This is a genomic window from Aquimarina sediminis, from assembly GCF_002895435.1.
Taxonomy (GTDB): domain Bacteria; phylum Bacteroidota; class Bacteroidia; order Flavobacteriales; family Flavobacteriaceae; genus Aquimarina; species Aquimarina sediminis.
Window position 1 is genome coordinate 173,015 of sequence record NZ_POYJ01000002.1, and the last position, 115,343, is coordinate 288,357.

The 115,343-nt window shown below is 33.5% G+C and carries 104 protein-coding genes (1 of these 104 cut by a window edge); 41 read left to right on the top strand and 63 right to left on the bottom strand.

Annotated features, from left to right (window positions below):
- Positions 1–330: 330 nt before the first annotated feature.
- The 7 genes from C1X07_RS05220 to C1X07_RS05250 all read right to left on the bottom strand — a co-directional run bounded on the left by C1X07_RS05220 (position 331) and on the right by C1X07_RS05250 (position 7,352).
- A complete protein-coding gene (locus tag C1X07_RS05220; RefSeq protein ID WP_103068934.1) occupies positions 331–726 on the bottom strand; it encodes a hypothetical protein in 396 nt (131 codons plus the stop codon).
- Between the two features lie 9 nt (positions 727–735).
- On the bottom strand, positions 736–1,755 hold the full coding sequence (gene pheS / locus C1X07_RS05225; RefSeq protein WP_103068935.1) for a phenylalanine--tRNA ligase subunit alpha: 1,020 nt from the start codon (positions 1,753–1,755) through the stop codon (positions 736–738).
- A gap of 288 nt (positions 1,756–2,043) precedes the next feature.
- Positions 2,044–2,868 carry a GNAT family N-acetyltransferase gene (locus C1X07_RS05230; RefSeq protein ID WP_103068936.1) on the bottom strand — a complete coding sequence of 275 codons (825 nt, stop codon included), beginning with the start codon at positions 2,866–2,868 and terminating at the stop codon, positions 2,044–2,046.
- Positions 2,869–3,088: 220 nt separating this feature from the next.
- Positions 3,089–3,445, bottom strand: coding sequence for a hypothetical protein (locus tag C1X07_RS05235; protein ID WP_103068937.1), 357 nt, complete (start codon positions 3,443–3,445; stop codon positions 3,089–3,091).
- A gap of 200 nt (positions 3,446–3,645) precedes the next feature.
- The gene (locus C1X07_RS05240; protein WP_128755200.1) at positions 3,646–4,779 is read right to left on the bottom strand and encodes a hypothetical protein; all 1,134 of its coding nucleotides are present in this window, start codon (positions 4,777–4,779) and stop codon (positions 3,646–3,648) included.
- A 33-nt stretch (positions 4,780–4,812) separates the two neighbouring features.
- Positions 4,813–5,691 carry a sugar-transfer associated ATP-grasp domain-containing protein gene (locus C1X07_RS05245; protein WP_164914099.1) on the bottom strand — a complete coding sequence of 293 codons (879 nt, stop codon included), beginning with the start codon at positions 5,689–5,691 and terminating at the stop codon, positions 4,813–4,815.
- 83 nt (positions 5,692–5,774) lie between these two features.
- Positions 5,775–7,352, bottom strand: coding sequence for a 7TM domain-containing protein (locus C1X07_RS05250; protein ID WP_103068940.1), 1,578 nt, complete (start codon positions 7,350–7,352; stop codon positions 5,775–5,777).
- Between the two features lie 75 nt (positions 7,353–7,427).
- On the opposite strand from C1X07_RS05250, the gene C1X07_RS05255 reads away from it, so the two are divergent.
- From C1X07_RS05255 to C1X07_RS05270, 4 genes are all read left to right on the top strand, one after another.
- On the top strand, positions 7,428–7,940 hold the full coding sequence (locus tag C1X07_RS05255; RefSeq protein WP_164914100.1) for an RNA polymerase sigma factor: 513 nt from the start codon (positions 7,428–7,430) through the stop codon (positions 7,938–7,940).
- Between the two features lie 57 nt (positions 7,941–7,997).
- On the top strand, positions 7,998–8,903 hold the full coding sequence (locus C1X07_RS05260; protein WP_103068941.1) for a FecR family protein: 906 nt from the start codon (positions 7,998–8,000) through the stop codon (positions 8,901–8,903).
- Positions 8,904–8,988: 85 nt separating this feature from the next.
- Positions 8,989–11,547 (top strand): TonB-dependent receptor, encoded by a 2,559-nt coding sequence (locus C1X07_RS05265; RefSeq protein WP_103068942.1) that lies wholly within the window; start codon positions 8,989–8,991, stop codon positions 11,545–11,547.
- Between the two features lie 546 nt (positions 11,548–12,093).
- Complete coding sequence (locus tag C1X07_RS05270; RefSeq protein ID WP_103068943.1) at positions 12,094–12,612, top strand: CvpA family protein; 519 nt, start codon at positions 12,094–12,096, stop codon at positions 12,610–12,612.
- Positions 12,613–12,662: 50 nt separating this feature from the next.
- Here the strand turns inward: C1X07_RS05270 and C1X07_RS05275 are convergent, their stop codons facing one another.
- The 12 genes from C1X07_RS05275 to C1X07_RS05330 form a co-directional block, all read right to left on the bottom strand.
- Entirely contained in the window at positions 12,663–14,516 is a 1,854-nt protein-coding gene (locus C1X07_RS05275) for a SulP family inorganic anion transporter (RefSeq protein ID WP_103068944.1), read from the bottom strand.
- A 275-nt stretch (positions 14,517–14,791) separates the two neighbouring features.
- Positions 14,792–15,424, bottom strand: coding sequence for a carbonic anhydrase family protein (locus C1X07_RS05280; RefSeq protein ID WP_103068945.1), 633 nt, complete (start codon positions 15,422–15,424; stop codon positions 14,792–14,794).
- Between the two features lie 22 nt (positions 15,425–15,446).
- A complete protein-coding gene (locus C1X07_RS05285) occupies positions 15,447–17,033 on the bottom strand; it encodes a SulP family inorganic anion transporter (RefSeq protein WP_103068946.1) in 1,587 nt (528 codons plus the stop codon).
- 94 nt (positions 17,034–17,127) lie between these two features.
- Entirely contained in the window at positions 17,128–17,448 is a 321-nt protein-coding gene (locus C1X07_RS05290) for a hypothetical protein (protein ID WP_103068947.1), read from the bottom strand.
- Positions 17,449–17,529: 81 nt separating this feature from the next.
- Positions 17,530–18,279: a tetratricopeptide repeat protein gene (locus C1X07_RS05295; protein WP_103068948.1), complete on the bottom strand. Its 750-nt coding sequence runs from the start codon at positions 18,277–18,279 to the stop codon at positions 17,530–17,532.
- Positions 18,280–18,283: 4 nt separating this feature from the next.
- On the bottom strand, positions 18,284–20,050 hold the full coding sequence (locus C1X07_RS05300) for a BatD family protein (protein WP_103068949.1): 1,767 nt from the start codon (positions 20,048–20,050) through the stop codon (positions 18,284–18,286).
- Positions 20,051–20,103: 53 nt separating this feature from the next.
- Complete coding sequence (locus C1X07_RS05305; protein WP_103068950.1) at positions 20,104–20,997, bottom strand: tetratricopeptide repeat protein; 894 nt, start codon at positions 20,995–20,997, stop codon at positions 20,104–20,106.
- Between the two features lie 68 nt (positions 20,998–21,065).
- A complete protein-coding gene (locus C1X07_RS05310) occupies positions 21,066–22,100 on the bottom strand; it encodes a vWA domain-containing protein (RefSeq protein ID WP_103068951.1) in 1,035 nt (344 codons plus the stop codon).
- A 59-nt stretch (positions 22,101–22,159) separates the two neighbouring features.
- Positions 22,160–23,164, bottom strand: a complete 1,005-nt coding sequence (locus C1X07_RS05315) for a vWA domain-containing protein (protein ID WP_103068952.1) — start codon at positions 23,162–23,164, stop codon at positions 22,160–22,162.
- A 2-nt stretch (positions 23,165–23,166) separates the two neighbouring features.
- Positions 23,167–24,882 carry a BatD family protein gene (locus C1X07_RS05320; protein WP_103068953.1) on the bottom strand — a complete coding sequence of 572 codons (1,716 nt, stop codon included), beginning with the start codon at positions 24,880–24,882 and terminating at the stop codon, positions 23,167–23,169.
- Positions 24,833–25,699: a DUF58 domain-containing protein gene (locus C1X07_RS05325; protein WP_103068954.1), complete on the bottom strand. Its 867-nt coding sequence runs from the start codon at positions 25,697–25,699 to the stop codon at positions 24,833–24,835. The genes C1X07_RS05320 and C1X07_RS05325 overlap by 50 nt, the downstream gene beginning before the upstream one ends.
- Before the next feature lie 91 nt (positions 25,700–25,790).
- On the bottom strand, positions 25,791–26,792 hold the full coding sequence (locus tag C1X07_RS05330) for an AAA family ATPase (protein ID WP_103068955.1): 1,002 nt from the start codon (positions 26,790–26,792) through the stop codon (positions 25,791–25,793).
- 258 nt (positions 26,793–27,050) lie between these two features.
- Here C1X07_RS05330 and C1X07_RS05335 point away from each other — a divergent pair, with 258 nt between their 5' ends.
- The 3 genes from C1X07_RS05335 to C1X07_RS05345 all read left to right on the top strand — a co-directional run bounded on the left by C1X07_RS05335 (position 27,051) and on the right by C1X07_RS05345 (position 29,790).
- On the top strand, positions 27,051–27,803 hold the full coding sequence (locus C1X07_RS05335) for an SDR family NAD(P)-dependent oxidoreductase (protein WP_103069597.1): 753 nt from the start codon (positions 27,051–27,053) through the stop codon (positions 27,801–27,803).
- A gap of 85 nt (positions 27,804–27,888) precedes the next feature.
- Positions 27,889–29,025 carry an ATP-binding protein gene (locus C1X07_RS05340; RefSeq protein ID WP_103068956.1) on the top strand — a complete coding sequence of 379 codons (1,137 nt, stop codon included), beginning with the start codon at positions 27,889–27,891 and terminating at the stop codon, positions 29,023–29,025.
- 36 nt (positions 29,026–29,061) lie between these two features.
- Entirely contained in the window at positions 29,062–29,790 is a 729-nt protein-coding gene (locus C1X07_RS05345) for a metallophosphoesterase family protein (RefSeq protein WP_103068957.1), read from the top strand.
- A 746-nt stretch (positions 29,791–30,536) separates the two neighbouring features.
- Here C1X07_RS05345 and C1X07_RS05350 read toward each other — a convergent pair.
- A complete protein-coding gene (locus C1X07_RS05350; protein WP_103068958.1) occupies positions 30,537–31,934 on the bottom strand; it encodes an RtcB family protein in 1,398 nt (465 codons plus the stop codon).
- A gap of 26 nt (positions 31,935–31,960) precedes the next feature.
- Positions 31,961–33,373 (bottom strand): PcfJ domain-containing protein, encoded by a 1,413-nt coding sequence (locus C1X07_RS05355; RefSeq protein ID WP_103068959.1) that lies wholly within the window; start codon positions 33,371–33,373, stop codon positions 31,961–31,963.
- A 436-nt stretch (positions 33,374–33,809) separates the two neighbouring features.
- On the opposite strand from C1X07_RS05355, the gene C1X07_RS05360 reads away from it, so the two are divergent.
- The 17 genes from C1X07_RS05360 to C1X07_RS05445 all read left to right on the top strand — a co-directional run bounded on the left by C1X07_RS05360 (position 33,810) and on the right by C1X07_RS05445 (position 57,766).
- Positions 33,810–34,946 carry an SPFH domain-containing protein gene (locus C1X07_RS05360; RefSeq protein WP_103068960.1) on the top strand — a complete coding sequence of 379 codons (1,137 nt, stop codon included), beginning with the start codon at positions 33,810–33,812 and terminating at the stop codon, positions 34,944–34,946.
- A gap of 136 nt (positions 34,947–35,082) precedes the next feature.
- Complete coding sequence (locus C1X07_RS05365) at positions 35,083–36,189, top strand: DNA helicase PriA (RefSeq protein WP_103068961.1); 1,107 nt, start codon at positions 35,083–35,085, stop codon at positions 36,187–36,189.
- Positions 36,190–36,994: 805 nt separating this feature from the next.
- Complete coding sequence (locus C1X07_RS05375; RefSeq protein ID WP_128755201.1) at positions 36,995–42,583, top strand: cupredoxin domain-containing protein; 5,589 nt, start codon at positions 36,995–36,997, stop codon at positions 42,581–42,583.
- Between the two features lie 17 nt (positions 42,584–42,600).
- A complete protein-coding gene (locus C1X07_RS05380; RefSeq protein ID WP_103068964.1) occupies positions 42,601–44,520 on the top strand; it encodes a YncE family protein in 1,920 nt (639 codons plus the stop codon).
- A 36-nt stretch (positions 44,521–44,556) separates the two neighbouring features.
- Complete coding sequence (locus C1X07_RS05385) at positions 44,557–45,735, top strand: SCO family protein (RefSeq protein ID WP_103068965.1); 1,179 nt, start codon at positions 44,557–44,559, stop codon at positions 45,733–45,735.
- Positions 45,736–45,744: 9 nt separating this feature from the next.
- Positions 45,745–47,286 carry a cytochrome c/ABC transporter substrate-binding protein gene (locus C1X07_RS05390; RefSeq protein ID WP_103068966.1) on the top strand — a complete coding sequence of 514 codons (1,542 nt, stop codon included), beginning with the start codon at positions 45,745–45,747 and terminating at the stop codon, positions 47,284–47,286.
- A 1-nt stretch (position 47,287) separates the two neighbouring features.
- Positions 47,288–48,742 carry a type I 3-dehydroquinate dehydratase gene (locus C1X07_RS05395; protein ID WP_103068967.1) on the top strand — a complete coding sequence of 485 codons (1,455 nt, stop codon included), beginning with the start codon at positions 47,288–47,290 and terminating at the stop codon, positions 48,740–48,742.
- Positions 48,743–49,156 carry a hypothetical protein gene (locus C1X07_RS05400; protein WP_103068968.1) on the top strand — a complete coding sequence of 138 codons (414 nt, stop codon included), beginning with the start codon at positions 48,743–48,745 and terminating at the stop codon, positions 49,154–49,156.
- Positions 49,157–49,175: 19 nt separating this feature from the next.
- On the top strand, positions 49,176–49,553 hold the full coding sequence (locus C1X07_RS05405) for a hypothetical protein (protein WP_103068969.1): 378 nt from the start codon (positions 49,176–49,178) through the stop codon (positions 49,551–49,553).
- A 6-nt stretch (positions 49,554–49,559) separates the two neighbouring features.
- Positions 49,560–50,756: an acyl-CoA dehydrogenase family protein gene (locus C1X07_RS05410; RefSeq protein ID WP_103068970.1), complete on the top strand. Its 1,197-nt coding sequence runs from the start codon at positions 49,560–49,562 to the stop codon at positions 50,754–50,756.
- Between the two features lie 2 nt (positions 50,757–50,758).
- Entirely contained in the window at positions 50,759–52,258 is a 1,500-nt protein-coding gene (locus C1X07_RS05415) for an arsenate reductase/protein-tyrosine-phosphatase family protein (RefSeq protein WP_103068971.1), read from the top strand.
- Between the two features lie 80 nt (positions 52,259–52,338).
- Entirely contained in the window at positions 52,339–53,010 is a 672-nt protein-coding gene (locus tag C1X07_RS05420) for a motility associated factor glycosyltransferase family protein (protein ID WP_103068972.1), read from the top strand.
- Positions 53,007–54,104, top strand: coding sequence for an LLM class flavin-dependent oxidoreductase (locus tag C1X07_RS05425; RefSeq protein ID WP_103068973.1), 1,098 nt, complete (start codon positions 53,007–53,009; stop codon positions 54,102–54,104). Before C1X07_RS05420 ends, C1X07_RS05425 begins: the two co-directional genes overlap by 4 nt.
- A complete protein-coding gene (locus C1X07_RS05430) occupies positions 54,101–55,189 on the top strand; it encodes an LLM class flavin-dependent oxidoreductase (RefSeq protein ID WP_103068974.1) in 1,089 nt (362 codons plus the stop codon). Before C1X07_RS05425 ends, C1X07_RS05430 begins: the two co-directional genes overlap by 4 nt.
- A 75-nt stretch (positions 55,190–55,264) precedes the next feature.
- Positions 55,265–56,227: a glycosyltransferase gene (locus C1X07_RS05435; RefSeq protein WP_103068975.1), complete on the top strand. Its 963-nt coding sequence runs from the start codon at positions 55,265–55,267 to the stop codon at positions 56,225–56,227.
- 27 nt (positions 56,228–56,254) lie between these two features.
- A complete protein-coding gene (locus tag C1X07_RS05440; RefSeq protein ID WP_103068976.1) occupies positions 56,255–57,139 on the top strand; it encodes a glucosamine inositolphosphorylceramide transferase family protein in 885 nt (294 codons plus the stop codon).
- A 75-nt stretch (positions 57,140–57,214) separates the two neighbouring features.
- Positions 57,215–57,766: an NADPH-dependent FMN reductase gene (locus tag C1X07_RS05445; RefSeq protein ID WP_103068977.1), complete on the top strand. Its 552-nt coding sequence runs from the start codon at positions 57,215–57,217 to the stop codon at positions 57,764–57,766.
- A 6-nt stretch (positions 57,767–57,772) separates the two neighbouring features.
- Here C1X07_RS05445 and C1X07_RS05450 read toward each other — a convergent pair whose 3' ends face one another.
- The 5 genes from C1X07_RS05450 to C1X07_RS05470 form a co-directional block, all read right to left on the bottom strand.
- Complete coding sequence (locus C1X07_RS05450) at positions 57,773–58,234, bottom strand: hypothetical protein (RefSeq protein WP_103068978.1); 462 nt, start codon at positions 58,232–58,234, stop codon at positions 57,773–57,775.
- A gap of 55 nt (positions 58,235–58,289) precedes the next feature.
- Positions 58,290–61,964: a T9SS type A sorting domain-containing protein gene (locus C1X07_RS05455; protein WP_103068979.1), complete on the bottom strand. Its 3,675-nt coding sequence runs from the start codon at positions 61,962–61,964 to the stop codon at positions 58,290–58,292.
- Positions 61,965–62,051: 87 nt separating this feature from the next.
- The gene (locus C1X07_RS05460) at positions 62,052–62,420 is read right to left on the bottom strand and encodes a hypothetical protein (protein WP_103068980.1); all 369 of its coding nucleotides are present in this window, start codon (positions 62,418–62,420) and stop codon (positions 62,052–62,054) included.
- 334 nt (positions 62,421–62,754) lie between these two features.
- Positions 62,755–64,308, bottom strand: a complete 1,554-nt coding sequence (gene amaB, locus C1X07_RS05465) for an L-piperidine-6-carboxylate dehydrogenase (RefSeq protein WP_103068981.1) — start codon at positions 64,306–64,308, stop codon at positions 62,755–62,757.
- Positions 64,309–64,706: 398 nt separating this feature from the next.
- Positions 64,707–65,630: a nicotinic acid mononucleotide adenyltransferase gene (locus C1X07_RS05470; RefSeq protein WP_103068982.1), complete on the bottom strand. Its 924-nt coding sequence runs from the start codon at positions 65,628–65,630 to the stop codon at positions 64,707–64,709.
- A 124-nt stretch (positions 65,631–65,754) separates the two neighbouring features.
- On the opposite strand from C1X07_RS05470, the gene C1X07_RS05475 reads away from it, so the two are divergent.
- The 9 genes from C1X07_RS05475 (at position 65,755) to C1X07_RS05515 (ending at position 72,666) form a co-directional block, all read left to right on the top strand.
- Complete coding sequence (locus C1X07_RS05475) at positions 65,755–66,750, top strand: NAD(P)H-dependent glycerol-3-phosphate dehydrogenase (protein WP_103068983.1); 996 nt, start codon at positions 65,755–65,757, stop codon at positions 66,748–66,750.
- Between the two features lie 42 nt (positions 66,751–66,792).
- Entirely contained in the window at positions 66,793–67,248 is a 456-nt protein-coding gene (locus tag C1X07_RS05480; protein ID WP_103068984.1) for a nuclear transport factor 2 family protein, read from the top strand.
- Positions 67,249–67,264: 16 nt separating this feature from the next.
- The gene (locus C1X07_RS05485; RefSeq protein ID WP_241507197.1) at positions 67,265–68,116 is read left to right on the top strand and encodes a sulfurtransferase; all 852 of its coding nucleotides are present in this window, start codon (positions 67,265–67,267) and stop codon (positions 68,114–68,116) included.
- A 36-nt stretch (positions 68,117–68,152) separates the two neighbouring features.
- Positions 68,153–69,262 carry a glycoside hydrolase family 3 N-terminal domain-containing protein gene (locus C1X07_RS05490; protein ID WP_103068985.1) on the top strand — a complete coding sequence of 370 codons (1,110 nt, stop codon included), beginning with the start codon at positions 68,153–68,155 and terminating at the stop codon, positions 69,260–69,262.
- A 255-nt stretch (positions 69,263–69,517) separates the two neighbouring features.
- Positions 69,518–70,123, top strand: a complete 606-nt coding sequence (locus C1X07_RS05495; RefSeq protein ID WP_103069599.1) for a Crp/Fnr family transcriptional regulator — start codon at positions 69,518–69,520, stop codon at positions 70,121–70,123.
- Positions 70,124–70,196: 73 nt separating this feature from the next.
- Complete coding sequence (locus C1X07_RS05500; protein WP_103068986.1) at positions 70,197–70,826, top strand: NAD(P)H-dependent oxidoreductase; 630 nt, start codon at positions 70,197–70,199, stop codon at positions 70,824–70,826.
- Positions 70,823–71,272 carry a DMT family transporter gene (locus tag C1X07_RS05505; RefSeq protein ID WP_103068987.1) on the top strand — a complete coding sequence of 150 codons (450 nt, stop codon included), beginning with the start codon at positions 70,823–70,825 and terminating at the stop codon, positions 71,270–71,272. Before C1X07_RS05500 ends, C1X07_RS05505 begins: the two co-directional genes overlap by 4 nt.
- The gene (locus tag C1X07_RS05510; protein ID WP_103068988.1) at positions 71,269–72,012 is read left to right on the top strand and encodes a GNAT family N-acetyltransferase; all 744 of its coding nucleotides are present in this window, start codon (positions 71,269–71,271) and stop codon (positions 72,010–72,012) included. The genes C1X07_RS05505 and C1X07_RS05510 overlap by 4 nt, the downstream gene beginning before the upstream one ends.
- 108 nt (positions 72,013–72,120) lie before the next feature.
- A complete protein-coding gene (locus C1X07_RS05515) occupies positions 72,121–72,666 on the top strand; it encodes a hypothetical protein (RefSeq protein WP_103068989.1) in 546 nt (181 codons plus the stop codon).
- A 66-nt stretch (positions 72,667–72,732) separates the two neighbouring features.
- On the opposite strand, the gene C1X07_RS05520 is transcribed toward C1X07_RS05515, so the two are convergent.
- The 3 genes from C1X07_RS05520 to C1X07_RS05530 form a co-directional block, all read right to left on the bottom strand.
- A complete protein-coding gene (locus C1X07_RS05520) occupies positions 72,733–73,083 on the bottom strand; it encodes a hypothetical protein (RefSeq protein ID WP_103068990.1) in 351 nt (116 codons plus the stop codon).
- 240 nt (positions 73,084–73,323) lie between these two features.
- Positions 73,324–73,629, bottom strand: coding sequence for a helix-turn-helix domain-containing protein (locus C1X07_RS05525; protein WP_103068991.1), 306 nt, complete (start codon positions 73,627–73,629; stop codon positions 73,324–73,326).
- Positions 73,630–73,718: 89 nt separating this feature from the next.
- On the bottom strand, positions 73,719–73,913 hold the full coding sequence (locus C1X07_RS05530) for a hypothetical protein (protein WP_103068992.1): 195 nt from the start codon (positions 73,911–73,913) through the stop codon (positions 73,719–73,721).
- A 128-nt stretch (positions 73,914–74,041) separates the two neighbouring features.
- Between C1X07_RS05530 and C1X07_RS05535 the strand changes: the two genes are divergently transcribed.
- The 4 genes from C1X07_RS05535 (at position 74,042) to C1X07_RS05545 (ending at position 75,888) form a co-directional block, all read left to right on the top strand.
- Positions 74,042–74,266, top strand: coding sequence for a helix-turn-helix domain-containing protein (locus C1X07_RS05535; protein ID WP_103068993.1), 225 nt, complete (start codon positions 74,042–74,044; stop codon positions 74,264–74,266).
- Positions 74,267–74,430: 164 nt separating this feature from the next.
- Complete coding sequence (locus C1X07_RS05540) at positions 74,431–74,691, top strand: hypothetical protein (RefSeq protein ID WP_103068994.1); 261 nt, start codon at positions 74,431–74,433, stop codon at positions 74,689–74,691.
- A 145-nt stretch (positions 74,692–74,836) separates the two neighbouring features.
- Positions 74,837–75,010, top strand: coding sequence for a hypothetical protein (locus tag C1X07_RS24960; RefSeq protein ID WP_164914101.1), 174 nt, complete (start codon positions 74,837–74,839; stop codon positions 75,008–75,010).
- 2 nt (positions 75,011–75,012) lie between these two features.
- A complete protein-coding gene (locus C1X07_RS05545; protein ID WP_103068995.1) occupies positions 75,013–75,888 on the top strand; it encodes a sterol desaturase family protein in 876 nt (291 codons plus the stop codon).
- A 1-nt stretch (position 75,889) separates the two neighbouring features.
- On the opposite strand, the gene C1X07_RS05550 is transcribed toward C1X07_RS05545, so the two are convergent.
- Together C1X07_RS05550 and dprA are read right to left on the bottom strand one after the other, a co-directional pair.
- Entirely contained in the window at positions 75,890–76,804 is a 915-nt protein-coding gene (locus C1X07_RS05550; RefSeq protein ID WP_103068996.1) for a tetratricopeptide repeat protein, read from the bottom strand.
- 67 nt (positions 76,805–76,871) lie between these two features.
- Positions 76,872–77,975 (bottom strand): DNA-processing protein DprA, encoded by a 1,104-nt coding sequence (gene dprA, locus C1X07_RS05555; protein WP_103068997.1) that lies wholly within the window; start codon positions 77,973–77,975, stop codon positions 76,872–76,874.
- 161 nt (positions 77,976–78,136) lie between these two features.
- Here dprA and C1X07_RS05560 point away from each other — a divergent pair, with 161 nt between their 5' ends.
- Positions 78,137–79,138 carry an HU domain-containing protein gene (locus tag C1X07_RS05560; protein ID WP_103068998.1) on the top strand — a complete coding sequence of 334 codons (1,002 nt, stop codon included), beginning with the start codon at positions 78,137–78,139 and terminating at the stop codon, positions 79,136–79,138.
- Positions 79,139–79,345: 207 nt separating this feature from the next.
- Positions 79,346–79,855 (top strand): acyl-CoA thioesterase, encoded by a 510-nt coding sequence (locus C1X07_RS05565; protein WP_103068999.1) that lies wholly within the window; start codon positions 79,346–79,348, stop codon positions 79,853–79,855.
- 122 nt (positions 79,856–79,977) lie between these two features.
- Here the strand turns inward: C1X07_RS05565 and C1X07_RS05570 are convergent, their stop codons facing one another.
- The 20 genes from C1X07_RS05570 to C1X07_RS05665 form a co-directional block, all read right to left on the bottom strand.
- A complete protein-coding gene (locus tag C1X07_RS05570) occupies positions 79,978–81,996 on the bottom strand; it encodes a NosD domain-containing protein (RefSeq protein WP_103069000.1) in 2,019 nt (672 codons plus the stop codon).
- Positions 81,997–82,174: 178 nt separating this feature from the next.
- Entirely contained in the window at positions 82,175–83,404 is a 1,230-nt protein-coding gene (locus C1X07_RS05575; RefSeq protein WP_103069001.1) for a murein hydrolase activator EnvC family protein, read from the bottom strand.
- Positions 83,401–84,174 (bottom strand): DUF4292 domain-containing protein, encoded by a 774-nt coding sequence (locus C1X07_RS05580; RefSeq protein WP_103069002.1) that lies wholly within the window; start codon positions 84,172–84,174, stop codon positions 83,401–83,403. The genes C1X07_RS05575 and C1X07_RS05580 overlap by 4 nt, the downstream gene beginning before the upstream one ends.
- 7 nt (positions 84,175–84,181) lie before the next feature.
- A complete protein-coding gene (locus C1X07_RS05585) occupies positions 84,182–85,555 on the bottom strand; it encodes a tetratricopeptide repeat protein (RefSeq protein ID WP_103069003.1) in 1,374 nt (457 codons plus the stop codon).
- A 35-nt stretch (positions 85,556–85,590) separates the two neighbouring features.
- Complete coding sequence (locus C1X07_RS05590; RefSeq protein WP_103069004.1) at positions 85,591–86,607, bottom strand: sugar phosphate nucleotidyltransferase; 1,017 nt, start codon at positions 86,605–86,607, stop codon at positions 85,591–85,593.
- A 30-nt stretch (positions 86,608–86,637) separates the two neighbouring features.
- Positions 86,638–87,072 carry a dUTP diphosphatase gene (dut, locus tag C1X07_RS05595; protein WP_103069005.1) on the bottom strand — a complete coding sequence of 145 codons (435 nt, stop codon included), beginning with the start codon at positions 87,070–87,072 and terminating at the stop codon, positions 86,638–86,640.
- Positions 87,073–87,110: 38 nt separating this feature from the next.
- A complete protein-coding gene (locus tag C1X07_RS05600) occupies positions 87,111–88,562 on the bottom strand; it encodes an oligosaccharide flippase family protein (protein WP_103069006.1) in 1,452 nt (483 codons plus the stop codon).
- Positions 88,563–88,595: 33 nt separating this feature from the next.
- Positions 88,596–89,096, bottom strand: coding sequence for a hypothetical protein (locus C1X07_RS05605; RefSeq protein ID WP_128755202.1), 501 nt, complete (start codon positions 89,094–89,096; stop codon positions 88,596–88,598).
- A 195-nt stretch (positions 89,097–89,291) separates the two neighbouring features.
- Positions 89,292–90,152: an ATP synthase F1 subunit gamma gene (atpG, locus tag C1X07_RS05610; protein WP_103069008.1), complete on the bottom strand. Its 861-nt coding sequence runs from the start codon at positions 90,150–90,152 to the stop codon at positions 89,292–89,294.
- 45 nt (positions 90,153–90,197) lie between these two features.
- Positions 90,198–91,778, bottom strand: a complete 1,581-nt coding sequence (gene atpA / locus C1X07_RS05615) for a F0F1 ATP synthase subunit alpha (RefSeq protein WP_103069009.1) — start codon at positions 91,776–91,778, stop codon at positions 90,198–90,200.
- Positions 91,779–91,852: 74 nt separating this feature from the next.
- Positions 91,853–92,380 (bottom strand): ATP synthase F1 subunit delta, encoded by a 528-nt coding sequence (gene atpH / locus C1X07_RS05620; RefSeq protein ID WP_103069010.1) that lies wholly within the window; start codon positions 92,378–92,380, stop codon positions 91,853–91,855.
- Between the two features lie 6 nt (positions 92,381–92,386).
- On the bottom strand, positions 92,387–92,887 hold the full coding sequence (locus C1X07_RS05625; RefSeq protein ID WP_103069011.1) for a F0F1 ATP synthase subunit B: 501 nt from the start codon (positions 92,885–92,887) through the stop codon (positions 92,387–92,389).
- A gap of 90 nt (positions 92,888–92,977) precedes the next feature.
- The gene (gene atpE / locus C1X07_RS05630) at positions 92,978–93,169 is read right to left on the bottom strand and encodes an ATP synthase F0 subunit C (protein ID WP_101445998.1); all 192 of its coding nucleotides are present in this window, start codon (positions 93,167–93,169) and stop codon (positions 92,978–92,980) included.
- 32 nt (positions 93,170–93,201) lie between these two features.
- Entirely contained in the window at positions 93,202–94,269 is a 1,068-nt protein-coding gene (gene atpB, locus C1X07_RS05635; protein WP_103069012.1) for a F0F1 ATP synthase subunit A, read from the bottom strand.
- A 122-nt stretch (positions 94,270–94,391) separates the two neighbouring features.
- The gene (locus C1X07_RS05640) at positions 94,392–94,769 is read right to left on the bottom strand and encodes a DUF6168 family protein (protein WP_241507198.1); all 378 of its coding nucleotides are present in this window, start codon (positions 94,767–94,769) and stop codon (positions 94,392–94,394) included.
- A gap of 32 nt (positions 94,770–94,801) precedes the next feature.
- Positions 94,802–94,990: an AtpZ/AtpI family protein gene (locus C1X07_RS05645; protein WP_241507199.1), complete on the bottom strand. Its 189-nt coding sequence runs from the start codon at positions 94,988–94,990 to the stop codon at positions 94,802–94,804.
- A 13-nt stretch (positions 94,991–95,003) separates the two neighbouring features.
- A complete protein-coding gene (locus tag C1X07_RS05650) occupies positions 95,004–95,456 on the bottom strand; it encodes a bactofilin family protein (protein WP_103069015.1) in 453 nt (150 codons plus the stop codon).
- Between the two features lie 26 nt (positions 95,457–95,482).
- The gene (gene porW, locus C1X07_RS05655; protein WP_103069016.1) at positions 95,483–98,122 is read right to left on the bottom strand and encodes a type IX secretion system periplasmic lipoprotein PorW/SprE; all 2,640 of its coding nucleotides are present in this window, start codon (positions 98,120–98,122) and stop codon (positions 95,483–95,485) included.
- Positions 98,123–98,571: 449 nt separating this feature from the next.
- A complete protein-coding gene (locus C1X07_RS05660) occupies positions 98,572–99,264 on the bottom strand; it encodes an ABC transporter ATP-binding protein (protein WP_103069017.1) in 693 nt (230 codons plus the stop codon).
- A 5-nt stretch (positions 99,265–99,269) separates the two neighbouring features.
- Positions 99,270–100,742, bottom strand: coding sequence for a DUF5687 family protein (locus C1X07_RS05665; RefSeq protein ID WP_103069018.1), 1,473 nt, complete (start codon positions 100,740–100,742; stop codon positions 99,270–99,272).
- Positions 100,743–100,963: 221 nt separating this feature from the next.
- On the opposite strand from C1X07_RS05665, the gene C1X07_RS05675 reads away from it, so the two are divergent.
- Positions 100,964–102,016 (top strand): ferredoxin--NADP reductase, encoded by a 1,053-nt coding sequence (locus C1X07_RS05675; protein ID WP_103069020.1) that lies wholly within the window; start codon positions 100,964–100,966, stop codon positions 102,014–102,016.
- Between the two features lie 36 nt (positions 102,017–102,052).
- Here the strand turns inward: C1X07_RS05675 and C1X07_RS05680 are convergent, their stop codons facing one another.
- The 3 genes from C1X07_RS05680 to C1X07_RS05690 all read right to left on the bottom strand — a co-directional run bounded on the left by C1X07_RS05680 (position 102,053) and on the right by C1X07_RS05690 (position 104,764).
- The gene (locus C1X07_RS05680; RefSeq protein WP_241507200.1) at positions 102,053–103,111 is read right to left on the bottom strand and encodes a glycosyltransferase family 9 protein; all 1,059 of its coding nucleotides are present in this window, start codon (positions 103,109–103,111) and stop codon (positions 102,053–102,055) included.
- Positions 103,098–103,706, bottom strand: a complete 609-nt coding sequence (locus C1X07_RS05685; protein WP_103069022.1) for a DUF4254 domain-containing protein — start codon at positions 103,704–103,706, stop codon at positions 103,098–103,100. Before C1X07_RS05685 ends, C1X07_RS05680 begins: the two co-directional genes overlap by 14 nt.
- A gap of 197 nt (positions 103,707–103,903) precedes the next feature.
- Entirely contained in the window at positions 103,904–104,764 is an 861-nt protein-coding gene (locus tag C1X07_RS05690; protein WP_241507219.1) for a DUF6427 family protein, read from the bottom strand.
- A 187-nt stretch (positions 104,765–104,951) separates the two neighbouring features.
- On the opposite strand from C1X07_RS05690, the gene C1X07_RS05700 reads away from it, so the two are divergent.
- Positions 104,952–105,182: a DUF6341 family protein gene (locus C1X07_RS05700; protein ID WP_103069025.1), complete on the top strand. Its 231-nt coding sequence runs from the start codon at positions 104,952–104,954 to the stop codon at positions 105,180–105,182.
- 90 nt (positions 105,183–105,272) lie between these two features.
- On the opposite strand, the gene purD is transcribed toward C1X07_RS05700, so the two are convergent.
- From purD to C1X07_RS05745, 9 genes are all read right to left on the bottom strand, one after another.
- A complete protein-coding gene (gene purD, locus C1X07_RS05705) occupies positions 105,273–106,544 on the bottom strand; it encodes a phosphoribosylamine--glycine ligase (RefSeq protein ID WP_103069026.1) in 1,272 nt (423 codons plus the stop codon).
- Between the two features lie 177 nt (positions 106,545–106,721).
- Positions 106,722–107,978, bottom strand: coding sequence for an O-antigen ligase family protein (locus C1X07_RS05710; protein ID WP_103069027.1), 1,257 nt, complete (start codon positions 107,976–107,978; stop codon positions 106,722–106,724).
- 123 nt (positions 107,979–108,101) lie between these two features.
- Entirely contained in the window at positions 108,102–109,448 is a 1,347-nt protein-coding gene (locus C1X07_RS05715; protein WP_103069028.1) for an exopolysaccharide biosynthesis polyprenyl glycosylphosphotransferase, read from the bottom strand.
- Positions 109,449–109,469: 21 nt separating this feature from the next.
- Positions 109,470–110,447 carry a UDP-glucuronic acid decarboxylase family protein gene (locus tag C1X07_RS05720; RefSeq protein ID WP_103069029.1) on the bottom strand — a complete coding sequence of 326 codons (978 nt, stop codon included), beginning with the start codon at positions 110,445–110,447 and terminating at the stop codon, positions 109,470–109,472.
- Position 110,448: 1 nt separating this feature from the next.
- Positions 110,449–111,762 (bottom strand): UDP-glucose dehydrogenase family protein, encoded by a 1,314-nt coding sequence (locus C1X07_RS05725; protein ID WP_103069030.1) that lies wholly within the window; start codon positions 111,760–111,762, stop codon positions 110,449–110,451.
- Entirely contained in the window at positions 111,759–112,889 is a 1,131-nt protein-coding gene (locus C1X07_RS05730) for a glycosyltransferase (protein ID WP_103069031.1), read from the bottom strand. Before C1X07_RS05730 ends, C1X07_RS05725 begins: the two co-directional genes overlap by 4 nt.
- Complete coding sequence (locus C1X07_RS05735) at positions 112,890–113,891, bottom strand: NAD-dependent epimerase/dehydratase family protein (RefSeq protein ID WP_103069032.1); 1,002 nt, start codon at positions 113,889–113,891, stop codon at positions 112,890–112,892. It lies immediately after the preceding gene.
- A 40-nt stretch (positions 113,892–113,931) separates the two neighbouring features.
- Positions 113,932–115,161: an O-antigen ligase family protein gene (locus C1X07_RS05740; protein WP_103069033.1), complete on the bottom strand. Its 1,230-nt coding sequence runs from the start codon at positions 115,159–115,161 to the stop codon at positions 113,932–113,934.
- Positions 115,158–115,343 carry the 3' end of an O-antigen ligase family protein gene (locus tag C1X07_RS05745; protein WP_103069034.1) on the bottom strand. Its footprint extends 1,020 nt past the window's final position, so 186 of the gene's 1,206 nt are visible here — the last part of the coding sequence; its start codon lies beyond the right edge, outside the window; it ends in the stop codon at positions 115,158–115,160. Before C1X07_RS05745 ends, C1X07_RS05740 begins: the two co-directional genes overlap by 4 nt.

Below are 115,343 nucleotides of genomic sequence, written 5' to 3' on the forward strand. Positions count from 1 at the left end.
TATTTTAACGACTATAAACGCTTTTAATCGACAAAAGTTTATTGATATCCTAAATTAAAAGGACTATATCTACATAATCCAACCAAAATATATTGGTCGTTTATCTAAACATTTTGTTCACATATTTTATACATTAAATGATAGTCGAGATAAAATGCCCATCCATACAAAAGCCTCATCAAAGAGTGCTTTTTTTCTTTAAATCATTCCATTAATTTAAAGAAAAAATTATTAAATTTTTGAAGTAAAAATTTCTAAAAAGAATACATCAGAAACTATAAAATAGTGAAGACCAAAAGTTTCTCTTAAAATCTAGATATAGTAAGCTACTTATTTTATCAACACTCCTCGTTGATTCATTACCGGCAAGTCTTGAAAAGCCTTTTCGTTAATGGTATGTTTTCGGAAAAGATATTTTTTATCATACAGCTTATTATCCACAAAAAACGTAACTGCAAATTCATTATTCATCCCTAGCAAAGCTTCTTGAATCATTTCAATTTTTGCAGACGATTTGGCCTCTACAGTACCTATACCATGACGCAAAAGAGATGTTTTTCTATCTTTATCATACCCTTTTGTTACGACCAATACCATCTCTATTGCCGTATCCCGATCATTTATAATATATGAATTCCAATTTTTGGCTAGAAACTCTTCGTCCCATTCTTTGATTATTGCAATATAAACACCTTCTACTACAGGGATTTCAATATCTTCTTTCATAATTGCAATCTATAATGAAGACTTAAACTGTTCTAAGAAACGCACATCATTCTCACTTAGCATTCTAATATCTGAAGCACCATATAAAAGAAGCGCTATACGATCAATCCCCATTCCAAAAGCAAATCCACTATATTCCTGTGGATCTACGTCACAGTTTTTAAGCACATTGGGGTCTACCATACCACATCCCATAATCTCTAACCAACCAGTCCCTTTTGTCATTTTATAATCAGCTTCTGTTTCTAATCCCCAATATACATCTACCTCAGCACTTGGCTCTGTAAATGGGAAATATGAAGGTCGTAACCTAATCTTAGACTTACCAAACATCTCAGTAGTAAAATATTGCAACGTTTGTTTAAGATCGGCAAACGACACATCTTTATCAATATACAGTCCTTCTACCTGGTGAAAAAAGCAGTGTGATCGAGCAGAAATGGCTTCATTACGGTATACTCTTCCCGGAGAAATTGTTCGAATTGGCGGTTTATTATTTTCCATATACCTAACCTGAACTGAAGATGTATGTGTACGCAGTAAAATGTCCGGATCAGTCTGAATAAAAAACGTATCCTGCATATCACGAGCCGGGTGGTATTCTGGTAGGTTTAATGCAGTAAAATTATGCCAGTCATCTTCTACTTCTGGTCCTTCACTCACATTAAATCCTATACGAGAAAAGATATCGATGATCTGATTTTTTACCAGAGAAATAGGGTGGCGAGATCCTAAAGCAATAGGTTCTGCCGGTCGTGTAAGATCTCCATAGATCCCTTTTTCTTCATCTTGGGATTCTAATTCATCTTTTAAAGACTTTACCTTACCCTCGGCAGCAAGTTTTAAAGAATTAATAGCTTGACCAAATTCTTTTTTCTGGTCGTTGGCGACATTTCTAAATTCTGCAAAGAATTCATTGATCAATCCTTTTTTCCCAGAAAACTTAATTCGAAATGCTTCTACATCCTCTTTTGTTTTGGCTTTGAAAGCATCTACTTCTGCTATATACTCTTTAATCTTATCAATCATCACTATTTTCTTATATAGAACGGCAAATTTACATAATTTAGGTCAATGGAATAGTACCTTAAACACAAGAAAGCTGATTTAACATCTTTTTTTACTGAAATACAATAAAGCAGTTAATATTAACTATACTATTACAACTTAAGAAACATTTCTTTTTGAGCGATTAAACTCCCTTGAGTCTCAAGGTTATTTTCCTACTTCAATTAATGTATTTCTATTATCACTTACATTTCATAACTAAAAGATATGAGGTTTCTCATAAACATCAAAATTCAACATTATAATATTCTATTTTATACTTAACTCCATCTCATACTGATCAACTGTATTTATAAGTTCAATTGTTTTGAGATAGTTTAATTTTGAAATTAACCTTTCATCTACATTATTAATTTTAACGGTTTCAGAAATCTTTTTAATTCCTAAAAAAAGATAATCCCAGCTAAATTTATCTTTATTTAATACATCAAATTGGGCTATATAACCGTTTGTCAAATCAATAACAAAATAGGCCATGGGAGTTTTTTCATTTATCACCTGAAAACATTTATAACTCCCGCTTATTAAGGAGTTTTTATGATTATCCCACGAATAGAATTCTTGATTGGGTAACTGCCTCCAATTTAATTTTTTGAGATCAAGCTCTAGTAGTGTTACTTTCTTTTCGACATTTACATTTATTTTACCTTTAAAACATTTATAGTTTTTACACTTCTTAAACCCGATACTTTCGTAGGCTTTTATAGCGATAATGTTTTCTTTTATTACTTCTAGTGAGCATTTAGTAACTCCATTTCGTTTCAGATCCTTAAGAGCGAATTTATAAATAGATTTTATGATTTTTTTTCCTCTATATTCAGGAATCACCCCTGTTCCTGTATTGAATGCAACAACCTCCTCATTTCGCTTATCAATACCATTAATGATAAACCCAACCAATACCTGATTATCAAACATTCCGTATGAGAGATCAAAACGAACCTTAACATTGTTCCATCTTTCTTTATAATATTCTACATCTGTAGGCATATCTACAAAGTAGTTTTTAAAAGAAACCAAAAAGCAATTCATTATTAACTTAAACTCTACACCTTCTAAAGATCTAACAATCATACTCTAGTGTTTTCCTTATTCTTTGTTAACTATTCTTTTATTAAATCTCCAATTGATTCCTTTGATGATAAAACTTGGATATACTACCATACGATACTACTCCTCTAAGAACAGAGAATTAATTGTAATCTCTAACTCTTTTTGACAATAGTCTTTTATACAAAAAATGCATCCGAAGAAGTTACCTATCGCCAGATTAAGCAAATGGAATAACCTTTGATTAGTTAATATACTCGCTTGTCAAAAAATAACTTACAATAGCTTCTTTCATTAAAACTGATTGCTCTCCTGCCTTAAGGTTTGGCAACTGTTCTTTTACTTTGTAATGCGGCCATCCTTGATCATCATAAAAATCAAACTCATAGTAACCATACGGTTCTAAAAGACGACAAATAGCAATATGCATTAGATCAAGTTTTTCATTTTTTTTAAACTCCCTATGAATCTGTCCCAATTCTTGCACCCCTATCAAATAAATAATCCCATCAAGATCAAGATCTTCTCCCTCAGCAAATTGATCAGAGAGTTTCGTTACCAACATATCCCAACGCTCTTTTAATTTTTCATCTCTAGCCATAATCTTTGATCTGTTATTTTTCTAATGTACTTTGGTTTGGGTATTTAAAAACGTCTGTATTTATTCTTTTGAGTACTTCCCCAAGTGATTTCTTATAATTTTGATGCCTCAACGTATTATGATTGAATGTATTCAAAAAATTAAGCGTTACAAAAGTAACGCTTAACAAAAAAAAACTAACAAAAATAGAATAGAAATTCCTACAATTCCCATCTAAGTCCAATTCCGGCATATTGATTTCTATAATTTCTAAAAGATCGTGCATCTATATCGGTGTAATTAGTACTTCTTACTCTGGAGTAAATAGTTGCTGTTATTGAAAATCCATTTCCAATTTTATGAGATGCATTCATTTGAAAATTTGCATACTGATATTTAAGATTTTCTCCAATTCGCATTTCTGTATTTCTAGCTTCAATGTCATTATATTTTCGACTAATATGAGATAACGAAGTTCTTATTTTGGTAGATTTATTTTTATAAGTCATATGTATTCCCGGACCAAATTGATTAAATCCAGAGCGACCTGTAGAGTTATCAATTCTTTTATAATAAATGAGATTTGGTTTTACTCTAAACTTTTCGCTAAATGGTAATTCATAAAAGAGATTCGCTTTTATATAATCCCAATCTCTCTCTCCATCGGTATCTATCTCACTTGCATTAAAAGTATCATACAATCTTTTTTTGACATATGCACTTATTCCAAACTTGTGTTCCAGCCGATGAACCTCAAAAGACTGAATACTAGAAAACTGCACTCCATACTCATCAAATTGTAAATCTCTAACTCCAAAAGCATCGAAATCTTTAAAATTGTAAAAGCCTTCAAATGTCATCTCATTAGCCTTAAACGGTGCAAATTGAACACCAGTAGTGATTCCATAATTTGTATATCCTAATGGGTTAATTAATACATCTTGATTACCTCCAAGCCCCTCTCTATTCATTCTTTTAAGTCTAATCTCTGTCAAAAAAATTGTTTTTCTGGTAAACTTGTGATCATATTTGGCTTTTGCATCAAGACTCCAATAGCTATCATCAAAATTCTCATAAAACACTCTCGAAAAAGGGTTCAACGACAGTCTTGCCCTATTCTTTCTCCACTTATAGCGATACTTATAATCTATTTCTATATCTTGATAAACGCTACTAGAAATCAGATTTTCTTTGGTGAGAACAGTATTATCTACACGTACCTCTTTTGGACTTTTAAAATAATTATACTCATACCCGCCTTGTGTTTCGATATCCAAACTGTTTTTACTTTGTGAGAAACCTACCATAAAGACAAATGATACCGTTACTAGGCATATTACATTTCTTATTTTCATTACAATTCTTCTTCTTTATTTTAATGATTAAGTTTAAATAGCTTGCTTTATTACTTCTTTAAGCCCCATTCTATTTACTAACTGAATGCCAAGTCCGGGACGAACATTAATTTCCATGATTTGTGGACCTTTGTTTTTATCAATAACAATATCAATACCCAGATAGTTAAGTGGAAATGCCTTTGCTGTAGCTATGGATATCTCCAAAATTTCTTCCCAGTACGGTATGGGGGAACCATTAACCAAAAATGCACTATCCGGGTGATGATTACTGTATTTTCTACCATCGTATACTTCCTTCAATCGCCCTTCTTTCATATCGATACCAATACCTACACCATTTTGGTGTAGATTTGCTTTGCCATCAGACCTGTCTGTTGGCATCCTTAACATCCCCATTAGAGGTGTGTTGTTAAGTGTTATTATTCTAAAATCAGGAACTCCCTGAGGGTATATATCATGAAAAAAAGGATGAGGTTCTATACACTCTTCGATAAGCACCCTATCATGAGAACCTAGGGAAAAGAATCCCATAATGATGGATGCCATATGCTGAAATATCTGTCGATCACTTATGGCCTTTCCTTGACTTGTCCAATTGCTTTTTTCATCTTTTTTAAGAATGATAATACCACCTCCTCCGCATCCATTAGCAGGTTTTATAGCCACTGCGTTATATTGCTTACAAGATTCCCAAGCTTTTTTGATATCGCTATTATATTCTACTATTGCATATGTTGCTGCACAAGGAATATTGTTTTGATGTAAAACCTCTTTGGTAAGAACTTTATCATCTGCCAGAGCATAATGCTTTTTTGGATTATTTGGATAAATAAGCTTAATATTTCTCTCATTCAAACCGATAACCTTTGATGTTGCCTTAGACTTTTTATTGAAAATTATCGAAAACATATTCATACATTTTATACGTTATTTTCCTTAGTTCGTTATAAAAACAAGTAAGTTTCCATTTACCCTACCAAAAAATTATTTTTTTATTTTTCTACCTTCAAAAGAGGTTTAAATCGAAACAACTCTATCCATCGTATTCCTATGTATCTTCCCAAAAATGCAGCAAAGACAATAATGAGTAGAACAACCTCTGGAAATAATATTAGAATAGATGGCAACCAAGACCAGGATAATATGAGGTAACAAATCGATGTAGCAATTAATGTCTGGAACAGTTTATCTATAGCTTTTACATACCCATCCTCTAGTGTAGATCTAGAAAACCGCTCTGCCGAAATTGTTAGAATGATAATTGGGAAAAATGTCAATTTTGTAAGCCATTCTATATTATTTTTAACACCTAAATGTGTTGCTAAAAGAATTACAGATACCATTACAGTTAGAGAGATTACCAATTTTGGTGTATATAACAACCTCAACTTATCAAAAGGATATGATATTAATCCAATAAGTGTTATTAGTCCCACAAAAATTGCAATCCCCGAAACAAAACCAATATGTAGCAAAGAAAATGCAATTAGCACAGGAAGAAATACACCAAAAGTCTTTAATCCCACTATGTTTCTTAAAAAAGCTACCATTAAGCCGCCTATAGGTAACAATAATAGAAGATGTAGTGACCCCTTTGATATTATTTTCTTGTCGACTAGATTCCAAAGTGAAAAACCCGGTAAATTGTGAAGTTCTTCAGAATTCATTTTTAAGAATGAAATATGATTTACTTGATTGATCTGGTAGGTATAATCAAATTGAATCCCAGCTGTATGGGTAATCAGGGACTTATCTCCTTGATATAATTCTAAGTAGTTAGAAGGTAGATAAGCAAAGTGATTATTTAAACCATCAAAAGGAACCCATACCTTGTTTATCAATACTTCTACCCAAGCATGAGATGTTCTTTTTTCTGTATTCTCTAAGATAATACCTCCTTTTATTCTTGCCGGGTATCCAAGGTTTCTACACAATGCTACAAACAATCTACTTTTTCCGTTGCAAGAGGCTTTATTTTGCTGAATTGTTGTTATCGCATCGGTCAGTGTAATTATTGGAGCAGAAGGAATTGCATATACGTAATCAAAAATCTTTCTGATTACCTCTTTATCATTTTTTGTGTCTTGATCAAGTCGTGCAGCTAATTCATCTATAATTTTATCTTCTGATTGAATGTTTTCGGTTGGTCTAAGATATTTAAGGTAGTTCTCTGATACAGTATTAAATGATTTTGGCAGTCTATAAGTCCGATCTTTTCCTTCGAATATAAATTCATAATCCACAGAATGGTACGCTTGTTTTTTATCTGTTTCCCAAATAGCCTTAATATTCTCTGAATCTTCTTCTTTCCTAAAAAAAGACAGATTGTTATCGTTTGTTACTTTTTCTTTAGATATACGTTGTCTAGAATTGTTTTTAGGAATATAGGTTTTTAGTGATGTAGCCTTATCCCCTGATTTGAAAAAGAATCGATACTTAATTTGATAAACATTCTCGGGATTAAAATTGTCGTAATTCTTAAAGATAGGCTTAACTTTTAATCCAATAGAAACAACTACTATTATAGTAATTAAGCTTAATGAGATTTTAAGATTTGTTTTCGAATTCATAATCAGCTATTTTTGGATTAATAACAAGTAGGAATTATTTCACCCTACCCTAAATCGAAAAAAAATCTTTTTTTTATGATGCAATCCTCAAAATCTGTCTGTGATCAACCTGTATTTACCAAACTCTTTGAAACACATGCAGAAACTGTAAGAAATTTCATTTTTTACAAATGTGGAGACAAGGAGCAAGCAGAAGATGTTATGCAAGAAGCTTTTATAAAACTATGGGACAATTGTAAAAAAGTGATTTTTGAAAAAGCCAAAGGTTTTTTATGTACAGTAGCAAATAATTTATTCCTTAATCAAGTTGCACATAAAAAAGTTGTTTTAGAATATTCTAAAATCCCTAAAAGCAACAAAAATATCGAATCCCCGGATTTTGTAATGGAAGAAAAGGAGTTTATGAACAAGCTCCAAAATGCGATTGCCGAGCTTTCTGAAGGTCAACGAGAAGTTTTTTTATTAAATAGGATTGACAAAAAAACATATAATGAAATTGCAGAAATGCTTGATATTTCTGTAAAAGCCGTTGAAAAAAGAATGCACAATGCGTTAAAGCAGTTAAGAAAACTAGTAAAAAACATATAGATGGTGGTAGGGTATTCTAAAACTTACCTGTTATTCTCCTAACAAGAGGTAGAAATTATGCTTGAGGAAAAGGACGATACATACTTAGCAAAATGGTTGGATAATAAACTCAACCCAGAAGAGCTTGAAGAATTTAAAAAGCTTCCTGAATATGATGATTATAAAAAAATCGTAACAGGGTTAGCATTTTTTAAGGCCCCCTCATTTGATGTGCAACCATCATTAGCAACTACTCTAGGAAAGATTTATCAACCTAAACAAGGAAAAGTAATTAATCTAAAACCTGTCGTATCCGCAATAGCTGCCGCTGCTTCAATTGTATTGATTATTGGGATTTTCTTTAACAAAGTGACGTATGCCGCAAAATCTGGAGAACAGTTGGCTATTGTATTACCTGACGGGAGTTCTGTAGATCTTAATTCTGCTTCTACATTATCGCATCGCCGTTTTTTCTGGTCAAACAATCGAAGTATCACACTAAATGGTGAAGCTTATTTTAAGGTAACCTCAGGAACCAATTTTACTGTAACTACAGAATTAGGGAAAATTGAAGTATTAGGAACCCAGTTTAACGTAAAATCTAGATCCAATGAATTTCAAGTAGGTTGTTATGAAGGAAAAGTAAAGGTATCAACAAATGATCAACAACAACAAAAAATAATACAAAAAGGAGAAGGAGTTTCTCTGCATGGCAAAAGGCTTATCGAAGAAACAATTATACATACAGAACCTCTATGGAAAAAGGGGGAAAGTATTTTTAAGAGCGCTCCATTAACAATTGTATTAGATGAATTAGAAAGACAGTATAATGTCTCGTTTAAACGCGATAAGATCGATCAAAATCAACTTTTCACAGGTGGTTTTAATAATAATGATCTAAACATTGCTCTAGAATCTGTTCTTGTTCCTATGGGAATCGATTATGTAGTTAATGGTAGTAATATTTCGCTTTCTCCCCAATAAATTTTAAAAATTATTGTTTACTCATTTACACCATTGATTTTAAAATATTGAGTTTTTAGAATATTTTAAAACTGTATATCGAATTATGAAAAGAATTCTGTTAGTACTGCTTTTTTGTACATACTCATTGCATGCCCAAATTACCAAGAATTATAATCAAGTGCCCCTTCAACAAGTTCTTACAGAATTATCAGAATCTTATGATCTTATTTTTTCTTTTAGCAATGAAACCGTAAAAGACAAAATAATTACACTGGCAATTAACAACACCCCAATAGATAAGGTTCTCACCACATTGACAACACTAACTAGTCTAAACTTCAAAAAAATCTCTAATCGGCAAGTAATTGTCAGCCCCCAAAACAATAACGTTGAAGTATGTGGATATCTTTATGATGAAACTACAAACGCTCCTCTCTCTTTTGCTTCTATAACTATTGAAAGCACTAAAACTGGTACCATTGCAAACGATGACGGTTTCTTTCAATTAGGTAGTGTTCATCAAAATGCAACAATAACAATACAATATGTAGGGTATAAAGACAAAACAATTACTGCTGATTCTTTTAAGGCATCAAGTTGTCCCAGAATTCCTCTTTTTGTAGAAAGCACCTCTCTAGCAGAAGTACTTATCGTAGAATATATCACTACAGGGATTGACAAAAACATTGATGGTTCATTTGGGATTTCTAATAAAGACTTAGGTATTCTTCCTGGTCAAAGTGAGCCTGATATTTTACAAAGCATTCAACTTATCCCAGGAATAAATAGCCCTGATGAAACTGCTTCGGGCATACAAATTCGAGGTGGTTCTCCCGATCAAAATCTAGTACTATGGGATGGTATAAAAATGTATAATACTGGTCATTTTTTCGGAATGTTTTCTGCATTTAATCCTAATGTTATTAAAGAAGCAAAGATCTTTAAAGGAGGAGCGGATCCAAAACATGGAGACCGTGTATCCGGTGTAATTGACATTTCTAGTGATAATGAAGTGCCAACAAAACTTAACGGAGGAGCAGGAGTTAACGGCACTCATGCAGATTTGTTTTTCAAAGTTCCTGTAGGCAAAAGTATTGGATTAGTTGTTTCGGGCAGAAGATCTTTTACTGATTTTTTTGAAAGCCCAACATATGATGTTCTTTCTGAAAAAGTATTTCAAAACACAAAAATAGTAGAGAACCTTAACCCCTTAGACCCCGAAGAAGAGGAAGAAGAGGAAGAGTTCATAGAAAAAATTGGAGAGAACAACTTTTTCTTTTATGATATTACTACCCGACTAATTATAGACTTATCAAAAAATGATAAAATTCTTGCCAGTAGTATCCATACTCATAATGATCTCGCATTCGAAGTAAGTGACGAAGAAGATCTACTTACCGATGATCTCAATATCAAAAATGAAGGTCTTAGCCTATCCTGGGAAGGCACCAAATTTGATCATTTTCATCACAGTTTAAAAACCTACTATTCTAAGTATGATTCTGACTATTTATTCATTCAAAAACAGGAATCCCAAATAGAAGAACAATCTGTTAGACGTAATACCGTAGAAGATATTGGATTAGATGTTAACATTAGTTATGATCTAGATCCTAAGAACTCTTTAATGCTCGGTTATCAATTCTCTAACAACGAAGTGTTTTATACCGTTACCAGAGAAGGTGAATTCGAATCACCTATAAACGAATCTGATCAAGTAAAAAACACGGCAAATACAATATATGCCAACTATAAATTCTCACCAAAAAACAAGAGTTTTATAAACATTGGAATAAGAACATCACATTACTCGATAATTGACAAACTATACATAGAACCAAGAGTAAATATTGAGCACCCTCTTACTAATTTCTTAAGGATAAAAGCCACTGGAGAACTTAGATATCAACCCATAAGTCAGTTGGTCGAATTTGAAGACACTCAACTTCGTTTGGAGAATAATTTATGGATTCATACTAATAATGAAATTCCTATCTTAGAAAGTTCACAATACTCTGGTGGATTACTTTTTTCTAAAAAGGGTTGGAATTTTGAAATAGATGGATATTACAAAAACATCGAAGGGCTTACCTCTGTTACTAATGGGTTTAACACAATCAATACTGATCTATCTACTGGCAAAAGTACAATTGTTGGTGTAGACATATTGCTAAAGAAAAAGTTCAAAAATTTTAGAACATGGCTGGGATATACTTTTAATGATATCCAGTATACTTTCCCTGAGATACAAGAGACTTCTTTTTCTGGAAATAATGATATCACACATAATTTTAGAGTTTCTAACACTTATGAGTTAAGTAGCTGGGAGTTTTCTTTAGGTTGGTTATGGCGATCCGGAGCTCCTTTTACAGATGCTAATCTGGTTAATGAAGAAATTGAATTTGGTTCTGCCAATGCTAAACGTTTACCAGAATATCATCGTTTAGACCTATCCGCAATATATCGATTTAGCTTTGACAAATCGGATAATTGGAGAGGTCAAATAGGTGCTTCAATATTAAACCTATACAATCGACAAGTTCCGACTTCTGTTAGTTATCGAGTAGATGATAATCCAACCACAGGAGATATAGAATTAAACAAACTACAACAAAAATCACTAGGGATTACTCCAAATCTAGTCTTTAGATTATACTTCTAAACAAATCATATCAACCTGTTCTTTGTTTTCATTTACATCAAATATTAGGTGTTTTGCCAAATTTTCAATCCTATTGACTAAACTTTTAGTCAACCCGATGATCTGTTTAACCTCAAAGACCTTCTCGAGTGTCTTTTCTACCTTCCTAAGCGTCTTTTTGACGAAGTATTTAACGCTACCTGTACAATTTTTAGGTCGTGGGGTTAAAATTTTAAAAAGAATAGTTGAATTTTTAGCCTTTAAAGCTAAAGTTTTAACTTGTGAAGCTAAACACTTCGTCTTTTTCGCTAAACGGAACGTCTTTTTGACGCAATCGAAGGTCTTTGGATCAAAACTGCATTATACGTACTTCAGGTCTGTGCAAAAAATCGCTTTAACTCAGCCACTCTTTCCGTGATACCAATTTGACTTTGAAGCATAGATGAAAAGGGAATTTTATGTGATAAATTAAAATCAGAAATGGTATATTCTCTATTTTACAAAATAAGATTATCAGTTAAGTTATACATAGAAAGAATTATATTTGGGCGTAACTAATTATATCAAATGAATTATCTCGACATCATTTTAGGTATTTTTTTGCTTTGGGGCTTAATAAAAGGGTTTAGCAAAGGCTTGTTTTCTTCCTTGGCCTCTTTAGTAGCTCTTGTTGTAGGAATATATATAGCCGTTCACTTTTCCCATATTGCTGGAAGGTACTTGGAAGAGTATGTAAACTGGCAAGAGGGAGCTACAAAATTAGTGGCTTTTGCAATCACTTTTATCGTTGTTGTTATACTCGTTTCTCTGGCAGGCAAGATTCTTACTAAAGTTGCAGATTACGCAGCATTAGGCATTTTAAACAAAATTTTGGGCGGTGCGTTTGGCGTGCTAAAAATGGCATTTATAGCCAGTGTTATCATTATATTTATCGATGCTATAAACAGAAATATTACTTTGATCAAAGAAGAAACCTTAAACGCATCTGTTCTATACAATCCAGTTCGTAAGTTAGCACCCATGGTATTGCCAAGTATATTGAATAAAACAGAGGAAGAAGATTCTGAAAATACTCATCAAGTTTAAAAAAAGTAAAATCAAATTTCTAATAACAACAAATGAGTTCTTACTAGTTCTTATACCACATCCTCTACAACCTCACTCAAATAGGCAATACAAGAATCAAAATCTTCAAATATGTAATCTTCTGGTATTAAATCCGGAATAATATTAATGTTTTTTGCTAGGTATCTAGGCTGTTTCTGGATTTCTACAATATATATTTTAATTCCTTTCTTTTCAAGGTTTAAAATAATCTCTTCAAGAGCATATACTCCGGATTGATCCATATAGGGGACTCTGCGCATCCTTAGAATAACATGTGTTGCCGTTTCAGGAATATGATTAGCCAGTAGTTGCAATTCACTCGTAAAACCAAAAAACACAGGTCCGTTAAGGTGTTTAATAAACACCTCTTCTTTAAGTCTTTGAGGAAAATTAACTTCGTCTTTCCATTGTACTTCTTCTCTATTACTTCTGAATCGTTTTAATGATTCTACCTTGGATTCACGAGCTGTAACATCTCCCATTTTTTTCATAAAAATCAATGAAGCAATTACCAAGCCAATCCCAACAGCATACACCAAATTCCAGAAAACCGATAGGATCAAAACTACTATCATTATTATTACCTCTATCTTAGGGATGTGAGGTATTGCTTTTAATCCTTTGTAATCCATAACTCCAATACCTACTGTGATCAACACTCCAGCCAAAACAGCAGCAGGAATTTGGGAAGCAACAGGTCCTAGAAGCAATAAAACAATTAATAATAGAACTCCTGCTATCATTCCTGAGAGTTTTGTTTTCCCTCCTGAGTTTATATTAACTACAGTACGAATTGTTGCTCCTGCTCCCGGAATTCCGCCAAAAATTGCGGCGATACTATTCCCTATTCCTTGTCCAACCAATTCTTTATTTGGTTTATGTTTTGTTTTAGTCATATTATCAGCAACAACTGATGTTAGCAAGGAGTCTATAGCTCCTAAAAACGCCAGAGATAGAGCTGTAAAAATATATGGAGTTACTGCTCCTAGTTTAAAATCTAAAAATATACCCAAATTCGGCATAGGAAAACCAGATGGTATTTCTTCAATAGGTCTATAATTCAACCCGAAACCATAGGCAACCCCAGAGACGAGCACTAGTGCTACTAATGTACTGGGTACTACAGTCGTTATACGTTTAAACCCATAGATTATAACAATTGTAACCAAGCAAAGAATAAGCTCCAGATAATTAATGTTTGACAAAGCCCTGGGCAGGCTTTTAATAGATCCCATAACACCAGAAGTCGCATTACCTGCCAGGGTTACTGCTTCTAAATCAATTTCTTCATTAGTAACAGTTTCTGCTCTTTTGATGGTTTCTTTAAAATCTTCAAGAACCAAAATTCCTTCTCCAGCTTCTTCTTTTAAGATTTTATTCAAAATAACTTCCTCTGCCTGAGGTTTAAACTTATCTACATAATTTTGATCCTCTTTTGGGTAATACCCCAAACCTGGCAAAAATTGTGTAATTAGGATCATCACCCCAATAGCAGTCATAAACCCGGATACAACCGGATATGGAATATATCTTATATATTTTCCTATCCCTATTACTCCTAGTCCGATTTGCATTATTCCAGCCATAAAAAATACTATCAAAATAGCAGGAAGCGCCTTATCCAGATTTCCATCATTAGCTCCTATCAAACCAGCTATAACAAGCATACTAACAGCTGTCATAGGCGCAGTAGGTCCAGAAATCTGAGTATCCGTACCTCCAAACAATGCGGCAAAGAAACTTATGAATATTGCTCCATAAAGCCCAGCACTTGGTCCTAATCCTGAGGACACTCCAAATGCCAAAGCTAGAGGTAATGCTACAATACCCGCCGTTAACCCTCCAAACAGATCTCCTTTAAAATTGCTAAAAAATCCTTTCATCCTATTGCTTTTTGTTATACCCCTTAAAAACCTATTGCTTTATCATCTCTCAAATAATGACATAATTTTAACAACGTCAAATTTACATAAAAGAGTATTTGTTTTTAATAAATCTTGTTGTCTTTAAAGTTAATTAAAAAAACCAGCAACTTATCGATAAAATTCTTTGGTATTAATACCGAAAAATTGAATAATCTGATTTTATCTCAAAAAAATTAAAATTAAAAGGAGTCCCTGTGTAGGGACTCCTTTTAAAAACAGTTTTGATATCTTAATTAATCTTCAAGAAAAGTAACTTTTCCGGTACTTATATCATACATCCCACCCATAATTAATATTTCTCCATTATCCTCCATCTCCTTAAGAACTTCACTATCATTTCTAATATTGTCGATTGTCATTTTAACATTTTTCACTGCTACCTCATTAACAAAATCAATATTCTTTGAATTTCGTAAAGATGAATCGACAGGTTCCGAAACTGCTTCTACAGCAGGCTTAATTTTACTAATAAGTGCAGTAAGATTTCCTAATTTGGCATCATCACATGCTCCCTTTACAGCTCCACAAGCAGTATGACCTAAAACAAGTACTAACTTGGTTCCTGCCAACTTGCACGCAAACTCCATACTACCAAGAATATCTTCATTTACAAAATTTCCTGCTACTCGAGCACTAAAAATATCTCCTATGCCTTGGTCAAAAATTAACTCAGACGATACTCTAGAATCTATACAACTTAAAATTGTAGCAAAGGGAAATTGACCACTTTTGGTATCCGACACTTGCTCTAATAGGTCTCTATCAGCCTTCATTTTTTGAATAAACCTAGAATTTCCCTCTTTAAGTAATTCTACCGCTCCTTTGGGTGTTATCGCTGCTTGTGTTTCTTTAGTAAGTGCTTTCATATCTATAATTTATTGTGATGATTTATACTGATTTTGGTCTAAGCTTAAAAAATTGAATATAACTATCAGGGTTTTCTACTTCACCTCTTTCAGAAATTAACTTAATATCTATCTTTCTTATTTTTGCTTTTTCAGAAAAATCCTCAAGAATTTCTATGATATCATTATCCAAATATCTTGTTTTTCTAACATCCAAAGTAAGATACGTATCTTCTGGCAATCGATCAAATTCTTTTAAAATAGCTCCCTTGTTAAAAAAAGTAACTTCTTCAGCAAGTGTCATTTTTACCTGATGTTTCCCATTATCTTTATCTTCAATATGAAGAAAATGCGAATTCTGATAGCTTTTAATTAAGATCACAACAATTCCAACAAGTAATCCAAGACCTATCCCTACTAATAAATCAGTAAATACAATACCCAAAACTGTAACAGTAAAGGGTAAAAATTGTTTCCACCCTAATTTATACATTTTCATAAACAGAGAAGGTTTTGCCAACTTGAAACCAACAATAAACAATATTGATGCTAAAACAGAAAGCGGAATCATATTAAGCAACCTTGGGATTAAAATTACAGAAATTAGCAATAAAAACCCGTGAATTATAGCAGACATCTTAGACTTTCCTCCTGATTGTATATTCGCTGAACTACGTACAATAACTTGAGTAATTGGTAGCCCCCCAATTAATCCAGAAATTATATTTCCTGTTCCTTGGGCCAAAAGTTCTCTATTTGTAGGTGTAACATTTTTATCTGGGTCTAACTTATCAGTAGCTTCTACACATAGCAATGTTTCCAAACTTGCAACCAGAGCTATTGTAAATGCGGTAATCCATATATCTGCATTCAAAATAACACCAAAATTAGGAAAACTAAACTGTCCTAAGAACGAGGATAAATCATCAGGTATAGGAACGCTTACTAAGTGTTCATTAGATATTCCGAAAACATCACTATCTTTTGTGATTACAAAAAATATAATCCCAACAGCCACAGCAACCAAAGGTCCTTGAATCAATTGAAAAATTTTAGCTTTCTTAACTAATACTTTGTCCCATAGTAATAGTATTCCAAGACCCAAAACCGCAACAAGGGTTGCTCCTAAGCTAATACCGTTAATAGCATTAATAATCTCGGAGAACGTGTTCTCATTATCCACTTGAAAAAAAGCAAAATCTCCTTCAGGGTCTGCATCATACCCAAAGAAGTGTGGTATTTGTTTTAAAATAATTATTATTCCGATACCTGTTAGCATACCTTTTATCACTGAAGAGGGGAAATAGTATCCAATAATCCCAGCTCTTAGCACTCCAAACAGGATTTGTATTACTCCTCCTAATACTACTGCTACTAAAAAGTTTTCGAAACCTCCTAACGCACCTATTGAAGTAAGTACTATAGCGGCCAAACCTGCTGCTGGACCACTTACTCCGATTTTGGAGCCACTCAAAGCTCCCACAATGACTCCACCAACTATCCCGGCAATTAATCCTGAAAAAAGTGGTGCTCCACTAGCAAGTGCTATCCCCAAACATAGAGGTAATGCCACAAAAAACACCACAATACTTGCTGGCAGATCATTTTTTAAATTCTTAAAAACGTTCATATATATAAGTATTGGTTATCACTTCGTAATTTAAAAGCGACAACAATTGAAAAAAAATTGAAAATTAATTAAATAAGGTAATTGAAAAGTATTTTTAGAACCTTGGTGGTGGTGTATGATGTTCTAAAAATACTGAAATATTATTGACATAAAATTCTGGATAGTCCTTTATAAACAAATCAGCTAACACAACCTCTCTTCCATCATAAAATTGGGAAATTTTGTTTTTTTCCTTAAAATCTTCTTTCTCCTGACCTTCTTTTTCTTTTTGTTCAGAATTATCTGTTTCTTCAAGCTCGATAGATGCCCAATCTTCACAAACACAAAAATCAAATACATCAATAGTATAATTACTTAGGTTTAATAAAAACCCGAGAACAATTAAAACTTTCGCTATTTGAAATTTTACTACCACTAAGAATAATTTTTAAAAAAACCAAAGATAAGTCTATTAAGCATATATGCTGTTAATAGAATTTTAAATTTTACAAATTGATTATAATTCTTTCAAATCAGAAGCAGGGATCCAGCCTATTTTACCATCTGCAAGTTTAATTTTTTTCCAGTCATTTACTGTTTCGGTTACCTTTACTTTGGTTCCCTCATGAAGTTCAAAAACTTCCTCACTTCTAAGGTTTGGCTCACTTTTTATAGTGGTTTCCTGCGCAAAAATTATAGCAAATTGATTCTTTTCAATAAAATTATATTGCTTAAAAGCAAAGAGTACCCCAAAAATTCCGAAAATCAATACTACCCATGAGCCTACAAAGAAAATCCTCTTTTTTGAAGAACTATGCGCAGTATAATACAAAATAAACAAAATTACAAATGTCAATATACAAACTACTGAAAACCAAGCCCAGCCATCAAAATTAAACAAATTAGTCAGCTTCTTTAGCGTTCTGGAGATAAAGCCTTCTGGTATTACATCTATAGCATCTATGGTTGCTTTTTGAGCATAGGCAAGATTATTCTTAACATCTTCATCATTTGGAGCCAACTCCAGAGCTTTTTCAAAGTAAAAAATACTAGGACCAATGTTACTTAGCTTATAATGCGAGTTTGCAAGATTGTAATACAATGAAGCTGACTCTTTACCTTCATCAATAATTGACATATACGCGTCAATAGCTTCCTGGTATTTTTCTTGGTTATATAAGGAATTTCCTCTCTGGAATGCTTCTTCATTCTGAGAAAACCCCAATGATGTTACTAAAAAAATAAGAATTCCAACTATTCTTTTCATATGCTTAGAGTTGTTTATCTATTGTTGCAATTACTCTCGAAGCTTTATCATAATCCTGTTGCATCGCCGAGGTGGACGACGGTGTATATCTAGCAAATTCACAGCTTTCTAATAGTGCAATAAACTCTATCGAAACAGCTTCATCAACATCTCGTTCTTTTAACAGTCTTTGAATCCGCTCTTTGCTCATATCACTTGTTTGAATATGTAATTTTGCTTTTAAATAATTATGCAATGCTCGTTCCATTGCTATATAAAACTCTTTTTGATTACCTAAACTTTTCTTTGCATCAGATAGGTATTTACGAGCTAATTTATCTGCTTTACGCACTCTATTTCCGCTTACATCGTTTAATCTTTCCTGTCTCTTTTTTCCAAAGAAGAGAAATAGCGGAATTGCTAACAAAGGTGCTGTCAATGATATCCAATACAGTGTAGATCTAAAAAAGTATTCTCTTTTAACAGGTTGTAAATTTGCTTCCAATTTTAAGAATCTAAATTGATTTCCAATCTGAGTTACCTGTTTTTTATTTGTCCCTTTAGATTCTGATGTTACGATCGCATTTGTTTGATCTGGGCCATTCTTTACATTAATTATAATCTCCTCAGACGTAATTCTTTTATATGTTTCGGTTTTTAAATCAAAATAAGAAAACGAGATTGATGGTATAGGGTATTTACCCTTGTATTGAGGAACTAAGGTATAGGTGTCAGATATGTTCCCTCCCATACCCGTCAGGTTCGTTCTTACTCTCTCATTATGTTGCGGTTCATACTGTTCTAAACCATTTGGCACACTGAGTTTAGGTAAATCAAACAGCTTTAAATTACCATTTCCGGACACTAAGACTTTTGCATCCAAAGATTCTGTAGCGTCCAATTCTTTTTTATTAGTAGACACCTTAAAATCAAAACTCCCTACTGCTCCAGAAAAATCATCAGGTTTCCCTTGAGTTGGTAATGGTTTAACCTCTATTGTCCTATTACCTGCTGCTACAGTTTTGTTTATCGTTGTATATAATCTACCTCCAAAAATATCTCTTCTTTTAGTGGGAACATCAATAGAAACGGTTAATGTAAGAGGTTCTATATTTAATTTTCCTGTTTTTTGTGGATATAGTACTGTTTTGCGAAGAACAACATAACGGTAGGGCTCTCCTTTATACTCTCCATTCTCTATTTTAAGTTGTTTCATGTCGATAGCCTGACTCCAGAAGTCACTATATTTAGGACTATCTAGCTCTCTCCAATTACTTACACTTATTCGAGGGCTAACATATAGTTTGTAGACTACCGTTATTGCTTCATTTAGATATGGATTTGCTTTAGAAACTTCTGCAATAAGATGTAGGTTTTCACTTGCTAAAAAATCTGTGTCATTAGCGTCTTTTGGTTTATCTACAGCACCTGTAACCTGTATTTTAACAGGTAATGTCTTATAGATATCTCCATCAATTTCGATAGTAGCCTGGGCTATGGTAAATTTCCCTCTACGTGTAGGCTCTAGAAAATAACTAAATGTTTTAGCATATGATCGTTTACCATTAATCCAGGAATTACTAATAGATTGGTTGGGACCTCCAACCACCGTAAATCCAGAAAAAGAAGGAGGTGTAAAATTGTCTCCATCTTTATTCATTTCAAAATCTATTCGTAATCTTTCATTTACACCCAAACTTTTCTTACTTACTTTGGCTTCAAATCTTACTTGAGCCAAAGTGAGTTGCATTATGGTTAAAAATAGTGTTAGAAAAATTAGTTTTAATTTCATTTTTTGTACTATTTAGACTCGTAGGTTTCAAAACCTAACAAGCTTTTGTATTGTTACCAGTCTTTATCTGTTTTTACTTTAGATCCCTGAGCCTTTTTAGCGTTAATTTTATCCTGAACTTTCTTTTCCTGATTATTCATAGCTTCTAGCAAGCTTTTAACTCGTTCTGGGGATAACTTGCCTTGTGCTTGTTGTGGTTTTTGGGATTGTTGATCTTTTGGATCACTTCCTTTATCTTTTTTGTCATCCTTAGGATTGCCTTTATCATCTTTTTCCTTATCTCCTTCGTCCTTTTTATCTTCTCCCTCATCTCCTTTATCTTTTTTGTCGTCTTTAGGATCGCCTTTATCATCTTTTTCTTTATCTCCTTCGTCTCCTTTTTTATCTTTCTTATCGTCACCTTCTTTTTTATCCTTATCATCTTGATTTTGATCCTTGTTTTGATCTTTATCTTGATTCTTATCGTCTTTATTTTGATCGTTTTGTTTCTGCTGTTCCTCTAGCATTTTTTTGGCTAAGGCAAGGTTATAACGTGTCTTATCATCCTTTGGATTATTTCTAAGGGCATTCTTATATGATTCTACAGCCTCCTTATACTTCTTTTGTTCCATATAGGTATTACCTTGATTATGGAATGCTTTATGCTTCTCGGATCTCTCTGTTGCTACTTTAGCAGCTTCTGTATAACGTTGGGTTGCCTCATCATATTTTTCTGAGTTATAGTACGCATTTCCCAGATTGTATTTTGCTGTAGGATCAACTGGATTTTTGGCAATCGCTTTCCTATATTCCCCTTCAGCCTTAGGAAAATTACCCTCTTTGGTCAAAACATCATTACCAATAGCCACAAACTGGTTGGCTTGATTAATAATTTCATCACGATTTTCTTCTTGAGAAAAAATAATCCCAAATTGAAAACATAATATGATACTTAAAATCTTCTTCATTTGTAATTATTTACTAGTTAAGAGATTCGACAATTGCATAGTTTTCAGTATGCACATTTCGTAGCTCATTATTGCTCATTGAAAAGGTTTAGCTTTTTAACCCAAGAGGTTTTTCTATCTAATAGGAAAACATCTAAAAACAGCAATAACAGCCCTACTCCCAAAAACCACTGAAACTGATCTTTGAAATCTGCAAACTGCTTGGCTTCAAATTCTTTTTTATCCATGTTTTGCAATACTGAGGTCACTTCTTCAACAACGCTATTAGTGTTTCTACCATCAATGTATATGCCATTTGCTTCATTGGCAATTTCCTGCAAAGTTGTCGTGTTTAATTTTGTAATAACTGTAGCTCCCTGACTATTTTTCTTATAACTCTGCACAATACCATTACGTTTTATCGGTATTGGTCCTCCTTTTTCAGAACCTACACCAATTGTAAAAATTTTAATTCCTTCTTTAGAGGCTTCTTCTGCAATTGTATTCACATTACCTTCATGGTCTTCTCCGTCACTTACAATAAACAGGACTCTATTGGTTTGTTCTTCGTCGTTATAATATGTTTTTGCCAATTCAATCGCTTCATATATTGCGGTTCCTTGAGAAGAAAGCATTTCGGTATTCATAGACTGCAAAAACATTTTTCCAGAAGCATAATCTGTTGTAATAGGCAATTGAGGAAAAGCACTACCGGCATATGCTATAATACCAATTCGGTCACTAGCCAAATTATTAATAATCTGGGTTACCAACTGTTTAGATTTTTCTAATCTATTGGGTGCAATATCTTCGGCTAGCATACTCTTTGATACATCAATTGCAAATACTACGTCTACTCCTTCTCTTTTTACTGTCTCTAGTTTTGTCCCTACCTTAGGGTTAACCAAAGCCATCACCAAACAAGCTAAGGCAAGGCTAATGACTATAATTTTTAAGATCGATTTAAAACTAGATTTATCCGGGCTCAATTTTTTAAGCAAAACACTCTCTGCAAACTTCTTTTGAGTTGTTTTCTGCCATATTAAGGCTCCTAAAAACAGTAAAATTAGCACTGGGATACCCAATAATAACCAAAAATATATTTTTTCTTCTAATAAGTACATTTTCTATTCTATTCTATAAATCTCAAGAGTCATAATCGCTATAAGATCTTAAAATCTCTTTATATAAAACTTCTAAATACAGTATATCTCAATAAAAATTCTATAAAAATCAATAACCCCGCTAATAGTACCAGTGATCTGAATTTTTCTTCATAATTATAAAATTTAAACTCTTCTATATCTGTTTTTTCTAATTTATCAATTTCCTGATAGATTTGTTGTAATTTTTTATTATTTGTTGCCCTAAAATATTTACCTCCTGTAGCTTTGGCGATTTCTTTTAACAAATCTTCATCAATTTCTACTTGCACTCTTCCATACTGAAAAGATCCATTGGGCAATATGGCCACAGGTGCTAATGCCATACCGTTTGTACCAATACCAATAGTATATGTTTTAATACCGTACTCTACTGCCAATTCTGAAGCAATTTTTGGGTCTATAAAACCAGCATTGTTAGAACCGTCTGTAAGTAAAATGATCACCTTACTTTTGGCTCTACTATCTTTTAGTCTATTTACTGAAGTTGCTAACCCCATTCCTATTGCGGTACCATTCTCTAATACGTTATCGTATTTTACATCTTTTAGACTACTTAACACGATTGATTTATCACTTGTAATTGGTGTTTTGGTAAAGCTCTCACCGGCATATACTACCAAACCAATTCGATCATTAGGTCTGTCTTTGATAAACTCTGCGGCAACATCTTTAAGTGCTTCTAACCTGTTAGGTCTAAGATCCTTTGCAAGCATACTGGCCGACACATCAATAGACATAACAATATCTATCCCTTTGGTTGTCTTAGTTTTAGTAGATACATCAACAGTTCTTGGTCTAGCCAATGCTGTAATAATTAATGATAAAGAGATGAGTCTGATTACAAATAATACTGGTTTCAGTTTTGGCAACCAGCTCCCTGAAACTTTAAACCCTTTAATACTAGAAATCTTAAGTGCTGCCTGTTGCTTATTTCTTTTCCAGACATACCAACCTATTGCTAATGGAAGTAATAAAAACAACCAAAAAAACTGTGGATTTTCGAATGTAAAATTTTCAAACATCGTTATTTGGCATTTTTAAGTTCTACAGAATTAATAATTCGTTGGGCGATATCTTTTGCATAACGATCCTCAATATCATACACCAAAGTGACCTGCTGAAAGCCTCCATTTTCAGCAAAATTAAGCATTAGATAATCATTCTTTTGTTGCTTTTTGGTTACAGGATTTAATACCTCTAGACTACCAAAAACTTTAACTCCTTTAGCTCCTCCTAGGGTTTCATATTCCTCATCTTTTACAGAAATGTTTTTTGCGCCCATTTTCTCAAAACTACCAACAACACCTTCTACTACTTTGTCCAATTCTACCTCGGTAGGTTTATTATATTGTATTGTAGTTACTACCACATAAAAATTCCCCACTAGACTTCCGTATACAAAAGTTTCATTTCCTTTAAGGATTTGCTTTTGCTCATCTGTCATCTGATATGCATTACGGATAAGTACTTTTGGAGTGGCTATAGTAACCGGAGGAGAGCCATATGCACTTGAAATCCATTCTGCTTCTGCTAATTCTTTAGTAGGATGGCCAATTAAAGTATCTTTAACGACATCGTAGCCTTTCACAAAAATAAAGGTCATTAATGTGATTGCTATAACTACAAGTCCTCCTAGGCTTCCGAAGATAATTCTCTTTCTGTGTTTTTTCTCGGCAACTGATTTCCTATATTCTTCATCTGCCAGTAATTCTTCTTCGGTGGGTTCAGGGATTGCGTTTTTTGTCTTATGAATCACCTGTTCGATAACCTGACGATCTGATTTTGCTGAGATAATATCTGGTTTAGATTTTGCAAATTTAGCCATATCGGCTGTTTTTAAAACCTTTTTAAATTCTTCTATTGTAGCTTTATCCAGGTTAAGATTTCCCGTCTTAATCTCTTCATCTAATCTTGTTATTAACTCATCCGTAGTACTTTCCATGGCATGATCATACACTTCTTCATCAATATATTTTCGAGCTGTATCACTTAGTTGTGAATAGTATTCTTTATGAGAATCTTGTTCTAATAAGTGGGATTCATCAATTTTCTGAAGGGCTAATATTGCTCTTTCATATGGAGGCAATTCATCTTCTTTGCTCGCAGCACGTTTCTTTTTTCTAAACACAAAAAACGCAATCAAAGCCAATAAAACCAAAGGAATACTAATCCATAAAAGCCATTTTTTCCAGTTACTAGTAAATTTGGCTTCTACCTCTACAAGAGGTTTAATCTCATACATTTTTTGTTTGGTTGTATCTACTAATACATCATGCACTTCTACCTTAAGGGAATCAGTAAAAAACACCTTATCACCTACCATTACCTTTTGCCTTGGTATTGTATAATGGCCAGAATCGAATTGAGTTAATGCATATTCTTTGACAAGGCTAAAACGTTTTCCATTTCTAGAGGTATCAATTTTTTGGGATTGAATTACTTCTAGTGGTGTAAAGGTTTGCCCTTCAGGAAAAACAACAATTTCTGTTGAATCTGCTTCAACCTGCATCTTATATCTAATCTCATCTCCTATCTCTATTGTAGTCGAATCGATTGTTGCCGAAACCTGAGCAAAAATCCCCGATCCGCAAAAGACAAAAAATACTAGCCAGATTAAAACTCTAAGAGTTTCTGGTCGTATATTTCTCTTGGTAATTCGTAATTCGTAATTCGTCATTGTTAACTGTTCCTTATCCTCGTCTTTTAAAATAGCCCAGTAATTTTTTAACATAGCTTTCATCAATTCTACTGCTTAATGAACCTGCTCCACTACGGGTAAAGCTATCTTTAAAATAGTTCACTCTTTCTTGATAATATTTACCATAATTGGTGCGTACTTTTTTAGAACCGGTATTAACTAATAAAAGCTCTCCCGTTTCCTCATCTTCCATCTGTACCATTCCAAGATTTGGGATTTCTTCTTCCCTTCTATCATATACTCTTATCCCAGTAACGTCGTGCTTTCCTCCTACAATTTTTAAAGTCTGTTGATAATCATCTGCTATAAAATCAGACAACACAAAGACGATAGCTTTCTTTTTCATCACATTAGACAAAAATTTCAACGCCTCAGTAATATTTGTCTTTTTACTTTTGGGTTCAAATTCTAGTAATTCTCTAATGATTCTTAGCACATGCGATCTTCCTTTTTTTGGAGGGATAAACAGTTCTATTCTATCTGTAAACAAAATCAAACCAATTTTGTCATTGTTTTGGGTTGCCGAAAAAGCTAGTGTAGCGGCAATTTCAGTAATAATTCCTTTTTTAAATTGTTCTTGAGTACCAAAAAGTTGCGATCCCGAAACATCAACCATTAACATCATCGTAAGTTCTCGTTCTTCTTCAAAAACTTTTATGTAGGGTTCATTATATCGTGCTGTTACATTCCAATCAATATTACGAACATCATCTCCAAATTGATACTGACGCACTTCACTAAAGGTCATACCTCTTCCTTTGAAAGTAGAGTGATACTCCCCTCCAAAAATGTGATCGCTTAGGCGACGTGTTTTAATTTCAATTTTTCGAACTTTCTTCAGTAACTCCTTAGTATCCATTATTATGATTTATGATTGACGATTTCGAGATTGACAGTTTATCGGTTTTATAGATAAAACCCAAAAACAGTAATTCTAAAATCTAAAATCTCTATGGCACTTCAATTTCATTAACAATCTTATTGATTATATCTTCAGAGGTTACATTTTCGGCTTCGGCCTCATAAGTGATTCCAATACGATGGCGAAGTACATCATGGATAATAGCACGAACATCTTCTGGTATAACATATCCTCTGCGCTTAATAAAAGCATAGCATTTTGCAGCTGTTGCCAAATTAATACTTCCACGAGGAGAAGCTCCAAAATTAATCAGCGGCTTTAATTCTTCTAAGCCATATTTTTCTGGGTAACGAGTTGCAAAAACAATATCCAGAATATACTTTTCTATCTTTTCGTCCATGTATACCTCTCTAACCGCTTTTTGAGCATTTAAAATCTGATCAATAGAAACCACGGGGTTTACTTTTTCAAAAGATCCTTTGAGGTTTGCACGAATAATAAGTTGTTCTTCTTCTAACTTTGGATAATCAATAACCGTCTTTAACATAAAACGATCAACCTGAGCCTCTGGTAATGGGTAAGTACCCTCTTGCTCTACGGGATTCTGTGTTGCCATTACCAAAAATGGTTTGTCTAACACAAATGTTTCATCGCCAATAGTTACTTGTTTCTCTTGCATTGCCTCTAGCAATGCACTCTGTACCTTTGCCGGAGCACGGTTTATCTCATCTGCTAAAACGAAATTGGCAAAAATTGGTCCTTTCTTAATTGAAAAGTCATTTTCTTTCATATTAAAAATCAAAGTACCAACCACATCAGCGGGTAATAAATCAGGAGTAAACTGAACACGACTAAAACTACCATGAACTGCTTTAGACAATGTATTAATCGCTAATGTTTTTGCTAACCCAGGAACTCCTTCGAGCAAAATGTGACCTTGCCCTAGTAATCCAATAAGTAATCGTTCGACCATATGTTTTTGACCAACAATTACTTTATTCATTTCTAAAGTCAATAAATCTACAAATGCAGATTCTTTTTCTATTTTTTGGTTGATTGAAGCAATATCAATAGAACTATTCTCTTCCATCTATTTTATTTTTTTTTAAAGGCGTGAATTTAATATTCCTAATCCAACATTGCAAATTGTCGAAATATTTTTCGTTCTCTTGTTAATAGTTGGTTAAATGTACCTTTTAAACTCATTTATAGGATAAAATTTACAGTATATTTATACCTTTTTTTGCAAAAATTTGGACATAATGATTTTCATCATTTTCATGATGAGTACACAAAAAGACGTATCACTTTTAGAGGTGTTGCAATTTTTAAAAAAATAACTTCACATATGAAAACAGCCTTAATTACTGGAGCTACTAGCGGGATTGGAAAATCGACTGCTATAGAATTTGCAAAACACAATATAAATCTTATCCTTTGTGGCAGAAGACAAGATCGCTTGATAACTTTACAAAAGGAGTTAAGTACATCTGTAAATGTACATGTGTTATGTTTTGATGTAAGCGATAAAGAAATGGTCTTTTCTGCTATCGAAAGTCTTCCCGAAGAATTCAGCCAAATTGATATTCTTATCAATAATGCAGGAAATGCGCACGGTCTAGGTCCTATTGAAACAGGAACTGTAGAGGATTGGGATGCCATGATAGACATTAACGTTAAAGGGTTATTATATGTTTCTAAAGCTGTAATCCCAAAAATGATAGCTCAACAATCTGGTCATATTATCAATATTGGTTCTATAGCAGGAAAAGAAGTATACCCTAATGGTAATGTTTATTGCGCTAGTAAGCATGCAGTAGATGCCATCAATAAAGGAATGCAAGTTGACTTAAACCAATATGGTATAAGGGTTGGAGCAATTCATCCCGGATTGGTAGAGACAGAATTTAGTAATGTAAGATTTAAGGGAGATAACCTAAAAGCAAATAGTGTGTATAAAGGCTTTGATCCATTAACTCCATATGATATTGCAGACATTATAGCATTTGTTGTTACCAGACCTTATCATATTAATATTGCCGATCTTATTGTATTTCCAACAGCACAAGCAAACAGCACTATCGTTAACAAAAGTTTATAATTTCTTTATTATCATCCCATTGCTGCCCCGATAAAAATGTCTAAGTTTATATTGGAAAAAATTTCAGTTGCAACATGTAAAAGAAATGATTAACAAACGCCTCCTTATTAAAAACCTACTGGCACATAATGACGAAAACAGTTTTTATGACAAAAAGCGTAAGCTTAATATTGGCGAGAAGGAAGGTAAGGCTAAATTTTTGAAGCACATTTGTGCCTTAGCCAATTCTAATCCAAAAAACAATTCTTATATAGTTATAGGTGTTGAAGATGAGGATAACCAAATCATAGGAGTCGATTTTTTTGACGATAGTAAAATACAAAATTTAGTCAATGCATATCTAGACAATCCTCCCTTGGTTGCCTACGAAAACATACCTTTCCCCCACCTACCAAGTGACAAAGTTGTAGGCTTGGTCTCTATCCGATCTCAAGGAAAAAAAATGTGTTCTCTACGCAAAAATATTTGGAAGTATTATGGAGGGGCTGTTTTTTTTAGAGATGGAAGCATTAGTATGCCTAAAGTATTTGATCTAGAAATAAAAGATGTCAATTCTGATATTGTAAATGCAATCGAAAGTCACGCTCAAAACAATATAGAACTCACTTTAGACGGTGTTTTTGATTTTATGACCTCTAGAACAGATTACAATCCTAACTATAAAGTTTTTAAAGAATATTTTGTGGTTTGTTGGGCTGGTAAAGAAAAAAGGCAAAATGGAGAAACCTACTATTCTAGGGTAGACATCGAATTAATTAATGAACATGTAAAACTTTTTTATTCAGAATTAGATGAAGTAAGTATTTCATTAACAAATGACCAATTCAAAATTGTCGAATACGTACAATTAGGACTTAAAGATACGTTCTCTTATTATCCATTGGAAGAAGTAGTAATTAAATTTAAAGATAATGCCAGTTATGATATCGAAAGGAAACTTCTTTTTAAACCACCAAAGTTTGATCGTAAAACCTTATACCATCTATACAATAGTAACAATGCACTGATTGAAAAATTGAAAAATAAAATTTCATTGTCAAAAAACGATGAAAAAGATCTTATTAATCTTCCGGCGACTTATTTAATATGTTATTTTAATGAGTTTAGTGAAGCAAAAGAAAAACTAGAAGAAGCAAAACCTTATTTAAAAGCTTATAACAATACCATTTATTCTCTTTGTAAAGAGAGCATCCGGATTTTAAGAAAAGTAAGATATGATTAAAACTATGAACCAACAGCAATCAATCTTTAACTAAACATGAACAGAACTTTAGTAATTGGAGACATCCATGGAGCTTTAAATGCCGTAGAACAAATTCTAAAAAGAGCAAATGTAACTCAAGATGACACTCTTATTTTTCTGGGAGATTATGTAGATGGGTGGAGTCATAGTGCAGAAGTTGTTTCGTTCTTAATTGAGCTCAAAACATCTTACAATTGTATTTTTGTTAGAGGAAACCATGATGAGCTTTGTTATACCTGGCTTACCCAAAATACCCATAATCCAGAATGGGTAAAACATGGAGGACAAGCTACAATGGATTCATATGCAAAATTGAGTCAAGAAAAAATTAATGTTCATCTCCAATTTTATGAAAACCTTACTAACTACTATATAGATGACCATAATCGATTATTCCTACATGCTGGATTCACAAACCTTCATGGTCCTCACCGAGAGCACTTTAGCAAATCATTCTATTGGGACAGGACATTATGGGAAACAGCATTAGCAATTGATCCCAGACTTAAAAAGACCGACCTCAACTACCCCAATCGATTATTACTTTTTGATGAAATTTATATAGGTCATACGCCTGTGACCAGGATCAACCAAACTACTCCTGTACAAGCTTCCTGTGTATGGAATATTGATACTGGGGCAGCTTTTAGAGGCTCATTAACCATTATGGATGTCAACACCAAAGAGTGGTGGCAAAGTGATCCAGTTTATCAATTGTATCCAAATGAAAATGGAAGAAATTAGAACGATATAGGCTATTAAAAGATAAAATACTTGTGGTCATGTAAAATCCGAAATATTAGTTATACCTATTAGCTATAGCCTAAAGAAATAAGGTATCACAAATTGTAACAAAACTACTTCAAAAATAATACTCAACTTTCTGGAACTACTATCTAGGTAGGGTATTCTCTTCTGCAAACGTTATTATAATAGAGTCCTTTTTCTACAATACATAACAATAAAAATTTGCATGTCATGAAAACAACGATAAACTTTTTAGTGTACTTAATGATGGCTTTTTCTTTAATTTTTATAATTGCAAAAGAAAAGATGAATTTAGTTGAAAAGTCCGATTTCAATATGAAATCAAACTAAATATTACCATCCAATTAATATTCTAATTTAGCATTACTAACAGATTTATTCTGACATAAACTATAGCACTCTAATAAGCATAAAACCCTTATAAAGCAGGGGTTTTACCTATTAATCTTTAGTTTTTACCTCTTGATTTCTTATTAAACCTGCTGCATATTTGCGGTATAAAGCTGTGAATATGGTATTTATCACAAATAATGAATCAAAGGAAAACTACCAAGAAGTTAAAGATTGAGTTTGAAATTTCCAATTGTCATAATTAGCACATAAATATTGTACAGTTTGTAGCGTTACAAATGTTCACTTTCTAAATCAATAATTATTGTTAGAAAAAATACTCCCTTAGTTATGTCTTATAACTAAGGGAGTATTTATCAGCTTACATCAAATCAATTTTTATCCATTCGTACAATTTTAGGAGTAAACATACCCACTACTTCAACGAGTTCTGTTTGATTTGCCATCACTTTATGGATATCTTTATACGCCATAGGTGCTTCATCTAATCCTCCTCCCAATAGAGTAACTCCATGATCTTTAAGCATTTTTTTTACATCACTACCAGTTAGCATTGTTTTTGCCTTGCGTCGTGATAATTGTCTTCCTGCTCCATGCGAAGCAGAATTTAAAGAAGCTTCATTTCCTTTACCCCTTACGATAAATCCAGGAGTAGTCATCGAGCCTGGAATAATCCCCAAAACGTTCTTTCCTGCGGGCGTAGCTCCTTTACGGTGCACAATCATCTCTTTACCGTTTACCAACTCTTTCCATGCAAAATTATGATGATTTTCAATAATCGCTAATGGTCTTGCACCAAGTGCTTTTGACAATCGTCTATGAATATCATCATGGCAAGCAGATGCATATTCCCCAGCTAAATTCATGGCTATCCAATACTCATGACCATCATGAGTATCTAAATCCAACCAAGCTAACTGCTTAGCCTCTTGTGGTAATGGATTCTGTTTCATTGCCAATTTAGTATAATGTTTAGCGATATTGGCGCCTAAACCTCGAGATCCACTATGAGACAAAACACCCAGATATTTACCTGGCATAACATTAAATTCATTCTTAGGATCTGTTATCTCTACAGTACCAAATTCTACAAAATGATTTCCTCCACCAGAACTTCCAAGTTGCTTAAAAGCTTTATCCTTTAATTTTTTCACCATGGGAATTTCGCTAAATGCCTTATGTTCAAAAACATCATGCATAGGAATGTTTTTATGCGTTTCATACCCTCCAAATTTAGTGTGATCCTGAAGCATTTGGATATACTTGTCCTTATGACCTTCTAAATACGATACATTAATATCATAAATACTAAGGCACATTCTACATCCTATATCCACACCAACTCCATAAGGAATCACTGCATTATCAGTTGCCAAAACACCTCCAATCGGTAATCCATACCCTGCATGCCCATCGGGCATTAATGCGCCAGATCTAGAAACTGGTAATTTAAGTGCAGTGTACAATTGATGTTTTGCTTCTTCCTGGATCTCATTTTCACCAAAAATGGTAAATGAGGCTCTTTGCGTACTTAATTTTTGTGCTTCGATCTTCACTGGTTGCACAAGTTCTTCAGCTATTTTTCCCATGATACCATCTCCCAAATATTTTTCGGGAGAGGCTAGTACAGTTTTTAATCGTTGCATTGCCTTGTCCTTGCGCTCACGCTTATAATTCCTTAACATTATATCTATTGCAATGCTAATTACTTTTCCTTGCGGATATCCTATTGCTATGAGGTCTTTACCTCTTAATTTTAATTTTGCCATAATTTTTAATTTTTACTCATCGAGTATTATACTATCTGTGACAAAACAATCATCAGTTTTACAATCGCATATATGATAAAAAAGATCGTTTTTGCCGAAATTTCTGTATCGATACTTGTCTCTTGCATAGACGTTGTTCTATCTAAAAAAACATTCATTTGATCATGTTGCTCCGGTCTAACCTCGTACTGATCTGTATATAAATATTCTTCTTGCTTAAGATTTACTTGTTTCATCCATATTTCAACTATTTTTTCTGCTTCTTTGCTAAGTGCTTCATTATGCTTTGACTTTGCCTGAATGATTTCTCTAGAAACAGGATCAACTTCAATTGTAACTAATTTCTCAAAAGAATCTTTAGTATATTTTCTCAATGAGAAAATTGCACTTGTACCAGAAAAACACTCATCGACATAAGAAGCTACACAATGACACATATCATAACCTTCTTCATATAATTCTTGAGCATTTAATAGTTCCACTATTTTATAGGTTATGGTAACCTCATCCTCAAGTGTAGAATAACTCAACTGTTTTATCTTACTTGATTTCCACCCTACGTCATTTTCTGCATTGCGTTGCATGTACATTCTACGGTGCCACTCGTCAGATTGTCTTGTTAGTGCTTCTAATGTTCTTCCTCTCATAGAAAAGTCGCTATGTTCTCTAATCGAAAAAGATAAGTAGTCCAATATTTCTCCCATCTTATCAAAAGGAACTTCTTTTTGTTTAGCAAAAAATTGTACTACTGTATTCCAAAACTCTTCATTTCTATTTATCCTAGACAACCCAGACCAGGCAATTGCTTCAGCCATTTCTTTATTAGCTCCATATCCAATCGCTTGTGCTCTTCGTAATGCCTGAGGCACACTATATCCTTTTGGGGTATGTCTGAATTCGTGTGCCATCCTTGAGGTTATAGCTATTTCTACACCACTCAAAGATTTTACACTTTTACCAATACCTAACTGAACATACCATAACATGTGTTTTTTTTGTGTTTCAAAAAAAGAAGAGGCTAAAAATTTTGGAACATCATATTTAGCAAAACAAAACTCAATCAATGATAATAACTGATCCTCTGCGACATATGTTTCTTTGTGCCAATTCTCGATATTCCTTACAAACCTGTTTCCAAAAGAACTTATATTACTTAATACCTCTACATATTCAATTCTTCTAAGAATAGTATAACAACCCTGATTATGTAGGCTTAACAGTAAGTTCTTAAAGGTCTTTCTTTTCCATGTATTTCTTTTCTTACTCATTTTAGAAAAGAACATCCATAACATAGAAGCTATAGTTCCAGTATAGCCTTGAGGTTTATTATTGGCAGTATATATTTCTTCTACTAAGGTGACATACTTATTAGCAAATACTGCTATGTCTTTTGTTTGATCTTTGGTTTCCAGAACCTTTTTTTCCAATAATGTTTCCATGATTTCATATACTTTAATTTTTAAATTTCTATGACCAGAAACACATAATATGTTTACAGTCAATTTTTAAATGACTAGTTCTCTCATTCTGGTTATTATTTGACTTACCTAAATATTGTAGAATAAAAAACCCTGAGATGTAATGCTCAGGGTTTCAATTTTGAAAAGTATTGTGAATATTCACTAGCTACAATATCTAACCATGAGCTGCTTTCGCACTCCTAAGTCTATTTGATATGTATGTAACTCGAACATTTTCTATATTTTTTAAAACAATGTCTTTCTGACAATTGAGTTGCAAAAGTATTTCTTTTTTTAAAAACTCAAAATTAAAAATGCTATTTATACTCAATCTAATTCATATTAGTAGAAAAAAATTTTTCTTCAATCATTCTATTTTGTAGTTTTAAAACGCAAATTTAAAATCAACTCATCAATGGGAATTTTTGACGAAATAAAGAAAAAGCTTAGCCACGAATTTATAGATATCATAGAATGGTTGGATTATACAGATGATACTATTGTACATAGGTTTGAACGATATCAAAATGAAATAAAGAACGATGCAAAACTTATTGTAAGAGAAGGGCAAACAGCGGTCTTTATCAATGAAGGACAAATGGCAGATGTGTTCAAACCAGGAACATATACCTTAAACACTCAAAACTTACCTATTCTAGCTACCTTAAAAGGTTGGAAATATGGATTTAACAGTCCTTTTAAAGCAGAAGTGTATTTTGTTAACACACACTTGTTTACTGATGAGAAGTGGGGTACAAAAAACCCAATTACTTTAAATGATGATCGTTTTGGATTAGTCGAAATTCGTGCTTTTGGAACCTATGCTTTTAAAATTAATGATCCAGGTAAGTTTATTGTCGATATTGTAGGGACTGACGCTAATTTTACCAATTATGAAATTAATGAACATCTAAAAAGTTTAATTTCTACTCGTTTTACTGATACTATTGGAGAAGCTAATCTACCTATTGAATTATATGCTGCTAATACTACAGAATTATCAGAAACATGCCTTGAAGTAATGCAACATGAATTTAATTCTGTAGGTATTTCATTGGAAAAATTCTTTATTGAGAATGTTTCTATGCCTGAGGAGTTGAAAAAGGAAATATTTGAATACAGTAGAATTGATAAGCTGGATTTGGATAAATTAACAAAATTCAAAACTGCAAAAGCTATTGAAGCAGCTGCAGCAAATGAAGGAGGAACCGCAGGCGCAGGAATGGGAATGGGTATGGGATTTGTCCTTGCACAACAAATGGGTGGTATGATGAATCCAATGTCTGGGCAACAACAAGTACAACCTCAGCAGTCTTCACCAATTGCTCCTCCTCCAATGCCAGTACAAGTACAGTACTTTTATGGACAAAATGGTCAGCAAGCAGGTCCTGTATCTTTTGATCAACTCAAAGCACTATTTGCCAATAGAACTATCAATAAGGATTCGCTAATTTGGAAACAAGGAATGGGTAGTTGGACAGCTCTTAAAGATGTTGAGGAACTAAAATCATTTTTAGGTGGGAATACTCCACCTCCATTACCAGGTAGCTAGTTTTTTAGTTGTTATTTAATCTTAGAAAATATTTAGTTACCAAACTTAACTTATATAAATTTTGAGCTGTAGGAATAAGATCATACGCTCAAAACTTGTGTAGGTTAGTAATTTTCAAGAGATCTTTGATAAGTCAATGGAAGAAGAAAAAAAAGCAGTTTCTGAACATAAAAAGTCTTGCACTAATTGTGGGGCAGAGCTAAAATACAAACCTGGCACTTCTGATATTACCTGTGAGTATTGTGGTCATCATGAGACCATCACAACCGATCAGGATGGATTTCAAGAGCTAGAACTTAGACCTTATCTCGAAGAAATGGGATCTCAATCCCATTCTGAAGAGATCATGATGCTACATTGCAAAAATTGTGGCGCTAATCAACATATCGAAGAAAACTATAAATCATTGCATTGCGTGTATTGTACAATGCCTTTGATTATAGAAGATGCCTATAAAGAAGATTGGATTTTACCAGGTGCCGTCCTCCCTTTTCAATTTGATCAAAAAAAATCACATCAGATTTTTTCAAAATGGGTAAAAGGATTATGGTTTGCTCCTAATAATCTAAAAAAAGCGGCATTAGACCCTCAAAATACCAAAGGACTATATCTCCCGTATTGGACATTTGATGCCCAATTGTATGCCAATTATAGAGGGCAACGTGGGGATTATTATTATGTAAGTGTTCCCTATACCACAACAGTAAACGGTAAAACGGTTACCAGAACCCGGCAAGAACGAAGAACAAGATGGTCTCCTGCTAGTGGAAATGTAAATGGTTTTGTTGATGATACTCTAATTAAAGCTTCTCATCAACAAAAAAACCCTATCCCAAGAAAATTATCAAACTGGAACTTGGATGCACTCGAACCTTTTAATACAAGTTTTTTAGCCGGTTTTGTTACAGAAAAATATACTATTTCTTTAAAAGATGGTCATTTATCATCTACCAAAGAAGCAGAAAATATAGCCACTTCATGGGCAAGAAGGGATATAGGTGGAGATACACAAAGAGTACACCATATAGATATGAGATTAAGTGAAGAAACATTTAAACATATCTTACTCCCTGTTTATGTTAGTGCATATCGTTTTCAAGGAAAAAAATATAACTTCTTTATCAATGGGCAAACAGGATCAATTTCTGGCAGCCGCCCCTATTCTTTCTGGAAAATATTCTTCTTGGTACTGTTTATATTAGCTATCATCGCAATACTGTTTTGGTTCTCTGAGCAACAGTAGTAAAATCCAACTATATAAATTTCAATCCTCGGTATCCTACGGCAAGCACACAACAGATCATATTGTTGATAATTATATACCTTCAAAAAAGGGCTCTAAAGTCAAACCTATCCCGCGCGATACAATTATCGACCATCGGCACATAAACCTTTGTCAGCACATTAAGGGCACCTTCCCGCGCGGTAGTTTTATCGATTAGCGGCATACCAATAGCTCCCCGTGCAATAGGAATACCTTTTCGCGCAGTATTTTTATCGACCATCGGCATACCAATAGTAGTCCGCGGCGCGCGGGTCGGCAATACCCATGGATTAATAAGATTTTACGCGAGACTGTTTATGAAACTATTCATCCTAGTATATTAAAGAGAATAACTATTGATTTTACATCAGTGAGGAAGTACTTTCTCAAGAGGGTTTTTCTTTGATTAATTTACACTATTTCCCCCTTCGTTTTTACATTCAACTCACTGAAAACAACACTATTACCTCATCTATTTTATGGTTTTAACAGTGAAATACAATGAAATATTATTTCCTTTCATTTCTTCGTAATTTGACTTCATCAAAAGAACATTCGGTTATTAATAATGAAGAAATTTAATATGAATTGCCGTGTGAATTTGACTAATAGTTTTGTATTAAACAAAAAAGTATTTTAGGAAAACGATATAGATTAAACCCCTGCTATATTAATCTTTTTGTGTTCAACACCCTTACCTCATAAATTTTAAGATCTCGTAATATGGAGCCTTTTTACCTGCTCCTATCTATGGTAATATAACTAAATACACAAATCAAAAATTATGGTCGTTTCAACTCAACCACTCGTTAATTTAGCTAGAATCAGCTTGATTGTTTTTTTCTTTGGGGTAACTACCTTTCTTAATGCCCAAGTAAAAGATACTGTATATGTAGAAATGGCAGCTATCAACCAACCCTTTATGTATAATAGATTGGGGGCTGCACAACCAACAGGGATGATCTTTGCTCTGGTAAGTGACCTGGATCAAGATATTACTTATCCTGTTTCCAAAGATATTTTGGGAAAAGTACGGTTAAGACCCGACAAACGACCCCGCCCAATTGTTTTACGAGCCAATAAAGGAAATATATTAAAGATAAAATTCACCAACCTATTAGCTCCATTCGACTCTCTTGCAGTTGTAAATGCATACGGAACAAAACTACCAGATACCATAACCCAAAGTCAGGCCTCAAACATTTATCCAAAAACAAGAGCTGCCGGAGTACATATTTTAGGAACTGAAATGGCAAACAGTATAAGTTCTGATGCCAGTTGGTCTGGGGCAAACCCATCGAGTTTAGCAAATCCTGGAGAAACCTTAGAATATATCTTAAGAGTCCCGCAAGAAGGTGCGTTTTTACTATTTAGCACAGGGGCTACAGTTGCCAATGGCGGGCAACCCGGAGGGCAATTAACAAATGGCTTATTCGGAACACTTAATGTACAACCAGAGGGAGCAGAATGGTACCGCAGCCAGGTAACAGAAGATGACCTTAATCAAACCATTACACATTATGAACAAATCTCAGAATATGCTGGAACCAAAAATATCAAAATAAATAAAGAAGATGTCAAAGATATCTATGCCATGGATAAGACCTATCCTATTATAGATTATGATAAAAAGGATGCAAATGGCAGGCCTATTTTAAAAATGTATACCGAAAAAAAATACAACAATGGAAGCACAACCAGAACCTTGGTTCATACAGATTTAACAGCAATCATAACAGGACCAAACAGAGGAGATTTTACTGGGGATAGCCCATCTTTCTTTAAAGTTCCTGCTTCGCCAGACCGAAGAAGACCTTATAGAGAGTTTGGTATTCATTATCATGAGTCTCCCTGGACAGTACAGGCATTTCCTGTTTTTTATGAAAGTGACAAAAACTCAGATGGTCTGGATCTTGTAAATACCCTAGCAACAGGAAAAGATAATTTCTCGATTAATTATGGATCCGGAGGTATTGGAGCAGAGATTTATGCCAATCGTATTGGTGTAGGTCCTATGGCAGATTGTGATGATTGTGCGTATGAAGAATTCTTTTTGAGTTCCTGGGCTGTAGGAGATCCTTCTATGGTAGTCGATATCCCAGCTAATTCAGCTTCATTGGTGGCACCTAATGTTACACAACAAAATCAGTTTTTGTTTAACTCTAACGCATCAAGTGCAGATGCTACAAAAACTCCTCTTCTTGGACTTAAAGCAACCAAAGCACTGTATCCGGATGATCCTTCTAATGTATATCATAGTTATATGAACGATCATGTAAAATTTAGAGTAACCCATGCAGGGGCTGGACTTACTCATGTGCATCATCAACACACACACCAGTGGTTACATTCTCCGAATAGTGATAATGGTCATTATTTGGATAGTCAAACCATTAATCCAGGATCATCATATACTTTAGAAATGGTGTATAACGGAAGTGGTAATCTAAATAAAACAGTCGGTGATCAAATATTTCACTGTCATTTTTATCCTCATTTTGCAGCAGGGATGTGGAGCCTTTGGAGAGTACATGATGTATTAGAACTAGGAACCGAGTTAGATACAAATGGTAGACCAATGACAAATTCAAGAGCACTTCCTGATGGAGAAATTGCAACCGGAACCCCAATCCCTGGTTTGGTACCTATACCTAAAAGAGCAATGGCTCCTGTACCTTCAAAAACACATATTGCTGATGGCGAAGTTGTGATAGATGATATTTCAAGAAATCCAGGATATCCATTTTTTATACCAGGAGTTTCGGGTAGTAGACCTCCACATCCGCCAATGGATTTTGCACAAGGCGCTATTTATAACGCCGTTGGGGATTCTATCGCCTTTGGTTCATTAAATGGAGGGCTCCCCAGAAACGTAGTTTACAAAGCCAAGGTTCCTTTTGAGAATCACACCCAATATGATTGGACCAAGATAGTAGATAGTATACAGGTCATCGAGTTACCTGAAGAAGGTACAACTGTTGAAAAAGTAGCCATGGCTACCCATGCTATCAGAAAACATAAAACACTAACGCCAGAAGGAAGCTCAGGAGACTTTATATTAAACGGATTACCACCGGTTTCTGGAGCGCCCTACGCCGATCCTGCTATAGACCTGTCGGGTAATAAAGTAGGAACCAAAAGGGTATATAAAGCTGCTAATATTCAATTGGATATAGTACTTAATAAAAAGGGATGGCATTACCCTCAGCAACGTATTATATCCTTATGGGGAGACGTTGCTGCTAATATTGATGGGATAAAACCACCTGAACCATTTTATTTTAGAGCTAATTCTGAAGAATATGTAGAATATTGGCATACCAACTTGGTACCCGAATACTACGAATTAGACGATTATCAGGTGCGTACTCCTACAGATATTATAGGGCAACACATTCATTTGGTTAAATTTGATGTAACCGCCTCTGATGGTGCTGCTAATGGGTGGAATTATGAAGATGGAACTTTAGCACCTGATCTGGTTCGAGAAAGAATCAAGTCTATTAATGATGGAGGAAAACGATATACCTATGCTTTTCAAAATGGAAAACCAATTACGGATGTAGCTTCATACAAAGTAAACACCAACATATTGAAACCTCATGCCCCTAATCCTATTTGGGGAGCCGCTCCAGAAGATCAAAATTGGACCGGAGCACAAACTACCATACAGAGATGGTATGCAGATCCACTACTAAATAACAGAGGAGAAGATCGAACACTTAGAACTGTATTTACTCATGATCATTTTGGACCATCTACACATCAACAAATTGGTTTGTACGCAGGCTTATTAGTAGAACCCTATAAATCCAAATGGATTGATCCGGTAACAGGTAATCAGCTTGGTATTGCAAATAATGGAGCCACTCGCCCTGTAACAGTAAATGGAGTTTCAAAAAGAGTAAGTGACGGTGGTCCAACTGGATGGCAAGCCAATATTGTTACAGAAAATGTAGAAGATAGTTATCGTGAGTTCATGTTAGAGTTTCAGGATACCCAGCAAGCATACCTTTCTGATAGTCGCACCACTCACGATCCATATCCCGAATTTCCAAAAAAATTCGTTGGAGTGGCAAGAAAACAATTCTTAGACTCAGTTAGTAAATACAGAGGATGGATGGATACTGATAAGGCTATCCTAAACCAAGGGTATCCTGAGTTGATCTCTTTTGGGTTTAGAGGTACTTACTCTATGAATTATAGAAATGAACCTTTACCTCTACGTGCTTCAATTCCACCTTCAAATCCTGATTCTACTTATACTCAAGCGGCATACCCAGCAGGAAATCTTGCCAATGTGTATAGCTCACAAATAAACAGGGCTGACTCAGTATTTAACACCCAACCCATAGGAGGAACACTTATCCCGGGAAGCTCTAGGTTTAGATTCCCTGTGAACCCTATTGGACCAGAAATGCAACCAAAAGATCCATATACTCCTTTGTTTAGGGCATATGAAAATGATAAAATTCAGATTAGGACCCTGGTCGGTGCACACGTGACCTCACATTTTTTTAATGTACATGGTGTTAATTGGCTTTTTGAGCCCTCAAATAAAAATTCGGGTTTACGATCCACTCAGAACATGGGGTTATCAGAACATTTTGAAATGAATTTTAAATTTCCTGTAACAGGTAATACAGAACCAACTACCAGTGATTATTTGTATCAGGCAAGTTCTGATGTAAGTGGAAGAACAGCCGGACTATGGGGTATTATGAGAACATATAATAAAGAACAGTCCAATCTTGTGCCTTTGCCTAATAATGACATTACAAAAAATCCTGTTACCGCTATGCCAAAAAATTGTGGTTGCCCAACAAATGCACCACTTAAAGAATATAATGTAACAGCAGTTTCTATCGATCAACTTGGAGGTGCATTAGTTTATAATCAGAAATTTGGAAATATAGAAGATGACGCTATTGTATTTGTAAAGGATGAAGAGCTTAAAAATGGTACATGGAAGCAAGAACCTTTGGTACTGAGAGCGAATGCCGGAGACTGTGTAACTGTACACCTAACAAATAGTATTTCTGAAGATTTTCAAGGCAATCCCGGAACCTATAGTTACAGATATAAAGATAGTACAGGAACTTTACAAGGGAATCAAGTTGTAAACCTAAAACCTTCAACAAGTGTAGGATTAAACGCCGGGCTATTATCTTATGACGTAGGTATAAATGACGGCACCAATATAGGTTTAAATTCTCCTCAAACCATAGATAGAGGAGAAAAAAGAACATATCAATGGTATGCCGGAAAATGGGAAAATAACACTCCTGTTCCTGTAGAATTCGGATCGGTAGTATTATCTGCCCCAGACCCACTAGAACAATATGTAAAAGGACTTTTTGGAGCGCTAATCATCGAACCAGAAGGCACTACTTGGGTTGAGGATGCTACTACATCCCATTCTGCAAATATCTATGATAGCAATAACAAATTTTTATTTAGAGAATTTGTAATGCAATTTCAGGATAATATTGTAGCTAGTTCAAATACAGGTTTTACCACTGTTGGCTATGCTTTAAATTATAAATCAGAACCATTAGCCAGTAGATTAACACAACAAGGGCTTACAACAACTTTTAATCAAAATGATCTTGCCGATATTACTTCAAACGTTATCAACAATGGAGATTATCCTGAGACTCCCCACTTTGTAGCAAAAGCAGGAGATCCATTACGAATCAGGATACTACATCCAGGAGGTAATGGAAATACAGAATCATTTAACTTACATGGTCATGTTTGGCAAGAAGAGCCATATACTGACAACTCTACGCAGATAGGATACAATGATAAATCACAGTGGTTTGGCTTTAGAGATCAGATAGGTCCTTTAAATAGTTTTGATTTGGTAATCAATAGTGCCGGAGGAGATAATAAAGTACCTGGTGATTACATATATAATAGTATGCTTAGCCTCAGTTTTCAAGGAGGAATCTGGGGGATAATGACGGTTACAGATGCTACAGACTATCTTTATGTTGATCATATAAAATCATCTAATAATGCCGCTACTCTATTTGGTATGGCCAGCGTAGATCCAAACACAGGAAAACTACCCGAAAGCGTTACTCTGGAGTATTATGATAAAAAAATCACGGCACAAGTATCGCAATCTGATGGTTCCTGGGAAATAAAAAATATAGATACCCAAAAATTAGATCTGCCTTTTGTTATTAAATCTTCTCTAGGAGGTAAAATAAATGGTGATGCACAGTACATAGCAAAACTTATAAAAAAATCAGAAAAGAACCCTCTTAAAAAAGTCTTGACAGCGCCCACAAACCTACGCAAAACAGTACTCTTAAAAGGAGTGCACCCAAATAGAGTAGAAGGAAAAAAAGTAAAAATCGAATAATAAAACAATTGTCATAGATGAGTTTTACTAGTAAGCAAATAAGCTTCTTATGTTTTCTGTATTGTTCTTTATTATTTCAGCAAAACGTAGAGGCACAAGAGGGATATCATAAGTCTGTTGTAAAAGAAGGGATTAAGATAGATTTTTCGTTATCTCACCTTCATTCAGGCAAACCAATCAATGAATTTCGTGAGGGTGATCATGTATTGTTTCAGTTCAAAATTTCTGATACTATAACAGGAAAACCACTTTCTGGTTCTTTTCCTGCTGCATGGATGGATAAAACCAACAAAAATAAGCCCGTAGATTGTGGTCGTAAAATTGTTTCTTTTATAGAAGGGGCGCTATTATCACGACCAGAACTAGATCTTAATGTATATTATGTCTTAACGTTAAATGATGATAATACCATTAATGTTGTAGATCCATTATTTGGTTTTGGAGGTTCACAATTATTAACCCAAATACAAATTCCGGGTACGGGGTATGATTGGGCAATAAAAGAAAATCAGACCATGGTATATGTATCTATGCCCAAAGCCAATCAAGTTGCATTAATAAACACCTCAGAAATGAAAAATGAGGCTAATATATCTATTCCCGGGCAACCAAAAGAAATTGTTTTACAACCAGATGAGCATTATCTATGGGTATCATATGATCTTTCTGGTAAATTTGAAGCTAATTCAGGGGTAGCTGTAATTGATACAGAAAAAAAAGTATTGATCAAAACCATTCAAACTGGTTCAGGCTCTCATAACATTGTTGCAGGAAAGGATAACGATTATATCTATGTCACGAATCAAAATAGTCAAACCATTTCTGTTATTGATGTACAATCATTAGAAAAAGTAAAAGATATCTCTATTCGGGATATTCCTGTTTCTATAGCCTATTCTGAAAAAGCTAATGCCCTTTATGTAGTAAATAAAAAGAGTTCGATCATTAGTGTTATAGATAGAACAACACTTCAGGTTATTGAAGAAATTAATGGTAAAAAAGGTATTGATAAAATAACATTTGCACCAGACGGAAGATTAGGTTTTGTGCTTAATCCATTGGCAAATACAATCAGTATTATTGACAGTGCTACCAATAGAATTATTCAATCTGCAGATGTTGATGAACAACCAGATGAAGTAAGTTTTTCGGATGAGCTGGCATATGTAAGACATCTGGGAAGCGAGATTATATGGATGATCCCATTAGATGTTATAGGTAAAGAAGGAGCAGAAATCCCACTAATTGACTTTACCGGAGGACAAAACCCTCCTGCCTTAGGAGCAGCAAAAAATGGTGCTTCGGGAATTATTCAAGCGCCTGGGGCAAATGCAGTATTAGTATCCAATTATTTAGACAAATCCATTTATTATTATTCTGAAGGAATGGCGGCACCAAGTGGTCATTTTAGCACCTACGGCAAACATCCTAAAGCCGTTCAGGTAATTGATAAAAGTATAGAAGAAACAGCTCCTGGAGTATATCAGACAACAGCACAACTACGTACGCCTGGTGATTATGAAATAAGTCTTTTTTTAGATGTCCCTTCTTTTATGGAATGTTTTGCGGTAAATGTTTTACCAAATAAAGAAAAAGAAAAAAAACGTCTAAAAGAGATCCTTGGTCCCATTTCCATACACTATTTATCATCTAACAATCACGCCAAAGTTGGTACAGATGTACCTGTCAAGTTCGAATTACTGGATGTAAAAACCAGCAAACAGGTATCTGAGCTAAAAGATGTCAAAATAATGACAATGAATAGCGCTGGCAGAGGATATCATTCTATAGCAGTCAAAGAATCCGAAATCAAAGGAGTCTACAAAACAAATTTAAAATTTGAAGAGGAGGGCTTGCATTATATATATGTAGAGTGTTTATCCAGGGGCTTAACATTTAACAATCCTCAGTTTATGGCACTATATGCTTACGAATAATAAAATCACATAATCAAAAACAAATAATCACTTATTATGAAACAACTTAAAATCAGTTTACTTATAATAACAACATTACTTTGTCAAAGTGCCTTTTCGCAAACAAAAAAAGAATCCAAAAAAGCAAGCTGCTGCTCTACCTCTACTAAAACAAAAAAAGAAGCACATTGCTCTTCGATGTCCATGCCGATGTCTATGTCAAATTCTGAAACAAAACAGCGTTTTTCTTTGCAAAATCAATTCGGAGAAGATGTAAATTTTCATGATTTGATCAAAGGCAAAGTCGTGGCACTCAATTTTATTTTCACTAGCTGCAAAACGATTTGTCCTCCAATGGGAGTCAACTTTATTCATCTCAAAAAATTGATGAATAAGCGAGTAGAAAACTCAGAATTAGTAATGCTTACTATAAGTATTGATCCTATAACAGATACTCCCGAACGACTACTAGAATGGAGTAAGAAATTTGAAGCGGGACCAGGATGGACATTGCTTACCGGAGAAAAGAAAAACATAACTACCATATTAAAAAATCTAGAAGTATACACAGCTCTAAAAGAGGAACATGCACCAATTATATTACTGGGAAAAGGAGGTGAAAACAATTGGATAAGAACCAATGGATTAGCTAACCCCCAAGAACTAGCTAAAACTTTAAATACCTTTTTTGATCCTCCGACACTGGGATACATTAACAACCAACAAAACAAAACCGAAATATATAATCGAGACGAAAATTATTTTACCAATACCGAATTAATTAACCAGCATGGAGATAAAATGAGGCTATACGCCGATTTAATGAAAGACAAAGTAGTAATTATTAACCCTTTCTTTTCAGAATGTACCGGTGTATGCCCATTAATGAGTAGTAATCTAGAAAAGATCCAAGAATATCTGGGAGAAAAACTAGGTAATCAGGTGCATATCATCTCCATGACGGTCGATTACAAAACCGACCAGCAAAACGTATTAAAAACATATGCAGAATCGTACAATGCTCGCAACGGGTGGTATTTTGTTACCGGTAAAAAAGAAAACATTGAATTCGCCCTAAAAAAACTAGGGAAAAATGTTTCTACCAGAGAAGGACATGATTCTATTTTTCTTGTAGGAAACCTGAACACTAAACTATGGAAAAAAGTAAATGGATTAGCGGCTGTAAATGATATCATTACTCAGATAGACAGTGTTATAAACGACCAAATTGATTAAATTTTTTAAATGAAAGTGTACCCCGTATACCTATTATTCCTCTTTTTTGGATTTACTGTTGCCAAAAATTCATATGTACTGGTCGTAAACCAAGGTATGACTGCACAGCAAAAAGCAGGAAAAAACATCTACACCAAAGGGATAGGCACAACTAATGTAAAAATAACGGCAGAGATGTCGGGTGTAAAAGTATCGGCAACCATAATGCCTTGTATTAATTGCCATAAAGCAGATGGTACTGGAAATCCTGAAGGAGGTATCGTGCCGTCTAATATCACCTGGGCAGAACTAACCAAAAATTATGGTGGAAAACGACAAGATAATAAGAAACGACCTGCCTATGATAAAACAACATTGAGAAAAGTAATAACTACCGGAATAGATTCGGGAGAAAATCAATTGCATACCACAATGCCCAAATACAATATGAGTAGAGAAGATCTTGATAATCTTATCGAATATATAAAAATAATAGGCACTGATAAAGATGTTGAGTATTCGGATTCTAGTATTCAGATTGGAGTTGTGTTACCCGAAAAAAACACAATCTCGGGAGGTAAAAATGAGGCAATTAAAAATCTAGTAAATGCATATTGCTCTTTTATAAATAACCAGGGAGGAATTTATAATCGAAAAATAGAACCCTCATTTTTAGAAAACAAGGAAAATTTTACTCACGATGAGTTCTTTATGCTAATGGGGTTTGGTGATAAATCTATTGCAAAAAAAGCAAATCTAATCGAGATTCCCGCTCTTTTGTCTTTCTCTAAAGAAAGAGTTAATAGCGGTTTTAAAAATCAATATGCTTTTTATGTTTATCCAAGTTTAACTGCACAAAGTGTATCTCTTATAGATTTTTATAAACAACAGAAATACCAAAAAACAACAAGTAATACTACCATAGTTTATTCAAAAGACCAAATCCGAACAGGGATGGCAAAAGAGGTAGCAGATTATTATCATAAGCAATTCGGACTGCACCCAAACATGCTACTCATAAGTCAAAATACTATTGAGGAGATTGCAAAAAACAAAAGTATTTCATCAGACGGATTACTCATTTTTATAGGTCCTAATGTTCTTGGAAACGAATTACTAAATGCCTTTTACAAAATTAAAAAAACACCCTTTGTTTTAATTCCAGGAAGCGTATCAGGGGTTAACCTATTCAAAATACCAGCAACGTTTCAAAACAAAGTATTCATTGGCTATCCTACCTGGGTATCAGAACGAACTTATGAAGGGATACAAACGTATCAAAACTTGAATGATAATTACAAATTGAATTCTTCCTGGAAACAAGGACAACTAGATATGCTCTCCATGCTATTAACCACAGAGGAATGCTTAAAAAGAATAGGCAAAAATTTAAGTAGGCCTAATTTTAAAGAAACAATGGAAGGTTTATTCGAATACTCTAATGGTTTAACTCCTTCAATAACATATAATTTAAATAAACGTGTAGGAAACTCCAATATATACATCATTGGTTTTGACACAGAAAAAAAGAAAATGAAATTGATTACTACCATAAATAGTAAAGAAAAGTAATATGCAGAGAAAAGTACAAATAGTAACTTCTATTACTCACGATGATCAAATATGTGAATTGTCCTATCTACCTAATGAGATTGGGTTGATAGAAGTAAGAGCTGATCTGTTAAGTGATATAAGCAAGATAAAAGACCATACTAATATTCCTATTATATACGCTTTGCGAAGCAAAGAAGAAGGTGGTCTCTTTGAGGGGACGATATCAGAACGATATCGTCTCTTAAAAGAAGCTTCTATTGTTTTTGATTATGTCGAATTAGAAGGAGATCGTGATTTGGCTCCAGAAGTATTAGATTTTATTCCAAAAAACAAAAGAAGAATTGTCTGGTATGGTTCTCCAGAAAATCATTTTGCCCTTATCACACGTATTCAAAAGTATACTAAAGTCCCAGCTAGCAGATACAAAATAGTTGTAACGACAGACAACCATAGCGATGGAGTAACATTAATGTCTTTGTTAAATGCAATTAGTAATACATCAATAGTAGTTTATGCCATTGGTTTAACCGCAGAATGGACACAGGTTTTGTCTCCTTTTCTGGGAGCTCCAGAAGTACAATCGACTTTGGCAAAAGAAAAGAAACCAGCACCTCATTTTTTAACCAGACAATTAATAGAGGATTATGGTCTACCCTATGTATATCCTATAAAACAACTCTTTGGAATTGTAGGAAACCCAGTATTAGAATCCATCTCACCAAAACAACATAATCAAGGCTACAGAACATTGGGACTTCCATATCTATATCTACCATTTCACACCAACAACTTTTCTTCCTTTACAGATCGAATTATGCAATCCCCCCTTATGCCTGTTCCATTATCTGGATTAACTGTTGTTTCTCCTTTTAAAGCAAATGGTTATGCTGTTTCTATTGATAATAAGGCTGTAGATAAAGTTAAAATCTGTAATGGTCTAATACGAAAAGAACAAGGATGGAAAAGTTTTAGTACTGATCCTTATGGTGTCATCCAATCGTTAAATCAAGTTACAGATGATTGGAGTCACAAAAAAATAGCCATCATTGGTTGCGGTGGTACAGGTCGAACAATAGCAAGCACATTAAAAAGAATGAATATAAGGGCAACGCTAGTGAACAGAACCATTGAAAAAGGACGTAAGGTAGCTGCTTCTTTAAAACTAAGCTTTATAGCATTACAAGCATTCGACGCTAGTCTTTTTGATATTATAATTCACGCCACTCCCCTTGGTAAAAACCAGAATGAATCACCCTTTGATATAACACAATTAAACAATGATAGTATTGTGATAGATCATGTCTATTCTTTGGAAGAAGATACAGAGCTTGTTCAATATTGTCAATTATGTGATATCGAGTTTGTTGATGGAAAAGAAATAGCACGCTTACAGATCAGTCAGCAATTCAAGTTTATGACTGGAATAGAAATGCCAAAAGTCAAAAAAGTAACACAAAATCTTAAAATAAATTAAATGCAAACAACAGATTTAGAACATGCCCAAAGGGGTGATATCATCTCAGAATTCTACCATGAATGGGCTTCTGAAATAAAAGAATTACTAGGTATATGGAAAAACGTAAACCCAAAAACAGGTCAAATCGCACGCCTCGAAGTTATTTCAAAGAATGACACCATTTTTTTGCACTGCTATGGCAAACTAGAGATTGGAGAGAAAGATTGGGGGCAATCTCCTTGTGAACTATTTAGCTCTAATGTCGGTTCTTCTGAAATTGAAGGGTTTATATCCACTTTTGAGTTTGACTTTATGAAAATTCAGGTAGCAGTAAATATAAAATATGGAGTAATGGTAGTACAGTCCTATAATACTTTTAAAGATGGAAGTAATCGTAATAATTATTTCTCTCGCGAATTCTTTTGCAAATAACAATCACTAAAAACTAAATATGGAATTAAAAGAACAAAAACAAAAAGTAGATCTTTCTTACTATTTAGGTACGTGGCGTAATTCTTATGAAAAAGCCCGGTTAATAGGTGAGTTCACTTTTTTTGAAAAAGATGGAGTAATGCAAATAAGGATCAAAAACTCTAAAGATAGTTTCTATAAGAGCAATTGGGACATCGCCCCAGTAAGACCTCACTCCTACGCCCCAGAAATTAATGATGTAGTAGCTTTTCAAGCACATCTAAAGATGGAAGAAATGGAAGCTTTTCTGGCCATAAACGAAAATAAAGGACTACTAATTATCGCAGGTTATTTGACTTTTGATACTAACGATGAAAGATCTGATTGCTTTGTGCGTGAATTCTTTTATAAAGTATAGAAAATTATGAATAATGATATCAAATTACATACAACCAATGAGCTAAAAGCTCTAAAAAAACTAGTATCTGAAGAATTTGTATTACGTGCAGATAAATATGACGAAACGTATACTTTTCCTAAAGAAAACTTCTTGTCCTTATTTCATGCAGGACTTAATGCCCCTACAATTTCAAAAGAATTTGGAGGAATGGGATTAGGCAACAACAAAGGTAATATCCGAAAACTCTGGGAAATGACAACAGAAATTGCAAAAGTTGATATGTCTACCGCCAGATGCTGGGAAGGACATAACAATGCCCTGATGCTATTAGACAACCTAGGCACCTATATACAAAAGGAAAGATGGTTCTCTGGAGTAATAAACCAAGGTGATATCTGGACTGTCTGGAGTGGAGAGCCGCTTTTAAAAACTCCATCACAAAAACAGTCTATTGGAACAATCGTTTCAAGAATTGATGGGGGATATATTCTGAATGGGTCAAAAGTATTCTGCTCTAGTGCGCCAGGGGCAACCTGGGCTAATCTATTAGTAAATATAGACGGTCCTGGTGGTGCTCGCCATGCCGAAGGTTCACCAGAATCTGTAATAATGCTTGCTTGTGATCTTTCTAATCCTTCCGTTTCTTTTGATGATTCCTGGTGGAAACCCATGGGCATGAGAGGATCAGTAAGCTATAAAGTACATTTTGATAATACTTTTATACCCTATGAAAATCAAATTGGAAAACCAGGGCAATTTTTACTTGAAGATTGGCAAACAAGATGGATTCCTCAGTATGCCGCTACTTTTTTGGGTGGTGCAGAGGCAGCTTATGAATATACGCTAAATCACATACAGAACCAACATAGACAGAGTGATCCTTTTATCCAACACCGCATTGGAAAAATGGCTATTAATATCCAATCGGCTCGCATGTGGCTAGATCACGCTGCTAAATTATGGGATGATAACCAAATAAGCTCGGCTCAAAGTATGGGCAATATGGTACGTTATCAAGTCGAACAATTAGCTACAGAAACAGTGGATTATGCAATTCATTCATGCGGAGCCAGATCTTTAATCAAACCCAGCCCTCTTGAACGAATTGTAAGAGACCTAACCTTATACACACGACATGATAATGATGATCAATTATTAGCAACTATAGGAAAATCTCAACTTGGTGAACTACATGATCAATCCTTTTTCAAAACAAAATAACAATGAAAAAAAATACTAACAAGCGAAAACTTAATATTTGGGGACTGGCATTTGGGTATTTTGCCTTTTATATCCCTTATAGTGGTATGACAAAAGTTTTGTCCAAAGGATATTTCTCTGATACAGCCGCCCCTATATCTGGTTTGGAATTACTTCCTATGGTTTTATTAGGGACTGTTATCGGTTTTTTAATCATTTTAACGGTAACAAATTGGTGGAAAAAAGCAGGAACGATACAAATATTTGGCATGAAGGTACCATTTGCAACAAATAGGTATACCTTTTTATCTGGAGTAGCAACTGCAATCATAATTGCTACGACAACATTAGCCTATAGTTTTACTGGTATTTCAATTGTTTTTGCTGCATTATTAATGCGAGGTGGTGTTTTATTAATGGCACCATTTATTGATATTTTATACAGGCGAAAAATACAATGGTATTCATGGTTAGCCTTTGGTCTTACATTATTCTCGCTTTTAATAGTTTTTTCTGAAAAGGCAGGTTACGTTTTAAATACTGCCGCAGGTATAAATATTATAGCATATCTCTCTGGTTATTTCTTCAGATTACAATTTATGACCCATGCCGCCAAAACCAAAAACACATCTTCAAATTATACTTTTTTTGTAGAAGAAATGTTATCTGCCATGGCGGTTATTTTATTTATTCCGTTATGCCTGGCATTGATAGGGCAAGGTGATTTTATGCTAGCCATAAGAGCGGGATACACCTCATCTATTGCATCTGGAATGATCATTCCTTCTGTCGTTATAGGACTATTATACTCATGCCTATATATTTTTGGTTCCCGAATTTATTTAGATCAAAGAGAAAATACATTTTGCATTCCAATAAATCGAGCTGCAAGTTTACTAGCTGGTGTTTCTTCAGCGATAATTTTATCATTAGTATTTGGCACTCTGTTCTATTCAACCATTCAGCTTATTGGTGCCGTGATTTTGATTCTGGCGGTTTTCGCATTAAGCACACCTAAGATTATTGAACTTATCAAAGGATCTATGACAAAACAACGTACATATATTTTTGTTTGCCCTGGTAATACAGGAAGATCACCTATGGCACAAGCCATTTGTTTAGATCGTATGATTTCTCACTTAGAATCACAGTATAAAACCAATAAACGTTCTAATATCCAAGTGTTAAGTGCCGGAATTAATGGTGAGGATGGAATTCCTATACACAACGACGCTCAACTAGCTTTAGAACATCTAGGAATAAAAACAATACCACACAATTCTCATAAACTTAGTAAAAAAGATATCAGTACCGTTGATAAGATTTGGTGTATTACTCAAGAACATAAAGATCTAATTACACAGAAATATCCAGATATAGAATACAAAATTAGTTGTTTGGATACAGAAGGTAGTATACCAATACCTCATGGCAAAGGAAAAAAAGCATATATAGAGTGTGCTAAAAAATTAGAAAAGGTTATTGATGAACTAATTCATAAAAAAGAAATAGCATTTTCTTAATCCCTACAAGCCTCATCTATATAAGTTAAGCCTAAAATCTCAAAGTATTTAAAAAAAGAAATAACCAGTACCATATTAGCATGATTTTAGATACAAAAAACAATAATATAATACCAAAATTGACCAATATTTTAGATTCAGGATTTAATTTGGGTGAAAAGGTATGTATTGTAGCACCTGGCTTAAACGGAAAAAATCATTATAACGAAATCCCTGATGATTTTTCTATTATTGCAGTAAACAAGGCTATTCTTATCAACGAAGTAAATCCAGATTGGTGGGTAATAGCGCATACCGATAATACTTGGTTCAACCTTCCAGACAAAAAATTTTCTGGTATAAGAGTATATCGGGATAAGATAGTACCCTCAATTACCAAAACAGCTTTAGAGATGTCTAAAGATAAGGTGTATTATTTTGACCTAGAAAAAGAACCTTTGCAAGAAAAAGTGGTATTTCCTGTACAAGGGTGTATTCGTTACGGTGCTTCTGTATCGGCTCTATCTGTACAAATCGCCCTTAATGTAGGTGTTCGTGAAATTCTTCTTTGTGGTGTTGACATGTCTGGCAATCAATATTGGGATAATAGTGAAAATGAAGACCCTAATGTACTTCATTTACATGGAGAAACATGGGATAGTGTAAAACGATTTAACCCTTTATTACAGTACATGCGTAACAAACTTAACATAAAGATATCTACTTTGAGTACATCAAAACTGGATATCCCTTTTTATACCAAAGAATCATGATAAATAATCCCATAAGGTTTCATTGGAGTTTGTCTCAGGTAGGGGATAATTTTAGAGCAACTGGAGAACAAAAAGAACTTACCGGTCTTTTGAATTTTGAAGAACAACTTAAATTATGCCGCAAAGCTGAAGAAAATGGTATTGACTCTATACTTATGGCAATTGGTTTTACTCGTCCTGACCCCTTATTACTAACAGTAGCCTTAGGACAAGAAACCAGTCATGTTAAGTTCCTAGTAGCGGTTAGATCAGGATTAATTACCCCTACTTATTTTGTACAGCAACTAAATACTGCATCAACACTTATAGGCGATCGTATTCATATTAATGTAGTAAATGGGCATACACCAGATGAGCTAAAATATTATGGTGACTTTAAAGACAAAAAACAACGTAATGAACGTACCCAAGAGTTTGTAGAAATCTGTAATAGGTTTTGGATGGATAAAGCCCCGGTTAATTTTTATGGAACTTACTATCAGATAGAAAATGGAATTATTAAAACCCCATATAATTCTGAGAAAGGACGTCCTGAAGTTTACATCAGTGGTAATTCTAAACAAGCCATAGATTTAGTAACAACTCAAGGAGATTGTTTATGGAGGTTTCCAGATACTCCTGAAGCATTAGCGCCCATTATAGCACCAGTACTGGCATCAGGAAAAGAAGTTGGTTTATTGATGTCTATTATAGCCAGACCAACTCAAGAAGCGGCAGAACTTGCTACCACAAACTTGCTAAAAAACTTCATTGGTAATACGAAAAAAGTACATAAAGGGTATAACGAACGCTACGACTCTCAAGGGTTTAAAGAAATAATAGAAAAAGCCTTTACTGATAGATCCACATGGATAACACCTTATTTATGGAATGGAGCTGTACCCTATATGGGAGCTCCGTCTATCGCAATAGTAGGTTCTTACGAAAATATTGCTAAGGCATTACTAATTTATAAAAAAATAGGTGTTTCTCAATTTTTATTTATTGGATGGCCAGATATAGAAGAAATTGAACATTTTGGACAAGGTGTTTTACCTCTTGTAAGAAAAATGGAATCGAAAGAAGAACTTAAAGCTGTAAACATAAGACAATGACACACGATTCAATACATTTTCATTGGAGATTAATACAAGGAGGAGAATCTACCGTAGCCAGTGCCACCCAAAATGATGAAGGAAAAGCAGCATTGCCAGATCTATCATTACAAAAGAGATTTTGTAAAGAAGCAGAAAAGTTAGGTATAGAATCTGTATTGGTAGACATTAATTATGGCAAACCTGATCCTACATTATTAACACTAGCTCTTGTTAATGAAGTTAAAGAATTAGGGTTTATTATTGCCGTACGATCAGGATTACTATCTCCTACATTATTTACCCAGCAAATAAATACACTATCCACGTTTTCTAATGGACGAATATACTTAAATGTTGTCGCTGGACATTCCCTTTCAGAACAAAAATACTATGGTGATTTTCTGTCGCACGATGCAAGATATGAACGTACAGGTGATTTTCTAAATACCTGTACTCAATTCTGGAACAATAACGAAGCTGTAAATGTAGATGGAAAACATATTAAAATATTAGGAGGGCTACTTAAAACTCCATATGTATCTGACAATCAAAAACGACCATTTATTTTTATTGGTGGAGGCTCCCAGCCTGCAATTGATCTTACTATAAAATATGGTGATTGTTGGATGCAACTTGCCGATACCCCTATAAAAATGCAAAAAAAAATAGCTCCGGTTGTTTCACAAGGAAAAGCAGCAGGAATACGACTATCTGTTATTTGCAGATCGACCAATGAAGAAGCTATAAACATAGCAAACCAACTTATTAAAAACACTAAAAAACATGCCAAACAACAAAATCAATATGTAATCAAAAGTGATTCTCTATCTATCAAAGAAAATCAAATGCTTTCAAAAAATGAATGGCCAAGTCCAAATTTATGGACAGGAGCTATAAAAACCGTAGGACCTACCGGAATAGCCATCGTAGGTAACTATGAAGAAGTTGCTCAAAAATTCATAGAATATAAAAGAGTAGGGATAACCCATTTCATTCTTTCTGGATGGCCAAAACTAGAAGAAATGAAAAGGTTTGGAAAGCATGTAATCCCCATAATTCGTAAAATGGAAAAGATCAAAAAATCAAAATTAAGCTATACATGATATTCCTTAGAAAGTGTAAAACAGCAATTCTGAAACCAAACTTAAAGAAATACTTCTATATAATATTACTAAAGCATGAAGATACTATTAGCACGAGACCATAGTTATATACATCCTAACATCCAAGGTACAGGGAAAAAGATAACTAGCATCCCTTCTGGAGCATCAAACTTTCAACATGATATGCTTGCCAAAGGCTTGGTAGAAAATGGACATGAAGTATTTTATTATGTAAAGAATGAAAAAGAGATGTCTCACCTGTCGGGAATCAAATTTACCAATTCCCTTATTGATGATGTTGATATAGTACATATAAAAGCACTTGGAGAGCCTCATATCATCTCCTATTACCTTTCTAAAAACATTCCTGTACTAGCAACCAATCACGGTCATAGACCAGAGGTAAAACAACTTTGTAAATGGATATATGTTTCTAAGACACAAGCTCATTCTCACAACGCCACTCAATATGTCTGGAATGCCTTAGATCCCAATGATTTTATTTTTTCAACACAAAAACTAGATTATTTTTTATTTATAGCCAATATTAGATATCATAAAGGCAAAGGATTAGATATAGCATTAAAACTTGCAAGAGATTTAGATTTCAAATTAGTAGTTGCAGGGTCAAGTCCTAATCAAGAAGATATTGATAAAGTAAAAGCATTGTGTAAAGAATATAGTGCAATCTATGTAGGAGATGTTAGAGGTAAGCAAAAAGCAGAATTGATTACAGGAGCCAAAGCTCTTATTTCCCCCTCCAGATTTCCAGAAACTTTTGGTATGACCATAGTCGAAGCTTTATTCTCAGGCACTCCTGTGATTTGTAGTAGCAATGGAGCATACAGTGAGATTATGTCTAAAAAAGTGGGTTTTGTTTGTAATAGTGAAGCAGACTATCACCATGCTATAAACTCTGTCAAAAAGATCAACCCAAAAAACTGTAGAAATTATGCTATGAATAATTTTCATTATCGCAAAATGGCTGAAAAATATGTTGCTATTTATAGAGAAATGGTATCTCTTGAAAAAGTTTAAGTATACATTTTTACTAAAAAAGAAATAATGAAAGGTAGTGATGATTTAGAAGAAATGTGGTCTATCAAAATTTATACAGGAAATTCTCCTTTACAATTAAAACCAAAAAAAAATGATACTACACCTAGTATTACAAGGCATGATGTAACCGATATTTCTGCATCCTTTGTAGCCGATCCATTTATGATCCCAGTAGATAATATATGGCATCTGTTTATGGAAATTTTGAATACAAAAACAGGAAATGGTGAAATAGGTCTGGTTACCAGTGTAGATGGTGTAATTTGGGATTATCAGCAAGTAGTTTTAAAAGAAAATTATCACTTATCATATCCTTTTGTTTTTAAAAACAAAGGAACATATTACATGGTTCCCGAAACATTGGATGCAAATGCTATTCGTTTATATAAAGCCATGAATTTTCCTAATGAATGGGAGTTTCAAACCAACCTTGTAACTGGTCAATATGCCGACCCTACTCTTTTTCAACATAATAACCATTGGTGGATATTTGCATCAGATAAAAAACACAAAAGTAGTACATTAACTCTATTTTATGCCAACAATCTAGAAGGACCATATGTAGAACATCCCAAAAATCCAATTATCGAAAAAAACCAGAGAATTGCCAGACCAGCAGGTCGAATAATCGAATTTGATCATAGAATAATCCGGCTATGTCAGGATTGCTATCCAAAATATGGTTCTGCCGTACGGGCTTTTGAAATTACTGAATTATCTCCAGAAAACTATAATGAACATGAACTGCCGGAAAGCCCTATCTTAAAACAATCTAAAAAAGAAAAGCAATGGAATAGTAGAGGCATGCACCATTTAGATGCCCATAAAACACGAGATAATCAATGGATAGCAAGTGTAGACGGATGTTATAGTAATACTGTTAACTTATAGAATTTATAACGATAAAAAATTCTGCACCCATCTCCATACCAAAAAACAAATATTAGAAATATCTACAATAAAAACATGAAAAAAATAATAGTTTTATCCGGATCAATCAGAGAAGGAAGAAAAAGTCATTATGTAGCGCAATATATTGCAGAGGTACTTAGCCAAAATAAAACCCTAGCGACTACGCTTTTAGATTTAAAAGAATATCCATTACCCATTATGGAAGAGCGGATGGGTCAAGCAAATCAACTACCTGAAGGGTTAAAAACATTTAGTCATATCTTATCACAAGCTCAAGGGATAATTATTGTAAGCCCTGAATATAAAAATGGTATACCAGGGGCGCTTAAAAATTCTTTAGACTATTTAAATCCACAGGTTTTCAAACATATTCCTATAGGAATTGTAACTGTTACTTCAGGAAAATTTGGAGGATTACATTGTCTATCACAATTACGTACCGTTGGATTGGCATTAGGTGGTATTCCTATTCCAGAAAAATTGTGTGTATCTACTGTAAATGAAGTATTTGACATTCTTGGAGCTCTACAAGATGATTCATTCAATAAAAAAACCAGAGAGTTTACAAAGGCTTTTCTATGGTATGTTGAACGACTTTCTAATTAAAATCATTTAACCTTTTGATTCAAACTGTAAGACTTCATATACCGTATTACTCATATCTGGGCATAGATCTTCTTTAATCTTCAAAAAAACTTCCTTATTCTTATTTACGATCTGTTTTAATGTTTCTAGTTCTTTTTCCTGAAAATTCATGAATCCTACAGTAATTATCTGTCCGGGAGAAACCATATTAACAATACCCGAACCTATATTAACAATCCGGTCCACTTTTATTGTTGCAGTTGTAGTATAGGTTTTACCACAAATCGCCTTGTTTTTATTAACGCTTTGCATTATTGATACCAGATGAACCATGTTAGGATCAATAGTATTATTTTGAAGATCCTTAAACTTAGGTCTTTCTACTTTAGGTTTCTGTTGAACCTCTTCATTCTCTTTTTCCTGTGCAATACTATTGGATTTACAAGAAAACAAAAGCCCCATTATTATTATGTATAGTACTTTATTCATACTATGAAATTAAAAAAAGGAGTTGAAAATTTCAACTCCTTTTTGTGTTATAGAATTATCGTTTCAGAAGTTTAAATGTTTTATTAACTCCTCCGGATATGGTTACAAAATAAAATCCTGGTGACATATCGGAAGCATTCCAGATTACATCTGTATTTCCTGTAATATTAGATTGAGAATACACCTTATTACCTGTAATATCGAATATTGCAATATTAGTAGGAATGTTTGCGCTAGATTTTGCTTTTACACCATTAAGACTAAAAGAGAATACTCCAGAAGATGGGTTAGGATATGCAGAGACTCCTTTTTCAATCTCTAAAGTAGCTAAAGGTTCTGCAATGGCAGGACCTGCGACAGCTCCACTATCATTAACGGCTCCATAAATCTGAAACATCTGATCCGCTAGATTACTACCAAAAGCGACCGAAGTTGGTGTCCAATCCGTAGCTCCAACACCAAATAAATTTAAATCATCTTTAAAATGTGATTCTTGACCAATTCCTCCGTTTTGAGAAAACCAAAACCATTGTGTTGCCCCTGGATTAAATGGTAAGTTTACATATACAGATATCCAATAGTTTCCACTATCGAGTACTGTTGCTTCGGGTAACATCAGGTTTAAAGTCGTATCTCCAGGATCAGAGATTGGAGCAATCTGTCCACTATTATACACCTCATTACCAGGAACTCCAGCATTATCCTCATATATCACCACAGTTGCATTCGTTAATTGCGGAGAGTTATTTGCTCCACCAAAGGCTACTATTCTTTCTAATGTCCATGTTTTTCCTGCAGGAACAACAAAATCATCTGCAGATTGTGCCAAACCTCCAAAATCTACAAAGAATTGCGACGGCACTGACGAAAATGCTCCAGTAATTTGCTCATAAATTGCGAACTCTGATACAGATACAGTAAATCCTTCTGCAACTTGCTCTTCTCCAGAAGTAGCAATAAGACCAATAGTAGCTTCACCCAAACTATCTGGTGCAAAAGAAAGGGTAATTGTATTTCCTGTTAATGTAGCTGTTACCAGATCTGGATTAGAATTTGTGAATTCTATATCTATTGGATCCCCATTAGAATGAACGAATAATCCTGTAACATCTACTTCTACATCTTCACTATTTTCTGCAACCTGAAGATCATCTAGCAAATACGCGACACTTAGAGAAGGCTCTGGTAATTCATTAAAGAATGGAAATCTTGCGCTATATAATCCATTACCATGAGCTGCTACCGCAATAAATCCATCTTTACGGGTTTTTACCTCATCAGTAACTGCATTACCAATAGCAAAAGGCTCTTTTATCCAACGTGTTCTATCACCATTTAGCCTATTGGTATAATATAGTCCTGTACTTGTAGCTGCATATACTCTTTGTAATCTTGCGCCAAAGAATCCTTGACTACCTCCAAAAAATGCTGTACTTCTTACCGATGGTCCATTTCCAGAACCATCAGGGTTTTCTTCTAGATTACCACTAATATTTGTCCAGGTATCTCCACCGTTTGTTGTAAGAAATAAACTTATTATTCCATAATTAGAAAAAGTAACAATCACTCTATCAGAATCTGACGGGTCAACATTAATATCGTTTACAAAACCGGTTGGTAACCCTTTCCCTGTTGAAATATCTACAACTTCTTGATTATCCAGATTGGCATTATCCATTCTAAATATATTTCCGGCACTAGAGCCATAGTAAAGTCTGTTTGCTACCGGAAATTTGGAAACATCTAAAGCCGTAATCGTAGTTCCTGCTGGAGTATCAGTATTGGGTAAATCTACCCAGTTAACAGTAGTAAGGGCATTTGAAAAAAGAGGAATTTCATCTAAATTATTATTTCTCCACATTCTATTTCCTGCAGGCAAATACATAATATTGTCATTATTGGCATCCAATATAAAAGGAGCGATAAACGAGAAACCACTTGCCCCTGCAGGAGTAACACTAGCAAATGAAACAAAGTTTCCTGCATCATCATAATTTAGTTTAAAGATTCTTCCTCTTTGAAAAGAAGAATATCTCGAATTACCACCATCTGCAATTGCATTGTATGCTCCGTCTCCTCCCAATTCTTCTGTCCACGAATCTGTAGGATTTGTAGTATTAGTAAACCAAGTCCCATTATCCTGAAAACCGGCAATTAAGTCATCACTGTTGGCATCAGGATCAAAAGATACGTGATAGGGTTGAGTGGTGAGATATCCATTATTTAAAGAAACCCAATCTACTGGTTCTGCTCCTGCATTAGTGGCAGTTATATCCTCGGTAACAAACACTCCTCCATCATTACCAGATAGCACTTTATTAGGATTTGAAGGATAAAAAATAAACGCATGTTGATCAGGATGCTGATCTGTATATACACTAATGTCATTTAGAGGAGAATAACCTGCAATCCAGCTTTCTTGACCAGCAGGAGTTGTAAACCCAGTTGTAGATCTATAAATATTTGTTCCTCCAACAAACATTAGATTAGGGTCTATTGGGCTAACTTTGACCATCATATTATATCCTCCCTGAAGGTTTAGATTTCCTACGGCTCCTCCGATTGTTGTTGGCAAATTAGCACTTAGATCTGTATAAGCTTCTTCTGATGATGCCGATGCATCATATCTATACAGTAGGGCAGGTCCTCCTCCACTCAAATTTTGTGTAAAGAAATATACTATGTTTTCATTACCAGGATCGATTCCCATAACAGTTCTACCATATGCTGCTGGCAAAGATCCAGGTGATATTTCTGTCCAGGTATCTCCATCTGTTGTTGTAAAATATCCATTATTGGGATTTCCTCCAGAATCGATAGTCGCATAAATTTGACCTGTTGAAGTAACTGCTACCTCTGCGGTATTGTCAAATCCACCTGCTAATACTTCTGTAAAAGAATTCCCTCCATCCTGAGATCTATGTACTCCATTAAAAGTACCAACATAAATATCTCCATTAACCGGGTTGATAATAATAGAATTAATTAAGTCAAAAGGAGAAAAAGCACTAACATTGTTATCATTAGTAGCTTCTAAAAGTTTCCAGGTCCTTCCTCCATTGTTAGATTTATACACTCCTGTTCCTTGAAAAAACGCACCTCCTGCTCCTGCAGAATTACCGAAACGTTCTCCTGAGCCATAATACCATGTATTATGTTTACCTGGTCTGGGATCCTGTACAATACATGTAATACTTGGAGACTGTCTTCTAGAAGTTACTTTTTTCCACGACTCTCCGGCATTAGTAGAACGCCACAATCCTCCAGAAACACCTCCTGCAAGAATCACATTCTCATTAGTACGGTCGATAGCCATGGCTCTTGTTCTTCCGCCTACGTTATAGGGGCCTCTATTTTTCCAATAAGAAAAACGACCTGCTTTAGAAGATTTTGCCGCGTTGGTAATTGATTGTTTTGAATCATTTCCTGTCGCAATTTTACTAGAAAATTTAAGCTCTGCATTCCTAATATCTGCAGGAATTTCATTTGTGTTAGGATTTCTAAGTCTTTCGAACTCAAACTGCATTCTTTCCAGTGCATTATCACCACTTTTTAATATTTTAGTAGTGTTATCATGAAGCTTCGACATCTTATAGAGTTGATGAGCTCCTGGTTTTTTGGGTTGTGGGTCTGCTTGTGTTTTTAAGTTTTGCCCATTTACTGAAATAACGGTTCCCATTAAAGAAACCACCCAAACGAAACGTTTGAGATAGAATAAAATTGTTTTCATCGTATAAGCTGATTTGTGAATAATTCCTAAATCTAGCTTAAATTTTTGAGATTTTTTCTTAAAATTAAGGTAAAAAATGAATATCTGCTATTTTCTACACAACAATATCTCAATACCTTCTGTAATCACATGACAAATATCCTCGGTTACATTAACAGGCTCACTGGTAGTTGTAATATACCCTGATTTGCTTACTGTAATTGTATAAGTTCCTTTGCGCTCATGAGCTCCTACAAAAATATTAGTGTCAGGTATGTTTTGAAGAGTTTCCTGATACTCATTATCCGTAGCAATTACTTTTATTCCTTCTACCAAAAACAAACCATCTGTAACATCTTTTACTGTTACCTCTATACCTGGTCTAGAATCAGTCGTACATAAAACAGGATCCTCAAGCTTATCATCATCATTACAAGCACAAAAGGTTATTAATAAAAGTAAAAAAACATTTCTCATCGATACTACTTAGATTTTTATAAAACATTACTTGTCTGTTACAAGATGCATATTAAAAGAGAAGGTTGCATTTTTTAACATTTTTTATAAACTCTTTCCTTAAATGCGCAACACTTTGTCTTTTTATGATGATATGCCCCAGATATCTTAAAACTAAAAAGTATCAAACTTTATTGCGCTTCTGATCTTTATAGTTTTTTTTTTTAGTTTATTACAATGTTAGTTTATTAACTTTCAAAAGCAATTTAGTAGATGTATTAAACAAAAAGCATCTGCTATAACAACAGATGCTTTTTTATTGATTTTATTTAATAGTCTTATCTACACTTACTTACTACAAGTCAAATTTGATACCTTGTGCTAAGGGTAATTCTGTAGTATAATTTATAGTATTGGTTTGGCGACGCATATAAACTTTCCATGCATCTGACCCTGATTCACGACCACCTCCAGTATCTTTTTCTCCACCAAAAGCTCCTCCTATTTCTGCTCCAGAAGTACCAATATTTACATTGGCAATACCGCAATCTGATCCTGCATGAGAAAGAAAACGCTCTGCTTCTCGCAAATTATTGGTCATAATAGCAGAAGACAACCCTTGTGCAACACCATTTTGAACCTCTATTGCATTCTCTACATCACCACTGTATTTTAAAAGATATAAAACTGGTGCAAAAGTTTCATGCTGTACAATCTCAAAGTTGTTGTCAGCCTCAGCTATAGCAGGCTTAACATAACATCCACTCTCATATCCTTCTCCAGAAAGTACTCCTCCTTCTACAATAACCTTTCCTCCTTCTTCGACAACTTTCTGTAATGCATTTTGATACCCTTTTACAGCATCAGTATCGATTAATGGACCCACATGATTATTTTCATCCAGTGGATTACCAATTCTCAATTGGCCATATGCAGCCACAACTGCATCTTTTACTTTGTCATAAATAGAATCATGAATTATCAATCTACGTGTTGAAGTACAACGCTGACCAGCCGTTCCTACAGCTCCAAACACAGCACCTATCACTGTCATTTTTATGTCTGCATCCGGAGTAACAATAATTGCATTGTTTCCCCCTAGCTCCAAAAGAGATTTTCCTAGGCGTTGCCCTACTGTAGAAGCTACGATTTTACCCATTCTAGTAGAACCCGTTGCAGAAATTAAAGGAATTCTTCTATCTGTTGTCATCATCTCCCCTACCTTATAATCCCCATTAATCAAACAAGAAATTCCTTCTGGCAGATTATTATCTTTTAAAACTTTGGCTATAATGTTCTGACAAGCGACTCCACAAAGTGGTGTTTTTTCACTAGGTTTCCAAACACATACATCACCAGAAATCCATGCCAAAGCAGTATTCCATGCCCAAACTGCCACGGGAAAATTAAATGCCGAAATTATACCTACTATTCCTAGAGGATGATACTGCTCATACATTCTATGCCCAGGTCTTTCTGAATGCATTGTTAATCCATGTAGTTGTCTAGACAATCCTACTGCAAAATCACAAATATCAATCATCTCCTGCACTTCTCCCAAACCTTCCTGATATGACTTACCCATTTCATAAGAAACCAATTTTCCTAGAGGTTCTTTTAATGCTCTTAATTCTTCACCAAACTGTCGTACAATCTCTCCTCGTTGTGGAGCAGGCATTACTTTCCAAGTCTTAAATGCATCAGTTGCTGATTGAATAACTTTTTCATAATCTGCAGCTGTTGTTGTTTCCACATTGCCAATTAATTCTCCATCTACAGGTGAATATGAAGAGATTGTTTCTTCAGACGAAAACCAGTTTGACCCAGTTGAAGTCCCTTTATTATTCTCAGAAACACCTAGTTGCTGTAATGCTTCCTTAATCCCGAAATCTACTATTGCTGTTGCCATTTATATGTTACTTTTTGAAAACGTAAAGATACTGTGTTTTACAGATAAATTAAATTTTGATTGATTCTATAGCTAATTTTGAATAATACTATATAAATTAAGCCTCAAAAAAATCAATTCTATAAAAAATAAAAAAGACACAGATCAAATTGATCCTTTCTGTTCAAAAAAAAAAGCTCTTATCTGTTATACTTTTAGTAGTATAAAAGTACGGAATTGATTCTTAAATTATATCACGAATTAACCTTAGGTTTAAAAAGGAGTTTCCTTTTTTAAAATCTATCAACTCTATAGCGAGTATCAAAAAAAGAAATCGCTCAAACAAGATTTCTCTTGTAGAGCGATTCCCAACTAAATAACCAACCAAAAAGTTTATATTGTTAAGTGCTACCTTACTTTTATTTTCTAAGCTTCATAAAATCAGCTTTTTTAATTCTTTTCTTGTCGTTCTGAGTTGGTTTTCCTTTTTCAGAATTTTTAAATTGAATATATCCTCTACCTACAAATTGGTATACTGTTTCTGAAGCAGGATGAAACAATTCTATTTTACTGTCATTAATAACGGATAACTCAAAGAATTCATTGCCCAGATAATCGTAATCAAGTGTTAAAGTTTTCCTATCAAAAGTGTTAATGATATCATTCACTTGATAATACCCTGTATAATCATAAAAAATGTCGTTGATAGGGATTCCTGTTTCGTCTTGCGAACTCTTAAAGTTTTCTCCAGACCCAAAATATGAGAATTTCAAGTAATTTTCATTGTCAAATTCATTCAACACTCCATACTCACTGGTAAATACTTTTTCCCAAGTTTCATATTCCTGAAGAAAATAATGGATGTTTTCATAAAAAACCAGATCATAATCAAAATTACTTCGTTGATATCCAATCAAAAAATAACTCGTATTAGTAACGCCATCGTATACTTCTATCTCATTATCCGAAATTTGACTAATTATAAGTCTATACGTCCCATCGATATCATGATTGATATCCAATTCCATTTGAAAAGTATCATAGAAACCAACATCTAATCCAAAACCGTTTCCATTACTTCCCATTCCTACTAAGTTGTTGTTGGCAAAAAATGTTCCATTCTTAAAAGAAACTGTAAACGCCTTCTGTAAAAACGGAATTTCACCATTACCTTTGGTACGCTCAATGTCTACATACCAAATTTCATACGAGTTTAATAATGTATTTAAACTAATTCTTGGCTCTTCGATATAAACATCTTCTTCGATAACAACCTCTGCTACACAAGAGCTTAATACTATAGAACTTAAAAAAATAATCGAAAGTAATTTTATCGTTTTCATATGCTGTGTGTTTTCAATTTCTTTTAAACAAGAACCAAAACACGTGCCAAACTCATAATCTTATGGTTGCCAGGTTTTTATTTTGAGTTGTATTTTTCCTATTTTTGACGCTACAATCTTGTTTATGGAAAAAAAGCCAAAATTTGCTGTTATAGGTGGTGGTAGTTGGGCAACTGCCATAGTAAAAATGCTTACCGAAAACTTAAATGAAGTCGGATGGTATATGAGAAGTACTTATGCACTGGAGCACCTCAAAAGGCAACAGCATAATCCCAATTATCTAAGCTCTGTAGAGTTTAAGATTAAACAACTAAAACTAACTAATGATATCACAGAAGCAGTCTCTTCTGCTGATTATCTTATTTTTGCAATTCCTTCTGCTTTCTTGTATAGCGAGCTTAAGAAACTAGAAACTTCTTTAGAAGGAAAAGTCATCTTTTCTGCGATAAAAGGGATTGTCCCCGAAACTGGGCTCATTGTAGGAGAACATTTTAATGACGAGTATAATATTCCTTTCAATAATATAGGAGTAATCACGGGACCATGCCATGCCGAAGAAGTAGCACTAGAGCGATTGTCTTACCTGACTATCGCTTCTAATGATGAAGAAAAAGCAAAAGTAATGGCGAGTTACTTAAGCAGTGATTATATCAAATGTAAAATTAGCGATGATATCATAGGCACAGAATATGCGGCTGTTCTCAAAAATATTTATTCTGTAGCTGCAGGAATAGCACATGGACTTGGGTATGGTGATAATTTTCAAAGTGTATTAATGAGTAATGCCATTCGTGAAATGAAGCGTTTTATAAAAAAGGTTCATAAAATGAAACGCAATATTAATGACTCAGCCTATCTTGGAGATTTATTAGTGACAGGATATTCTATTTTTTCTCGTAACCGTATGTTTGGAAACATGATAGGTAAAGGATATACTGTAAAAAGTGCACAGATGGAAATGAATATGGTTGCAGAAGGGTATTACGCTGCAAAAACAGCTTATGAACTTGATGCTACTAAAGCTGCCCGAACACCAATTATTGATGCAGTACATGCCATTTTATATGAAGATAAAAGTCCTAAAAAAGTGTTTAAAAAACTTACCGATAAGCTAGACTAATTATTCTTATCTTCATACCTGTTATTTTTCACTTTAAATCTTATGAAGGAGCTTATTAAAACTTTTTACACAGCCTTAAACAATCAGGATGCAGAGACTATGATATCTTGTTATCATGAAGATGTAATTTTTGAGGATCCTGCATTTGGGAAATTAAAGGGAGAGCGAGCAAAAAGCATGTGGCGCATGTTATGCAAAAACGCTAAGGATTTCAAAGTAGAATTCTCTCAGATTGAAGCAAATGAACATACTGGATCGGCACACTGGGAAGCTTGGTACAGCTTTAGTAAAACAGGAAGATCTGTTCACAACAAGATTGATGCTCAATTTGAATTTAAAAATGGCAAAATTATAAAACATACCGATCATTTTGATATACGCCGATGGGCATCTCAAGCCATCGGATGGAAAGGAGCTTTATTTGGTGGGTTTCCTTTTTTTAAGAAAAAATTTGTTATGCAAACCAATAAAATGCTTGATAAATTTATTGCTTCCTAATTTGATAAACCAACCCATGAATACAATATCTATTACAAAGCCTATTGTCTCAGTAAATTGGTTAGCTGAACATATCGATCATCCTGATCTAATAATTTTGGATGCAACTATCAAAAAAGTAACATCTAATGAAGCTATTCAAAACTTAAACCTAAAAATAAAGGGAGCTCGTTTTTTTGATATCAAAAGTACTTTTTCAGATAAAAATACCGATATTCCGAATATGCTTCCGTCGCCAGAGGATTTTACAGAAGCATCTAGAAAACTAGGTATTAATGCTCGTCATACAATAGTAATTTATGATTCGTTAGGAATCTATTCTGCCCCTAGAGTAAGATGGATGTTTAAAACTATGGGGCATCACAATGTTGCCATACTTGATGGCGGATTTCCTGAATGGTATTCGTCTGGATTACCTTGTGAACCAATAAATGACAGTCAAGAACTATATCCCTATGGAGATTTTAAAGCTACTTATAACCCAACCTTGGTAACTAATTCCAAAAGGGTTCTTACAGAAATAGATAATAAAAACACTTTAATTCTGGATGCTCGCTCCCCTGGAAGATTTACGGCTACCGAGCCAGAGCCAAGAGCAGATCTTAAAGGAGGTCATATCCCTAATTCCGTAAACATACACTATACAACAGTACTGGAAAATGGTAAAATGAAATCCATTAAAGAAATACAAGAAATCCTAAAGAATTTTAATATTGAAGATAAAAAACTGATCTTTACATGCGGATCAGGAATTACCGCCTGTATCATTATGCTTGCTGCCGAGCTAGCGGGATATCATAATGTATCGGTTTATGATGGTTCCTGGAGTGAATGGGGGCTACGAGAAGGGTTACCCATCAAATGCTAACAAATACAAATCAAAATACCTGCTTAATTTTTTTATATGAATCATCTCTTTCGATTAACCTTTTTCCTCATTTTAATATCTACAGCAAGTCATGCTCAAAAAACACCAAAATTTGGTCTTCAGGACTTCTATAAATACAATTCTGAATTAGAGTATACTGTAGATTCTATTTTTAACACTTTAAGCGACAGACAAAAAGTGGCTCAGATGATTATTACTTCTGGAGGAGAGATAGGAAAATCCGAAGCTACAGTAAAAAAATTAGCGATGCAAGATGTTATTGGAGGTGTAGTGTACTTAAAAGGGCATAAACAAAAGCATACACAAGATATCACTGAATTAAACGCTATTTCTAAAGAAAACAAGACAATCCCCCTCCTATTTAGTATGGATGCAGAACCAAGCCTCTTTTCAAAGAGAATAAAAGGAGCCAGAGATGTAGGTAAAACTATTGATATCAAAAATGAGTCACAATCAGATTCGGTAGTAAATATTATTAATCGCGAACTTAGAGACATTGGCGTACATCACAACTACGCTCCCGTATTAGATGTTAGTGCCAATAACGAAGCCATTAAATCCAGAAGCTACGGAAGTAACAAAGAGACTGTGGTTCGTTTGGCAAATCAATTTATAAAATGCACGCAAGAAGGAGGAATCATTGCTACCGCAAAACATTTTCCTGGTCATGGACTGGTAAAAGGTGATACTCATAAGCAAAGTGTATATATAGATGGTTCTTTACAAGAAGTAGATAACTACAAAAAAATTATCGAAGATGGAGTTCTCTCGATTATGATCGCTCATATAACTATAAAAAACAATGATGAGTATGACACCAATGGTATCCCGTCTAGTTGCTCTAAAAAGATTGTTACAGGTTTATTAAAAGAAAAAATGGGTTTTAGAGGTATTATCATATCTGACGCCCTTAATATCATGAAAGCAGTTACCATTTTGGACAACGCTCCGCTTCTAGCCTCCAAAGCAGGTTGCGATTTAATTCTGATGCCTCCTAATGAGGTAAAAACTATTAACTCTATCCTAGCAGCCATGAAAACTGATGCTATTTATAAAAAACAAGTATTGCAATCTGTGAAAAAGATTTTGAGATTAAAAGTTTGTGCTGGAGTTATTAAATCTTAGTAAAAGTTTGTAATTCCAATGTTTGACTTATATGCCGAAACTAATATTAGCTCATTATAGACCTATTACATAGCACCCTAAGAGTCTATTTTTCGTATCTGCATTCTTAAATTCCCTAATCTAAGAATAACAAATAATGTCCTTTCGGTTTTTACAATTTATGAAGTCTTAAACAGAAAACATCTTGTCATCTTATAGCCATAAAATAAATGTATTTTTACACCTAAAAACTGTAGTTTGGATTAAATGACAAAAATGACAATTGATAAAGACAAATTCACTTCGGAACTCAAATACAAATTTAAAAGCTACGCTCCTATTACAGATCAATCTTGGCAACTAATTAAATCAATTATCACATTTCGAACTTTAGAAAAAGACGAAACCCTTTTAAGAAATGGTCAGATAGCCAAAAACGTTTATTTTATATGTAAAGGTGCATTAAGAGCTTACTTTACAGATGATCAAGGAAATATTTATAACAAAAATCTTTTTCTTGAAGGTGACTTAGCTGGATCAACAGTCTCTTATCTTTTACAGTCTCCTTCTAATTTTACACTAGAGGCAATAGAAGAATCTATACTTATCAGTCTTAATTACGAAAAATACAGAGATCTTATAAACTCTAATACAGATTTAAAAGAGTATTATATCGCTTACTTAGAAAATAACTGGGTTATCGCAAAAGAACAACGAGAGATCTCTATAGTAATGGAAAATGCTACCAAAAGATACCTTAAACTTCTTGCGAAACACCCTAATATGGATCAAAGAATACCTCAGCTACATATTGCTTCTCACCTAGGAATTACACCTACTCAGTTAAGTAGAATCAAAAAAGAATTAAAGAAAAACTCCTGAATCAACATATGTAAATGCACAGGCGAACTCTTCGCTATACTTTTGCTATATCAATAAACATTAAAAGAGTATCATGCATTTATTAAACGATTTAAAATGGCGATATGCCACTAAACATTTCGATTCATCAAAAAAGGTTTCTCCAGAGAACCTTTCCAAACTAAAGCAGGCTATACAGCTATCTGTATCTTCATATGGACTACAACCATACAAGGTTTTAATTATAGAGAATAAAGAAATACGAAAACAATTGCAAGCTGCCTCCTGGGGACAAAACCAAATCATCGATGCTTCTCATCTTTTAGTATTTTGTAATTACAACAGCGTAAATAACAAACATGTAGAAGACTACATTAAATTGGCATCGAAGCTGCAAGAGTCAAATATTGATAGCCTTAATAATTATGGTGATTTTATTAAACAAAAAATCTCCGAAATATCCCCGAAAGAGAATTACCACTGGGCATATCGACAAACCTACTTAGCACTAAGTAATCTAATTAATGCATGTGCAGCACTAAAAATAGATGCTTGCCCGATGGAAGGATTCGAAAATGAAAAATACAACGATATTCTTGATCTCTCAAAAGCAAACTTAAACGCCGCAGTCATTGCAACTATAGGATACAGATCTGAAAAAGATAAGGCACAATATCGCCAAAAGGTAAGAAAACCTTTTAATCAGTTATTCGAAGTAATATGAATCAATACGTATTATCTGGTTTAGCAATTATTGGAGGTATGTTTTTAGCAGCCCAAGGCGGGCTAAACTCTAATCTTGGAGTCTTACTAAAAAACCCTTTATTAGCATCTGTAGTCGCTTTTTTCTGTAGTACAGTGTTTGCTCTTATTTTTGTTTTATTTAGCTCCAAAAACTCGCCAAACTGGCTAGAAATAAAGCAAATCCCAGTTTACTTATGGTTTACAGGAGGTTTATTTAGTGTACTGGGAATTAGCCTCTATTACTATACTATTCCAAAATTAGGAATATCTACAATGATCTCTCTTGGGCTATTTGGTCAACTTATATTTTCTGTAATAGCGGGGCACTTTGGGTGGTTAAATTTACCAACAGAACCGATAACAATAAAAAGAACAATAGGGCTAATCACAATGATGGTAGGAATTCTATTAATCAATATAAAATGAAACAAGAAATCAATCTAATACATGCCAATATAGACAACCTAACTTCACTATGGAAAATAGCAGCTACGACTTATCAGTCTTATTACTCTAACTCCAAATTAAGTTATGGTTGGGTCAAAACTTCAGACTGGCCTAATAGATTATGGTTTAATCAAGATATTACTCCAGAAATTATAACCTCTGCCAAAGAAAAACTAGCATCAAGCCCTGTGCCCCTAACTGTACCATATTGGGATATTTATAAAAGTAAATCAAATCAAATTTTAGAAAAAAATGGTTTTAAAACATCATTTGAGCAAATAGGCATGTCTTTAAAACTAAAAAAACCTTTTGATAAGCAATATGACTTGAATATTCAACAGGTTTCTAATCGTAATGAAGCTACTCAATGGTCAGAAATATTTGAACAGTCATTTGGGTATCGTATCCACCCAGATATCCTATTAAAAACAAAATCAAGCATTTTCTATTACTTAGCCTATAATCAAGGACAAGCTGTAGGTACGGCAGTACTACATAAAACCAATGATATTATTGGCGTTCATTCGGTGGGTATACCTCCTCAAATGAGGAGAAAAGGTTTTGCCGCTCAACTAATGAAGTTACTCATAAATCATGCTATTAAAAATGGTAATAGTTACATGACACTACAGGCATCTGATATGGGAAAAAACTTATATTTAAAACTAGGGTTTGAAGAACAGTTTATAATAAAAAATTATGTTTTGCAAGACCAATAGCTCAATCACTATTATCTATCGATAGGCAAACATACTAATATCAAAATTATGTAGTTTTAGACTCACCATTATATATACAAAACATTAATTTTTTTATTGACTTTTGCTATGCGAAATATTCAATTGTTTATAGGGCTACTATTTATTTCTTTTATAGGTACATCTCAAAATACCAATGAAATAATATTAAAAATAAGATCTGAATTTCAACGCATTAACTCACTTAATCAGCTTGAAAAAATAGAATTAGATAATGAAGATTTTATGAATGAGTTATATGGTCATACTACTGATTCTGGTGGTCAACTCATCGGATATTTTGAGAATGGTCAATTGGTAAAGTATACAGAGTGGATAGGGCTTCATCATGGGTACTTTACAACAGAGTATTACTTTAAAAACAACAAACTGTTTTTTGTATACGACCAGGAAAAAATGTTTAAAAGTGTTTATGATGAATCTGGAGAGTGGATGAATTTTGATACCTCATTAGAACCAGAGACCATATTTGAAGGGCGATACTATTTTGATAATACAAAGCTCATAAAAAAGCTTACCAAAGGTAGTCATTTATCTAACAGAGGTTATGAGCTATCAAAAATATTGGAACACAGCAACCTAGCAAGTAAAATCTTAAAATCAACAAAAAAGTAATTTTTTTCCCAAAAACATAGGATTCTCTAAAACAAATAATTTTGTGATTTTGTGATTTCAAAAAACCTATTCTCTTTTCAATTTTTCATCATTTAATCTGATTCTTAGTGCAATGTAAAAATCAAAAGCTAGAACATTTACACCTGTATAATCTTTTAGATTTACTCTTAAAACATAGGAATCTAATATCTCATAATACCATTGCCACAGAACATCTGTTCTGTTATTAAATCCCATTAGTGATAAAATAGCTGTACCGAGCTCAACACTAAAAAAGGAAGTATCAAACCCTATTTCACTCAATTGATTAATAAATTTGGTACCCAACAATTCGTTTCTGATCAAAAACAGGATCAAATCCTGATCTGATGACAATTTAAAGGACGGAAAATTTTGAAGCTCTATCTCTATTTTCATCTGTTGTTATTTTATTTCTTTTAATTTTTAGATAAAATTAGCGTAGTTCCCGGCCTTTGCTAAAACATGCCTTTTGATAAAAAAATGCATGCCAAGTGCTACCTTCATAAAAGAAGCGGGTATAGTATAGAATGATTAGATCAAACTAATAAAATCGTTTAGTAATTAGGATTGTTGGGTAGGATACACAATCCTCTTTTATTTTTCAATGTATTAAGCCCAAAAATGACTTATTTTATATTATTTTTTTAATGTTCTGCGATATTCTGCTTTTTCTTCGGCTACTTTAAGTACTTCTGCAGAGCAACCCAAGTCATAAATATGTTTGGCAAGCTGATCACTTTTATATTCATCGCGTAATTCTTCTACTCTTAGGTCAAAAATCGCTGCCAATTTAGAGAGCTTTCTTTTATCAAAATCACGTTTTCCATTTTCCATTTTACTCAAGTTTGCAAAATCCATTTTCAATAGAGCTGCTAACTCGATCAATGTAAGTCCTTTCTCTTTCCTTAGTAATTTGATATATTCTCCAAAAGTTTCTCTCATCAAATTTGTCAATCTTTGACAAATTTACTCTTTTTTTTAATGCCATCATAATAATCTGTTTCATTTAAAAAAACAGATCCCTAATCATATTAAGAATTTAACGACACACTTTGTCTATTCAAATAATGTAATAGTCTATATGTTGTTTTTATATGACTCATTAATACCTCATCACAATCATTTAATTCTATTGTACTTAAAACACCTAGAACACCTTGTTGATATATTTTTAATTCCTCCTCTTTAGAAAGAGAAACAATTAACTGTTTTTTTTGATCGATCATTTCTAAAAATGTAGATTATATACACAATATTACCTAAAATCGGTATTCTATCAAAATTTCATGTATAAAATTATTCTTTTTATACTCTTTTTTTATATTTATGTACAGATTTACATGATAAATATATAATGACGAAACTTGGAAAATACCTAGATAAAAGATCCATAAATAAAGCTAGTGTTTCTAGAAAAACTGGTATTAATACAAATAGACTAAGCGAACTCTCCAAAAACTCTTCTACAAAACTTAAAGCAGATGAGCTTTATTTGATTGCTTTAGCAATCGAAGTAAACCCATGCGAACTTCTGGAGTACGTATGTGGGGATCTACAATTAAAAAAACAACATACTTAAAACTCACCACTAGTAACCCACTTACCAAGGCTCTTCTTTTTTTCACTATTGGATAAAAGTAACAAAAATAAGTCAACAATACACATTATAATAAACATATTTTTATATGTAATATAAAATATAGACATGTCTCAAATTTGTTTTTTCTCATTAGATTAAGAAAGATGGCATCAAAAAAAGAAGAATCAAAAAAGCAACCACTAGATCCAATGATCCAAAAGATTGCAGACAAATTAAAGCAACTGCGTATTGATTCTGGTCATACAAGCTATGAAACCTTTGCCTGGGAACACGGTATTGGTCGTATGCAATACTGGAAAATGGAAAAAGGGTCAAATTTTACTATGAAAAGTCTATTACGGATTCTTCGCGCTCACAAAATAAGCTTGGCTGATTTCTTCAAAGATTTTGAAAGTTATAATTAGTGAAACAAAAGAATATCTTCTAATTTACAATCGAGCACCTCAAGATATACTATTAAACTTTAGTCTTCTTAAGACCTATGATTGTCCAAAATTAACAAACACACCACTTAGCACTACTACTACTTTTGTTGTATAAACAAAATGTATGAGTAATCTTACTTTTCAAAAACACTGGTATTTAGGGATTTTAGGATTTATTGGATTCTATACTATTCAGGATGTAATTAATTTTATCGAGGGTCAAGGCTCTCTTTGGGGGGCATTAAGTTTATTCTGGTTTCTCTGGTTTCAATATTTCATACCACAAAAAAGACAATAAAAATGAATTTAGAAGAAATTATTTTCCTTTTCCAGACTTCAGAAATACTTACCTATGTCTCGTATTTCTTTATTATCAATATTACACTTATCTCTTTTGAAATCTGTCTTGATTTTTTTACCAAAAAAGAGCGAAGATGGAAAGACACCGGAGCCAATGTGGTCATTTTTTTTCTTGGGCAATTAATAGAAAAAACTGCGTTTGGATCTATTGGCATTATTTGCTTACTACCTTTTTATCATTTGTCTCCTTTTGATATCTCCATGAATGGTTGGACTTGGGCATTAAGTCTTCTTGCAGCAGATTTTACATATTATTGGATGCATAGACTAGAACACGAGCATCGCATTTTATGGGCTAATCATAGTGTACATCACTCCTCAGAGGATTATAATCTTACCGTAGCAATGCGATTAAGTATTATAGAGAGTGCTATAGAATGGATTTTTCTTATCCCGATGGTATTGATAGGGTTCAACCCATTTCAAACCATAATCTCATTAGTATTTATTGCTCAATATCAAACATGGATTCATACCGAAAGAATTGTAAAACTTGGATGGCTAGATGAAATCTTTAACACCCCTTCTGTGCACAGAGTACATCATGGTTCTAATCAAAAGTATCTGGATAAAAACTACGGTGGTTTTCTCATTATTTGGGACAAACTGTTTGAGACCTTTCAGAGAGAAGAAGAAAAGGTTGTCTATGGATTAACCAAAAATGTTAACTCCAATAACCCAATTACCATCAATTTTATCGAATATAAAAATATATGGAAAGATGTTAAGCAATGTAAATCCTGGCATGATCGGTTAAGAATCATATTTGGCAGCCTTATCTGGAGACCAGCATATTTCAAACAAAAAAATGAATAGATTAATCAATTTCTTCAAGCCCTAAACTTTCAAAGAAAATATCTACATCAAAATCATTTTCAAAAGCGAGTTCATAAAATTTCTTAGCCAACTCTTCATCTTTTTCTACCCCATCACCTAAGATATACATTGCAGCTACTTGGGCAGCCGCTTTACCATGCCCTAAGTTTGCTGCTTTTGTATAATACGATATTGCTTTTTCACTATCTTTAGGTATATTTTCATACCCAGTAGCATAATACGTTCCCAGGTTATACAATGCTCTAAGATTATTATTCTCTGCAGCCTTAATACACCATTGTAATGCTTTTTGAGCATCTTCTTCTACTCCAATTCCTTGGGTATAATACACACAAAGCTCAAACATAGCATCAGAATTTCCTTTGGTCGCAGATGCATGATGCGCCAAAAAAGATGCTTCTAAATTTTCTGTATAAGCATAACCACGGTACAACATATATCCTTTAAGTAAAGAAACTTCTCCACTTGCATCTTTTTTTTCTAATTCTTCAACCAAATCAATAATTTTGTTTGAAGGCACAGTAGTAAGATTAGCAAAATAGCATATTCTTATATATTTTATCCATGCATCTATCCCATACTCAGCTTCTGCTGCTTGCTTAAAATATGATATTGCTTTATCAGCATCCTGGTCCACACCAATGCCAACATAGTATATCATCCCAAGTTGATACCATCCAGCAGAGTTTCCAGAATTTGCAGACTTAGTATATAGATCGATCATCTCTACAACTTCAGTCGTATCCAGAAGTCCAATCATTAGATCTCCTCTATCAATTTTTTCTTTAATTTCTTGGGCTTTTTGATAATCTGTCATCTCGTTTTTAACATTTACTGTCATACAGCTAATAACAAAATACAGCATTATAGCAGTAACTGACAATAGTTTTTTCATTTAATTTATAAAAAAGATTCTCCCCAAAATAACACAAAACAAGGAGAACTTTCTGGTATAAGCAGATTCAAATTGCTTCAAATAATTTGCCTGGCAGAGGTTTTATTACCCCTTTAAGCTCTAAATTAAGTAAAACTGAAGCCGTTTTAAAAGTAGGAATCTGACACTGTAAAGCGATGACATCCAGTAGCTCTTTCCCATTATCATTTAAAAAGTTATAAATTTTCTTTTCGTATTCATCAAGCTCTACAAATAGTGTTTTTTGCACAGCAGGTTTTTCCTTTTCATCCAGCTCCCAGTTGAGCATATAGATAAGATCAGTAGCACTAGTAAGCATATGTGCCTGTTGCGTTTTGATTAGCATATTACAGCCTTTGCTTAGCGGGTCATGAGCTCTACCAGGTACCGCAAATACATCTCGATTATAAGAATTAGCAATTTCGGCAGTCACCAAAGATCCTCCTTTATTAGCACTTTCTACTACTATTGTAGCTTCACTAAGCCCTGCAATAATTCTATTGCGCCCAAGAAAGTTGTTTCTATCAAATGTATCAGTACTCCAAAAATCTGTAAAAAATCCTCCATTATTTTCAACCTGAGCTACATATTTTTTATGTGCTTTTGGATAAATTTGATTCAAGCCATGAGCTAAACATCCTATAGTTTGCAAATTATGTTTTACTGCTGCACGATGTGCTGCGATATCTACACCATATGCAAAGCCTGAAACAATAACTGGATTTAAAGGAGCTAATGTTTCAATTAACTCTTCACAAAACCGAACGCCATAGCTAGTCACCTGTCTTGTGCCTACAATACTAATGATCTTTTTCTTTTGAAGATCAATATTTCCTGAACTAAATAACACAACAGGTCCATCAATACAATGCTTTAACTTCTCTGGGTAATCTTGCTGGTCATACACATGATAGTTAATATTATTCTCTTGCATAAATATTAATTCATTTTCTGCAGCTTTACGATACTCGCTATTATGTATATCTTTAATTCTTACTTTACCAATACCATCAATTTTAAGAAGATTGTTAGTTTTCTCAGTAAGCACAGCTTCGGCACTACCCACTTCTCTTATTAGTTTTTTGATAGAGCTATCTCCAAGATTTTTTACTTTTTTAAGAGTTAGTATGGCCAGAAGTTTTTCGATAGTCATGTAATAGTTTGTAAGTCAATGCAAGTAACAAAAAAAATGCAAGATGTTAATAAATTCAACAGCTAGAGTTTAAATGAGTTTCATTTTTTTATACCTTTGGATATCTTAAAAAGCCAGTGTTTCTGGTGTTTTGATGATTAATTTTTTAGAAGGGGCAATAAATGAATACCACAGCTACATATATAAGCGAATTATTATACAGATATGAATGTGTAATCCTACCAGGTTTTGGAGCGTTTTTAACAAGACGTCAACCTGCTACGATCCAGGAATATACTAACACTTTTTGTCCTCCTAAAAAAGTAATCTCTTTTAATAGTCAATTGCAAAATAATGATGGCTTATTAGCCAACTATATTGCTTCTGCTCAAGGCATTTCTTATACTGATGCTGTTGCCAAAATACAGCGTTATGTATTATCTCTTAATGAAAAGATGGCGCAAGGGCAACATGTAGAACTAGATAAGATTGGTTCATTTTTTACCTCTGTAGAAAATACGTTACAATTTGAACCATTTCAAGAAGTAAATTATCTTACAGAAGCGTTTGGTCTTCATTCTTTTTCTTCTCCTAGTATAAGAAGAGAAGTTGAGACTACCAGAGAAGTATTCAAAAAGGAAGTTGAAGCAATTGAAGAAGTAACTCCTCTTACTTTTACTCCTGAAAAACGTCGTGAACGACCTTATCTTCAATACGCTGCTGTTGCTGCTATTGTTTTGGGTATCGGAGGTTTCTTTGGTTTGAAAAAAGTTAGTGATACAACGATTAGCCACAACAACAAAGAGTGGCAAAAAGCAAACCAAGAGATTGAAAATCAAATCCAGGAAGCAACTTTTGAAATTTCTAATCCTCTACCTGCCATTAATCTTAATCTTATAAAAGATACAGGAAGTGCTTCTTCTACTATTACCAAAACAACATCAGAAGCAACAAAAGGACAATTCCATATAGTTGCAGGTGCTTTTAGAGTTTCGGTGAATGCAGAAAACAAAGTTCGTAATCTTAAAAACCAAGGTTTTAACGCGAGCATTATAGGAACAAATAAGTACGGTCTACATCAAGTAGCCTATGAGAGTTATCAGAGCAGAGCAGAGGCATTACAAGCACTACAAAACATTAAAAAAGAACAAAATCCAAAGGCCTGGTTGCTGATTAAAAATTAGTTTTTGTATCTATTCAAATAGGATTTCTACATCATTATCGTCTCTAGTCTAGAGATATTCTATCTAATTGCATGTTTTTTAGATAATATATCACTGATTTTTGCCTAATAGTATCGACTTGATACTTCTTTTAGAACACCTAAATACCTATCAACTAATTTCTTCATTACGGCATTACCTTATATCTTTGCAAAAAGATAAAATTGCATGGAATCTAGACACCCTTCAGAATCTCTAACGACCTTAACCGACTTGGTACTAACCGGAGAAACGAATCCCTTAAACAATCTGTTTGGCGGAGAGCTTTTAGCACGTATGGATCGTGCAGCAGGAATTGCTGCAGGCAGACATTCTAGACGAATTGTAGTGACTGCTTCGGTAAATCATGTTGCTTTTAATAAAGCGATCCCATTAGGTAGTGTCGTAACAGTAGAAGCAAAAGTTTCTAGAGCATTTAGAACATCTATGGAAGTATATATTGATGTTTGGGTAGAAGATCGCCAAAGTGGAGACAAAACCAAAGCTAATGAAGCTATCTATACTTTTGTTGCTGTTAATGAAAGTGGCACTCCAGTTGCTGTGCCATCCATAGCTCCCGAAACCGAACTCGAAAAACAGCGATATGATGCTGCACTACGACGCAAACAATTAAGCCTTGTTCTTGCAGGAAAAATGAACCCAAATGACGCTACAGAATTGAAAGCATTGTTTGTGTAGTAAATCAGGTAAGCATTCTTTTGAAAAAAGAATAGCCACATTAATAGAGAGTTATCCTAAAAGAACAACTCTTTTTAATTAGGTTAATCTACTAGACAAATATCTTTATAAATACTTAATATTTATTTCCATTTCCCATTTAAAAAAGCTTTTAAATCAGGAAACACACCAATATAGGTGTTCGAAACAGCATTCCCATCAATCATTAATAAATATAGCTCATTGTTTTCGGTAATACCGATAAGATCATCCCAACCATTTTGATTTATGTCATTGGCAAAAAATTGTACAAATAATTTCATATTAGATTTAATTACATCAAAACCCGAATAAAACTCTGTACTATCCTGTCTAAACTTATACAAATGTAACTCATCCAGCCCTTGATGATACGCGATAAGATCATCTGTGCCATTATTACTCCAATTTCCAACTACATAATGAGTGTAATTACTCCAACCATGACTCACTTTTTTATAACCCGAATAAAACTCTGTATCATCATTCCTAAACTGATATAAATGCAACTCATCTAACCCGTGATGATACGCAATAAGATCATCTGTACCATTATTACTCCAATTCCCCACCAGAAAATTACTGTAATTTGACCAACCGTGACTCACTTTTTTATAGCCTGAATAAAATCCTGTGCCATCATATTTATACTGATACAAATGCAACTCATCTAACCCGTGATGATACGCAATAAGATCATCTATACCATTATTGCTCCAATTCCCTACCAGAAAATTACTATAATTTGACCAACCATGACTCACTTTTTTATAGCCCGAATAAAATCCTGTGCCATCATATTTATACTGATACAAATGCAACTCATCTAGCCCTTGATGATAAGCAATAAGATCATCTGTACCATTACTACTCCAATTCCCCACCAGAAAATTACTGTAATTTGACCAACCTCTTGAAATTGTGGTAATAGGATCCTCACAATTAGAACTAAAAGAAAATTTAACAATCTTTTCTCCCTGATTTACATAAAGAAGATTATTTGACAAACCAAATAAATCGCTAGTGTAAGAATTGTTTTTTAACCTTAGATTGTTAAATTCGGACTGTGGTTGTCCACATATATTTTGCTTTATAGCATCACAGATTCTTTCATGAGCAAAACTATTGTCATGGATATAGGCTTCTCCAACCGGGATTCCTCTAATCTTAAAAGCTGGAATTAATTTGTTGTTAAATTTATTATGATGGATTTCTATAGTATTTCCTGCTCTACGATCAATACATGGCTTACTATATTCTTTCTTTCCATGCATGTCAAAACTATAAGTCCATGAAGGTTGTCCTCCATGCCCGATAATGTTATACGAAGCTTCATAACTTTCATTTTCATGACCACTTCCAGCGATATCATGTCTGTTATATTCAAACGAATTACAAGTGATCAAACCATCAGAAACACCATTTTCTACAGTGTTAAATGATACTCCATACCCTAAACCATGTCTTAAATTATGATGAATAAAATTATTAATAATTTTATTATTTCTTGAGTTTTTTAAATGAATCCCCGCTTGCGACCATCCAGATATTTCGCAATTCTCTACTGTTAAATTATTAAATCCACATACAAAAATACCATCTGTTACCTCAGGTACATATGCATTATAGATGCTATCAATTTCAGATTGAGGTAAGTGGTCTATATCTTCAATATTTGTCAAAAAATCATTTCCTATAATCTTTATTCCGCTTATCGTTACATTATCCGATTCAACTCTAAATAATTTTCTTGGTTTCTGAAGTAAAGTTCGAGCAGGAATAGAAAATGTAGCGCCATATACCCCATTAACACCCCCACTTACTAATTTTATAGGTTTGTCTATTATAATAAAAGAACACTCGGTCGAGGTATTTGCATAACAGTCTCTAGACAAGTATTTACAATCATTATCATTAAATTCAAAAACAACATTATCTTTTATATAAATAACATCTCCTGGACTTGAATTATCTATTGTAGTTTGCAAATCTTCTTTTTTATCTACTATATGATCTGCACTAGCCTCAGAATATGTATTAACACTATACGGACAATCTGTATTAATTTTAGTGAATAATCCCTTTTGAAATTTTGAAATTTTGAGGCTCTGAAACGTACTCATCTCTACTACATGAGCAAAAAACAATAAAAACTACAACCCATATAATATTTTTTAACATATCATTAATTTAAGCATTAACACATTAATGTATGTCATGTAACATTAAAATGTTACCCTTTTTTATGAAATTATTTGATAAAAATCATGAATTAAACTAACAATAGCCCAATACAAATATTTACATTTTATACACCCAACTTTGTGGATTTAGTCGTTTGGCGTTTTGGTAAATTAAGAATTTCATAATTGCTCTACCAGTAGTTGGGTTGGTGCGTACTTCACCAATGGACTGTTTGGTAGTTACCTTTTGTCCTTCAATAACTGTTATGTTTTCAATATTATAATAAGTAGTAATATAATTACCATGACGAATCTGTACCAGACGACTAGCACCTTTTAATTTTTGGATTGCAATAACTTCTCCTTCAAAAATCGCTCTCGCTCGTTCTCCTGATCTCGTTTCGATTTCTACCCCACTACTATTGATTTGTATATTAGGTAGCGTAGGATGGGGCTGACGTCCAAACTTTTTAGTAATTCTACCTGTTCCTACAGGCCAAGGTAATTTTCCTTTATTTGAAGTAAAATTATCTGCTAATATTTTGGCTTCGGCAGTCAAAGCAAAAGTAGTCGCTGATCCTTTTTTAGTTACTTTTTTACCTGCCTTTTTGTTTGCTTTTGCTATCGCATCTCTGATCAACTTCTCTATTGCTTTATCGATAGCACTTGCTTGCTGTTCTTTCTGTTTAATTTGTTTGGTATAGACGCCTTGTTTTTTTCTAATAGACGCCATCAAAATCTGTTGTTCCTTTTTCTCTTCCTTTAGCTTTTCCTGAGCTTCTCTATTTTCTTCAATTAAACTCTGCTTATCTTTTTTTTGTTTAGACAGGTTAGCATTCAACTCCTGAAGTTCTTTGGCACTACTCTCTATTCGCTCAGCTTGCTCTTTACGATGTTCATTATATTGTTTCATGTATTGCAATCGCTTATACGCTTGTGCAAAATCGGATGAAGAAAGCAAGAACATGATTCTACTTTGATGAGATTTACTTTTATAGGACTTTGTAACCATCTTAGCATAATCCTTTTTTAGCGCAGCCAATTCTTTACGATAAACATCTATTTTTTTGAAATTTACATTAATCTCTCTTGTCAATAGATTCGTCTGTTGATTGGTTAGTTTTATTAAGTTTTTACGTGTTCCTATCTGCGAATTGATAGTTTCTACTTCATCTAGTACCGACTTCTCTTTGAGCTTATTGTTGGCTCGAAGCTGTTTCATTTGCACTATTTCTTCTCTAAGTCGTTGACGTTGCTCTTCAAGCTGTTGTTGTTTAGTACTTTGAGAAAACGAAGAAGCACATACCAATAGTAAACCTAAGAAAAATATAACCTTTAAAAATCTCATTGAACAGTAACTTGCTTATATCCTGATGGTATTTTAAACGGAAAACTCACCTTAGCATTGTAATCTACCGTTTTATAATCTATCTCAATTGTAGTTTTTTCATTATCCTGCAATGCTTCAATATAAATTCCTTTGGGAAAATCCTGGTTCCCTACTTTTTGATAGCTTTGATAATCGATTATTAAACCTCTATTCTCTAATGGCTGTTTTAATCGTTGTGAAGATATTTTAAACGTACTAGGATAAATCAAAAACAATCTTTCAAAAAGTGCTAATTCTGCTTTGGGTTGCAACTGATACGTTTTTCCTTCGATAGAAGATTTATACTTATCTTCTCTTAGATTAAAAAGTGCTTGCCCCAAAAGCATTTGTTGCACTTTATCAAAATTGAGATCAGTGCCCAGCCATTCGCTTAATAGTTTAAAATTTCCTTCAAAATAAGTGTTATTAACCTTTTCATAATAGCTAACCTTATCCGGAGTAATTAGTGCTTTCGCAAAAGTAATACCTAATATTTTTACACTCACCCAAATAGTTTTGTCCTTTTCTAATCGAAGTGTAGCATTGGGGCTAAACGATTGCTTACCATCATTATATTTTACTTTTAAGCGAGAATTTAGTGTTTTGAAGTTAAAAGAGTTATTATAATGGTTAGCAATGATTTTTTCTGCGTTTAATTTTTTAACTCTCGATTCACTTATTGCTTTAGTTCCTTTACAAGAATTCAATACAATCAAAGAAAGGCATAATAGATAAAAAAGTTTGTTCATTACCCTTTTAAGATTTTTTTTGAAGTTGATTCACTTTTTGTTGATATTTTAAAGCTTTTGCTGTATCGCCCAGTTTTTGGTATGCCTCACTAATTTGCTGATAAAAGTCAGACTCCATTTTTAGGTCTTCTATTACATAATCAATACCAAGCAGCAAGATTTCAATAGCTTCATCAGCTTTATCGAGATGAAGCAATGACACTCCATTTGCTAAATAGAAAATAGGTTGTGCAGGATACATTTCTAGCGCTAATTTACTCCCCAGTTCAGCTTTTTCATATCGTTTCAGATCTAATTGTAGCAATAGAATTCTCTTAAGCAGAGCAAAATCATTAGCATTATTAATTATACTTCTTTCATAAAAGTTAAGTGCTTGCTTTTTATTATCCTTTTTATAATAATAATGCCCCAACTCTGTAAACACTTTTACATTACTTTGACCATTCGAAAGTAAGGATATAATTGCTGCTAATTCAGATTCATACTTTGGTTCTCTTTCTATAAACAATAAAAAGTCATTAATCACTTTATATTTGGATTCGATATCAATTTTATCGCTTTTCAAAGTCGTTTTCATTGAACTAATAGCCTCTGGTATTTTATTTTTCTCGAGATAAAATTTGTATAAAGCTAGATGTACAAATTCTGATTTAGGTTTTTTCTCTAAAAGCAACCTAGCAGTTTTAAAAGCTTTTTCTTTTTGATTGCTCTTACTATAGAGGTAGATCAGGTTCAAATAATTTTGTTCTTCTTTTGGTTTTTCTTTGATTTTTTGCTCTAATCTACTTATTTGGCTATCGGGATTAGTAATTTTCGAAGAAATTCGTTTGCGCAAGCGATCTCGATAGAGATCTGCCCCATATTCATCATCCAATTCATCTAGTGCTATTAATGCATCATCGTATCGTTTTTCAAGAAAGTACAAGTTTGCCAATTGCTCTTTGAACATAGAGTTAAAGACAACGAGCTTTTCAACAATTTCAACAGATTCTTTATATTTACGTTGCTGAAAATAAGCTTCAAATAACAGCTCAAGAACAAATCTATTATTCGATTTTGCCTCAAGTACTTTCTCAAAGTTCTCTTCTGCTCTCTGGTATAGTTTTAGTTTTAAATAGTTTTTACCTAATTCGAAGTATAAAAAATCAGGTTTTGGATCAATTTCTATGCATTTTTCCAGCGATTCAATTGCTTTATCATAATTGGTAATTGCTTTTTGTTTAAGCGCTTCAAAAAAGTGCTCTTGAAATTCATCAGAAACGTTCCCGAGATCATCAATATTAACCTCTTGTTTTGGTTCAATTTCCTGAGAAAAAGCAACACTATATCCAATCCCGAAGAATAGAAATAAAATGTATATATGTTTCCAATTATTAATCATATAAATGTCTTACAATACCTGCATTGCATCATAAATTATTCCAAAACAGAATAGTCTCCAATACTTACTGTAGTGAAGTTCCCATCATAAACGGCATTGTTTCCTATCATAGCATTGTCTAAGTTAGCATTTTTTATGACAGTTTTAGTCTGAATTAAACTATTTTTGATAGTAGCATTATCAATAACACATCCATTACCAATAGAAACATTAGGACCTATAGTAGCATTTCTTAACGTTACTCCTTCTCCTATATAACAAGGAGCTATCACAGTAGAGTTTTCTTGTGTTACCATATCATCGACCAATTGCTCGCCATCATTTTGCAAAAACCCTAGCATTCTAGTATTGGTCTCTACAGTAACGTTTTTGTTTCCGCAATCCATCCATTCATCAACCTTACCTGGGACAAATACTTTTCCGTTACTCATCATTCTCTTGATACCATCATTAATCTGGTACTCTCCTCCATGAATAATATTATTATCCAGAACGTATTGTAATTCGTTCTTAAGAACCGCAACATCTTTAAAATAATATATTCCTATAACAGCAAGATCAGATATAAAATCTTTAGGTTTCTCTACTAATTCTACAATCTGGTTATTATCATTTAGTTTTACTACACCAAAAGCTTCTGGTCGCTCTACTTGTTTAACCCAGATCACAGAATCTGCTTCTTTATCCAAATTAAAATCTGCTCTTATCAATGTATCTGCATATGCAATTACTGCTGGTCCGGACAAAGATTCTTTGGCACACATAATAGCATGACCCGTGCCTAAGGGTTCATCTTGTCTGTATATTGATGCTTTTGCCCCCAGGCTTTCTGCCAATTCTGTTAAACTAGCCACTACGTCATCACCAAAAAATGCGGGATCCCCCAATACAAAGGCTACTTCTTCAATTGGTTCTCCCAGAACTCTGGCAATATCGGATACTAATCTATGCACTATTGATTTTCCTGCAACAGGAATTAAGGGTTTAGGAACAGTAAGGGTGTGAGGCCTTAGTCTAGACCCCCTTCCTGCCATAGGAACAATAATTTTCATTTTTTATGTTTTGATTGTTTTGTTGATACTTTATTTAACCCCAGTACTACCAAATCCTCCTTCTCCTCTAGAAGTCTCTGACAGTTCTGATACCGCTATCCATTCTGCACGTTCATGTTTTGCAATTACCAATTGAGCCACTCTTTCTCCATTTTCAATAGTAAAATCTTCGTTGGAAAGATTTACTAAAATCACTCCTATCTCTCCTCTATAATCCGCATCGATAGTTCCTGGTGCATTGAGTACAGTAACTCCATTTTTGGCTGACAATCCACTACGAGGACGAACCTGCGCCTCATATCCTACAGGCAATTCTATAAACAATCCTGTTTTTACGATCGTTCTACCTAAAGGTTTTAACGTTATTGATTCAGTAATATTTGCTCTTAGATCCATCCCTGCCGAAGCAATGGTTTCGTAATGAGGTAAATCATGAGATGACTTATTAATAATTTTTATTTGCATACGTATTTTTACACTCCAATTTCAGGAGTTCACATTTTTTATTTTCTTAAAATTTGTTTTAGTTCTTTCTTTTCTGAGGCGTACAAAATTACTAAAAACCCGAGTAACAATGGAATAGAAATTATATAATTACTATCAAAAACATAAAATGATAAAATCGAAAAACCAATAGAAAGAGCAAGGTACATTCCTATTTTTTTCAAATTATAAGGTATCGGGTAGTATTTTTTGCCATAGTACCAGGATAGTATCATCATAGATCCATATGCCGCCAAAGTGGCTATTGCTGATCCAAGATAACTATACTTAGGTATTAGTATAAAGTTTAAAGCTAATGTAATTACTCCACCAATGACTGATATATAGGCTCCAAATCTAGTTCTGTCTGTAATCTTATACCAAACAGAGAGATTATGGTAAATGCCCAAACATAAGTTAGCTAGTAAAATAATGGGGACAATTTTTACAGCTTCCCAATATGATTGATCTCTTATTATAAAATCTTTTAACACATGTACAAAAACGACAACTCCAAGCAAAATAACAGCTCCAAACGCCACAAAATACTTGGTTATTCTAGCATATGTTTCGGGAGCATTTTTATTTTCAGAATAATTAAAGAAAAAAGGCTCTATTCCTAGTCGAAAAGCTGTAGCAAACAAAGTCATAAACAATGCTAGCTTATAACATGCTGAATACACACCTACTAGATGATCAGCCACATCTTCCGGCAATAAATAATCTAAGAGTATCCTGTCAAATGTTTCATTGATTGAATACGCTACTCCAGCAATAAGAACTGGAAATGCATAACGCATCATTTTTTTCCACAGTAGCTTATCAAACTTGTATTTTATTTTAGTATAAAATGGGACTAGCAACAGTAGAGTTAGCCCACTTGCAATCAAATTAGAAATAAAAATGTAATTAATCTCATAATTCTCAAATGTAATGCTTTTTAGAATTTGAAAATTTTCTGACGCCTTCTTTAAGTATATCAAAAGAAAAACATTCAACCCTAAATTGACGATTACATTTAGGATCTTAACAAATGAATATCGCATTGGTCTTTCATTTGCTCTAAGCCAGGCAAAAGGAATAATTACCAATGCATCTAACAAAAGAATATAAATAACAAGTGTTATATGATCAACTCTTATGTTAGTTAATAATGCAATATGGTCTTTAAACAACAGTGCTAAAACAAAAAAGCCAATTGATGATACAATTAAGGATAACGCAGATGTACTTACTACTGCATCTTTATCAGATTCCTTATTAAAAAACCTAAAAAAAGCTGTTTCCATACCATACGCTAATATCACATTGAATAAAACGAAATACGAAAATATAATCGAAATTTTACCATATTCTTCAGTTGGTAACAAATCAGTATACAATGGAACTAGTATAAAAGACAGCATACGAGGAAGCACAGTTGCCAGCCCGTAGATAAAAGTTTGCTTAAAGAGTTTTTGAAATATGCCCAATTGGTGATGTACTTGTAATCGTAAAAATACAATTTATTGCTTCTTTCTCGTTGGATACGCCTGCAATTCTTTTTCTGGTATATTTTCTAGCTTAAAAAAACCTTGTTTACCATTATTCATATAACTTATCATACATTCATTATCGGCTAATTCAAAAGGTATTTTTTCTTCTATTTCGGGTAACTGATTTTTAAATTCTTCTTTTGGATCATCACTCATAATCAAATCTCGTGGTTTAGTAGCTTTTGTATAATGACCAACATATACCAACTCATTGGTCTTATGCCCCAATTTTATCTTCTTCCCCCTAAAATATGCATATTCTAACTTAACATCTGATACAGCATCCACCTCTAGATATATCATAAACCCAGAACCACCGCCCTCTACCCCGGCTATCCATTCCTGAAAATAGGTGTTTTTAATCTCTATAGGGCTTTTTTTATCTATCTGCTGACTACTTGCACATTGTATATGCATGATAAGTAATAACAAAAGGCTAATAGTAATACTTGTCGTTTTCAAATTAATCATTTTTGATATTTTAAACTATTGAAAAACAAAATTGATACCAAAAGTAAAATCATAGCACTTTGGATTCACTAAAGATATAAAAATGCTCAACACCTTATTAAAAAATAAAAAACCTCATAAGAAAACTTATGAGGTTTGATATAAGATTATAATTTACAAGATTTTCTACATACGAAAACAATCTAAATATTTTCTTTAGTTATTTAGAGCTTCTGCACCACCAACAATCTCAAGGATTTCATTGGTAATAGAAGCTTGTCTAGCTTTGTTATATGACAATTTAAGAGCATCTCTAAGCTCAGTCGCATTATCTGTTGCCTTATGCATTGCTGTCATACGAGCACCATGCTCAGACGCAAATGAATCACGTATTGCTTTATACAATTGTGTCTTAAGCGACTTTGGTATCAATTGCTCTACGATCTCTTCTTTTGAAGGCTCAAAGATGTAATCTAGATTTGCACTCTTCTCACCTTCTACAGGTACAATTGGTAAAAATTGCTCTGTAGTAACATCTTGAGAAGCGGCATTTCTAAATTTATTATATACAATTACGATTTTATCATAAGATCCATTAACAAAATGCTCCATTAATTCTTCTGCAATAGCTGCAACATTAGCAAATGTAAGGTCGTCAAAAACTTCGCTTTTATTAGCAATTACGGTATGCGTTTTAGATACTATATCATTTACTTTCTTACCAATAGTAACAAAGTCAACCTGCTTACCTACATACTTGTTTTCGTAAAGCTCCCTAACTCCTTTAACAATATTAGAATTAAATGCACCAGCCAAACCACGATTAGACGCAATTGCTACCACCAAAACTTTATTGACTTCGCGCTGCTCTGCATAAGAACTTACACTATCCCCCTCAAGAGAGGCACTTAAGCTTTGTAACAGCTCGGTAAGTTTATCCGCATAAGGACGCATTGCAGTAATTGCCATCTGTGCCTTATTCAACTTTGCAGCAGATACCATTTTCATAGCACTGGTGATTTGCATCGTTGATGATACAGAGGTAATTCTACTACGTAATTCTTTTAAATTAGCCATTTTTTATACTTATGAATTCAGAAAATTTCTTAATTCAGCCTTTAATTATGCCTTATACTTGGCAGAAATTTCTTTACAAGCTGAAAGTAACACATCAGTTACCTCGTCGGTAAGTTTCCCTGCCTTTAAAGTATCTAGTGTATCTCTATGCTTAGCATTAAGATATTCTATAAAATCACTTTCGAATTCTTTAATTTTATTTACAGGAACATCTCTAAGTAAGTTCTTAGATCCTGCATAAATAATCGCAATCTGATCTTCTACTGTATATGGATCGTTCTGTGCTTGCTTAAGAATTTCAACATTACGTTTTCCTTTTTCGATTACATTTAATGTAGCTGCATCAAGATCAGATCCGAACTTAGCAAATGCTTCTAATTCACGGAACTGTGCTTGATCTAATTTTAATGTACCTGCTACTTTTTTCATCGATTTAATCTGGGCAGACCCCCCTACACGAGATACAGAGATACCTACGTTAATTGCGGGACGAACACCTGAGTTAAATAAATCAGAAGTTAAGAATATCTGACCATCTGTAATCGAAATCACGTTTGTTGGGATATATGCAGATACATCACCCGCTTGTGTTTCGATAATTGGTAGTGCAGTTAATGAACCTCCTCCTTTTACTTTAGATTTTAAAGAATCAGGAAGGTCATTCATATCCTTGGCAATATTATCATCTGCAATAACTTTTGCAGAACGCTCTAATAATCTTGAGTGAAGATAGAATACATCTCCAGGATATGCTTCACGACCTGGTGGACGACGTAATAATAATGACACCTCACGATACGCAACCGCTTGCTTAGATAAATCATCATAGATAATTAAAGCAGGGCGTCCTGTATCACGAAAATATTCTCCAATCGCTGCACCAGCAAACGGAGCATAAACCTGCATTGGAGCAGGATCAGAAGCGTTAGCCGCTACAATAGTAGTATATGCCAATGCTCCTTTATCTTCTAATACTTTAGCAATACCTGCTACTGTAGATGCTTTTTGACCAATAGCCACATATATACAGTATACCGGCTCACCAGCATCATAAAATTCTTTTTGGTTTAGGATAGTATCAATACATACAGTTGTTTTACCTGTCTGACGATCACCAATCACTAACTCACGTTGCCCTCTTCCGATTGGCACCATCGCATCAATAGATTTGATACCAGTTTGAAGAGGTTCGTTTACCGGTTGACGGAAAACTACACCAGGTGCTTTACGCTCTAACGGCATTTCGAAAGTTTCACCTTCGATTGCACCTTTACCATCAATAGGTGTTCCTAGTGTATCTACTACACGACCTACGATTCCCTCTCCAACGTTAATAGATGCAATACGCTGTGTACGTTTTACAGTTGCACCTTCCTTAACTTCTGTTGAAGAACCTAAAAGTACTACCCCAACATTATCCTCTTCTAAATTAAGTACGATACCTTCTAAGCCAGATTCGAATTGTACTAATTCTCCATATTGAGCATTAGACAAGCCGTATACTCTGGCGATACCATCACCTATTTGTAATACTGTACCTACCTCTTCTAATGAAGCTGATGCTTCAAATCCAGATAATTGTTGTTTTAATATTGCTGATACTTCAGCAGGATTCACTTCTGCCATTTTATAATAGTTTGAAAGAATGAGTATACACACTCATTCTCTTATTATTAAATTTATATTTTAAAACGTATGTATTAATTGCTTAATTCTCTTCTTAGACTAGTGAGCTTATGTGCTATACTAGCATTATACTGTAAATCACCAACTCTCAAAATAAATCCACCGATAATACTTTCATCGATTACATTTTCTAAGTTAGCTTCGTTTCCAGTTAGCTCCTTTACCTTAGCCTGTACTTTATCACTTAGCCCTTTATCCAAAGGCACTGCTGTGGTAACTTTTGCCACCTGTCTATTATTTAACTGATCATACAAAACAGTATACTGCTTAGCGACATCAGCTAGTAAACTTACTCTTTTATTCTCGATTAACACATCAAAAACTTTTTGAGTAATCTCACTTGTACTTTTAAAGATCTCACGTAATGAAGCCAATTTTACATCACCTTTGATCAATGGGCTATTTAAAACCATTCTGAGCTCAGCGCTATCACCTATTGTAGCGATAATACTTTGCATATCTTTCTGAACATTTTCAGTGGCTTTTTTATCTTGAGCTAAACTCAAAACTGCCTTAGCATAACGTATTGCTGCTCTACTCATCTAATATTAGTTTAAAGTAACATCTTCTAACATAGACTCAACTAATTCTAGTTGCTTTCCTTCGTTAGATAATTCTTTTCTTACTACCTTTTCTGCTATCTCTACAGAAAGTCCAGCTACTTGGTTCTTAAGATCAGCCAATGCAGCTTTCTTTTCACTAGCGATAGTCGCTTGTGCTTGTGCTACAATTTTATCAGCTTCAGCTTGTGCTTCTGATTTTGCATCAGAAATCATATTTTCTTTAAGCTGTCTTGCTTCTTTGAGCATTCCATCACGCTCTGCTCTAGCTTCATTTAAGATTCTTTCGTTATCAGCTTGAAGGTTTTGCATTTCTTTTCTTGCTTCTTCTGCAGACTCCAATGCATTTTTAATACCTTCTTCACGATCATTTACTGCATTAAGAATTGGTTTCCAAGCGAATTTTCTCAATAATAATAGTAAACCTACAAAGATTAAAATCTGCCAGAAAAACAGACCAAACGAAAAATCATTTATTAACTTCTCCATTATTAATTATATTATTTTCTTTATTGTTTAATTTTTTAAAAATCTAATTAACAACAGCTACAACCAACCGTTATAGCTGTTGTTTGTAAATTAAGCTGCGAATAACGCTGCAAATCCAATACCTTCAATAAGTGCTGCTGCAATAAGCATAGCTGTTTGGATTTTACCAGAAGCTTCTGGTTGACGTGCAATAGCTTCCATAGCCTGTCCACCGATTCTACCGATACCAATACCAGCTCCGATTACGATTAAACCTGCTCCAACAATATTTGGAATTTCCATAATTATATAATTAAAAATTAAACGTTCAAATTCTAATGATGTGCTTCTTCATTTGCCATACCAAAGTATAGTGCCGACAACATCGTAAATATATATGCTTGCAATGCTGCTACCAATAATTCTAATATCGATAACGCAAATGCTAATCCAAATGATAATGGACCACCTATCCAGTTTTTAAATAAGAATATCATACCAATAATACTCATCAATACCACGTGACCAGCAGTCATGTTTGCATATAGACGAATCATTAATGAAAATGGCTTGATAAACACTCCTAATAATTCTATCGGTGCTAAAACAACTTTCATAAAAGTTGGTACACCCGGCATCCAGAAAATGTGACCCCAGTAGTTCTTGTTTGCCGTTAGATTAGTAATTAAAAATACAATCAACGCTAAAGCAAAGGTTACTGCTATATTTCCTGTAACATTAACTCCAAGAGGTGTCATTCCTAAAAGATTCAAAAACCAGATAAAAAAGAAAATAGTAAGCAAAAAGCTCATGTATTTCTTATATTTCTTTTCACCAATATTTGGAATTGCAATATCATCTCTTATGAACAGAACCAAAGGCTCTAAGAAACGCCCAACACCAGTTGGGATGCTATTGTTCTTTTTATATGACTTAGCAAGACTTTTGAACATAAAAAACATAAGTAAACTTATCAATAACATGCTTACTACGTTTTTGGTAATTGAAAAATCTAATGGTTTTGCATTAGTAGCATGATGATCCTCATCATAGTTTATTGTTCCCTGAGCATCTGTCTTGTAGATTTTACCGTGATATAATTTATAATATTCACCATTTACCTCTGCAACAGTTTCTCCATGATGAAACTTAGATGAAGAAAAAACTTTAAGTCCTCCATCCCATAAGATCACAGGCAAAGGAAACCCAAAATGAGTTTTAGCTTCTTCATCAGAGAACAAAGTAAAATCATGTGAGTCTTGAAGGTGATGATTTATAAATTCTTTGATCGTTGTTTTTAAATCCCCATCCCCTTCTTTCTCTGATTCTTTTGCAAACAGATTTGAAGCGTTAAAGACTAAAGTAAAAATCAATAAAAACTTAACTACAGTACGTTTTTGCATTACACCTAAAATTTCGGTTCCTAAATTTCGGTGCAAATGTACATAATTATGTTAGATTCTTAAACTATTTTGGGTAAATAAGTTGGAGATTCTTACTAAATATTTATATTATTGAAAATGAGCTATTTATCAGAATTCAAAATCTTAGAGACGAAGTATACTTCTAAGATTAAACAGATTAAGTAAGCAGCAAAGAAATCCAGAAAGACGTTTTTATTGATTTCTATTCCTCCGAGCTTACTTATAGCCATAAACACCCCAATTTTAAGGAGACTGCCTGCCATAAAGATAAAACCAAGATGGTCTTTATACTTTTTACTTACAAGAATTATAGCAGAGGTAAGCACAAATGTAAATAGACCATTAAAGAGATACGATAATTTAACAATACTAATATCTCTTTTTAACAAAAAAGCTTCTATTACCCACATGTGGATAAAATAACTGCCAATTATAACAATAAAAAAAAGAAACAAAAAGCGAAACAAGCTCTTAATCATATACTATAAAACTCTTTATCCGTAGAAACAAATTAATGATCAGACTTATTATTAATACGATTTAGCTGCTTAATCACCAGATATATAGATGCTGTTACCCCAAAAAGAACAAAGCCCATGGTGAACCATTGTTTTTCTAATTCATAATGGGCATCCAATTTTTTACCAGCGTAAGCACACAAGAATATGGTAGCTCCCATTTGGAAAGCTATTCCTGACAAAGCAGCATATTTCCTAAGCTGATTTCCCTTGCCCTTGTTGTGCTCCTGATTGGGTTTGTGTTCCTTTTTGCTCACTTGGTTTACTTAATGATTTTACACCACCTTTCATAGAACAAGATGCGTTGAAATTTGCTCCTGGTTCTACTGCTAATTTACCTACAGTAACTTCACCTTCAATATGCGCAGTTGGTTTCAAAGATAATGTATTTGACACGATCAGGTTTCCTGAGAATTTACCTTCAAAATCAGCGTCAGAACATTCGAGTGTACCCTGGATAAAACCGGATTTACCAACTACTACTTTTCCTGTAGTTTTAAAAGTTCCTTCAATGATACCTTCAATTCTAAAACCTCCTTCAGAAACAATATCACCAACAATTTTGGTTCCTTCTGAAATTTTGTTCTGGTTACGAGAGAAATCAGCTGTACTACCTTGGTCTCTTCCTTTTTTATTATCTGAAAACATAATATAAAATATTAAGGGGGATTAAATTATTCCGTTTCTAATTGTGTTTCTACTGGTTTATATTCCTCCAAATTTTTGTGAATCTGAAGAATTCGATAATTAGGTGATGCAATAATAAAAAATGTTGCATCAACCTTTTTATAATATTTCTTTTTTCTATTCCATTTCGTTAAATCAACCCCTCGGGTATCTTCAGTTCTACCCAAAGATAGAAGTTCTGCCAAACCTTCTGCAGCTAATTTGCTACCTTTTGTATGTACAACTACAAATTGTTGATCTTTATTATACTTATCTAAAGAAACTTTCATCTTATCATATCGCAGCTCCTCTATAATTGCCTGAACATGTTCTTTTAAACCTTGTGCCTGATTATCTCCAAAGGTAGAAAAAGGATAAATCACCTTGTGATTCTTTTCTTCTTCTAAACCGGTTAAAAACCTATCATTTTCTATTTGAGGAATAGTGACTTGATAAATCATTTGAGCTTTTTTCCCTTCGGGACTCTGAGGGTAATTAAGAGACACATAATTTAGTGCTTCCTTATATGCATTAAAGCCCCTAAACCGTCCAATTGCCTGAGCCTTTAGTAATTCAAATTTGGGTAAAAAATCTTCATCTCCTCCAAATTTAACGATCATCTCATCACTTTCTTTGATAACAGAAGCATATTTTTGATCCTGAAAGCCTTTATATAATTTATTATAGATTGATTTAGGACTGTTCTGATCATCTTTTAATGCTTCATCCGGATTTTGAAGAATCTTAGCATATCTAGAATCTGTATGGTTATTGATAATGTCTTGCATTAATGCATTAGATTTTGAAGAATTACCCTGAACCAAATAAATTTTATAGAGATTATATTTTGATGGAATAACCAAACGTTCTTCTGGACTATTCTGAAGCAAGCTCTCGAACTTATCAATAGCTAGATCATATTCTTGGAATTTTTCTTTATAAATAACTCCTAATTGATAATAAGCAAAATTTCTATCCGTCTCTAAGCTATCGATTGAGGCAGGATCAGTTGGTAATTGAGCAATATAAGTTTGCGGATCGAATGTTGGGTCTGTATCAATAGAATACTTCTCCTCCTTTTTCTCTTCAATAGCAGAAACTGCATTCGGGTTCGAAATACTAGACACTCTCCAGTTATCTTCTAATTCTCTGTTGCCATATGTTCTTTTAAAACTGGTTTTGCCATAGGCTACAGTGGTTTGATTATAAAAGTAAAAAGGACCTCCCTTTGCCTCAGCATTGTTATTGTTCTTTCCAAAACCAGAACCAGGTTGCTTAAACCTTTGTTCGGTGGGTAAACCTTCTTTTATCCTAGCAATTTCTTCTGCTTTTTCTGCAGCTATTGCTTTTTCTTTTAGACCATTGGTATACGTAGTATAATAAGCAAGTCTATCATCTGGTGACATAGCAAAGACTGTCAAAATGCTGTCATTTGTGTTGGCAATACCTTCATACAAAATCACGTCATCCAGATTATCTCTTTTTTTCTTTAATACTCTATATCTTTTTGAGTCAACGATCATTCGTTGAAGCGTGCTATCATAATACGCTCCAGAAACGGCATACTCTTTCCTATCAAAACTTATATCTCCTAATGTATAATAGTTTAGAGATTCTAAATATTTATCTTCGGATTTGGTTCGCAAAGATTTATTATAATAATCCACTGCCAAATCAATTGAATCCAAAGTTTTAAAATACACTGCTTTTTGATTGTATATTTTATCTAAAAAAGGTCTATTTTCTCGATTTTCTTCAAGATCAGTTAATAATTCTAAAAACTCCTCGTTATTTCCTTTATTATACTCAAAATTTCGGGCTTTAGCCATATAGGCATTCATCATATATCTTCTAGGTGCTCTTCTATTCAAATCTATTACCTGATCAAAAGCGTAATTAGCACTATCTTTATAGCCTAATTGATTTAGCAACTGCCCTTTTATATATAGGTATCTTCCTTTTTCTTCATTCTTTTGAGTATGAATTGCTGCTTTAGTTATATAAGTAACAGCAGAGTCTTTTTTCTTCAGATTAACACACGCCTGAGCCATCATTGCTAATGCATCTGCATAATCCTGAGGTTTCATATATTCTTGCTCAATCATTCTGGTTAAATCTTCGATAGCTTTTTCATTATTATCTAAACGAAGATTAGTCTTTGCTTTCCATACCTTAGCATGATTAATTGTATTACTAGAAGGATATTTATACAAGATGTAATTAAATGCTTCGAGCGCTGGCACAAAACGTTGTTCAAAATAACGTGCTTTACCTAATAACAAAAATGCTTCATCAATTTTAGGATTACGTTCCTTACCATCGATTAACATGCTGTGCTTTTGTATTGCTTTTACTGCCTTTTCTTCAGCTCTATCAAAGTTTTTATTAAGAACTTCGTTAGGAAGTCGAACATCTTCACTTACAATCATTCTTTCTATAGGCAGTAGCTCCCAAAAGTTATCTTTATAAGATTGAATGATATCTTCTTTACCTGTATCAAAGGCTAATCTACCATTGTATAAGGTGTTATTTTTTGTAGTAACATCATGCCATGCACGATTTACAAACTTGTCCTTTTTTCTAGAACAAGCAAACCCTATAATAGCCAATATCAGGACTATAGTGATTTTTGATATTTTTCTGCCCAAATCAGATAATTTAATAATGTGATAACTAAAAAACTTCCTTTTTAGTGTGTTAGACTAGCATAAAAATAGAATGCTCGTTGTAAAAATACATTTCTTTCATTAAAAAACAGATTGTTACTATATATTTCTCTAACCTGAACATCGTTTTACTGTGTTATTTCCTCCAATCAGCATTAGAAAACCTATTTTTTTATTTTATCAATAAAAAAATAGAATTCAACGTATTTGTAAATTGTTGTCGTGACATAGTTAAGAATAGTAATTATCCTTGTATATTACACAAAAGCTATGCCCTGTAAAAGGGACATGCCAAGGTTGGGCGAGAGAACAATATCGAGAATATGTCCAGGAAGTAGATTGATTATTACAATTCATTTTCAAAAAACAAACACGGAATACAACTATAGTTTTTTACCAATACTCTTCTTTTGGCAAGTTGGTAAAGTATATTAGCTAAAATGCGCTTCTAATTCATTAAGAGTTTCTTCTGATGTCAAAAGATCTTTAACCACCTCCCCTTTATCCAATACCACAATTCGATCACATACTTCTGTAACATGCATAAGATCATGGCTAGACACCAAAACGGTTACATCGGGATCAGCAGACAGTTCTTTAATTATTTTCTTTAATCGTATTTGGGTCGTCGGATCCAAATTTGCAAATGGCTCATCAAGAATAATCACTTCAGGATTACCAATAAGTGCAGCTACAATACCCGCTTTTTTTTGATTTCCTTTCGAAAGATCTCTAAGGTATTTTTTTTGCCCTAAAATCTCATCATGGAAAAAATCTTCAAACTGAGATAATACTGCATCAACATCTGCTTTATTTTGCCCTCGAAGTTCTCCTATAAAATAAAAGTACTCTTCTGCTGTCAAATATCCGATTAAGAATGTCTCATCAATAAACGCAGAAGTGATCGATTTCCATTCTTCACTTTCATTAACCTTAATCCCATTATTATTAATATACCCTGTGGTAGGTTGAATAAGATCTAATATAGCACTAAATAATGTTGTTTTTCCTGCTCCATTATTACCAACAAGCCCCAAACTATCGCCTTTTTGTATTTCAAGATGTTCAATATTAAGAACTGTACTACCTTTATATGTTTTTGTAAGATTATGTATACCTATCATTATTTCTATTTTGTTTGTTTGTATGCTGCTATTGTTTTATATTTTTCTGTTTTATAGATGCGTTCAATTTTATTAAAAACAACATCTTTAAATGCAAATCCTGCAATCCCTGTAATAGCCACAAGAGCATATCCTGCATAAGGATCATAACTGTAATGGCCTATAGCATACAATATCATTGGTAAAGCCATTTTTGGCAATGATAGCATCAAAGTTTTTGCATTAAATGCTTGTTTATCCCCAAAGGCTTTCTTATTACTAGTCAAATCAATAGGTGTTTTTACATAAGCTCCTGCCCATAACACGATATGAGAGTTTACTCCTATATTATATATTGCGCCAACTATAATGGCTAGGTATACTTCCCAACCAAAAAACAAATATCCAGATGCTAATACAGTAGAGATCAATGTAGCGATAACCATTAATAACCATTTTGAAGACAAGTATTCTTTATACTTAATATTTTGACTCATCATTAATGGGTAATAAGAACTATCCCAACTTGGTACAAACTGTCCAAAACTTAATAAGAAACCGCCGGTAACAAAAATTGCTGCAAAAATCTGCCAAACAGGCCCTTCATAACTATCGACCCAACCCGGAAAAAACAGCAGCCCATAGAACAAAAACAAAACACTAACTAAAACCGTAGATCTAGCTCTTTTGTTCCTTTTTATCAATTTTATGTCATTTTTAAGAAAGGTTGATAACTTACCAAACCTATCTAACCACTCCAGGTTTTCAGTTTTTATGCTTTTTACTTTACTAGCCAAACCTGCATCCAAATACAAATCATTTACAAAAGACCGAAACGATATAAAAATCAATAAAAGCAATACTACTACAGGAATTATTGTCCAAAAAGATACATCATATAACCCTATGAAGAAAGGAGCGGTATACGCAGTGGCGTCAAAATATTCTAGATATTGCAGTCCTCCCAAAGTTGTTATAATACCACCTATTAAAAAAATAAGATTATCTTTTTTGTTTAAAATAATATTCAAAAAGTTATTACAGTATACTAATGCGGTCAGACCTATATTCCATAAGACAACATTAAAAACTGAATGACCGTTTTGAATTAATACTATCGAAAACGGGATAAAAAAGAAAACATGAACGATGTTAAAAAAAGAAAATATCGTTTTCCCAAAAGCAAAAGAGACTATTTTCTTTTTCTTAAAAGGAAGTGTCAATAGAGGCTTAATATTGATAACTGGCATTTTTTGCAAAGCATATCTAAACAATAAATCAAATACCAACCAATAGATTAAAAACCTGTTAACCGTTTCAAAGGGATCCAGATTAAGTTTTTCTTTAATAAAGAAAAAAGCTCCAATGCCACCAAAAGCCATCATAACAATAAACCATAGTGCCCAGAACCCCATAAACAACTTCATAAACAATCCTGATGTTAGAGAAGCAGATCTCCAGAAAGATTTCCATTGTAACGTAATGAAATGTTTAAACATAATATAAGTATATGTGTTTATACTATTTAGTAATCAAAATCTGGATTTTGTTACAAACAAAATGATAATCGATCCAATTCTTTATCTCCTGAAAAGGTATATTACATGTATTTTCGTTTATTTTATGATTTACACCTTTTCGAGCGAGGGTTTCAGTAATAATTTTATCATAAAACACACCTGCTTTTATTGCATTTACTATTTTTGCCAAAAAAAGTGCAATGCCAGATTTCTATAAACTATCTATAAAACATATTACCCGAGAGACTCCAATGGCAGTTTCTATAGAATTTGATGTGCCTTCGGCATTACAGAACACCTATTCTTTTATACCTGGGCAATATATAACTATAAAAACCAAAGTAGACGGTAAAGAAATTCGTAGAGCATATTCTATTTGTAGTGCTCCCAAAAGCGGCATACTTAAAGTGGCTATTAAAGAAATCCCTGATGGCACTTTTTCTGTCATTGCTAATAACCAACTAAAAGATAATGATGTATTAGAAGTACATCCACCAGAAGGAAATTTTTCACTTACTACCGACCCTAAAGCAAACAACACTTATGCTGCTTTTGTGGCTGGTAGTGGTATCACCCCAGTAATGAGTATGATTAAAGCTGTGATGGAAGATGAACCTAGCAGCAATTTTGTACTTGTATATGGAAATAAAACTCCAGAGGAAACTATTTTTCATAATGAATTGTTAGCGTTACAAGCGAAATATTCAGATCGTTTATTTATTGAATATGTATATAGTAGAAGTCAAGAGGATAATGCTCATTTTGGCAGAATTGAAAAACCAATAGTAAATTATATACTAAAGAATAAGTTTAAAAACACTTCTTTTAAAGCTTTTTATCTGTGTGGTCCCGAAGAAATGATCAATACTGTAACTGAGATTTTACTAGAAAATGGTATCGAAAAAAGTGCCATTCATTTTGAGCTATTTACTAGTAGTACTAGTGAAACTGAATTGAATGAAGATCTTGATGGGCAGAGTACTGTTAAAGTTCTTGTCGACGACGAAGAGTTTAACTTTGTTATGGATCAGAAAAAGACTATTCTTGATGCTACACTTGGCCAAGATATTGATGCTCCCTATTCCTGCCAGGGTGGAGTATGTAGTTCTTGTATTTGCAAAATTACAGAAGGTAATGCAGTAATGGAAAAGAATAGTATTCTTACTGATGGGGAAATTGCAGAGGGATTGGTTTTGGCTTGTATGGCGCATCCAACCTCAACATCTATTACTGTTGATTTTGACGATGTTTAAAATCCCAAACAGCTAAATTGACAAGAAGAGAATAGCCTATAAATTATTAATGGCGTCTACTACTGTTTTTGGATCAATGGAATACATTACTTTTTCGTAACCTTCAGGAACCTTATTGCCATAAATAGATGTAGGAATCTGATCGTATTTTGCCATGTTTGGCAAAATTGCGTTTTCTATAGGCTGCCCAAAAGGCAAAAACCCTGCGAAAGGATGTGTTACTCCCCACAGGGTTATGGTTGGCACCCCGTACATTGCTGCAAGATGTGCATTCCCACTATCCATGGATAACATCGCATCTAGATTACCTATTAGCTTTAATTCGTCTTCAAAAGATAGTTTACCCACTACTGTGGTTACATTTTTGTACTTACTTGCTATATTATTAAGTATATCTCCTTCACGCTTTCCTCCTCCGAAAAGAAAAATTTCAAAATGATCGTCTTTATCCAAAGCTTCAATTACCTCAACCATTAACTCCAATGGATAAGACTTACTCTCATATTGTGCAAAAGGAGCGATGCCGAGCCATTTTTTTGCTGAATTCTGAGTTAACGAAATGATATTGGGTGTTAATGGTTGTTTCTCAGGAAAAGTATGCGTAGTAAGATCAATCGGATATCCTAATTTTTCAAATACATCAGCATATCGTTGATGTGTAGTTTTTAGTTGTTTAAATGCTTTATTCTTTGCCCTAGTCAGTGCCTTTTTTTCTGCTCTGCCTTTATCTACCTGAAAAACTTTTATTCCTCTTAACGCAAAAAATCTCTTTAGCACATTGGTACGTAATACATTATGTAAATCTGCAACAGCATCTATTCCAAACTTACTTAATTCGTTAGCCAATCGAATAAGTCCCAAAAACCCTTTGTGTGTTTTTTCTACATCGGCATAATACACTTCGAGGTTATCAATATCCGAAAAAATAGGCTCAAAAAACTTTCTAGTGAGTACGGTCAGTTTTACATTAGGATAAGTAGCTCTGAAGGTTCTAAGAACAGGAACGGTCATTCCAATATCCCCCATAGCAGAAAGTCGAATGACCAGAACGTTTGTTTCAGTTTTGTCTATTGCCCTAATATTACTTACCTCCACGCAATACGGGATTTAATTCATCATCATTATACATCTTCATTTGTTTATATACTTTCATATATTTATCACCATTCTCAATATCCTTGAGAAGTGTATCTATCGCTGTAGATAAATCGACTCTTTGCTCAAGCAATACATTCAGTTTCTTTTGACAAGCACTTTTATGAGCATCTGTGGCTCCTTCACGTATCGTCTCTACATGCATATGATATACCTTTAAGGCTAATATGGATAATCTATCCACACCCCATGCAGGACTTTCGGTATTTATAGTAGCATCTGATTTTGGTGATACATTTTTATACTCTTCTAAAAAATAGCTATCGATGTATTCTACCATATCTGTTCGATCTTGATTAGACGCATCTATCTGTCTTTTTAACTTTAATGCTGCAACAGGGTCAATTTCTGGATCACGTATAATATCTTCATAATGCCATTGTACAGTATCAATCCAGCATTTGCGATATAGTAAATGTTCTAAGACCTGTGATTTACTATCATATGGGTTCGAGAACTCTTGATCAACACGATCAATCACGTGGTATTTTTCTATAACTTCTTTAAAAATCGAATTTGCTTTATCAGTAAACATGTTCATTATTATTTTTCAAAATGTATAATTGTATTCTATAGCTGCCAAATACATTAGATTTTGGGTAGTTTTAATTTTATGACGTTTTAGAACCCTTACCCAGTGCTTTCCTCAATCTCTTTGTATCCTTTCTGGCAGGTGCAAAGGTATTATATTTTGTAATAGTATTTGATATATAATAACGTATTCCGAATTAACTAAAATAGTAAGATGATAAATGGAATCAATATGAATACCCAAACATTTATTTCTTTTGCCAATCGATGATGACTCATTTCAAAATAGGTAGTTCCAATCAGGGCTAAAGGTGTAGCCATAAAAAAAAGCTCTGATGTGTTTTTCCCAGGGGCAATGATCGCTATACCAATAGCTACAATTAGATAAGCAATAACAATTCTCAATATTGGTTTAGTATTTGCAGTTTTTCTACCAAACTTAACAAGGTAAACCGAGAAAAAAAACACGGTACAAATAGATAATATTCCTACAGAAAAAAACTGCTCTTTTATCAAATACCCCTGAAACGAAAATGAGATAGGGTCTACATAGGCTGTGAATCTAAAAAACGAATCATAAAAAAAAAGGGTAAAGCAATTAGCAAATACATAAACTGTACCGATACCTATAAAAGGAATAAACCAGTTTCTATAGTTTTTAGCATCAAAATACAATATCCCTAAAAACACCAGAAGAATAAATCCTATACTCCAAAAATAAGCCAATGAAGCTAAACCAATACATATTGCTGCATTAAGAATTTTAGCTTTGATATGTTTCTCATTTCTCATATGTAGTATGTTGTGCAGTGCAAAAAGCACAAATACATTGGATAATAAAACAGGAAAACTTATTAAAGAGTTAGGTAAAACTGAAGTTAAAAAGGCATACAGAAGTATTGTAAAAGTGCCTTTATTCGTAAGATTATTTTTTAAGGCAACAAAATTAAGCGCAAGCATAGGCAAAACATATAAAAAAATGCTCAGCATAACCAAAAGAATATACCCACTCTCGAGCACAAACCCTTTTTTAAAATGGGCAATTCCAAAGAGGATTCCCATATATAATGCTACCACAATATAATTAATGGGTTTTGATTTAGTAAAAAAGCTTGATAACACTACTATTTTTTATATTTTTGCACCGAACAATATGCTGTATTGTTTTTATTTACCATAGAACTAATTTATAAAAAGTTTTTAGTTTTTTACTTTAAACTTCTGATTAAGAAAATATAGAAACATAATTATGAAAGAATTTTTTGAAGCGATACAATCTCTTTTTGTTGATATACTGTTTGCTCCTATGGACGCTCTAAGAGCTATGGAACTAGAAAGCTGGACTGGCGCCAACATCTTAAACTGGTTATTTATGCTCGTTGGTTTTTTAGCCTTTTTTTACTGGATGAAAAAACTAAAAGAATACAATGACAATGATGAAGAAAACAGAGATCCTACGGCGCATTCGTTTTTAAACTAAAGTGCTTTAGTAAAATTGAAATATAAAAAATCCGGTAACTGTAATAGTTACCGGATTTTTTATGAATACTCATAAAATCAAGGATTTTCTTTACAAATCAAACCCCAAATCTTTTCTATAGTACATTTTATCAAAGTTTAGTTTTTCGATACTTTCGTATGACTTTTTAAGGGCTTGTCTAAAATCTTCATCAAATGAAGTTACCGCAATTACTCTACCTCCATTAGTTACCACTTTATTGTTTTCAGATTTTGTTCCTGCATGAAAAACTATAGATTCTGAGATAGAATTTATTCCTGTAATTTCTTTTCCTTTTTCGTATCCTTCAGGATATCCACCAGAAACAGTCATTATAGTTGCAGCACTTCTTTCATCTAACTCAATATCTATAGTGTCCAATGTTTGTGCTCCAACATGCTTAAAGAGCTCTACCAAATCAGTCTTTACTCTTGGCAATACAGCTTCAGTCTCAGGATCGCCCATACGGACGTTATATTCGATTACTTTTGGATCATCCCCTACTTTTATCAATCCAATAAAAATAAAGCCCTTATAATCGATGTTTTCTTTTGCAAGACCATCTACTGTGGGCTTTATGATTTGCTTCTCAATCTTTGTCATAAATACGTCATCGGCAAAAGGAACTGGTGAGATGGCTCCCATACCTCCAGTATTTAATCCTGTATCCCCTTCTCCTATACGTTTATAATCTTTTGCTGTTGGCAATGTCAAATAATTTTTACCATCTGTAAGTACAAAAATGCTAAGTTCTATACCATCAAGAAACTCTTCTATTACTACTTTCTCGCTTGCTACTCCAAATTTCTTATTGGTGAGCATGTTTTCCAATTCTTCTTTCGCTTCATCGATATCCTGAAGAATTAAAACTCCTTTTCCTGCTGCCAAACCATCTGCTTTTAATACATATGGAGCTTGTAAGGTTTCTAAAAACTGTTTTCCTTCATTAACACTTGCTTCAGTAAAACTTTGATAAGCTGCAGTTGGAATATCATGTCTTAATAAAAACTCTTTGGCATATTCTTTACTTCCTTCTAACTTTGCTCCTTCTTTGGATGGACCAACAACAATGACATTTTTTAATTGGTCATCTGATAAAAAGAAATCACTAATTCCCATCACCAAAGGATCTTCGGGTCCCACAACTACCATCTCAATATTTTCCTTTAAAACCAGTTCCTTAATAGCAGAAAAATCTGTTACCGCAATAGGTACATTAGTCGCTATATTTTCTGTCCCTGCATTGCCAGGCGCTACAAATAAAGTATCACAGAGCTTACTCTGTACAATTTTATAGGCAAATGTATGTTCTCTTCCTCCGGATCCAAGTACTAATATATTCATGATTTAATATAACTTAATTTCTAAGGCATCAAAAATAGTTCATTCCTAATTGTATTACTAATAGTTTTTTATAAAACGTAATAGATGTTTTAAGCCATTTATCAGGTGCATATAGAAATCTGCCATATTTCATTTAAAGAAGCAATAATTAGGATGAATTCAACTTTTATAATGCCTTCATTTAGGAAGGTTTCTAATAATTCTACTACTCAAAATACTTCTCTTTTTTAATAGTAATGGAATAACAATAGAGAAAAACACAATACCATTAAATCGTACCAGCATTGATTCAAACAGAAGAGAAATGAAAAAGATAAGAAATACTGAAAACTCATTTCTACTTCTTTTCATCCGCATTGCTAATAAAACAAAGATGGCTACCAAAATGCAAAACCCCATAATCCCTGTTTGCAAATAGGTCTGTAAAAACTGGTTATGCGAATTGTATTTGTTCTGATGGTTTAATCTGTAATTTAACTCGTTGTATTCTGCCATTAAAGCTTCATTTGCATCACCAACTCCATAGCCTAAGACGGGAGCTTTTTTGATTAACTTGATACTGGCATCCCACGCCAGTAATTTTGATTTCTCTGAAGCTGTACTCTCACTTTTATAATCCACTGTCTTACAGAAATCTTTAATTCTATAATAAAAATGAGATACCCGAGGATTATTTAAGAACAAAATTGCTCCCATCAAAAAGACTATTAGCATTATATATTTTTTCCCTTTATCTGCAATATCAAAAATCAATAATATTGACATAATAGCCAAAATAAGGTATGCAGCAATTGAAGCCAATATAAACAAGTAAAGAAATAAAATGACCAGTACTATCACCTGTCCACTAGATTCTAATCTGTTTTTTAGATAATAGCTCAAGACCAATAATATATATATTGAAACATAATTAGAATTAACCAATTTAGAAAATTCTGATCCAGAAAAAAAACGATACCTCTCATTTGAAATTTTCTCTAGAAAAGAAAGCAATCCTGTCGTTTCCTGTTGATCCAACACATACCATAACAAATTGTTGGTAGCATTAAAAACATTTATAAAAAAAGACACAATTAATCCTACTAACAAAAAGTCAAATAATCTTTTTACTGTAGCCGCATCTTCTTTAACAAACAAAAAGATTATCGGGAACAACAACAAGGATAGTGATCGTTGTAATAAACTCAGCCCATCAAAAAGGTTATCAGTATAAATAAGGCTAAAAGACATCAGTATAAAATAGAGCGGAAAAAGCAATACTGATTTATCCAAAACAAATTTATTTTGGGGTCTAAACATCATTCCAATACCAAAAACAATAGAAACTATAAAAAAAGGAGTTGGAAGATTAATCCCTAGAGGTAATAAAAAAAAAGCAATATATAGTGAATTCCAAAAGGTCATAACAACCCAATGATCTTCTTTATAAAACATGCTTGAAGCTTTGTTTATTATATTGCTAAGTTGCACTTTTTCTATAATTTTAAAAACACCAAAATCTATAATTTAATAGATCATCTAAGATTCGCGACTCCTATTTTTGAAACAAATCTACTCTTAGTACGCCTTTTCTTCTCCTTTAATGGCATTGATAGCCGTAAGAACTGTAATTTTTATATCTAGAAGTAATGACCAGTTTTCGACATAAAAAATATCATACTTAACTCGATTAATTATGTCTTTATTGGTTTCGATTTCTCCTCTAAAACCACTTACTTGAGCCAATCCTGTTATTCCAGGCTTTACAAAGTGGCGAACCATAAACTTATCCACTCTTTGCGCAAACTCTTCATTGTGTTTTACCATATGAGGTCTTGGTCCTACCACAGACATATCTCCTTTAAGAACATTAAGAAACTGTGGTAACTCATCAATACTAGTTCTCCTAATAAATTTTCCGACCTTAGTAACTCTTGCATCCCCCTTTGTTGCTTGATTAGAGCTTTTACTTGGTTTCATAGAGCGATACTTATAGCAATAAAACTCTCTATAATCCAACCCATTACGGCGTTGTTTAAAAAACACAGGACCCCGGGATTCTAATTGAATAAGTAATGCTATTAATGGAGTTAGCCAAGAGAGGATTCCTACCAAAACAAATAGCGACAATAAAATGTCAAAAGTTCTCTTCGTAAATTTATTTATTGAATAGTCCAATGGGATCTCTCGAAAAGATAATACCGGTATATATTCATAATAATTAAAAATTAATTTTTTACTGAAAATATCTTTATTATCCGGAATGAACTTTAAAATTTTTAAATTATTCTCTGTAAAATTAACAATATCTCTTAGTTGATTATTAGATAATTCTGCTATCGAGCAATACACCTCATCAATTCCGTTTTCAACTACATAGTTAAAACAGGATTCTAAATCAAAGTCACTATCTCTTACGCAGAATTTTTTTTGAAATTTATATCCAAAATCAGGTTTGTCCTTAAAAATTTTAATTAATTGATCAGTTTTTTTGTTATTTCCAATGACCACTACTCGCCTGATATTACCCCCCAATATTTCTCTATACTTAGATAACAAATAGAGAAATATAAATTTAAAAAAAGTAATAAATCCAATTACTGAAATGAGATACTTTCCCATTTCAAATCGACTAATATTAGGTTGCTTAAAAAAGCCTATAAAGGCATACAAAATAAGTGTGAAAATTAAAAACTGTCGAATTAAAGAAGCTAAAATATGGACAACTTTAGAAAATCGTTTTATGTCATAAAACTTATTTTTGATAGAAAGAATAATCCACAAAACCGAAATATAAATTGAAAATAAAAGATTTTGATCTATGTTTGTTTGAAACAATACCGTTGTAAAATTCAAAATTATTAAATCTACCAAACAAAATAGTGGATTTATATAGACTGAATATCTTCCTCCTTTATTACTCATTATATAGTTATCTCTACAAAATCAATTATTCAAAAAATCTCTATGATCACTTTTAGAAAGTTCCTTTTCAGAAAACCCTTTAAAATATTCTAAGGTTAATTTCATTCCTTCTGATCTAAAAACATTAGGCTCCCAATCTAAAACCTCCTTTGCTTTACTAATATCGGGTTGTCGTTGTAAAGGATCATTAACAGGTAAATCTTTATAAATTACTTTTTGATCAGTTCCTGTAAGTTTTATGATTTCTTCTGCAAAATCTTTTATTGTTATTTCATCTGGGTTGCCAATATTAACAGGATAGACGTAATCACTAAAAAGTAACCTGTAGATACCTTCTATCAAATCATCAACATAACAAAAAGATCGAGTCTGTAAACCATCTCCAAAAATAGTTAAGTCTTCACCTCGCAATGCCTGACCAATAAACGCAGGAACCACACGACCGTCATTTAACCTCATTCTTGGTCCATAGGTATTAAAAATACGTACAATTCTCGTTTCAATACCGTGATATGTATGATAGGCCATTGTAATGGATTCTTGAAAACGTTTTGCTTCATCATATACCCCTCGAGGACCAATCGTATTTACATTACCATAATATTCTTCGTTTTGAGGGTGTACTAATGGGTCCCCATATACCTCACTTGTAGAGGCTATTAAAATTCTTGCCTTTTTTTCTTTTGCTAATCCTAACAAATTATGAGTACCCAAAGATCCAACTTTAAGGGTTTGAATAGGGATTTTAAGGTAATCTATTGGGCTTGCCGGTGAAGCAAAATGTAAGATATAATCTAATTCTCCTGGAATATGAACAAACTTAGTTACATCGTGGTTATAAAACTCAAACTGTTTTAATTTAAATAAATGCTCAACATTCTTTATATCTCCAGTGATTAGATTATCCATACCAATCACATGAAACCCCTCTTTTATAAAACGATCACAAAGATGGGATCCTAAAAAACCAGCAGCTCCAGTTATTAAAACTTTTTTCATTCTATAATTTTATATCTTTTCTTCCAATAGAGAAATAAGAAATTTTTTCCTTTTCTATATCATTAACATCGTACAAATTCCTGCCATCAAAAATAACATTATCAGTAAGATTATCTTTGATTCTTTTAAAATCTGGAGTTCTAAAAATACTCCATTCCGTACAAATAATTAATGCATCTGCCTCTTCTAACACATCATACATCGTTTTTGAAAATAGTATCCTATCGTCATACCTTTTAGCGACATTACCCATTGCTTCTGGATCAAATGCTCTAATTTTTGCACCGGCATTCAATAACTCATCAATAACATACAAAGAAGGCGCTTCTCGAATATCGTCTGTTTCTGGCTTAAATGCCAACCCCCAGATAGCAAAAGTTTTATTTTTTAAATCCCCATTAAAATATGTGTTAATTTTTGGTATTAATGCAGTTTTTTGTTTTTGATTTACTTCAATTACAGAGTTTAAAATTCGAAAATCATAATCCACTTCCTTACCTGATTTATATAATGCCTTCACATCTTTCGGAAAACAGGAACCTCCATATCCAATACCTGGGAATAAAAATCGCTTGCCTATCCTTGAGTCTGTTCCCATCCCTCTACGTACCTCATCTACGTCAGCTCCAACTTTCTCACAATAATTTGCAATCTCGTTCATAAAAGTAATTTTAGCAGCAAGAAAAGAATTAGCAGCATACTTGGTAAGCTCTGCTGATTTCTCATCCATTATGATAATAGGATTACCTGATCTAACAAATGGTTTATATAGCTTTTGCATCAGCTCAGTTGCTCTTTCAGAACTAGAGCCGACTACAATTCTTTCTGGCTTTAAAAAATCGTCTACGGCAAAACCTTCCCTAAGAAACTCTGGATTGGAAACTACATCAAAATCACATGTCGTGTTTTTTGCAATTGTTTTATACACTTTTTCTGCTGTTCCTACAGGAACAGTACTTTTATCTACAATAACTTTATATTCATCAATCATTTTCCCAATATCATCCGCAACTCCAAGAACATATGATAAGTCTGCAGAGCCATCTTCATCTTCAGGTGTGGGCAATGCCAAAAAAACAATCTCCGCATGGTCTAGGCCTTCTTTTAGAGAAGTAGAGAACTTTAGTCTTCCCGCTTTAATATTCCTATCAAAAAGTACATCAAGATGTGGTTCATATATAGGAATTTCGCCATCACGCATTTTTTGGACTTTTTGCTCATTTATATCCACACAGATAACTTCATTTCCTGTTTCTGCTAAACAGGTTCCAGTTACAAGCCCAACATACCCCGTTCCTATTACTGATATTTTCATGCCTTTTTATTAGTGTTTTTTATAAATGAGTTTATTTCTTGTATGATTTTTTTAATAAAAACATCTTCTTTAAACTTTTCTGCATGCTCCTTTATCCAAAAAGGATCAAAAGCATGTTCATGTCTCTCAAACCTATAGAGTGCTTTGTTCAACGAATCTACTGTTTGCTCTTCAAAAAAGATACCAGACGATTCATTTATATTTTCATTATTTTCAACTACTGTTTCTAATGCCCCACCTTTTTTATATGCAATTACAGGAATACCATAAGCCATGACCTCCAAAGGAATCATACCAAAATCCTCTTCTCCTGGAAAGAGTAAAACTTTTGTTTTACTAAAAATTGCTTCAACCTCTTTCCATGACAAATTCCCCTCAAACTTTATATTGTTATTGGCTTTTTTTTGTAAAGACTCTTTTTCAGAACCATTACCAATGATAATTAATGGTTTTCCGTTTCTATTGAATGTTTCTACTAATAAATCAATTCTTTTATACGGTGTTATGGCACCAAAACTTAAATAAAACTCTTTCTTTTGATTTGAAAACGTTTCCTTTTCAAAAAAATCTTCGCTAATGGGAGGGTAAACTACTACAGCTTCTCTTTTATAGAATTTCTTTACTCTATTGGCTACATTCTTTGAGTTTGCTACATATAAATCAACATTTTCGATCGTTGTCTTATCCCACCTCCTAAGTCTTTCAAAAAAAAATGCAAGAATAGGTCTTAAAAATTTATTTACAGACCGCAGATACTCTTCTGTATATCCCCAGCAATACCTCATTGGGGAATGAATGTAGCAAACGTGAGGAATATTCTTTTTGTTTGAAATACCTTTGGCTGGTCCCGACTCTGAAGATATTATCAAGTCATAATCATCTTTTAATTTCAATGATTTAATTCCAATCGGATACAATGGGAATATTTTTTGATATCTTTTTCTAAGAAAAGACGTATTTAGTATAGAAGTGTATACTTTATGCCCTTCTAAATGATTACCATATGACTCCTTATCATAGAATAATGTATAAATATCTGCATCAGGAAACTTTTTAAGAATTGCCTCTACAACCTTTTCTCCTCCTCTTCTTGTAACAAACCAATAATGTACTATAGCTACCTTCATTTAATCAAAATCTTCTTGCGACACTAATTTCCAATGCTTTAAGGCATTTCTAAAATCATATTTAAACTCAAAACCATTATCTATTAAGTATTGTGGTTTTATATTAGTAGGAAAACCGGCCTTTTTTACTCTTACAGGGTGAATATCTGATTTCTTTCCAATTATTGTAAAAAGGATCTGAACAAAAAAGGCAATAATTGCTAATACACTAACTGGTAACTTTAAAGTCGGCTTCTTAATTTCTAAATAATCTTTTGCTATCGTTACCATCTCATTTAGTGGAACTACGGGGTTTTCGGCATAATTATAAACGATTAATCTTTCCTCCTTTTTGATTGTAAATAACATACTATCTATCAAACCATAAACATAGCCATATGCTTTAATCACCTTACCCCCATTCGGCAGTACAAAAGTCCCTTTTTTAAGAGCATTTATCATCCTAAAAACATTACCAGGATCCTTTGGTCCAAAAATCACACTTGGTCTAACTATTATAAGTCTTCTAGAATCATTTTCTGCTAACCACTCTTTATGAATTTTTTCGGCAAACCCTTTTGATATTCCGTAAGCAGTTTCTGGATATAGAGGAGAAGACTCAATTCTTTGATCCAAGGATCTACCATAAGGGGCAATACTACTTGTAAAAAAAATATTATCTATTTTGTTCTCTCTGGCAAAATTATTGATGTTTTCAGCACCAGGGATATTTGTGTCAAAATATTCCTGAAACTCGTGTCCTGGCTCTCTATGAATTGCGGCAAAATTAAAAATCCAGCTTTTTTCAGAATCAAAACCTAGTAAATCTACCCCTAGATCTATTTTTTTCTTCACATCAACTGCAATATATTTAACTTTTTGATTCAAATAATCATCAAACCCTATTAGAGGCTTTAAATCTGCAATAATATAGCTGTCGAATTGATTTTCATTAAGTAGTTCCTGTAGTAAATGTCTTCCTATATATCCTGAACCACCAAAAATTATTGCAACCCCTTTCATAAACTAATAAAACTTTATTTATTCTTATTCTTCTTAATTGTTATATTTTGGTTCTAACCCTTTTTTGTTCATGTGCTAATCGAAACAACGCGCTAAAAACTGCAAAAATAACAATTCCCTTTATAACTCTGAAAAAAGGTTCTATTGTTGAAGCTAATATAACCAAAAGGCAAAGAGAAATCATAGAAAGAGAAAGGGTTTTTTTATGCTTTTCTACAAAAGTAAATGCTGGCTTTATATAAACATATAATAGCATAAATACTCCTAAAATACCCGTTTCTAAAAGCATCGTTAAATATTGGTTATGAATCTCATTACCCTTGTATTGCGTTCTTATGTCACTAATTGTTGTTAACTTGTTTTTAATAAACTTTCCTCCTAATCCAAACCCTTCTCCCCATACAAAATAATTCGCCTTAGCATTTTCGTATACTATTGGCCATAAGAAAAACCTTTCATCACTTTTTATATGTTCAATTTTATACCTTAGAAAAGGTAATTGGAAATAGGTAACAACAAGAATTAATAAAACTATTGCATAAGTTGCCAATAAATATTTCGTATTTTTTCTAAAATAAAAAGTAATGTAGATTAAATGGACACAAAGGTTCACTAACAATGGAATTCTGGCTGCCAAATAAAATAGATTAATATTAAACGCAAGCAATAGAAGAATTGTTATGTGTTTTCCGAAAAGTTTACTAAAACAATTTTTACTTCCTAACAATATTATATTAACAATTATAATTAAATAGCTCCAATAAGAAGGATGTACATCCCACATTAAATGAGGGTATTTAAACTGTAAATAAGTGTCATTTTTATTCACACCTCTCATAACTTCAATCCAGTCCTCGAAAGTATAAACAAACCAAATGAGCTTTCCAACAGAAAACAATGAAACCAGAAGCATTATTAGGACATAAGATTGTAAAACAAATCGTGTTCTTTTTTCTGTTAAATCAGAAGAAAAGAGAACAATGGGAATTAAAATCAAGGAAATATAGCGTTCCAAAGCTTTTATCGAACTAAAAAAATCGCTAGATAATATTGAAGCAATCACACAGAATATCACAAATATCAAATAAGGCTTCAAAAAGAGTTTGTTTTTTCTAAAATTTGAAAGCTTGTTTTTTTCAAACAAAGCAGTGAAGACTACAAAAAATATAAATGGTGAAAGAATTTTTTCAGAACAAAATACAGCAACTATTGGTAATGCCGAAATGAGGAAAGGTAATATAAATTCTTTTTTAGTCTTAATAAACTTCATCTTTCTTCGTTAAAATTTAATTTATCTTGTTTTATAAATAAGATTAAAAAAAGAGAATATAACCAACCAGACTGTGCAGAAAAAATCATTGGGTTCACTAAGAGTTCTAAATGGAAAAATACAAATAGTCCAAACAATACAATTTTTTCCCTTTTTCTTCTTTTCAAAAATCTATATAAAAT

What these genes read in the sequence shown, in the direction of transcription:
- C1X07_RS05220 (WP_103068934.1), bottom strand. Translation starts at nt 726, where the DNA reads ATGAAAGAAGATATTGAAATCCCTGTAGTAGAAGGTGTTTATATTGCA.
- pheS (WP_103068935.1), bottom strand. Translation starts at nt 1,755, where the DNA reads ATGATTGATAAGATTAAAGAGTATATAGCAGAAGTAGATGCTTTCAAA.
- C1X07_RS05230 (WP_103068936.1), bottom strand. Translation starts at nt 2,868, where the DNA reads ATGATTGTTAGATCTTTAGAAGGTGTAGAGTTTAAGTTAATAATGAAT.
- C1X07_RS05235 (WP_103068937.1), bottom strand. Translation starts at nt 3,445, where the DNA reads ATGGCTAGAGATGAAAAATTAAAAGAGCGTTGGGATATGTTGGTAACG.
- C1X07_RS05240 (WP_128755200.1), bottom strand. Translation starts at nt 4,779, where the DNA reads ATGAAAATAAGAAATGTAATATGCCTAGTAACGGTATCATTTGTCTTT.
- C1X07_RS05245 (WP_164914099.1), bottom strand. Translation starts at nt 5,691, where the DNA reads ATGTTTTCGATAATTTTCAATAAAAAGTCTAAGGCAACATCAAAGGTT.
- C1X07_RS05250 (WP_103068940.1), bottom strand. Translation starts at nt 7,352, where the DNA reads ATGAATTCGAAAACAAATCTTAAAATCTCATTAAGCTTAATTACTATA.
- C1X07_RS05255 (WP_164914100.1), top strand. Translation starts at nt 7,428, where the DNA reads ATGATGCAATCCTCAAAATCTGTCTGTGATCAACCTGTATTTACCAAA.
- C1X07_RS05260 (WP_103068941.1), top strand. Translation starts at nt 7,998, where the DNA reads ATGCTTGAGGAAAAGGACGATACATACTTAGCAAAATGGTTGGATAAT.
- C1X07_RS05265 (WP_103068942.1), top strand. Translation starts at nt 8,989, where the DNA reads ATGAAAAGAATTCTGTTAGTACTGCTTTTTTGTACATACTCATTGCAT.
- C1X07_RS05270 (WP_103068943.1), top strand. Translation starts at nt 12,094, where the DNA reads ATGAATTATCTCGACATCATTTTAGGTATTTTTTTGCTTTGGGGCTTA.
- C1X07_RS05275 (WP_103068944.1), bottom strand. Translation starts at nt 14,516, where the DNA reads ATGAAAGGATTTTTTAGCAATTTTAAAGGAGATCTGTTTGGAGGGTTA.
- C1X07_RS05280 (WP_103068945.1), bottom strand. Translation starts at nt 15,424, where the DNA reads ATGAAAGCACTTACTAAAGAAACACAAGCAGCGATAACACCCAAAGGA.
- C1X07_RS05285 (WP_103068946.1), bottom strand. Translation starts at nt 17,033, where the DNA reads ATGAACGTTTTTAAGAATTTAAAAAATGATCTGCCAGCAAGTATTGTG.
- C1X07_RS05295 (WP_103068948.1), bottom strand. Translation starts at nt 18,279, where the DNA reads ATGAAAAGAATAGTTGGAATTCTTATTTTTTTAGTAACATCATTGGGG.
- C1X07_RS05300 (WP_103068949.1), bottom strand. Translation starts at nt 20,050, where the DNA reads ATGAAATTAAAACTAATTTTTCTAACACTATTTTTAACCATAATGCAA.
- C1X07_RS05305 (WP_103068950.1), bottom strand. Translation starts at nt 20,997, where the DNA reads ATGAAGAAGATTTTAAGTATCATATTATGTTTTCAATTTGGGATTATT.
- C1X07_RS05310 (WP_103068951.1), bottom strand. Translation starts at nt 22,100, where the DNA reads ATGTACTTATTAGAAGAAAAAATATATTTTTGGTTATTATTGGGTATC.
- C1X07_RS05315 (WP_103068952.1), bottom strand. Translation starts at nt 23,164, where the DNA reads ATGTTTGAAAATTTTACATTCGAAAATCCACAGTTTTTTTGGTTGTTT.
- C1X07_RS05320 (WP_103068953.1), bottom strand. Translation starts at nt 24,882, where the DNA reads ATGAAAGCTATGTTAAAAAATTACTGGGCTATTTTAAAAGACGAGGAT.
- C1X07_RS05325 (WP_103068954.1), bottom strand. Translation starts at nt 25,699, where the DNA reads ATGGATACTAAGGAGTTACTGAAGAAAGTTCGAAAAATTGAAATTAAA.
- C1X07_RS05330 (WP_103068955.1), bottom strand. Translation starts at nt 26,792, where the DNA reads ATGGAAGAGAATAGTTCTATTGATATTGCTTCAATCAACCAAAAAATA.
- C1X07_RS05335 (WP_103069597.1), top strand. Translation starts at nt 27,051, where the DNA reads ATGAAAACAGCCTTAATTACTGGAGCTACTAGCGGGATTGGAAAATCG.
- C1X07_RS05340 (WP_103068956.1), top strand. Translation starts at nt 27,889, where the DNA reads ATGATTAACAAACGCCTCCTTATTAAAAACCTACTGGCACATAATGAC.
- C1X07_RS05345 (WP_103068957.1), top strand. Translation starts at nt 29,062, where the DNA reads ATGAACAGAACTTTAGTAATTGGAGACATCCATGGAGCTTTAAATGCC.
- C1X07_RS05350 (WP_103068958.1), bottom strand. Translation starts at nt 31,934, where the DNA reads ATGGCAAAATTAAAATTAAGAGGTAAAGACCTCATAGCAATAGGATAT.
- C1X07_RS05355 (WP_103068959.1), bottom strand. Translation starts at nt 33,373, where the DNA reads ATGGAAACATTATTGGAAAAAAAGGTTCTGGAAACCAAAGATCAAACA.
- C1X07_RS05360 (WP_103068960.1), top strand. Translation starts at nt 33,810, where the DNA reads ATGGGAATTTTTGACGAAATAAAGAAAAAGCTTAGCCACGAATTTATA.
- C1X07_RS05365 (WP_103068961.1), top strand. Translation starts at nt 35,083, where the DNA reads ATGGAAGAAGAAAAAAAAGCAGTTTCTGAACATAAAAAGTCTTGCACT.
- C1X07_RS05375 (WP_128755201.1), top strand. Translation starts at nt 36,995, where the DNA reads ATGGTCGTTTCAACTCAACCACTCGTTAATTTAGCTAGAATCAGCTTG.
- C1X07_RS05380 (WP_103068964.1), top strand. Translation starts at nt 42,601, where the DNA reads ATGAGTTTTACTAGTAAGCAAATAAGCTTCTTATGTTTTCTGTATTGT.
- C1X07_RS05385 (WP_103068965.1), top strand. Translation starts at nt 44,557, where the DNA reads ATGAAACAACTTAAAATCAGTTTACTTATAATAACAACATTACTTTGT.
- C1X07_RS05390 (WP_103068966.1), top strand. Translation starts at nt 45,745, where the DNA reads ATGAAAGTGTACCCCGTATACCTATTATTCCTCTTTTTTGGATTTACT.
- C1X07_RS05395 (WP_103068967.1), top strand. Translation starts at nt 47,288, where the DNA reads ATGCAGAGAAAAGTACAAATAGTAACTTCTATTACTCACGATGATCAA.
- C1X07_RS05400 (WP_103068968.1), top strand. Translation starts at nt 48,743, where the DNA reads ATGCAAACAACAGATTTAGAACATGCCCAAAGGGGTGATATCATCTCA.
- C1X07_RS05405 (WP_103068969.1), top strand. Translation starts at nt 49,176, where the DNA reads ATGGAATTAAAAGAACAAAAACAAAAAGTAGATCTTTCTTACTATTTA.
- C1X07_RS05410 (WP_103068970.1), top strand. Translation starts at nt 49,560, where the DNA reads ATGAATAATGATATCAAATTACATACAACCAATGAGCTAAAAGCTCTA.
- C1X07_RS05415 (WP_103068971.1), top strand. Translation starts at nt 50,759, where the DNA reads ATGAAAAAAAATACTAACAAGCGAAAACTTAATATTTGGGGACTGGCA.
- C1X07_RS05420 (WP_103068972.1), top strand. Translation starts at nt 52,339, where the DNA reads ATGATTTTAGATACAAAAAACAATAATATAATACCAAAATTGACCAAT.
- C1X07_RS05425 (WP_103068973.1), top strand. Translation starts at nt 53,007, where the DNA reads ATGATAAATAATCCCATAAGGTTTCATTGGAGTTTGTCTCAGGTAGGG.
- C1X07_RS05430 (WP_103068974.1), top strand. Translation starts at nt 54,101, where the DNA reads ATGACACACGATTCAATACATTTTCATTGGAGATTAATACAAGGAGGA.
- C1X07_RS05435 (WP_103068975.1), top strand. Translation starts at nt 55,265, where the DNA reads ATGAAGATACTATTAGCACGAGACCATAGTTATATACATCCTAACATC.
- C1X07_RS05440 (WP_103068976.1), top strand. Translation starts at nt 56,255, where the DNA reads ATGAAAGGTAGTGATGATTTAGAAGAAATGTGGTCTATCAAAATTTAT.
- C1X07_RS05445 (WP_103068977.1), top strand. Translation starts at nt 57,215, where the DNA reads ATGAAAAAAATAATAGTTTTATCCGGATCAATCAGAGAAGGAAGAAAA.
- C1X07_RS05450 (WP_103068978.1), bottom strand. Translation starts at nt 58,234, where the DNA reads ATGAATAAAGTACTATACATAATAATAATGGGGCTTTTGTTTTCTTGT.
- C1X07_RS05455 (WP_103068979.1), bottom strand. Translation starts at nt 61,964, where the DNA reads ATGAAAACAATTTTATTCTATCTCAAACGTTTCGTTTGGGTGGTTTCT.
- C1X07_RS05460 (WP_103068980.1), bottom strand. Translation starts at nt 62,420, where the DNA reads ATGAGAAATGTTTTTTTACTTTTATTAATAACCTTTTGTGCTTGTAAT.
- amaB (WP_103068981.1), bottom strand. Translation starts at nt 64,308, where the DNA reads ATGGCAACAGCAATAGTAGATTTCGGGATTAAGGAAGCATTACAGCAA.
- C1X07_RS05470 (WP_103068982.1), bottom strand. Translation starts at nt 65,630, where the DNA reads ATGAAAACGATAAAATTACTTTCGATTATTTTTTTAAGTTCTATAGTA.
- C1X07_RS05475 (WP_103068983.1), top strand. Translation starts at nt 65,755, where the DNA reads ATGGAAAAAAAGCCAAAATTTGCTGTTATAGGTGGTGGTAGTTGGGCA.
- C1X07_RS05480 (WP_103068984.1), top strand. Translation starts at nt 66,793, where the DNA reads ATGAAGGAGCTTATTAAAACTTTTTACACAGCCTTAAACAATCAGGAT.
- C1X07_RS05485 (WP_241507197.1), top strand. Translation starts at nt 67,265, where the DNA reads ATGAATACAATATCTATTACAAAGCCTATTGTCTCAGTAAATTGGTTA.
- C1X07_RS05490 (WP_103068985.1), top strand. Translation starts at nt 68,153, where the DNA reads ATGAATCATCTCTTTCGATTAACCTTTTTCCTCATTTTAATATCTACA.
- C1X07_RS05495 (WP_103069599.1), top strand. Translation starts at nt 69,518, where the DNA reads ATGACAATTGATAAAGACAAATTCACTTCGGAACTCAAATACAAATTT.
- C1X07_RS05500 (WP_103068986.1), top strand. Translation starts at nt 70,197, where the DNA reads ATGCATTTATTAAACGATTTAAAATGGCGATATGCCACTAAACATTTC.
- C1X07_RS05505 (WP_103068987.1), top strand. Translation starts at nt 70,823, where the DNA reads ATGAATCAATACGTATTATCTGGTTTAGCAATTATTGGAGGTATGTTT.
- C1X07_RS05510 (WP_103068988.1), top strand. Translation starts at nt 71,269, where the DNA reads ATGAAACAAGAAATCAATCTAATACATGCCAATATAGACAACCTAACT.
- C1X07_RS05515 (WP_103068989.1), top strand. Translation starts at nt 72,121, where the DNA reads ATGCGAAATATTCAATTGTTTATAGGGCTACTATTTATTTCTTTTATA.
- C1X07_RS05520 (WP_103068990.1), bottom strand. Translation starts at nt 73,083, where the DNA reads ATGAAAATAGAGATAGAGCTTCAAAATTTTCCGTCCTTTAAATTGTCA.
- C1X07_RS05525 (WP_103068991.1), bottom strand. Translation starts at nt 73,629, where the DNA reads ATGAGAGAAACTTTTGGAGAATATATCAAATTACTAAGGAAAGAGAAA.
- C1X07_RS05530 (WP_103068992.1), bottom strand. Translation starts at nt 73,913, where the DNA reads ATGATCGATCAAAAAAAACAGTTAATTGTTTCTCTTTCTAAAGAGGAG.
- C1X07_RS05535 (WP_103068993.1), top strand. Translation starts at nt 74,042, where the DNA reads ATGACGAAACTTGGAAAATACCTAGATAAAAGATCCATAAATAAAGCT.
- C1X07_RS05540 (WP_103068994.1), top strand. Translation starts at nt 74,431, where the DNA reads ATGGCATCAAAAAAAGAAGAATCAAAAAAGCAACCACTAGATCCAATG.
- C1X07_RS24960 (WP_164914101.1), top strand. Translation starts at nt 74,837, where the DNA reads ATGAGTAATCTTACTTTTCAAAAACACTGGTATTTAGGGATTTTAGGA.
- C1X07_RS05545 (WP_103068995.1), top strand. Translation starts at nt 75,013, where the DNA reads ATGAATTTAGAAGAAATTATTTTCCTTTTCCAGACTTCAGAAATACTT.
- C1X07_RS05550 (WP_103068996.1), bottom strand. Translation starts at nt 76,804, where the DNA reads ATGAAAAAACTATTGTCAGTTACTGCTATAATGCTGTATTTTGTTATT.
- dprA (WP_103068997.1), bottom strand. Translation starts at nt 77,975, where the DNA reads ATGACTATCGAAAAACTTCTGGCCATACTAACTCTTAAAAAAGTAAAA.
- C1X07_RS05560 (WP_103068998.1), top strand. Translation starts at nt 78,137, where the DNA reads ATGAATACCACAGCTACATATATAAGCGAATTATTATACAGATATGAA.
- C1X07_RS05565 (WP_103068999.1), top strand. Translation starts at nt 79,346, where the DNA reads ATGGAATCTAGACACCCTTCAGAATCTCTAACGACCTTAACCGACTTG.
- C1X07_RS05570 (WP_103069000.1), bottom strand. Translation starts at nt 81,996, where the DNA reads ATGAGTACGTTTCAGAGCCTCAAAATTTCAAAATTTCAAAAGGGATTA.
- C1X07_RS05575 (WP_103069001.1), bottom strand. Translation starts at nt 83,404, where the DNA reads ATGAGATTTTTAAAGGTTATATTTTTCTTAGGTTTACTATTGGTATGT.
- C1X07_RS05580 (WP_103069002.1), bottom strand. Translation starts at nt 84,174, where the DNA reads ATGAACAAACTTTTTTATCTATTATGCCTTTCTTTGATTGTATTGAAT.
- C1X07_RS05585 (WP_103069003.1), bottom strand. Translation starts at nt 85,555, where the DNA reads ATGATTAATAATTGGAAACATATATACATTTTATTTCTATTCTTCGGG.
- C1X07_RS05590 (WP_103069004.1), bottom strand. Translation starts at nt 86,607, where the DNA reads ATGAAAATTATTGTTCCTATGGCAGGAAGGGGGTCTAGACTAAGGCCT.
- dut (WP_103069005.1), bottom strand. Translation starts at nt 87,072, where the DNA reads ATGCAAATAAAAATTATTAATAAGTCATCTCATGATTTACCTCATTAC.
- C1X07_RS05605 (WP_128755202.1), bottom strand. Translation starts at nt 89,096, where the DNA reads ATGATTAATTTGAAAACGACAAGTATTACTATTAGCCTTTTGTTATTA.
- atpG (WP_103069008.1), bottom strand. Translation starts at nt 90,152, where the DNA reads ATGGCTAATTTAAAAGAATTACGTAGTAGAATTACCTCTGTATCATCA.
- atpA (WP_103069009.1), bottom strand. Translation starts at nt 91,778, where the DNA reads ATGGCAGAAGTGAATCCTGCTGAAGTATCAGCAATATTAAAACAACAA.
- atpH (WP_103069010.1), bottom strand. Translation starts at nt 92,380, where the DNA reads ATGAGTAGAGCAGCAATACGTTATGCTAAGGCAGTTTTGAGTTTAGCT.
- C1X07_RS05625 (WP_103069011.1), bottom strand. Translation starts at nt 92,887, where the DNA reads ATGGAGAAGTTAATAAATGATTTTTCGTTTGGTCTGTTTTTCTGGCAG.
- atpE (WP_101445998.1), bottom strand. Translation starts at nt 93,169, where the DNA reads ATGGAAATTCCAAATATTGTTGGAGCAGGTTTAATCGTAATCGGAGCT.
- atpB (WP_103069012.1), bottom strand. Translation starts at nt 94,269, where the DNA reads ATGCAAAAACGTACTGTAGTTAAGTTTTTATTGATTTTTACTTTAGTC.
- C1X07_RS05640 (WP_241507198.1), bottom strand. Translation starts at nt 94,769, where the DNA reads ATGATTAAGAGCTTGTTTCGCTTTTTGTTTCTTTTTTTTATTGTTATA.
- C1X07_RS05650 (WP_103069015.1), bottom strand. Translation starts at nt 95,456, where the DNA reads ATGTTTTCAGATAATAAAAAAGGAAGAGACCAAGGTAGTACAGCTGAT.
- C1X07_RS05660 (WP_103069017.1), bottom strand. Translation starts at nt 99,264, where the DNA reads ATGATAGGTATACATAATCTTACAAAAACATATAAAGGTAGTACAGTT.
- C1X07_RS05665 (WP_103069018.1), bottom strand. Translation starts at nt 100,742, where the DNA reads ATGTTTAAACATTTCATTACGTTACAATGGAAATCTTTCTGGAGATCT.
- C1X07_RS05675 (WP_103069020.1), top strand. Translation starts at nt 100,964, where the DNA reads ATGCCAGATTTCTATAAACTATCTATAAAACATATTACCCGAGAGACT.
- C1X07_RS05685 (WP_103069022.1), bottom strand. Translation starts at nt 103,706, where the DNA reads ATGTTTACTGATAAAGCAAATTCGATTTTTAAAGAAGTTATAGAAAAA.
- C1X07_RS05690 (WP_241507219.1), bottom strand. Translation starts at nt 104,764, where the DNA reads ATGGGAATCCTCTTTGGAATTGCCCATTTTAAAAAAGGGTTTGTGCTC.
- C1X07_RS05700 (WP_103069025.1), top strand. Translation starts at nt 104,952, where the DNA reads ATGAAAGAATTTTTTGAAGCGATACAATCTCTTTTTGTTGATATACTG.
- purD (WP_103069026.1), bottom strand. Translation starts at nt 106,544, where the DNA reads ATGAATATATTAGTACTTGGATCCGGAGGAAGAGAACATACATTTGCC.
- C1X07_RS05710 (WP_103069027.1), bottom strand. Translation starts at nt 107,978, where the DNA reads ATGTTTTATAAAGAAGATCATTGGGTTGTTATGACCTTTTGGAATTCA.
- C1X07_RS05715 (WP_103069028.1), bottom strand. Translation starts at nt 109,448, where the DNA reads ATGAGTAATAAAGGAGGAAGATATTCAGTCTATATAAATCCACTATTT.
- C1X07_RS05720 (WP_103069029.1), bottom strand. Translation starts at nt 110,447, where the DNA reads ATGAAAAAAGTTTTAATAACTGGAGCTGCTGGTTTTTTAGGATCCCAT.
- C1X07_RS05725 (WP_103069030.1), bottom strand. Translation starts at nt 111,762, where the DNA reads ATGAAAATATCAGTAATAGGAACGGGGTATGTTGGGCTTGTAACTGGA.
- C1X07_RS05730 (WP_103069031.1), bottom strand. Translation starts at nt 112,889, where the DNA reads ATGAAGGTAGCTATAGTACATTATTGGTTTGTTACAAGAAGAGGAGGA.
- C1X07_RS05735 (WP_103069032.1), bottom strand. Translation starts at nt 113,891, where the DNA reads ATGAAAGGGGTTGCAATAATTTTTGGTGGTTCAGGATATATAGGAAGA.
- C1X07_RS05740 (WP_103069033.1), bottom strand. Translation starts at nt 115,161, where the DNA reads ATGAAGTTTATTAAGACTAAAAAAGAATTTATATTACCTTTCCTCATT.